Consider the following 115,343-nt stretch of genomic DNA (forward strand, 5'->3'; position numbering starts at 1 on the left):
CGGCGCATGCCCTCCGGGAAGACCTGCAGCCCTTCGGCCAGTTCGCGGACGTGACCGGCGGCCCCCAAGGCCAGGGCGAGCAGCCGGCGCAGGGCCGGCCATTCGGTGTGCCAGGCGCCGTCGGGGCGTTCGTCGTTGAAGGTGGCGGCGGCCAGGTGCAGCTGGGCGGCCAGGCCGGGAGCCTGGAGCGCTGCGCTGCGGACCAACACGGAGAGCACCGGGTTCTGCTTCTGAGGCATGGCCGAGGAGACGCCACGGCCGGGTGCCCGGGGTTCGGCCAGTTCAGCCACCTCGGGCCGGCTCAGGAACAGGACGTCCGCGGCGATCTTGCCCAGCGCGTCCACCACCGCGGCCAGGGAATCCCCCAGCGCGGTGACGGTGAACCGGTTGGTGTGCCACGGTGCCGGTGTTCGGGCGAGACCCAGCTGCGCGGCCAGGTCGTCCGCGAGGCCAAAGGGGTCCGTGGCCGAGCCCACGGTCAGCGCGGTGCCGGCGGCCAGCGTTCCCGCAGCGCCGCCGGTCTGCACCGGCAGCTCGAGTGCCTCGAGCCGGCGTGCGGCGGCGGCCAGCCCGTGGAACCACTGCGCAGCCTTCAGCCCGAACGTGAACGGCAGTGAATGCTGCGTCAGGCTCCTGCCGACGCACAGCGTGTCCGTGTGCTGTCGGGCCAGGCGGGCGAGCGCCGTCGTCGTGCCCTTCACGTCTGCGAGCAGGGCCGAAACGGTGTTCCGGGCCAGCAACATGAGGGCGGTGTCCAGCACGTCCTGGCTGGTCAGTGACGTGTGCACGGCGCGGGCAGCACCCACGTTGCTCGTATCCAGGGCTATGACCTGCGCGCGGAAATCCGCCAGCAGCGGGATCACCGGGTTGCCGCCGCCCTGCGCCCGGCGGGAAATATCGGCAAGATCGTAGCGGGACGCGTCGGCCGCATGGGCTACTACGGCCGCTGAGCCGGCCGGAACGAGATCGGCCTTCTCCAGCACGGCGGCCCAGCCGGCCTCGACGGCGAGAATCGCCGCCAAGAACGCACGGTCACCGGTCAGTGCCGCCACCAGGGGCGACGCCGACACGGGACTGAGCAGCCCGACGTCACCGTCGGTGCCGGCTGGCTGGGGAGTGGTCACTGGGCGGCACCCTCGGTTCCGGTTCCCTCGAAGTCGAGGAAGACGGTTTCGCCCTCGCCCTGGAGACGGATGTCCCAGGTGAGTCCGCCGTCGGCGTCGCGGCGGGCAATCAGCGTCTTGCGGCGCTCGGGGTCCAGTGAGGACAGCAGCGGGTCCTTCGCCAGTGCTTCCTCGTTCTCCGGCAGGTAAACGCGCGTGAAGAGGCGGTTCATCAGGCCGCGGGCAAAGATGGCGACCGAGATGAAGGCGGCTGCGCCGGGCTCCGTGGGGCCGGGGTTGACCGTGGTGAAGGTGTACACGCCGGAGTTGCCCACGGCGCTGCGGCCGAAGCCGGTGAAGGTGTAGCCGTCGCGGACCAGCGACCCGGTGCGGCGGACAATGTTGCCGTCGGAATCCGGCTGCCAGATCTCGAGGATGGCGTCGGGAATGGCGTGCCCGGCGCCGTCGTACACGGTGCCCTGGAGGCGGACGGACCCCGGCGAGCCGGGAGCCAGCAGCTCGCGGTCCTTGTCGTAGGGCAGCGCGTAGCCGTAGAAGGGGCCCACGGTCTGGCCGGGTGTTGCGGTGAGTTTACTCATGGTCGTCTCCGTCTGCTCCGAGGGCCTCGTTTTCGGTCCAGGTCCGCTTGGAACCGGTCAGGACTATGTCCCAGTTGTAGCCCAGGGCCCATTCGGGCTGGGTAAGGTCGTGGTCGTAGTCGGCCACGAGCCGGTCACGGGCGTCCTGGTCAACGATCGACTGGTAGATCGGGTCGAGCGGGAAGAGCTGGTCCCCCGGGAAGTACATCTGGGTGACGATCCGCTGGGTGAACTCCGTGCCGAACAGGGAGAAGTGGATGTGCGCGGGCCGCCAGGCATTGAGGTGGTTCTTCCACGGGTAGGCGCCGGGCTTGATGGTGGTGAACCGGTAGGAGCCGTCCGGGCCGGTGATGCAGCGGCCCACACCGGTGAAGTTTGGGTCCAGGGGCGCCGGATGCTGGTCGCGCTTGTGGATGTAGCGGCCGGAGGAGTTGGCCTGCCAGATCTCCACAAGCTGGCCGGCCACGGGGCGGCCGTCGCCGTCCAGCACGCGGCCGGCAACGATGATGCGTTCGCCCTGGGGCTCGCCGTTATGCTGGATGGTGAGATCCGATTCCAGGGCGTGCACGTCCTGGTGCCCGAACGCCGGGGAGTACAGCTCGATGGTCTCCGGGTCTGCGTGGTGCAGGCTCTTGGTGGGGTGGCGAAGGATGCTGCTGCGGTACGGGGCGAAGTCCAGCCGCGGCTGGGTTTCCCTCTTCGCACCGCCCTTCACTGCCTCGGCGTAGGCCTCTCCGAGTGCCTTGATCTCCGCGCTGAGGTCCTGCTGGGTTTCCACGAAGGGTGCAGGCGTCTGGGCGGCAGTCTGGGGCGCAGCAGTCTGGGGCGCAGCGGGCACTGCGTCGGACAGGTCCTCGGTGAGCGCATCGGCGTTGTACGTCTCAAGGTTCAGGTCTTCAGGCACAGCAGCCTCCTTTCAGTAGGTGATGGTGTTGGTTGGGCTGGTCAGTTGGTGCAGGTGGTCATACTGGACGGCGTGGCGTACCGGAGCATTGGGCGCCCCGTAGCCGTCGTAGTTGCCGCGGCGTTCCACCATTTCGAAGAACACGCTGCCCACGGTGGCGGTGTAGAAGTGCAGGAACTCGCCGTCCGCGTCGCGGTCGTAGAGCAGGTTGAGCTCCTGAAGCGTGGCCAGGAACGCCGGATCAAGCCCGAAGCGGGCGTCCAGGTCCTCGTAGTAGTTCGCCGGGATCTGCAGGAAGTCCAATCCCCTCTCCTGCGCCGCCCGGGCGGTGGCCACGAGGTCGTCCACGGCGAACGCGATGTGCTCCTGGTAGGTCTTCCGCTGGCCCGTAACCGACGCGCCGGCGCCCGTTTCGGAGGCCCCATCCTGCTGGATGACCGGTGCCAGATTCAGCACCAGCCGCACGGCGCGGTCGGAGGTCTGCATGACCTGGGAGCGGACCAGTCCGCTGGGGCTGGCCACCTCCGCGTACGGCTGCGGTTCCAGGGCCAGGGCGCTGGTGTAGAAGAGGACGGCCTCGTCGAAGTGCTGCCATGGCTGCGCGAGGTTCACGTGGTCGATCACCGCATTCCGCGCACCGGAGGGGACTTCCAGCCCCCCGACGGACCCGCGGGTCTCGCCAAATTCGTTGATCCAGGCGGCGATGCCGTCCGGGCTGCCCTGGCACAGGAAGATCTCGGTGGAGTCCGGGGCCGCGAAGCCCTGGAACACCTCTTCGTCGGCCTGGCTCTTGCGCGGCACTGCGGGCGCCTTGAGTTGCTGGGCGCGGGCCGAGGCAATGACCGGGGAGTCGACGTCGAACCCGACGGCGGCGATGGCCGGCGCGCCCGAGCCCACGGCACCGGGGGCCTGTTCGTTGATGATCACCCGGGCGTGGCCCATGGTCCACAGCTGGACGTCCTTGGTGCGGTGGCGGCCGTTAAACTCGAAACCGAGCTGCCCCAGGACGGTTTCCAGTGCGGCGGTGTCCGCGGCCTTGACCTCGGCGAAGTTGAAGCCGGCCGGTTCGGCCACCTGCGGGAGCGTGGCCAGTTCCATGGGGTAACGACGGCGGCCGGCAGCTTTGGCGCCCGCCCCGCCACTGGCGGTTCCGGCCCCGTTAAGAGCGGATGCCGCGTTGGCATCCAGCCACTTGGCGCTCTGCTCCTCCAGCCAAATCAGCGAGCGCATGGCGTCCACGGCGGTGCGCTCGACGTCAGACTGGCGGAACACGTCATTGAACACCTCGAGCGACACCGGTCCGGTGTAGCCGGCGCGGACCACGTGGCCCATGAACTTGGCGAGCTCGAACTGTCCTTCTCCCGGGAACACGCGGTAGTGGCGGCTCCAGGACAGCACGTCCAAGGAGAGCTTGGGGGCGTCCGCCACCTGGACGAAGAAGATCTTGTCCGGGTCGAAGTCCTCGATGGGCGCGGTGTCCCAGTCGCGGGACAGGATATGGAAGGAGTCCAGGCATGTGCCGAGGTTGGGGTGGTCCACCATCTCCACCAGGCGGTGCGCGTGCTCGTAGTCATTGACGTACTTGCCCCAGGCGAGCGCCTCGTAGGCCACCTTGACGCCGTGGTCGCCGGCAAGGGCGGCGAGGTCGGCCAGTTGCCCGGCGCGGAGGCCGTCGTCGTCGATCGTGGCTGTGGCCACGTTGGAGCAGACCAGGATGGTGTCCATGCCCAGCCGGGACATCAGCCCGAACTTGGCGTCGGCCCGGCGGAGGTTAGCGGAAAGCAGGTCCTCGGTGACGCTGTCGAAATCGCGGAACGGCTGGTAAAGGTCCAGTGTGAGGCCGAGGTCCGCGGCCATCTTGCGGACGTCCTCCGGGCTCAGCGGTGAGGTGACCAGGTCCTGTTCGAAGATTTCTATGCCGTCGAAGCCCGCAATGGCGCAGGCCTGCATCTTTTCCTTCAGGGTGCCGGAGAGGCACACGGTGGCGATGCCGGTGCGCATCAGACGGCCACCTCTTCCGCCGCGATGAGTTCCAGGAAGTGGGCGCGCATGCGCTCGGCGTCGGCTTCCAGGCCGGTGAAGATCCGGAAGGCGTCCGCGGCCTGGCCCACGGCCATGCGGCCGCCGTCGAGCACTTCGCAGCCCTTGGCACGGGCCTCGCGGACCAGTTCGGTCTCGATGGGGCGGTATACGATGTCCGCCACCCAGTGGCGCGGTTCCACGAGGGCCATGTCCAGGGGCGTGCCGGGGTGGGCTGCCATGCCCACTGGGGTGCAGTGCACCAGGCCGTCGGCCGAAGGCATGAGCTGCGGCAGCTCCGACGTCGTGCGTCCCGTGATGGTGCGGTCGGGGAAGAAGCCGGACAGCTCGGCGGCGCGTTCGGCGCTCCGCGCCGGGTCCATGTCCACGAGGTCCAGCGTCTGCACGCCGGCGGTGAGCAGGGCGTAGGCGACGGCGGACCCGGCACCGCCCGCTCCCAGCTGAACTACGCGGTCCAGCTTGGCGTCCGGGAGCCCGGAGGCCAGGGCGGCGGCAAAGCCGGAGAAGTCGGTGTTGTGGCCGATGAAGCGGCCGTCCTGGATCACCACGGTGTTCACGGCGCCAAGCTTTTCGGCGTCGGGTGCGATCTCGTCCAGGTGCTCCAGGACCAGCTGCTTGCACGGGTGGGTGATGTTCAGCCCGTTGAAGCCCAGCCGGTAGGCGCTCTGCAGCAGGTCACCGATGGACGTGGCGGGAAGGTCCAGCTCGCGGAGGTCTATGGGGCGGTAGAGGTAGCGGAGCCCTTGGACATCGCCTTCGCGCTCATGCATGTGGGGGGAAAGTGACGGCATCACGCCATCGCCGACCAGTCCCACGAGGTAGGACTCAGTTCGATTGCTCATGCGTGCGGCTCCTTTGACTGCGGCACACGGCCGGCTGGGGCACTCGGGCGCCTGCCGCTGGCCAGGTGATAGGGATTACAGTACAACAAAAGTTCATATGATGCACTCTTGTTCTTGATACGAACAAATACGTGATGAATGAGCGCGTATTACCGCTGAGGCAGGCGTGCTGCCAGCTCGGCAGCCGCCTCCTGCAGCAGCGGAACGTGAGCCACGAGGGCGTCCATGCTGAGCCGAAAGACGGGCACGGCGGTGGCCAGCGAGGCGAAGGCGACCCCCTGGGAGTTGAAAACCGGCACTGCCACGGCGCGCATTCCAAGCTCGTTTTCCTCGTCCATGACCGCGAAGCCCTGGCGCCTGACCTTGTCTATCTCGGCACGGAAGACACCACGGTCGGTGATGGAGACATTCGTCAGCGGATCCAGCGGCAGCTCCTCCAATAGCCGCTCGCGATCTGCGTCCTCGGCGAAGGCCACAAGCGCCTTGCCCACCGACGTGGTGTGGAGGGCGCCGAGGAAGCCCGGATCGCTGGTCACGCGGAAGGTCTGCGGGCCGTCCACCTTGTTCACCGTGAGGTGGTGGATGCCATCCCGGACGGACAGGATGGTGGCCTCGCCCGTCTGTTCCGTGACGCGCCGCAGAATGGGAAGCGCGGTGCCGGCGAAGCCGTGGTGGTTGGACACCCGCTGGCCGAGCTGGAAGATCCGCAGGCCGAGGTGGTAGCGGCGGCCGTCCGGCTCGTAGTCCACAAAGCCGTCCCGCGTCAAAGAACCCAGCAGCCGGTAGGTGGTGCTGAAGGGAAGGTCGGCGCGCCGGGAAAGCGCGGAGGCACTGGCGCCGCGCGGCTCGTCCCCCAGCAGGACCAAGAGGCCCAGGGCCTTGCCCACCATGTCCGTGCGGGAGTCATCCTTTCCCGGCTTGGCGGACTTGGCCTTCAGGCCTCCCTCCGCCGCCGATGCTTCGTCGGGGAACCGGGCATCATCCGGGGCCTTGATTTCTTCCGGGGGCTGGATGCCGGCGTCATTGCCTGTGGCTTCTTTCACACTCATAACTCGATGTTGCCACAATGTGAGAGCTATTTCTAGATGGTGAACAATCTTCTTGACAAGTGACTGCCCTCACAGCCATAGTTGCTGTATCGCACAAGTAGCTCTCACCATGTGGCTACTTAGTCCGGGTCTTTCCAAGGACCTCCAGCCGCCCTTTCCCCATCCAGGACGGCGGCTGCGACCCTCCTGATACATCCGCGACAATGTCGTCACACTGAAGGAACACCATGAGCCAGACACTCCCGTCCATGACGCCGGGCACTGTTGCCCCGGCCGGGACCCCGAAGAAGGCAGCCCTTGCCAGCTTCCTCGGCAGCGCCGTCGAGTACTACGACTTCTTTATCTTTGGCTCGGCAGCTGCCCTAATCTTCCCTAAGGTCTTCTTCCCGGACGCCGACACTAACGCGGCCATCATGTCCTTTGCCACGTTCGGCTTTGCCTACGTGGCGCGCCCCGTGGGTGCCGTCATCCTGGGCCACTTCGGCGACCGGGTGGGCCGCCGCAAGGTCCTCATGTTCACCCTGCTCCTCATGGGCGCCTCCACCTTCGTGATCGGCTGCCTGCCGGACTTCAAGACCGTTGGCTGGTGGGCCCCGGTCCTCCTGGTGCTGGCGCGCCTCTGCCAGGGGCTTTCCGCCGCCGGCGAGCAGGCCGGAGCCTCCTCCATGACGCTCGAGCACGCCCCGGACAACCGCCGCTCCTTCTTCACCTCCTGGACCCTCACCGGCACCCAGGGCGGCCAGATCCTCGCGGCCCTCGTTTTCATCCCCGTCCTCGCCCTGCCTGACGAGATCAAGTACGGTATCGGCTGGCGCATTCCGTTCTGGCTCAGCGCCGTGGTGGTCATGGTTGCCTTCTTCATCCGCCGCACCCTGCACGAGCCGCCGGCCTTCGCGGAAGCCCAGAAGACCGCCCAGATCGCCAAGCTTCCCGTTGCCGACCTGCTCAAGAGCCACTGGCGCGACGTACTCCGCGTCATCTGCTGCGCGTTCATCGCCGCCGTCTCCACCGTGTTCGGCACCCTCGCCATCAGCTACGCCAAGACAGTTGCCGGCGTGGACGGCACCACCACCCTGTGGCTTGTGGTCGGCGCCAACCTCGTGGCCCTGGGCACGCAGCCGCTGTTCGGCAAGCTCGCAGACAGGATCGGCCGCAAGCCCGTCTTCATCTACGGCGCACTCTCCAGCGCTGTCCTCACCCCGGTCTTCCTGCTCAGCCTCGAATCCCACAGCGTCCCGCTGATGTTCCTGGCCGCCATCGGCTTCTTCTCGTGCGGCTATGCAGCCTCGAACGCCGTCTGGCCGTCCTTCTACGCTGAAATGTTCAGCACCAAGGTCCGCTTCTCCGGCCTCGCGATCGGCACCCAGCTCGGCTTCCTCATGGCAGGGTTCGCCCCCGCCATCGTGGCGGCCATGGGCGGCATCAAGCCCGGCGGCTGGGTCCAGATCAGCATCTTCACGGCCGTGATCTGCGTCGTTGCGGCCGTCTCGGCCCTGACGGCCAAGGAAACCTTCAAGGTTCCCACCAAGCAGCTCGGCCTCAAGTAACCCGACCGGCCCGGGCGCGTCCCGCCGTCGTGACCCCGTTTGCCCGCCAAACGCCTCACGCCACGGCGAGTCCCCGGCCTACTCGGCCTGTTCGGCTTCAAAGAAGGTCACGACGGCGGCCCTCCCCTCATGAGGGGCGGGCCGCCTTTCTCATGTGGCCAGCACCTCGGCGAGGTCGAACTTCACGGGCTCCTCGAGCTGCTCGTAGGTGCACGTGTCCGGGTCCCGGTCCGGGCGCCAGCGCACAAACTGCGCGGTATGACGGAACCTTTCGCCCTCCATGTGGTCGTACTTGACCTCCACAACGCGGTCGGGACGCAGCGGCGTGAAGGAAAGGTCTTTGCCTGCGCTCCAGCGGCTGCCCTCGGCCTTGCGCGGCGTGCGCGCGCCTTCCTCCTGTTTGGCCCAGGCCCACGGGTGTTCATCGAAGCTGGTGACCAGCGGCTGGAGTTCCTCGAAGAGCTCCCGGCGCCGCTGCATCGGGAAGGCGCCCACCACACCGACGCTGGCCAGTTCGCCGCCGGGCTTGTACAGGCCCAGGAGCAGCGAACCGATCGCGTCCGGCCCGCTCTTGTGCACCCGGTAGCCGGCCACCACGCAGTCGGCAGTGCGCTCGTGCTTGATCTTGAACATGACCCGCTTGTCCGGCTGGTACACGCCGTCGAGGGGCTTGGCGATGATTCCGTCCAGGCCTGCGCCTTCAAACTGGTGGAACCACTTCCCGGCGATCTCCCGGTCCTGCGTCGCGGCCGTCAGGTGGAGCGGTGGAGCGGCGCTGGCGAAGACCTGTTCCAAAGCTGCGCGCCGCTCGGTGAACGGCCGGCCGCTGAAGTCCTCATCCCCCAGGGCCAGAAGATCGAACGCCACAAACTTCACCGGTGTCTGTTCTGCAAGGAGCCTGACGCGGCTGGCCGCAGGATGGATCCGCTGCTGCAGGGCGTCGAAATCGAGCCGGTCCCCTGACGCGCCCACCAGCACGATTTCGCCGTCGAGCACGCACCGCGGGGGCAGGTTGGCCTTGAGCGCCTCCACCAGTTCGGGAAAGTAGCGCGTCATGGGTTTTTCGTTGCGGCTGCCGATCTCCACGTCGTCGCCGTCGCGGAAAACGATCGACCGGAAACCGTCCCACTTCGGCTCGTAGCTCATGGCGCCGTCCGGAATGGCGGGCACCGCCTTCGCGAGCATCGGAGCAATGGGGGGCATGACCGGCAGCTGCATACGCCCCATTCTTGCCCGGGGGCCATCCCGGCGCCAGCCCCCGCGGCCCGGCAATCCTCCGCAGCGGACCTTTCCACACCGGGCCCTCGACACAGCCACCGGCCGCCGGTAGACATTAACGATGGCAGCCATCGGTTTTCACGCGTCGCATGAACAGATCAGCCCGGGACAGCTTCTGAAGGACGTCCAGCGTGCCGAGGAGGCAGGCTTCGACGCCGCCATGTGCTCGGACCACATCGAGCCATGGTCCGCACGGCAGGGGCATTCCGGCTTTGCGTGGTCCTGGCTGGGCGCCGCGCTGGCCACCACCGGACTGCGGTTCGGCGTGGTCAACGCCCCGGGCCAGCGGTACCACCCCGCCATCATCGCCCACGCCTCGGCCACGCTGGCGTCGATGTTCCCGGGCCGGTTCTGGATGGCGCTGGGCAGCGGGGAGAACATGAACGAACACATCACAGGTGACCCGTGGCCGCAGAAAGACACCCGCCAGCGCCGGCTGGAGGAATGCGTGGACGTCATCCGCCGCCTGCACGACGGCGGGGAGGTCACGCACCACGGGCTGGTCACCGTGGAGCAGGCAAGGATCTGGGACGTTCCGGAGCCCAGGCCGCAGCTCATTGCCCCGGCCGTCAGCGTGGAGACGGCGCGCCGTTCGGCCACCTGGGCTGACGGGCTGGTGACCGTGAACCAGCCCCACGGGAAGCTCAAGGAGATGCTCGCCGCCTACCGGGACAACGGCGGCCGCGGCAAGGCAGTCCTGCAGATCCACCTGTCCTGGGCGCCCGGGGAGCAGGACGCGGTGGCCATTGCACTGGACCAGTGGCGGACCAACGTTTTCGCCCCGCCCATCCCCTGGGACCTGCCCACCGCTTCCCATTTCGACGGCGTCAGCGCAGATGTCGGGGAGGAACAGGTCCGGAAGTCGGTGAATATCTCGACCAGCCTTGACCAGCACGCCCAGTGGCTCGGTGAGTACGCCGAGCTCGGCTTCGACGAGCTGTACCTGCACTTCGTTGGGCAGGATCAGGCCCCGTTCATCGATGCCTTCGCCGAAAAGGTGCTGCCCCAGCTGCGGACGGTACCGGTCGCATGAGAATCGCTGAAACCTCGGACCTGTGGTGGAAGAACGCCGTGATCTACTGCCTCGACGTCGAGACATTTTTCGACGACGACGGCGACGGCACCGGCGATTTCGCCGGGCTCACCCAGCGCGTGGACTATCTCGCGGCGCTGGGCGTGAGCTGCATCTGGCTCATGCCGTTCTATCCCTCGCCTGACCGCGACGACGGCTACGACGTTACCGATTTCTTCAGCGTGGACAGCCGGCTGGGCACCATGGGTGACCTCGTGGAGTTCATCCGTACGGCCAAGGACCGCGGGCTCAGGGTGATCGCGGATTTCGTGGTCAACCACACCTCGAACCAGCATCCGTGGTTCCAGGAGGCGCGGAAGTCCGTGGACAACCCGTACCGCGACTACTACGTGTGGCGGAAGGACACACCGCCGGACACGTCCTCGGAGGTGGTGTTCCCGGGCGAGCAGACTTCCATCTGGACCCAGGACGACGCCACCGGCGAGTGGTACCTGCACATGTTCGCGGAGCACCAGCCGGACCTGAACGTCACGAACCCCAACGTCAGGAACGAGATCGCCAAGGCCATGGGGGTGTGGCTGCAGCTCGGGCTGGACGGGTTCCGCCTCGACGCCGTGCCGTTTTTCCTGGAAACCCGCGGCGAGCCCAAGGACGAGGCGGCCAAGATCGACCCGCACGACTACCTCAGCGCCCTGCGCAGTTTCCTCAACCGCCGCAACGGCAGCGCGGTCCTGCTCGGCGAGGTGAACCTGCCGTACAAGGAGCAGCTGGAGTACTTCGGCGGCGCCGAGGGCAACGAGCTGAACATGCAGTTCGACTTCATGTCCATGCAGCACATGTATCTCTCGCTGGCCAGGCGGGACGCCCGACCGCTCGCGGAGACGCTGAAGAGCCGCCCGCAATTGCACCCTGACAACCACTGGGCCATGTTCGTCCGCAACCATGACGAGCTCACGCTGGACAAGCTTAGCGACGGCGAGCGCGAGGAGGTTTTTGCCGCGTTCGGCCCGGAGAAGAACATGCAGGTCTACGGCCGGGGCCTCCGGCGCAGGCTGCCGCCGATGCTTGACGGCGATACCGGCAGGATCAAAATGGTCTATTCGCTGATGTTCTCCCTGCCCGGCACTCCCGTGCTGTACTACGGCGAGGAAATCGGGATGGGCGAGGACCTGCGGCAGAAGAGCCGGGCCGCCGTCCGCACGCCCATGCAGTGGAACAGCGAAAAGAACGGCGGCTTCTCCGAAGCCCGGGCATCGCAGCTGGTGGCGCCGCTGGTGCGTGGGGAGTTCGGCCCGGACAAGGTCAACGCGGCGCAGGCCAAGCGGGATCCGGAGTCGCTGTGGAACTTCATCGCCACACTGATCCAGCGCTACCGCGAATCCCCGGAGCTGGGCTGGGGCGACTTCGCCGTCATCGACCAGCCCGAGCCGGCGGTCTTTGCCCACTCTTGCAGCTCGGCGGGAGCAACGCTGGTGCTGCTGCACAACTTTGGCCAAGACACGGTGAAGGTCAGCGGCACAGTGGGGCCGAAGGAGGCGCCCCGGGCGGCCTTCAGGGGCGCCGTCCTGCTGGACCTGCTCGACGGCGGCAACGTTCCATTGGAGCCCGACGGCGGGTTCACCGTGGAGCTGGGACGCTACGGCTACCGCTGGTTCCGCGTCCACCGGCCTGGCGACCGCCTGGCCCCGTGAAACCGCCTGGCCCCCTGCGGGCGCGTGTCCCCATGGGAGCGCCGCCCCGCGTCGTGGCCTCTCGGCGCCCCTACAGCCCCCGGCGGAACACCTTCACTGCCCAGGGACGCAGCCCAAGGCCGGGCTCGGCCGGGTAGTTGCCGAGCACCTGTCCGGCATCTTCCCAGGAGCCGTCGATGTCGGCGCGCTGTTCCGTTCCGGAGAAGTTGCCAAGCACCAGCATCTCGGCGTCCGGCAGCGAGCGCCGGAATGCATAGACGTGCTCGTCGTCGGGCAGCAGCATAGTGAAGTCGCCGTAGGCCACCACGGGGTCCGCATGGCGCAGCGCGATGACCTTCCGGTAAAAGCTGAAGACCGACTCGGGGTCATCCACCTGGGCAGCGGCGTTGATGGAATTGGCGTTCGGGTTCACCGCGATCCACGGGGCACCGGTGGTGAAGCCGGCGTGCCGGCTGGCATCCCACTGCACCGGCGTGCGGGCGTTGTCCCGGTTCAGGGGCGCCAGAGCGGCGAGGACCTCGGCATCGGTGTGCCCGAGGTGGGTTGTTGCCTCCCGGTGGTGGTTCAGGACCTCGATGTCGCGGTAGTCGCTGATCGCGCCAAACGACATGTTCGTCATGCCCAGCTCCTCGCCCTGGTACACATACGGGGTGCCGCGGTGCAGATGGAGGATGGCGGCGAGCATCTTGGCGGAGAGCTCCCGGTACTGGCCGTCGTCACCGAAGCGGGATACGGCGCGGGCCTGGTCATGGTTGCCCCAGTAGAGGCTGTTCCAGCCGCGCTCCCCGAGTCCTTCCTGCCAGCGGCCCAGGGACTTCTTCAGGTCGGTGAGCAGGAGCTTCTTGGGACGCCACTTATTGCCGCCCTCCTGGTCCAGGGCCACGTGTTCGAATTGGAACACCATGTCCACTTCCTGGCGTCTGGGGTCAGTGAAGAGCGCGGCGTCCTCCACCGTCACTCCGGGCATCTCGCCCACAGTGAGCAGTTCCTTGTCCCGCCCGGCGAACACTTCCTGGTGCATTTCCTGCAGGAACTCGTGGATCCGCGGGCCACAGATAAAGTGCGGGCCGCCGTCGCCGTACAGCATGCCTTCAGCAATCGGTCCGTCCGGCAGCGACTGCTCCTTGGAAATGAAGTTGATGACGTCCATCCGGAATCCGTCCACGCCACGGTCCAGCCACCAGTTCATCATGTCGTAGATGGCGGCCCGCACTTCCGGGTTTTCCCAGTTCAGGTCCGGCTGCTTCCGGGAGAACAGGTGGAGGTAACACTCTCCGGTGGCGGCGTCGTACTCCCAGGCGGGGCCGGAAAACGCGGAACCCCAGTTGTTGGGTTCCGCCCAGGCCGCCCCAGGCTCAGCACCGGACCGCGGCGGCCGCCACCAGTACCAGTCGCGTTTCGGGTTGTCCTTGCTCGAGCGCGACTCCACGAACCACGGGTGTTCGTCCGATGTGTGGTTGACCACGAGGTCCATCACGAGCTTCATGCCGCGGGCGTGCAGTCCTTCGAGGAGCTCATCCAGCGTTTCCAGGTCTCCGAAGATGGGATCGATGTCGCGGTAGTCGCTGATGTCGTAGCCGTTGTCGTCCTGCGGTGAGCGGTACACGGGGGAAAGCCAGACGACGTCGACGCCCAGCGTCTGCAGATAGTCGAGCCTGCCGATGATGCCACGGAGGTCCCCCACCCCGTCGCCGTCAGAATCGGCGAAGCTGCGCGGATAGATCTGATAGACCACTGCACTCTTGAACCACTCGCGGCCTGCTCTGAAGGCCGCTTCTGCCTCGGTTTCCTGGATCGTCATTGCTGGTCCCTCCTGGTCGGCGGCGTGACGGATGCAAGCCCACTGAAAGTCTGCTGGCTCTGCTTTCGGCGGTCAATGGCATGCTGAAACCGGAGCGGCGCGGGAAACTAACCGCGTGCTAACGGGCAGGAAACGCAGGCGCAACATTCCCCCGCCACACTGGAAGTGCCGGCAATAGCAGGCACCAGCTCCAGCTCGGGAGGCCACGCCATGTTGAAGGAAGCCAAAGCCCACATAACCCGCGTCCGCGCCTTGGACCAGCTCCACCGCGGGGACGAGATCGAAGCCCGCCTCTCGGTGGGTCCCAGTTACGACGACGTCGTCATCCGCCGCGGCAGCGTCCAGGAGACGGCGCCCGGGATCGGCGTCGTGTGGATCATGGACCATCACACCGGGATGCGCCGAGCCATCAATACGGATGAGTGCAGCGTTTGGCGCGTCGCCTGAGCCAGCTATCCCCCGGCCACGGACTGAATGATCAGCACTTCCTGGCCGGCAGCGACTTCCGTATCCAGGCCCTGGAGACGCCGGACCTCGTCGCCGTTCACGTAAATATTCACGTAGCGGCGGAGTGCACCGGTTTCGTCCCGCAGCCTCCTGGCAAGCACCGGGTAGTCCCCGGTCACGGAATCCAGCACCCGGCCCACAGTCACCGTCCCGTCGGCGGGCGCAGTCAGCAAGGACTGCCCGCCGGCGAGCGGCTGAAGGACGCTGGGAAGCACCACGCTGATCTCACCCACAACGGATCCTCATGCGGAGGCCGGCGCGGGAACCGTGGCATCCGCCACGACGGCAGCGCGCACGCACAGGACGTCCGGCAGGTGGGACGCAACCTCCGCGAAGGTTTCGCCCTCGTCTGCGCTGGCGTACACCGAGCCTCCGCGCGTTCCGAAGTACACCCCGGCAGGTTCGGCGGAATCCACGGCCGCGGCGTCACGGAGCACGGCGTTGTATTCGGACTGCGGCAGTCCCGCATCCAGCCGCTTCCAGGTGTCGCCGGCGTCGTCGGTGCGGTGCACGGCGAGCTTCCCCTCGGGCGGGATCCTTTCGCCGTCGGCCTTGAGCGGAACCACCCAGGCCGTGCCCGCCCTCCGCGGGTGCGTCAGCATCACGAAACCGAAGTCGGCGGGCAGCCCCTCCGCGATTGATTGCCAGCTCTCGGCATTGTCGTCACTGCGGTACACGCCGTGGTGATTTTGCGCGTAAAGACGGCCTTCGACGGCGGCATCCGCTGCAATCTTGTGGACACACTGGCCGAACTCCGGGTTGGGGTCCGGCATGAAGTAGGCCGAAATTCCCTTGTTCCGGGGCTCCCAGGACGTCCCGCCGTCGAGCGAGCGGTAAACGCCGCCCGTGCTCATGGCGATGTGCACGTCGTCCCCGGACGGGTTGACGACGATCGAGTGGGCGGCGGCGCCGCCATAGCCGGCGCCCCATTCGCTGCGGTGGGGGTGGTCCCACAGTCCGCGGTTCAGCTCAAAGTGTTCGCCGCCGTCGGTGGACTTCCAGACCGAAATCGGCTCGGCGCCGGCCCACACCACGCCGGGCCGCGACTCGGCGTCGGGGTGGATCTGCCAAATGCGTTCGACGGCGGCGTCGGTGCCGTCGGGGAACTTGATGGCACCCTGTTCGGGCTCGGTCCAGGTGGCGCCGAGATCATCCGAGTGGGCCACGGTGGGGCCCCAGTGTTCAGACCGCACGCCCACCATGATGCGGGTGCGGCCGTCCCGCGTGTCGATTCCGATGCTCGGTATCTCGCTCATCAGGAAGTGCGGGCCGGAGAGGGACCATTGCTTCCGGTCCTGGCTGGTCGCCAGCCAGAGTCCTTTTTTGGTCCCGATCGCTAAGAGGTAAGTCTCTGGGGTAGCCATGAACCCCATGCAACCACTCCGGCAGAGAGGCCGCAATGGTTTTCCAGGCAATCAGAAGGAACCGCGCCTCAGCGCTTGGTTGCGGTCCGCGTCCTGGCAGCCGCGCGCAACTGGCCGCGCCGGTGCTTGCGCCACCACCGCCGCACCAGGTCGAAGGCGGCCAAAAGTCCGGCGAGGGGCGACAGAACGGCCAGGGCGTAGACGAAGAGCAGCCATGTCAGCGTTGCCAGGGGAGGCTGATTCTTGCTCAAGAGCGACAGCCCGCCAAAGAGGCCGGCAGTCCAAAAGAGCACCACGAACACCAGCACGGCAGCCGCGGGAAAGTACTCATTCCGTACGATTCTCATCAGGGTCCCCATGCCTGCTCCTCCTACCGTCCCCGCACAATTGGCCTGTCCGTTCCAGTATGCGGCGCCCGGACCGGACTTCCCGCGCGCCACGGGCCGATGTGATCAAACCGACCCCTGCCGGGCCGGCCGACCTGCGTCAGGGGGTCCTTGGCGTGACCCGAACGCCGGCGACTGCCCCTGAGACGTTGCCGGACGGGAGCCGTGCGAGCCTGGCAAGGAGGGGCCGCATCCCCAACCGGTCGAGTATTCGCAGCCGGTGACGCCAGCAACCAGCAGCACGGCCGCCAGAACTATCTTCCCGCAGCGGCCCTGTCGGTTTCCCCCAAAACGTGACATGCACCGAGCGTGCACAGGAGGTGGATCACGGACGTGGGACGCCTGCATCAATGTTCGGCATCAAAGTTCGGTGCGGAGCACGCCTAGCGGTTCATTCTGCGTTCGAAGCGGGCGCGAGCGAGGTCGTAGGCCTGGCGGAGCAGCGTCCGGGCGGTCTGGGCTGTCGATGGTCCCGGATTGACTATGGCCAGCCACCCCAGGGATCCGTAGACAGGATGAGCAATTACACTGTCAGCGACGCTTGGATCAACGTCGTCGGCCGGCTCCCCTGGTTGGTGGCCGGCCCACTCAACGAAGGCGGCCCTTCCGGCGGCAATATTTACGCGGAAGAATCCTGGCCGGTCAAGGCGCGACTGCTCATCTTCGGGGTAGTCCTTTGCCACGATCGTCGCAAAGGGTTGAGTTGCTTGGGGCATGATGCCGTCGGGGGCGTAGTAGAAGAATGTGTCACCCCAGGCAAGTTCTGGCGAGCCATCTCCTTGGCCGGCCGTGACGGCCAGTGCACCGTCGAAGCTTTTCACCAAAGCAATAATTTCATCGATGGTCATGCCTCAAGCATTTCATTTAATTTGGTCGTCCCGATCAGCCGAGCGGTGTCATGATGGGCGCATGAGCCAAGTCACGTGCGATCTGACCATCTCCCTCGACGGATTCGCCGCCGGACCGAACCAAAGCCTGACGGACCCCCTGGGCGAGGGCGGAGAGCTCCTGCACCGGTGGCAGTTCGAAGAACCCGAGCCCAACGCAGCCGCGCTCGACGGCATCCTCGCGGCCGGCGCCTACATCATGGGACGGAACATGTTCGCAGGGCGCGGGGCGTGGGATGAGGAATGGCGGGGCTGGTGGGGTGAGGAACCGCCCTATCACGCACCCGTGTTCGTTCTCAGCCATCATCGACGCGAGCCTCTGGAGATGCAGGGCGGCACCACGTTCAACTTCGTGACTGATGGGATCGAATCCGCGCTGGCCCAGGCGCGGAAGGCCGCTGGCGGCAAGGACGTGGCCGTTGCCGGAGGAGCGCAGACCGTCCGCCAATTCCTTTCGGCGGGGCTGATCGACGAGCTGCGGCTCCACATCGCGCCCATCGTCCTGGGAGCGGGCGAGCGGCTGCTGGACGGCGTCGAGAATCTCAAGCTTGAGCCGACGGAAGTGAGCGGTACCCGCCTCGTCACCCACGTGCGCTACCGGGTAATCCGCTGAAAAGCCGACGAAACTCCGGAGTAGCTTGCTGACCGGCCTGTCAGGGGCTCTGCACGGTACGCACGTACGCGTTCTGCCGTCCGGGCGGCACGCCGTCGCGTTAGCATTGGTCCCGACACGTCTGACCAGGAGGATGCATGCCGTACACCGTTGACTTCGAGAACGTTTCTACTGTCGGCTTGGAATCGTCTCCGGTCGCCGAGGCCCTCGCCGGGTTGCGCGCCAACGAGGCCCGCTATTACCGGAACAAGTACGACCATGCCTTCACCGTGAGCCCTGCAAGCGAGGTTCCGGAGGTGGTCGACCGGGTGAGCCGGATCCTCCGGGACGAGCGCGACATCGTCATTGGATCCCGGCCGCTGGAAGCGACCGCCTTCGAAGTCGACGGCTTGCGGATGGCCTACGTTTTCTACGAGTCGGGGCTGTCGATCAACGTCATGTACAGCATCGAGGACGGCGGGAAGCGGGCGGTCGGGTTCAAGCTTGCCGAGGGCATGGAAATTCCGGAGGAGTTGGCGCCGCGCTTCAAGTTCGCCCGCCAAAAATCGAAGCTGGCTGGCGTTATTCGCGGCTCCTACTTCGTGATCAAGGGCGAGTACTGACCGGGGGATGGCCCTCATGTCCGGATTGTCGAGCATCAAGCGCATGCCCCGGGTCATGCGGCGCTGTTGATTGAGGAACGCGGGGTTCTCGTCGCCGGTCACATGCTTTCTGATGTCTTGATTCCGATGCTCGACTTGAACGACACCGCTGACCCGATCGAGGATTACCTCGCCGCGCTGCGGCTGCTCGAGGGCGTGGTGGGCGACGTCGATGTCCCCGTCCCCGGCCACGGGTCCATCGGCGGAGCTGATCAGGTACGCGCACGGATCGACCAGGATCGGGCGTACGTGCACGCCCTGCGTGACCCATGTTGCCAGCGATCCGCGGGTCGGGCCGTCGGCTATGCCGGGCTGGGACTGGGTGGGCGGCGTGCACGCACGGCAACTCCAGCAGCTCGCCCGAAGAAACCAGCGCGACGGAACGCCCGGCTAGCCATCGCATACCGGGCACTGCGGGCTGTCCCCGCGCACCCCGCGACTGGACGAACTGCTTCGAGCCTGCCCGGAGCCAATTGGTCGAAGTATGCAAACTGTCCGACCCCGGGGCTACACTAAAGTATCGAACATATATTCCCATTAGCCTGGGGTGGGTTTTGGGCGTCTGAACTGCGGTTTTACTGCCTAGACAGATGTCCTTGACGCCAAGATGGAGAAGGTCGAAGCACGTTCATGCGTGGTCCAGACCCACGCGCCTGGACAGGGCTGACGTGCCGCCCCGTGGCAGAGCGGGCATGCCTTCTTCATAGTTTTCATGGCTGGAGCGTATGGCCAGGGTCGGCCATGGTTCGGCTGCGGATCATGGCCGGGCCTCACAACCGGCCAGGGAGTTTCTCGAGATGGGCGCCCTGCTGGGTGTACTGACGGCTGGTGCATGTCCACAATCCGCCACTTAGAGGTCCAACTGCTCGGACACGCGGGCTTCCGGGCCGGCTAGTCGACTGCTATTGCTTGCTGCACGCCACGTAAGGCAGCCCCTCTGACGTACTTCGGGTAGGGGTACTGCGTCAGGGACGTGGCGATTATTTCACGGAGCCAGTCCACGGGAGGAGATGGGATGTCGCGTCGGTAGGTATACAGGGTGACGCGGCCGGGTGCGATGTTGAAAGGGAGCGCAAACTGGCGGACCGATCCGTGGGACTCGATGATGTCGGCGAGGGCTTTGGGTACGACGCTGATGTGGTCTGTCACGGCAAGGGTCTGCGCGACCACGGCAAAACTTGGGAGGGTGATGGTTACGGAGTCACGGACGCCCAGTTCGGCCAGCCTGTGGACGACATGCTCGTGCCCCAACGCCTTCGACACGACAACATGTTTTTCGGCGGCGATTTCCTCCATCGATGGGCTGTCGGAGATGCGCGGGTGCGTCCTGGCACAGACGCCCACGTAGGGCATGTCCATAAGGTGCTCACCCAGCACGTCACTCTCGGGTATGGCAGGGATCCCGATTGCCGCGTCGATTTCGTTGCGCCGTAGTCGATCGTGGAGCTGGGAGATGTCCAGCGGTATGACGTCGAGACGAACATTCGGCGCGGCCTCCAGCACGGCCGAAACGATGTAAGGAAACAGTGCCATGAGACCGAGGTCGGTCATCATGAGCCGGAACCGGTGGGACGTGCTGGCAGGATCGAATTCGGAGACGCCTTGAACCGCTGAGTCGATCATCCGGAGTGACTGACTCAATTCCGGATAGAGACCACTTGCCGTCGGTGTCGCTTCCAGGCCCTTCGGTCCGCGGTGAAAAAGCGGATCTCCGAAGAGTTTGCGCAACTTCGACAACGCATAGCTCACGGATGGCTGGCTGATGGCCAGGATTTCCGCGGCCTCGGTGACGCTGCGTGTCTCGTATACAAGCACGAAAACCCGCAGAAGATTCAGATCATACTTGCCCGGTTCGTCCATACAGCAAGGCTAGAGGATTCCCCCTTCTCTGTATAGAGAATATCTATATCAGCATACCTACATTCTATTTGCTAAATATCGGTGGGAAATCTAGCCTTGAATCAGTGGTGATCTACACCACAGAACGACCAGGTCAAAGTTGATATCCGTTCAGCCGGCACTCCGAGCAAACAACAATCCTTTGGCCGACCTAGCTATTAGAGGTGGCAACGATGAAGTACACCGTCGACTCAATGCGCACGGCACCGGAGACTTACGCCTGGAGCCGCTTCGGGCAGCCGGAGTACACGAACTGGCTTGACGAGAGCATGTCGTGGAAGGAGACCTGCTACATCGGCGACTGGTCCTTCCTGTGGCAGCACCGGTTCACCGGTCCCGACGCGCTCCGGCTGTTTTCCGACATCACCGTGAACAGCTACAAGAAGTTCGACATCGGCCAGTCCAAGCACGCGATCCACACGAACAAGGACGGCAAAGTCATTCATGAAGGCGTCCTCACCCGCTTTGGCGAGGAAGAATTCGTCGTCCATGGCCGCGGCGGTTTCTGGGCCGCATTCAACTTGGAACGCGGCGGCTACGACGCGCGGGGAACCAAAGAGGACTGGTTCATTTTCCAGGTCTCCGGCCCCAACGCCGTCAAAGTTCTGCACGAGCTCACCGACTCCCGGGACCTCCTGGAAGCAAAGTACATGCACGTCGTGCCCATCACCGTGGCCGGGCACAGTATCTACGCACTGCGCCAGGGCATGGCAGGTGAGGTCGGCTTCGAACTTCAGGGACCCAAGGAAATTGCCCAGGAGATCTACAACGCTGTCCTCGAAGCCGGCAAAGACCACGGCATCCGTAAACTGGGCGGCCGGGTCGCCCTGATCAACCACCTTGAGGCCTGCTTCCCCACCATCGCCACGGATTACATCCCGGCCATCTTCGACGAAGACATGGCCGAGTACCTGGAGTACTTCCGTGCCGCGATGCCGGCTTTCGCCCAGCCTGCCTACATCGCGGGCAGCTACGACGGTCAGGACATCAGCGAGTACTACCGCAGCCCGGTGGAACTGGGATGGGGCAAGGTCGTCAACACCGAACATGAGTTCCTTGGCCGCGTTGCATTGACCGCCGAAAAGGCATGTCCGAACAGGGTCATCCGGACCCTTGAGTGGAACGGCGAGGACGTCGCCGATGTCCAGGCATCCCTCTTCCAGGAAGGGGACCACTACGACTTCATGGAAATGCCCCGTGACCAGCGAGGTTTCATGTGGGCAGACCGGGTCGAGATCGACGGTCAGCTCGTCGGGGTCGCGACATCACGCGGATACTCCTACTACTTCCGCAAGATGCTCTCGCTGGCAACCGTCGATGTGGAGCACTCCGAGCCCGGCACCGAGGTAACCGTCATCTGGGGAGCCCCGGGCCACCCCCAAAAAGCGATCCGGGCCATTGTCCGCCCGGCCCCCTACAAGACCGACAAGTCACGAGGTGATCTCCTTGCAACCGTCTAGCACCACCCTCCCGGCCAAGCCCGCCGCAACTGGCGGCACCGCCGATAATGGCTGCCTTAACGTCAGCTGCCCCGATCAGCCCGGAATCGTCGCCAAGCTGACCCAGCTTCTCGGTGCCCACGGGGCGAACATCGTATCCCTCGACCAGTTCACCACCGGGCCCGAAAACGGCACGCTGTACCAGCGCACGGTCTTCCACCTTCCCGGGTTCGCCGCTAAGCGGGAGACTTTGGAAGCGGACATCCAGACAAAACTCGCCGAACCGCTGCAGATGGAGTGGAAACTCACTGACACATCCAAGCGCAAGCGGGTCGCGATCTTCGCATCCAAAACCGACCACTGCCTGCTGGACTTGTTGTGGCGGCACCGCCGCGGGGAAATCCCCATGGACATCGTCATGGTCATCTCCAACCACCCGGATCTGGCCGACCAGGTGCGCCCGTTCGACATCCCCTATTTCTACGTACCCGTTAGCGGGGATAAGAAGGACGCAGAGCGCAGGCACCTGGAACTCCTGAACGGCAACGTGGACCTCGTAGTCCTTGCCCGCTACATGCAGATCATCTCCGCGGAATTCCTCGACGAAGTCCAGGTCCCGGTGATCAACATCCACCACTCGTTCCTGCCCGCGTTTATCGGCGCCGGACCGTACCAGAAAGCCAAGGACCGCGGGGTCAAGCTCATCGGAGCGACGGCCCACTACGTGACCAAGGACCTGGATGAGGGACCGATCATCGAACAGGACGTCATCCGCGTCTCCCACCGTGAATCGACCCCGGAGCTGATGCGCTTCGGAGCCGACGTCGAACGAAGCGTACTCTCCCGTGCGGTCACGTGGCACTGCCAGGACAAGGTCATGCGCGACGGCAACACAACGATTGTGTTCTGACCATGACAGCACACATCATCGACGGCAAAGCACTCGCCAAGAAGATCCGAGAAGAGCTGCGCGCCGACGTGGAAAGCTTCAAACGTTCCACGGGCGGGCCCATCGGTCTGGCGACCGTTCTGGTCGGGGATGACCCGGCCTCAGAGGTCTATGTAGGCAGCAAACGCAAGCTCTCCAAGGAGGCCGGCATCGAGGACCTCCACCGCCGGCTGCCAATGGATGCCACCCAGGAACAGGTGGCTGCGGCACTGGACGAACTCGCAGCCGACCCCGCGGTCTCGGGCATCCTGCTCCAGCTTCCCCTCCCTTCGCATCTGGATGCCAAAGCCCTGATCGACCGGATCCCTTGGGAAAAGGACGTGGACGGGCTGACGACAACCAGCGCCGGGCGCTTGGCACGCAGCGTGGAAGGGCTGCTGCCGTGCACGCCGCAGGGAGTCATCTCCCTGCTCGAAGACGAGGGTGTTGAGTTGCAGGGCGCCAACGCCGTTGTCGTCGGGCGCTCGGACCTAGTCGGAAAACCGCTGGCCCAGCTCCTGGTGCAAAGGAACGCCACAGTGACCATCGCGCACTCGAAGACGAAGGACCTGGCGGCCGTCACGCGCCAGGCCGAGGTGGTCATTGCCGCTGCCGGTGTTCCCCACCTGATCGGCGCTGAACACATTTCCGCAGGGGCTGTCGTGATCGACGTCGGCATCCACCGTTCCGGTGAAGGGCTCATCGGTGACGTCGACTTCGACGCCGTCAGCAAGATCGCGTCAAAGATCACCCCGGTCCCCGGCGGTGTCGGTCCGATGACGATCGCCGAACTTCTCCGCAACACACTCAAAGCAGCACAGCTCCAAAACTAATCACGCAATTTGCCGGCCTATTGAGGCTGGGCCGGCCCCCACCGCGCGCCCGCACGGTGGACCTCCCCTCCCAAGGAATCCCCATGTCCCAAACCAGTGTCGCCACCGTCGTCGGCAACGCCAAAATCTCCCGTTTCCACCTCAAGGCAGCCGCCATTTGCGCACTGCTTATGATCGCCGATGGATACGACCTTGTATCCTTTGGCTCCGTCATCCCCCACCTAATGAAGGACTGGGGCACTGACCCCATCACCCTCGGCGTCGTGGGTTCCACGGCCCTTGCCGGCATGTTCGCCGGCGGGCTTGTGGTCGCACCACTGGCTGACAAGTACGGCCGCCGCAAACTCATCGTCGCCGGGCTGATCCTCGCCAGTATCGCTGCGTTCGCGTGCGCGTTCGCCGACACCCCGCTGGTACTGGGTGCGTTGCGCTTCGTCGTAGGCGTGGCCCTGGGCGCGTTGGTTCCAAACTTCATGGCGCTCACGGGAGAACTCTCTCCCACCAAGTCCAAGGCGTTCTTCGTAGCCACCGTCTCGGCGTTCTACGCAGTTGGAGGAGTCGGCGCAGCGCTGCTGGCCATCTACATCGAGCCGGTACTGGGCTGGCGCGGAGTGTTTTACGTGGCCGGCTTGTCCATCCTGCTGGTGCCCGTAGTGCTCAAGCACCTTCCTGAATCCCCGGAATACCTGGCCCACGTCGGCCAGCGTGAACGCCTGGACGCGGTGATGAAGCAGATCGAACCCAGCTGGAGTCTGAATACAGTAATCGCACTCCCGACCCCGGCCTCCGGCAAGTCCCGCATCGCGCAGCTCTTCACTCACGGGAACGCCCTGGCGACCTCACTCATGTGGGTCTTCTTCATCATGACGATGGTCCTCAGCTACGCCTTGAACACCTGGCTACCCAAGCTGATGCAAAACGCCGGCTTCGAGCTCGGCCCTGCCATGTGGACGCTCGTTATCCTCAACGCCGGCGGCCTGTTCGGCTCAATCGCAGGCGGCTGGATCGCCGGACGGACCTCCTACCGCAAGACCCTCGTTGGCTACTTCGCCCTGGCCATCGTGTCCTTAGTCCTTCTGTCCATAAAACCCAACGCGTTCATGTTGAATGTCCTTCTGTTCACTGCTGGAGCCGCAGTGATCGGGATCCTGGCCATCATCCATGCCTTCGCAGTGGAGTTCTACCCGGTCCACATCCGCAGCACCGGCGTCGGCTGGGCCACCGGCACAGGGAGAATCGGCGCCATAGCAGGTCCCATTCTCGGAGGCGCTCTGGTCGCGTCGGGCCTTCCCCTACAGATGAATTTCGTGCTCCTGACTATTCCCGCAGTTCTCGGCGTCACCGCAGTCATCATCGTTACAGCGCGCCGATTCAAATCAGCAGCCACCAAAGGCGAAAAACCCGTCCTCGTACCCTGACCACCCAACAACCCGGCGTCCCCGATCGGCAACAAACAGACACTGGATGGAAAAGATCGGAACAGATTCCATCAGGTCCCCGTCTCTGGACAAACAATCCCAGAGGCGGGGATTCCGGGCTCATGCCGCTGGCGTTTCCGCCAGCACACTCGCGCCGGATCAGAAGGAGCCTCTTTTGCACCACAAACACACACTTGCAAGCGCAGGCGACCATTCCCTGCTGCTGGCGAGGCCGGAGTCCGGAACCTCACGACGGAAGCTGGTCCTAGCCACCGACTGGACCACACTGGTCACCGGCGAGAAGGTGTGGACCCGCACCCAGACCCCGCCCCACACAGCAGGATGGGTCGATGAAGTCACACCGGATGGAAGCATCGCCTGGATCGTTACGAGCGGAGCCATTCGGCGCATGTATCACCACAGCGATGGTGACGAGCTGTGGACGGGCCAGGACTAGGCCGGCCGCCCAACCCATGAACGGATGCTTACGCGTGGAGGCAGCCAGTGCTCATGATTCCTGTTCGAGTTCTGCCAGTCGCGCCCGCACCTGGTCGCCGAGCCCGCAGATCAAGTCGAGCTGCTCCGGGGTGAGGTGGTCGATCAGAACCTTGCGCACGTCCATCACGTGCGGCGCGGCGGCAGCCTCGATGACCTCGCGACCTTGCGGTGTGATGACCACGACGGCGCCGCGCTGGTCCGCCGCGCAGCGTTCACGGCCCACGAGACCGCGCTTTTCCATCCGGGTCAGATGCTGCGAGAGCCGGCTCTTCTCCCAGCGCAGAACGTCGCCTAGCGCAAACGCCCGCAGCCGCCCGTCCGGCGCCTCCGACAGGTGGGCCAGCACCTCGTAATCGGCGCTCGACAGACCGCTGCGCTGGCGCAGCTGCCGCTCGATGTACTGGGACAGATCGGCCTGCATCGTCATCAGGCTGCGCCAGGCACGCTGCTCCCGGTGGTCCAGCCAACGTTGATCACTCATATCTGTCACGTTACCCCATGGTTGACATGTTAACCATTCGACGCCTAGGGTTTGGTTAACACATAAACTACCTGGAGGTTTTGCCGTGACCATCACAGCCATCGTTCTCAGCGCTCTGCTGGCCCTCGCCGCACTGGGCGCGGGCATCCCGAAGATCAGGCTCAAGGGCGATATCCCGCGCCAACTGCAGGAACACATGGGCGCCAGCGCCTCCCTCACCCGGTTCATCGGCCTGGCCGAGGCCGCCGCGGCGATCGGACTGGCGGTCGGAATCTTCTGGCACCCGCTTGGCATCGCGGCCGCTGCCGGCCTGGCCGTCGTGTTCGCCGGAGCGATCGCCTACCACCGCCGCGCCGGCGACTACGCCAACCCCAAGACCCGGGGCCCGGCGATGGCCCCGGCCGTCCTGGGCCTGGTCTCCGTGGTAACCGTGGCCACCTTGTCCCTGACTGCATAAACCACGCGCCCAGCGGAACCCGTGCCTGGCGCAGGCGCAGGTTGCCATGCCGTCGGCAGATCGCTCCGCCGCCCGGCCCGCCCCACTCCAACCAGAGCCCCCCTCACTCTGAACCAGCACCGTCCGCCCGGACGCGTGCCTCAACAAGCAGCACCAGGAGACGCCATGTCAATCCACATCCTTGCCCTCGTCGGTTCCGTACGCGCCGGATCACACAACGGCCAGCTCGCCCAGGCCGCCGCCAAGCTCGCCCCGGAGCTAGTCGAGCTGTCCATACAGGAAAACCTCGAGCAGGTGCCCTTCTATAACGAGGACCTCGACAGCGAGGGGAGCATCCCGCAGCACGCCGCAGCCCTGCGGGAGTCCGCCGCGCGTGCCGATGCCCTCCTGCTGTTCGTCCCCGAGTACAACGGCACCATGTCAGCCGTTCTGAAGAACGCCATCGACTGGCTCTCCCGCCCCTACGGAGCCGGCGCCCTCTCCGGAAAGCCCGTCGCCGTCATCGGCGCCTCGGGCGGCCAGTACGGCGGCGTCTGGGCACACCAAGATGCCCGGAAGGCAGCAACAGCCGCGCAGGCCAATGTGATTGAGGACATCACCCTCTCCATTCCCAACTCGCTGACACGGTTCGCCGACACCCACCCGATCGACGACAGCGAGATCTCCACCGAACTCAAGTCCGTCGTCGCGCGCCTTGCCAAGGCGGCCGAACGCACCACCGCAGCGCACGTCTGACCGACTCCCACCCCCCGACACCCTCCTCAGCTTCGACTATGAAAAGCAGGCACACATCATGAGCAGCATCAGTATCATCGGTCTTGGAACCATGGCCCGAATCCTCGGCACCCGGGCGGTCGCCGCCGGCCACAGCGTCCAGGTCATCGGCCGTGACGGTACCAAGGCTGCCGCCCTGGCCGGCGGACTCGGTAGCCATGCCACAGCAGGGACGATCGCAAGCGGCGCGCTCACCGGTGACATCGTCATCCTGGCTGTGCCGTACACCAGCGCCTCGTCCATCGTCGGCCAGTACGGGGACGCCCTGACCGGCAAGGTCATCGTCGACATCACGAACCCCTTCGATCTCACCACGTTCGCCGCGCTCGTCACTCCCGAGGACAGCTCCGCCGCACAGGAGATCGCAAAGGCCGCCCCTGCGGGGGCGCATGTCGTCAAGGCGTTCAACACGCTCTTCGGCGGCGTCCTCGCGTCCGGTGAGGTCGAGGGCCGCCCCCTCGATGTGTTCATCGCCGGTGACGACGCCAACGCCAAGGCGTCCGTGTCCTCGTTCGTCGAGAGCCTCGGACTGCGCCCGTTGGTCACCGGTAACCTGAAGACCGCGCACTGGCTGGAAGGAGCGGGTCTGCTGCTTCTCGGTCAGGCCCAGCGGCAGAAGAACTTCTCCCTCAGCATTAAGTTTCTTGGCTGAACCCACGTCAAAGCGCCGCTCCCGATCCGGATCGGCCGGGACAACAACGGAGTAACCGGGCCCGCGGGACCAGATCGACCAATCCGGCGACCGGTGCGGAGACTCGATCTCTGAGATCGAGTCCCCGCTCGCCCCACTCCTCGACCCGATACCGCACAGGCGGCGCGTGATGCAACCACTCACAAGGTGGGCTCCCGGCCAGGCCCCCGGCCGGCCGCACGGCCGACAACACCCCGATACGCCGACGCATGGCCCCGGCACGCACGCATGGCGGTGCGTCGGGCAACCCCAACCAGCGAAGGAACGAGCCCATGAAGTCCGGAATGATCGATTCGGGAACGCTCTCCCGCGCCATAGCCGGTCACTCAGTAAAGGCCGGTCACGACGTGGTCTTCAGCAATAGCCGCGGCCCCGAGACGCTCAAGGAAATCGTGAACGCCTTCGGGCCGGACCTTCACTTGCCCCACCTCTGGCGATACCGCTCCCAGTACTGATCCGCTGCGCTGAGAAAGTTCGCTTGCGAGTTCGCTCGGTGACAATCGGGTAACCCTCAAGCTCAGGAAGTCGCATGCCCTGCGCCAGAGCCGCGACGATAATCCTTGCCGGCGGTGCGACGACCCGGACACCCGCAGATAGAACGACGCCAAAAACCGCTGCGATTCACGGCCAGGACGGTGCACGATCAAGTGCACGGAGACGCGGGGACTACTGTGACGTCAACGCCGGGCCTCGCGCAGCGCTCCATGCGCCCGTGCCAGCCGATCCTGCAGACGGCGGTTCTCGTCCGTCAGCTGCCGGATGCGTTGGTGGGCAAGCTGAAGCCCGGCTCACCAGGCGCCTGAACGCCATCGGCATCCACTCAATCCTTGACCTCAGCCGCGCAGACCCCGTGATGATCAGGGACCGGTTCTCCGTGGTCACGATGCGGACCGTGCTCGAACTGCAGGGAACACCCTGCATCCCACTTGAGGAAGAACGGATCGGGCGGGATCAGCTGATCTTTTCCCGCTCCTTTTCCACGCCCATTACAACGTCCGCTGAGCTGCGCCAGGTCCTGAGCGTCTACGCACAACAGGCAAGCGCACGGCTGGCCCGGCATGGGCTGCAGGCCAAGATCCTCACCGCATTCGCGGGCACATCAGAGTACAACCCGCAGGATAAGTCCTTTCCGTCCGTGTGCATTCGGCTGCCGATGCCCACCGCCGACCCTGTGCTCCTGACACGGGCAGCGCACGGGCTCCTGCCCGCCATCCAGGATGGCAGCAAGTATGTCCGCGCCGGGATCATGGTCACCGACCTTCGGCCAACCGGAATCCAGAAGCCCCTGGAACTGTTCGAGAACCTTCACGAGGAGGGCAACATCGGCCCACTCGTGGAGGAAATCAGCCGCAGGTACGGCAGGGGCGCAATCGGACTCGGGTTTGCCGGGCTGCGCAGCGGCGTCGATTGGAGCATGAAGCGCGACATGCGATCACCCCGCTACACGACGCACTGGGATGAGATGCCGGTTGTCAGGGCAGCCTGATGGGCTCTGAGGTTGCCCTCAGTCCACGAATTCAGATTGAGTCTCGATGAAATCCCACTCTGCTTCAGTCAGGATGCTTTGCGGGGTGTCCGGATGAGGGCCCCCGGCTTCTGCGATTCCCTGCACAACAAAGAGCGGAAGTTCCTCGGCCCTGAGGTTTTCCCGGAGCCACTCCTTGCTTTTCAGGTCCAGATCAAGCCACCACATGTAAATCTGCATGTCCCGCCGCCTCTCTACGACTCAACGCTATGCGTGCTGCACCCCAGACACAAGGGACAAAACGGTGGCCTCGCCGCCCCGGTTTACGGGATCCGCCACGCGGCCGCCGGCAGGCAACCGCCCAGTTCAAGCCTAGTTATTCCCTGTGCCGGGGAACACAATGGAGTATGTCCCCAGAGCGCTTCAGCGGCCCGCCTCCCCTGCTCGTCGGCGTAATGCCGGGCCAGCATCCCGAAGTCCTCAAGACGGCAGCCACGCTGGCCCAACAACTCGCTGCGCCGCTCCTGTGCGCCTACGTGGACGAGGCAAGCTACCTCGTGGAATGGGATCCGGCGCGCTCTGCCCACCGCCTTTCGCTGCATCCGGACAAGGACGATGAGGACATCCGATCCGTGACGGAGGGCCTCAAATCCGTCATCGGCTCCGCAGTCCGGCCCGGGCCGCCCACGGAGTGGACGCTGCGCACACTTGCCGGCGATCCCGCCCGGGCGCTTGGAAGACTTGCGGCCGAGGTCAACGCACCGATGATTATTGTGGGCACGGCCGAGCGCGGCTGGGCACACCGGATCACGGAGGCGCTTAATGGGTCCGTGGGTGACTGGCTCAGCCACCACCAAAACCGGCCCGTCCTGGTGGTGCCCTTCCGGAGACCCGCCCATGAAGACGGTTCCGACTAGAGTTGCGGCGCTCAGTAGCCGCGTAATTCCCGGTGCTGTCGTGGCAAAATTCACCCCCTGAAAAGTAAAGCGAAAGTAGTTATTCGAGGTGGTGGCGAACTTCATTACCGGCAAGTAAGCTGGTGTTCGCAGGTTGATTTAGCGTCTGCCCAAAAAGCTGCTCCGGAGTGCGTATCCCCCAATAACGCACTCCGGAGCTTTTTTGTGCCCACTGGCGGCCGAGGGCACCAATGCGGGGCCCAAAACCAAAAGCGGGTCATTGACTCATACCCCCCAGGGGTATAGCTTGGACTTATGAGCACTCCTGAAGGACCGCCACCGGCGGTGCACGAAGACTCACCGCCGCAGCATGGCTACACTTCGGACAAGGACGCCTATCTCCGCCGGCTTCGCCGGATCGAGGGCCAAGTGCGGGGAATCGCCCGCATGGTGGAGGAAGACAAGTACTGCATCGACATCCTGACCCAGGTCTCGGCCGTCACCAAGGCCTTGCACGCCGTCAGCCTGGGCCTCGTCGAGGAACATATCGGCCACTGCGTTATCGGCGCGGCCGCCGAGCCTGACCCTGACCTGCGTGCCGAGGCCATAGACATCAAAGTGAAAGAAGCCGCGGACGCCATTGGACGCCTGCTGCGGTAGCGGCAAGACCACCAACCGAAGCCAGCTGACCGACCCTGTCAGCCAGTTAATGAGGAGCCAGCAAATGAGCACCATCTCCACCACCGTCCACGTTTCCGGCATGACCTGCGGGCACTGCGTCTCGGCCGTCAGCGAAGAGCTGGAGTCGCTCGCCGGCGTCGAGGAGATCGACATCGCCCTCAATGCGGGCGGCCTCTCCACGGTCACCATTACCTCCACCCAAGAGCTCTCCCCGTCCGAAATCGGGGAAGCCGTGGCTGAAGCCGGCTACCTCGTGGTGGCGAACGAGGCCTGAATCCCACCCGGCGAAACCAACCAGGAACCGAAATGAGCACCGAGCAACTGCCGGGCAGCCCCGAGGACAGAGTGATCGAACTCGCGATCGAGGGCATGACGTGCGCATCCTGCGTCAACCGGGTGGAAAAGAAACTCGGCAAGCTCGACGGCGTCCAGGCATCGGTCAACCTCCCCCTGGAATCCGCCCACGTCACAGTCCCGGCCGGAATCACAGACCAACAGATCACCGACCAGGTAGCCTCAGCAGGCTACAAGGCCCGGATTAAGCCAGCCTTACAACCTTCGGCCGCCGCGGCGGAGCACCAAGGCGACCACGAAGACCACATGGCACACGGCGGCACGGCCTCGGCACTGAAGCCGCGCCTGGTCGCCGCGGCCATCCTCACGGTCCCCGTCTTCCTGATCTCGATGCTCCCGACCTTCCAGTTCCCGAACTGGGCCTGGGTGGTGGCTGCCCTGGCGTTGCCGGTGGTCAGCTGGGCGGCGTGGCCGTTCCACCGGGCGGCGGCCATCAATGCCCGGCATCTGGCATCCACCATGGACACGCTGGTATCCCTCGGCGTCATCGCCGCCTACGCCTTCTCGCTCGCGCAGCTCCTCGCGGACCCGGGCCTCACCGGGAATCCAGCCATGGAACGGATGGAAGGCACAGGCTCCGGCGGCCTGTACTTCGAGGTCGCTGCCGTCGTCACCACATTCCTGCTGCTGGGCCGGTTCCTTGAGGCGAACGCCAAAGCCAAAGCCGGGGACGCCCTCAAGGCGCTGCTCAACCTCGGCGCCAAGGATGCCACGGTGCTCGTCAACGGCGCAGAAGTGAAAATTCCGGCCGCTCAGCTCTCCGTGGACGACGTCATTGTGGTGCGGCCCGGTGAGAAAATCGCCACCGACGGCGTCGTTGTCAGCGGTTCCTCCGCCATCGACGCGTCGCTGGTCACCGGAGAATCCGTACCCGTTGAAGTGGGCCCCGGCAGCCCCGTCACGGGTGCCACCATCAACGCCTCCGGCCGGCTGCTGGTCCGTGCCACGCGCGTCGGCGCTGAAACCACGCTGGCCCAGATGGGCAGGCTCGTGGCCCAGGCCCAGACCGGCAAGGCCCCGATCGCCAGGCTCGCGGACCGCATCAGCGCGGTGTTCGTGCCCGTCGTCCTGGCCATAGCCGTCCTCACGTTCGCCGGCTGGCTGCTGGTTGCCGGCCCGGACGTCAGCGGTCAAGAGCTGCGTACGGCGTTCACGGCAGCCGTGGCGGTCCTCGTGATCGCCTGCCCCTGCGCCCTGGGTCTGGCCACTCCGGTGGGCCTTCTGACCGGAACCGGGCGCGGCGCGCAGCTGGGCATTCTCATCAGGGGCCCTCAGGTGCTGGAGGACACCCGCACGGTGGACACCATTCTGCTGGACAAGACCGGCACCGTCACCAGCGGGCAGCTTGCCGTTGACGCCACCCTTTCCTTTCCCCCGTTCAGCGACGCCGATGTACTGCGGTTCGCCGGCGCGGTGGAAGCTGCCTCGGAGCATCCGATAGCGCACGCCATCGCCGCTGCCGCACGGGCCGACGTCCCTGCCATGAGCCTCCGGACGGACGACGGCGCCGGGCTCCCCGCCGTCGTCGGCTTCCGTTCAGCACCGGGCGGCGGAGTGGTGGGCACCGTGGCAGGGCGGCCGGTGGTCGCCGGCCGGACCGGCTGGCTCGAGGAAAACGGCGTCGGCCTGACCCCCGAAAACCACCGCGCACTCCGCTCCGCCGAACACTCCGGGGCCACAGCCATCTGGGTCGCGGTGGACGGCGGGGCCGCGGGCATCATCTGTCTGCGCGACACCATCAAGCCCGGCTCCGAGGCAGCAATCAGCCGGCTCAAGGGGCTTGGGCTGCGGCCCATCCTGCTGACCGGTGACAATGGCGCCGTCGCCGCGCAGGTGGCTGCCGCCGTCGGGATTCCCGCGGACGACGTATTCGCCGGCGTCCTGCCCGAGGGCAAGGTGGACGCAGTCCGCCGACTGCAGGCCGGCGGCGCAACGGTGGCCATGGCGGGTGACGGCGTGAACGACGCCGCTGCGCTGGCTCAGGCGGACCTGGGCATCGCAATGGGCTCCGGCACCGACGTGGCCATCGAGGCAGCGGACCTCACGGTCATGGGCGACGACCTCGGCCAGGTGGCGACCGCCATCGAGCTTTCGCGCCGCACGCTGGCCACCATCAAGACCAATCTTTTCTGGGCGTTCTTCTACAACGCCGTAGGCATCCCGGTGGCTGCGCTGGGGCTGCTCAACCCGATGATCGCCGGCGGTGCCATGGCCGCAAGCTCAGTGCTGGTGGTGGCCAACTCGCTCCGGCTTCGCAGGTTCGCCCGGCCTGGGAAGTAGCGGCGGGGTCAGGCGGCGCCGAAGCGGACCGCCGCCCTGGCCTTGGCCTTCGCAGCTTCCTCGGCCCGGTCCTTCGCCGGCGCGTGCGTCACGAGGGCGTCGAGCAGGTGCTGCGTTGCGTGCGCCACCTCATGCACGGCACGTTCGAAGGCTTCCTCGTTGGCCTTGGAGGGCTTGGTGCTGCCGCTGATCTTGCGCACGTACTGCAGGGCCGCGGCGTGCACCTCCTCCGACGTGGCGTGCGGTTCGTAGTTGTGAAGTGTATGGATGTTCCGGCACATACCCCCATGCTAGGCTCTGGACCGCCTGGGATCGACCCTCCGGGCACCATTCGGGAGGGGCGCGGCACCCATGGGAGGGCTGCATGGGGAGCGGTGCCCATCGACACCGTTTTGGGTTGGAGGATAGCTTTTAGGCAATGGATCTTCCGGACGAGCCGGAGGCCGCTGGGGATGCCGACTGGATCGGGTCCGTTGATTGAAGGAGATATCGAATGGCTATTTGGGGTGCAGACATTGCCCAGCTGAAGAACCTGGGCACCAAGCTTCAGGCGGGTTCGGCTGAGATCGAAAAGCAGAAGTCCCTGCTGACCAAGGTGCTCCAGGGCACCGACTGGAAGGGCCCGGACGCAGACAAGTTCCGCAGCGAATGGTCCGGACAGCACGCCGCCGCCCTTGCCAAGGTTGCGCAGGCGCTGGAAGAGGCCGGCAAGCAGGCCTCCCGCAACGCCACCCAGCAGGAAGAAGCTTCCCGCTAAGGCAGGATTCACGGGAGGGCCGGAGGGCCGGACGCCATGGCGTCCGGCCCTCCCGCCGTATAAGCATGCGCCGAGGGCGCCGTGCCGGACTCTTGGCGGAAAACGTCCTAGCGGACGGGCTCGACGTCGTTCGCGTGGTCGAGCGGCGCGGTCACGGCGGCCCCTGGTTCCGTCTGGCGGCCGGATCCCCTGAGCTCGTCGAGCCGGACCAGCACCACGCCGCCGACGATGAGTACCCCGCCGACCAGCTGGATCGCTCCCGGCAGTTCCCCCAGCAGCATCCACGCCCAGATCACGGCAAACAGCACCTCTGTGAGGGAGACGAAGGAGGCCACCTTGGAGCCCAGGGCGCGGGCCGCCATGATTCCCGATACATAGGCCACGACGGTTGCGAGCACCACGAGGCCACCCAGCGAAACCCACCACGGCGTGGTCCAGGGTCCCAGTTTCGTGTCGGCAGTGCTGAAGGCCATGGGCAGCAGGCCTGTGGCTGCCGCCAGCCACATGACTGCGGCCCCGACAAGAAGCCCGCCCGAGGCCAGCACGATCGGCGGAAGCGTGTCGTTTTCCTTTGCCGTGATGAAGAAGTAGATGGCCAGGCAGACGGCTGCCGCCATCCCCCAGAGCACGCCGACGACGTCAACCTTCACGGCACCGGTAAGGTCCAGCACCAGGGCCAGTCCGCCGAGCGACAGCAGGGTACCGGCGATGGTGAGGGGCCGCGGGCGCCTCCGGCTCGCTGCCCAGAGCCACAGCACGATGAGCACCGGGGCGAGGTACTCCAGCAGCAGAGCCACGCCCACGGAGAGCCGGGAAACCGCGTTGAAGTAGAACAGCTGGCACGCCGCCACGCCGATCAGGCCAAACAGCACGATGGTCAGCCAGTTCTCCCGCAGCTGGTGCCAGCGTCCGCGGAGTGCCGGGATGGCAGGGATCGCAAGGATGATGGCTGCGCCGGTCAGCCGGGCCGTGACTGCGGCGCCAGGGGTCCAGCCGGTTTCCAGGAGTGCTTTCGCGAATGATCCGGAAAGCCCGAACACGGCCGAGGAAAAGAGGGCCGTGCCGAGGCCTGACGCCATGAAGCCCCGCGCGCGGGCGGCTGCCGGGGCGGCCGGAGAGATCGAGGGGCCTGCCTGGAGCGGCATCTTGGCACGGTTGCTGGCTGCAGGCACAGCTGCCTCCTGTCAGGAGTAAAGTGGGGTATTGGTCATGACATTACGCCGGGCACTGTAAGGAGTCAAGATGGTTTTTGCCCCTGACACGGAGGTGGCGCTGCGCACCGCGGTGAACCTGATTAACAGCGCGGCAAACGGGGAGGAAAAGCTCGCCACCGTGACGGACCTGGACCAGTTCCTGGCGGCGGAGGGCTTCACCGGGTCGCGGACGAAGGACGCTGCCGAACTGGCGAGCGTGCAGGCTCTCCGGACGGAGCTCGCAAGACTCTGGACGGCCGACGAAGATACAGCCGTGGAGGGGGTAAACCGCCTCCTGCGCGAGGCGCATGCCCTGCCCCAGCTCCTTAAGCACGACCAGTGGGACTGGCACCTTCACGCCACCACACGCGAGGCGCCGCTGGCGTACAGAATGGGCACGGAGGCAGCCATGGCACTGGTGGACGTGATCCGCAGCAAGGAAATGGACCGCATGCTTTTGTGCGCGGCCGATGACTGTGACGCCGTGGTTCTGGACCTCAGCCGCAACCGGTCAAAGAGGTATTGCGACACCGGCAACTGTGCCAACAGGGCGCATGTGGCAGCCTATCGGGCGCGCCGGGCGGCAGGGGAGTAGGCGGATAGGTGCGACGGCGGCGCTAGGGGGTTTCGCCGTCGGGGTTTGAACTGTCAGCGGAGCGGGGAGTACTTGGCGGCGTCTGCGGGCCGGGGCCGCCGTAGCCATGGGACGGCCGCTTGGCCGAGCTGAGGTTCACGCCGGATCCCTTGCCCAGGTGCGCGGCGTTGTCCTTGTAGCTCATGGACAGCATGGCCGCGATGACAAGGGTGACAATGAATGCGATGCCGGCGCCCGTGAAAGCGAGGTCGAACCGCGGCGAGTGGGCACTGCCGCCCGAGGCGAAGATCAGCACGCCGAAAAAGGCCACAACACCCCAGAAGGCTGAGAACATCAGCGGTCCCTTAACCGAGGTCCGCGGATTGCGCGGTTGTCCTGGCATCTGGTTTGCCACGGTGTGTCCTCCCATGCGGGCGGCAGCGACACGGCCCACCCGTTTTGATGTGTGATTGTTCTACAAGGAGTAGAACCCTTACCTCTAGTTTACGGCCTTCGCGGTGGCCGTCCTCGCATCGTGCCTGAGCGAAAGGCCCGCAAGGATCCAAAGCACGCCCGAGATGATGGCGCCTCCGCCGGCAACCCCCAGCAGGGCGTGGGGACCAAGCGGGATAAAGAACGGCAGTGCGGCGGCAGTCCCAAGACCGACAAAGCCGGAGGTGACCCAGTCGCGGGCCAGGGTGTGGCGGCGCCGGAACCTCAGGCCCAGGTATAGTTCAGCGGCGCCCGCGAGGCCGATTCCGAGGGCCGCGATGACGCCGAAGAGCAGGCTCCCCTGCAGGATCAGCAGAGTGACGCCGGCGCCGATCAGGATGGATGCCGCCGCGGACATGGTCCTGCCGGGAGCCACGTCCCGGCGAAGGCCGGCCAGGGGGATGCCCCAGAGCAGCACGGCACCGGTAGCCAGAAGGTACAGCCCGCCGGCGAATCCCATTCCGGCCACGGAGGGCGCCGCCCAAAAAACGGTCACCGCACCGAAGGCCAGCGCCGCCGCCGCGCGGAGCAGCACGGGCTTCCACAGCTCCGCTTGGTGGGCAGTCACGGATGCCGGCTCGGCTGGGTTCACGGGGGAAGTCACCGCTCCAGTTTAGTGCGCCCCTGTGCAGCGTCGAACCTGTGCGGCGTCGAACCTGTGGGGAACGGGGCTCAGGAGCCCAGCACCATCCAGCGGTCCGTACGGGCCCGAAGCCCAAGAGTCACAGCCCTGGCCAGCATGTACCCCAGCGAAAAGGCAGCCCACACCCATACGAGCGCCGCGGCACCGCCTGCGCCCGCGAACGGGACCGCCAGGAGCAACGGGACGTACACCGCAAGGTTTATGACGCCGGCAATCGCCAGGTATTTCGCGTCGCCGGCCCCGATCAGCACGCCGTCGAGGACGAACACGTAGCCGGCGATCGGCTGCCCTGCGGCCAGCACCCAGAGTGCGAGCGTGAGCACGGACCGGACTCCTTCGTCGGAGGTGAACAGGGCGCCGGCAAAGGGGGCCGCCACCGCGAGCAGCACGCCGGTCACCACGCCAAAACCGGTGCCCCAGCGGATCATGGTGCGGGTCAGCAGCCGAGCCTTCGCCGGCTTGGAGGCGCCCAGCTCCTTGCCGATGAGAGCCTGCGCGGCGATCGCCAGGGCGTCCAGCGCGAAAGCCAGGAACGTAAACATGGTCATGGCCAGCTGGTGTGCCGCGAGGTTCACGGCACCCTGGGCGGTGACCACCAGCACGGTGGCCAGGATGGCGATCCGCAGACTGAGCGTCCGGAGCATCAGCCAGGAGCCCACCCTCGTCATGGACCGGATCCCGTGCCAGTCGGGCAGCAGGGAAACGCCGTGGTTTCGGGCGCTGCGCTGGACCATCACCAGGTACACGGCAGCCATGGCCCACTGCGCGATGCTGGTGCCCACAGCCGATCCGGTCACCGACCAGCCCAGGCCGTAAACCAGTACGAGGTTCAGCGCAACGTTCACGGTGAAGCCCGCGGTGGCCACCACCAGCGGGGTGCGGGTGTCCTGAAGTCCCCGCAGGACCCCCGTTCCTGCGAAGATCAGGAGCATCGCCACCAGCCCGGGCATGGACCAGCGCAGGTAGTCCACGGCGAACTGCCGGACGTCGCCGCCGGCACCCATGAGCCCCACCAGGGGTTCGGCCGCAAGGAAGCCCGCCACGGCCAGGACGGCGCCGAGCAGCAGGGCGAGCCAGACGCCGTCTCGTCCGGCGGCGAGTGCCTTGGCGAACTGGCCGTCGCCAACCGCCCGCGCCACTGCGGGGGTGGTGGAGTAGGCAAGGAACACCATCAGGCCCACCGCCGTGTGAAGCACAGCGGAGGCCAGACCCACGCCGGCCAACTGGGACACGCCGAGGTGACCCACGATGGCCGAATCGGCGAGCAGGAAGAGCGGCTCGGCGATGAGCGCTCCGAATGCGGGCACGGCGAGCCGCAGGATTTCGCGGGAATGGCTCGCTGGTTTCAGGTCCGAAACAGCGGTCGCAGGTGAGTCAGGCACGGTTTCAGCCTAGCGGCCGCCCCAACGAATGGTCCCCCGGAGCGCTGCGGGCAGGCCGCAGGCTGCCTTGCGGCGGGGCGGCCGCAGGCTGCCGGTAGGATTTCTGCAGTGCCCCTGACTGAGTCCCTCCCCCAGCCCGTTACCGTCTCCGTTGCCCGCACTGTGCTCCCCGGCCGTACGCGCCAGGCCAGTGCCTGGGCCCATGCCGGCCAGGAACTCGCCCGCGAATGGCCCGGCTACCTCGGATCCGGCTGGGTCCGCTCGGCGGCCGATTCGGATGAGTGGCACATGCTGTACCGTTTTGCCGATGCCGACCTCCTCAACGACTGGGAGCAGTCCGAGGAACGGCGCTGGTGGATCGACAGCGCCTCAGGCCTCGTGGAGATCACTCGGGTTGAGCGCCGCACGGGGATTGAGGGCTGGTTCGCGCAACAGGGCGACGTCCACCTTGCCGTTCCCGAAACCGTGGTGCCTCCCCGGTGGAAGCAGATGGTCAGCATCTTCCTGCCGTTCTTTCCGCTCAGCCTGCTGGCTAATTTCCTGCTTCACCCGGTGACCCAGGGCTGGCCGCTTGTCTTCCAGGTGCTGCTGGCCACCTGCCTCCTGACGCCGCTCATGACCTACATCTTCCTTCCCGTCACCACCCGGCTGCTGGGCCCGTGGCTCCGGAAGATGCGCTGACGGGGCGGACTTCCGCTGCGCGGCGGGCTTAGAGAATGTGGGAAAAGCCACAGCGCGTCACATTTAGTTGACACTTCAACCAATGACACGAGACAGTGGAATGGAAGCCGGCGATCCGATCGCCCGCTCATACGACCGAACGCAACCGATACGAACGGTGAAAATTTTCCATGAACCAGTCCACCCTTGCCACCACAGCCCTCACGATCCTGCGCGTCATTGTCGGATTCCTGTTCGCAGCCCACGGCTGGCAGAAGTTCAACGAGTTCACCATCGCCGGCACGCAGGCATCATTCACCAAGATGGGGATTCCTGCAGCTGAGGCCGCTGCCCCCATCGTGGCCACCCTTGAACTGGTGGGCGGTGTCGCACTGATCCTCGGGGTCCTGGCCCGGGTCTTCGCTGCACTGCTGGCCCTGGACATGCTCGGCGCGCTCTTCCTGGTTCACGCCCCGGCAGGCGTTTTCGCTGCCAACGGCGGCTACGAACTGGTCCTCCTGCTGGCCGCGGCCGCCCTCGCCGTAGCACTCGCCGGTGCGGGGCGCCTCTCGCTTGACCGCGCCCTCTTCGGCCGCCCCGGCTCGAAGCTGAACGTCCTCGCCTAGTCTTCCCCGGCAAAACGTCTTCTTCGAAAAAGGGCGACGGCGGCTGCGCACTTCGGTGCGCAGCCGCCGTCTTTCCTTGGACCTCCTTGAGGAACGGGTCTGGAGCCTTAGCCCGTAACGCCAGTCAGCTCGTCCGGAGCGTGTTCCAGCCCGCCTGTCCGGGCAGCCTTCGAGCTCCACCCCGCCCACAGACTCAAGAGTGGCCGCATCCAGCTAAGTGGCGTTTTAGAGATGCCCACCGGCGCTGCCCGGTCCGCTTGTGGCGTGCGGTGCAGCGTTTGTGTCGGTCCGGCTGCTGCGCGGCGCCCGGCGTCAGTAAGATCGCAGCATGAGCGAGACTGCGGCGAATTCCGTGACCCTCCGATTCCTTGCGGCCCCCACCGACGTCGGCCACAGCGGTTCCGTGGACGCCGGAACGGTCCTGGAGTGGGTGGACAAGGCTGCCTACGCAGCCGCCGTCGGATGGGCCAAGTCCTATTGCGTCACCGCCTACGTGGGCAACATCCACTTTGCGGACCCCGTGAACAGCGGCGACATGGTGGAAGTCACCGCCACTATCGTCTACACCGGCCGGTCCTCCATGCACATCCGCACTGTTGTTTCCTCAGGCGATCCCAAGGGCGGCCCGGCCACCATGCGGAGTCAGTGCATGGTGATCTTCGTGGCCGTGGGCGAGGACGGAAAACCCACCCCCGTCAAGCAGTTCGAGCCCACCACGGCGGAGGAACTCGAACGACGCGACCACGCCCTGGCCCGGATCAAGATCCGTGAACAGATCGTGGAAGCCATGAACGCACAGGAATATACGGACGCAGGCACCGCGGAGCGCGTTGTGCTGCGGTTTATGGCCGCACCCACTGACGTCAACTGGGGCGGGAAGGTCCACGGCGGCATCGTCATGAAGTGGATCGACGAAGCCGCGTACGTCTGCGCATCGCGCTACTGCGGCAAGGACACCGTGGCAGTGTTCTCCGGCGGGGTGCGGTTCTACCGCCCGCTGCTGATAGGGCATGTGGTGGAAGTGGAGGCACGGCTCGTCTACACCGGCACCAAAGGCATGCACGTGGCGGTACATGTCCGCTCGGGCGATCCCAAAAGCGGCGAACTCAACCTCACCACCTACTGCCTCACGGTGATGGTGGCCCGGGACGCCGAGGGCACCTCGGTACCCATCCCCGAATGGGTCCCGGTCTCTGACGAGGACAAGCGCCTCCAGGCGCATGCCCGCCACCTTCTGGAAATCCGTGCAGCGGCGCCGGGAAACCGTCTGCCGAACCACCTCCTGCAGCAGAGGGCGTAGCAGGCGCTCCGGCTAGAACCCGCCGCCTCCGGCGTCTGCTGCCATATTGGCGAAGCGGGAGTAGTGACCCTGGAAGGCGACCACGATGTCCTTGGTGGGGCCGTTACGGTGCTTGGCGATCAGGATGTCCGCCTCGCCGGCGCGCGGCGACTCCTTGTCATAGACGTCCTCGCGGTGGAGCAGGATGACCATGTCCGCGTCCTGCTCGATGGAACCCGACTCACGGAGGTCCGAGACCATGGGCCGCTTGTCCTGTCGCTGCTCGGAACCACGGTTCAACTGGGACAGGGCAATGACGGGGACCTGGAGCTCCTTGGCCAGCAGCTTCAAGGCACGGGAGAACTCCGAGACTTCCTGCTGGCGGGACTCAACCTTCTTGCCGGAGCTCATGAGCTGCAGGTAGTCGAGGATAACCAGCTTGAGGTCATGCTGCTGCTTGAGGCGGCGGCACTTGGCACGGATCTCCATCAGGGACATGTTGGGGCTGTCGTCGATGAACAGCGGGGCATCATTCATCCGGCCCATTGTGGTGGCGATCTTGGACCACTGCTCGTCCTTGATCGTGCCCTTGCGGAGGTCCTGCAGGCCGATGGTGGCCTCCGCCGAAAGAAGTCGCATGGCAATCTCGTTCCGGCCCATTTCCAGGGAGAACATGACGGTGGCCAGATTGTTCTTGATGGCAGCGGACCGGGCAAAGTCCAGGGCGAACGTGGACTTACCCACAGCAGGGCGGGCGGCGATGACGATCATCTGCCCCGGATGCAGACCGTGGGTCAACTCATCCAGTTCGTAGAAGCCCGTGGGCACGCCCGTCATGCCCTCGCCGCGGTGGCCCGAAGCTTCGATCTCGTCCACCGTGGATTCCATGACGTCCTTGAGGACCACGTAGTCCTCTGCAGTGCGCCGTTCGGCTACGGCGTAGATCTCAGCCTGGGCCTGGTTGACAAGGTCTTCGACTTCGCCGTCGGATCCGTAGCCCAGCTGGACGATCTTGGTGCCGGCGTTGACCAGCCGCCGCAGGACTGCGCGCTCGGCCACGATTTCCGCGTAGTATCCCGCGTTGGCAGCGGTGGGGACTGTCTGGATGAGCTCGTGCAGGTAGGCCGGACCGCCGATTCTGTTGATCTCGCCGCGCTTGGTCAGCTCGTCCGAAACCGTCACCGCATCCGCGGGTTCGCCGCGGCCATAAAGGTCGATGACGGCCTCGTAGATGGTCTCGTGGGCGGGGCGGTAGAAGTCCTGGCCCCGAAGGATCTCCACCACATCAGCGATGGCGTCTTTGGAGAGCATCATGCCGCCAAGCACGGACTGTTCGGCAGGAATGTCCTGTGGAGGCTTGCGGCTGCCTTCGGATCCGCGGGTGCCCTCGATTGAGTCCAGGTGCGTAACTGACAAAGCTGCCGTCCTCCATAGTGTCCGCAGTCCCCTGATGGAGGCCTGCGGCAAGTCTGCCGTGTGCCGTTGAACGCGCGTTTCCGCGAAAGCTGCAGCGCCGGCTAATGAAAAGTTGTACCAGCCAGCCCTGACAATTTAAGCCGGAAGCCGTGGCCTCGGCCGACGCCTCATCCACAGGTTTTCCACAGGGCACCGCGGATTATCCGAAACCCTGAAATGGGGGCCCCGGTCCGGTTGGCTGATGTGGAGCGCATGTCCCGATTCGGTGTCTCCGCTACGTTAGCGCCCGCCGGGCAACGCACAAAGCCCGGAGTTTTGCACGTCTGTGGATAACCTGTGCACAATGGGCCGCTGCTTGTGCACAGTCTGTGGGCGAAGGTGTGGATATCAAATTTCTTTCACGCCTATATGCAGCCTGACCTGCGGAAACGCCCGTCGAGGCCTGTGGACTCAAAATTCTTTTCTTGAACCTTCATCCACAGCCGGAACGCCGCGACTGGGGATACTCGCCGGTAATTTCCGCGTGTTGACCGCCGGGGATGGGCGGAATGTGATCATTATCGCGAACGCTCCCCGAACCGCTCCACGCCGGGCTGCGACGTTCGGCCACGTTCGGCCCGACAGGACCGCCGCATGCGTACCGCTGCATATGCTGTGGATAACGACTAACTGGCCTAAGCTCTATCTATGGGCGACGTTCTGATAGCCATAGTGCCTGTCCTCGTTCTGGCGGCGGTCCTTTGGGCCCTCTCCACGGCACTGAAGCCGCGCGACACCGGAATGTCGGAGGCCGACCGCTACCAGTTGGATCTGGCCAGGCGCTCACAGGCCCACTATGCGGCCCAGGTGCAGGCTGCGACGGCCGCGCGTGCACGGGTTGATGCGGCGACGCGTCCCAGCCAGAACGAGCAGCAGCAGACCCAACAGAACGATCACGCCCGGGCCGCGCTTCTGGCTCAGGCGGCCTCTGGTCCCGCCTCAGGCCACCCTGGCTACCAGGGGTACGTCCTGCCCGGGGGGCAGGTCAACGCGCAGTTGGCGCTCCAGCTGCAGTCGATGGCGCGTAACGGGCAAAAGCTCCAGGCCATCAAGCTCCTGCGCCAGGCAACGCACTCCGACCTTTTGACCGCCAAGCAATACGTAGATCGGCTTTAGAACCATGGAACCGCTCGTGATCCCCGTCCTGATCCTCGTGGCCGTCGCCGTCGCCCTGGCCTTCGCCGTCCGGGCATGGAACCGCCGCCAGCGGACTGCCGTCGGGCCGGCGCAAGCACCGCCGGACTCTGTCGAACTGGCCAGGGCGGCTGCGACCAAGCTGTCCGAGGACGAACACCGGAGGCTTTATGCGCTGATCGCGCAGGGACAGGCCATGGCTGCCATAAAGCTCTACTACGAGGTGTCAGGTCTCGGCCTTCGGGCCTCGCGGGACGCCGTGGCGGCCTTGGCTGCCCACCCCCAGCCATTCCATACCCCGGCGGCGGAGGCCAGCGAACCAGACCCCGACGACGAAACGCCGCAGCGGTTCCCCTACCGGTACCGGGCAATCGCGAGCAAGGGCGACGTCACGCGGGAAGTCAGCAGCAACATGCTGAACGACGAGATTTACGGCCGTATCCGGACCCTGGCCAAAAGCGGTAACACGGAGGCGGCGGCCACCGCCCTCTCCAGGCATTCGGACATCACCATGAAGCAGGCCCGCGAATTCATCGCGCTGTTGGACGACTGATCGTCCAAGTGGAGGACACGCCGCATTTCTGGGGCGTCTGACCGCTGAGTCTTCCTGCGCGGGCCAACGTCGCGCAGAACCCGCAAACGGTCAGAAATCGAAGAGGTCGCCCAGCCATCCTTCCTTCTTTTTTGGCCGCCGCCCGTCGTACTCGCGGTCATAGCCCTTGCCGTAGCCACGGTCGTCATAACGGGGCTTGTCGTAACCGGGCTTGTCATAGTTCGGCTGCTCATACCGGGGCCGTTCCCGCGGTGCCTCGTGGTTCTGGTACAGGGGAGGCGGGACCATGCCCGGAGCTGGCGGGGCCGGTACTGGCGGCGCCGCAGGCGCGCCCGCTCCCCCGAACGAGTCGGCCGCACGGTCAATGATCTTGTCCAGCTCCCCTCGGTCAAGCCATACGCCGCGGCACTGGGGGCAGTAATCAATCTCCACTCCACTGCGTTCGCTCATGATCAGGTCTACGGAATCAACAGGACACTTCATGACCGGCACAACGAGCGGGTCCCGGGAATAGTTCACCGGTCCGCACCACTACCGCGCGGCGGATATCCCGGCCAGCAGCTGTTCAAAAGGCAGCGACTCCAGGGGCGCCTGCTTCCTGCCGGGCTGCACCCCGTCCAGCAGGCCGGCAAACTCGCCCGCCGCCCGCCCGATTCGCGCCGAAAGGGGAGAGCCGCCGTCGTCCGTGTTCCCCCAGTCCTGGGGGCCGGCAAAGACGGCCGTCGGAGCCACCCTGGTGCGGAGGTAGCTGAACAGTGGGCGCATGGCGTACTCGAGGACCATCTGGTGGCGGTCGGTTCCGCCCGTGGCGCCCAGCAGCACAGCCTTCCCGTCCAGTGACTTGGGGTCCAGCACGTCGATGAAGGACTTGAAGAGGCCGCTGTACGAGGCGCTGAAGACAGGCGTGACCGCGATGATTCCGTCGGACGCCTCCACCCCGGCGATAACCTCTGCGAGGCGCGGAGCCGCGTAGCCGGTGACGAAGTTGTTGGCGATGTCCACGGCCAGATCGCGGAGTTCCACCACATCAACGGTCACCTCGTACCCGGCTGCCTCAAGCTGTTGGCTGGCGGCGCCGGCCAACTGGTCGGCCAGCAGCCTGCTCGACGACGGAACCCCCAGGCCGGCGGACAGAACGGTTATGCGGCGGGGCTCCACGGTGATCTCCTCAGGGTCGACTGTCTGCGACAGTGCATGCGTTTGCATCTACTCCCTCAACCCGGGCCCTTCCGTGTTTATTCCGGACTTCGGAGTTGGTGGCGGCGCTGCGGAGTGCGGGCCGTTCAGTTCGCGAACTATCAGCGCCGGCAGCAAGGCGACGTACACTGCCTCCATGGCGGAAAACAAGACGCAAGTAACCGGCGCCTCGGTGGATGAGTTCCTGGCCGGTGTGGAACATCCTGTCCGGCGCCAGGACGCCCTCCGGCTGCGGGCCCTCATGGCGGAGCTGACCGGCGAGGAACCCGAGATGTGGGGGCCCACCATCGTGGGATTCGGCAGGTACCACTACAAATACGACAGCGGGCGGGAAGGCGATGCCGCGGCGGTCGGATTCTCTCCGCGCAAAGCCAGCCTGTCCCTGTACGGTTTGAGCGCGGCACCGGAAGCCCCTGAACTCCTCGCGAGGCTGGGCAACCACAAGATGGGTGCCGGCTGCGTGTACGTCAACAAGCTCGAGGACATCGATGAAACCGCACTGGCTGAACTGATCCGGGCGGGTTACCGCTACTACACCACCGTGGTCCAACGCCACTGAACCGACCGTGACGGAAAGCGAAAGCCCCCGTTGTCGGGTTCCCGGGGGAACCGACAGCGGGGGCTTTCAGCAGTTCAGGACTGCGCAGCAATCTGGCTTAGAGCCGGAAAGACTACTTGCCTGCGACTACGTCGAGTTCGATCACAGCGGCAACGTCGTCGTGCAGACGGACGTTCGCCTGGTAGGAACCGACCGACTTGATGTGCGTCGGCAGTTCAACCTTGCGCTTGTCGATGCGGCCAAGGCCAGCGGCCTCAACAGCGTCAGCAACGTCGGCCTGCTTGACCGTGCCGAACAGGCGGCCGCTTTCGCCAGCCTTGACGACCAGCTTGACCGGCTTGGCGGACAGCGCAGCGGCCTGCTTCTGAGCATCTTCCAGGGAAGCGTGCTCGCGGGCGACGCGGGCAGCCTTGATGGACTCAACCTGCTTCTCGCCACCCTTGGACCAGGTCAGAGCGAAGCCGCGGGGCAGCAGGTAGTTACGTGCGTAACCGTCCTTGACCTCGATAACGTCGCCTGCAGCACCGAGACCGGTTACTTCGTGGGTCAGAATGAGCTTTGCCATGTTAGTTAATCCCTTCCTTAGCCGCGGCCAGCGCCGGAGTAAGGCAGCAGAGCAACTTCGCGGGCGTTCTTGATTGCCTGGGCGATCTTGCGCTGTTCCTGCACCGTGACGCCGGTGACGCGACGGGCGCGGATCTTTCCGCGGTCGGAGATGAACTTGCGCAGCAATGCTACGTCCTTGTAGTCGATGACGGTGATGTCAGCGGCCTTCAAGGGGTTGGACTTTGGTTTGGGCTTACGGAGTTCAGCCTTAGCCATCGTGGAGCTCCTATTCTTTGGAGCCCGTGGACATTGATCCACGGGATGGTGGTGGTCCGACGGCGGCGGTGACCAAAACGTGCCATATGGCACGCTTCAGGGGTTGCCGGCGTAGAACCTTTGATGTGTTTATTTAGAAGGGAGGTTCGGAATCCGGGCCGTTGCCCCAGCCGCCGCCTGCATTGCTGACCCCGGGCGTGGCCCAAGGGTCTTCCTGCGCTGCGGGCTGGTTGCCACCCCAGGTTCCGCCGGTGTTGCCGCCCTGGTTTGCACCCTGGCCGCCACCGAATCCACCGCCGCTGTTGCCGCCGCCGAAGCCGCCCTGTCCACCCTGACCGCCGGAGCGCTGGGTGCGGTTGACCTTGGCGTTGGCGTAGCGCAGGCTCGGGCCGATTTCATCGACCTCGAGCTCGATAACGGTGCGCTTTTCGCCCTCTTTTGTTTCGTAGGAACGGCTCTTCAGTCGGCCGGAAACGATCACGCGCATGCCCTTTGTCAGGGACTCGGCGACGTTTTCAGCTGCTTCGCGCCACACCGATGCGCGGAGGAACAGGGTTTCCCCGTCCTTCCACTCATTGGACTGGCGGTCAAAAGTGCGGGGCGTAGAAGCGATGGTGAAGTTCGCTACTGCCGAACCTGACGGTGTGAACCTCAGTTCGGGGTCATTGGTGAGATTACCGATGACCGTAATAGTGGTTTCGCCTGCCATCTACTGCCTCCTTGTTCGTTCCTGCGGGGTAAAGAATGAATGCCGGGAGCTGAAATTACTCAGCAACGACCTTCTGCTCTTCGGGGCGGGTGATCTTGGTGCGCATGATGGTCTCATTGAGACTCAGCTGGCGGTCAAGTTCCTTGGCGGTTTCCGGCTTGGCGGTGAAGTTCACCACGGCGTAGATACCTTCGGACTTCTTCTTGATGTCGTAAGCGAGGCGACGGCGGCCCCAGATGTCGACCTTTTCGATGGTTCCACCATCGTTGGTGATGACATTCAGGAACTTCTGAAGCGACGGCTCTACGGTACGCTCTTCGACCTCGGGGTCGATGATTACCATCAATTCGTAAGGACGCATATGTGAACCCACCTCCTTTGGGCTAAGCGGTTACGGCATTTCCGTAACAGGAGGTTCATTTGCGGTGCCGTGCAGGCCAGGCTCCAAAACGGAGGCAGGGCGCAGCACAGACTTCAATATCTTAGTGCATCGGGGAGGGATTCCGCGATTCGTGCTCTGACTCGAGGCTAACGTGCTGCTGCCGGCGGGTGCAGCAGCAGAGACTCCTATGTGGAAAACGTGACGCCGGTACTGACCGGCGCTGCACCCCGGGGAAGACGGCCACGGTTCCAGCCACATGACGGCCGGCTGTGGATAAATCACGCCCAAGGAAATACTGGAGCCATGACGATTCTGAAATCGGTCCTGCTGTTCACCCTTGCCGCGGCCGCGGAAATCAGTGGCGCCTGGCTGATCTGGCAGGCTGTGCGGGAGGACAGGGCATGGTGGTGGGCCGGACTCGGCGTCGTGGCCCTGGGGATCTACGGATTTGTGGCCGCGCTCCAGCCCGACGCCAATTTTGGCCGTGTCCTGGCTGCCTACGGCGGCGTATTCATCGTGGGCTCGTTGGCTTGGGGCGTGATCCTGGACAGCTTCAGGCCAGATCGCTGGGACCTCATCGGCGCCGCTGTGTGCCTCGCGGGCGTGGCTTTGATCATGTTCGCGCCGCGACAGGGCTGACTGCTGTTCACCCGCCGACGGCAACGCAAAACCGTCCGCGCGGCGGGCCTTAACGGCACACCGGGCGGACGGTTCGGGTATTCAAGCTGCGCGTTGCAACCGCGGACTACGACGTCGGCTCTGCGCCCACGCTGGCCGCTTCGGTTTCCGGAACGGCGGCTTCCAGAGGGCCGCTTTCCGCGTTGCCCCTGCGGTAACGCCATACGCCGATGCCGACCACGACCGCAGCGAGGCCGACTGACAGCAGGAGCGACTCCCTGGTGGATTCGAGAATCACCATGCCGATGATGAGCGCGACGATGCTGCCGATGGCCAACCACGTCAGGTAGGGGAACAGCCACATCTTCAGGGCAAGGTCCTTGGCGGCGGAACCCATCCGGCGGCGCAGGATCAGCTGCGACACGGCAATGACCAGCCAGACGAACAGCGCGATGGCACCGGAGGTGTTCACCAGAAACAGGAACACGGTGTCCGGAGCGATGTAGTTCAGGCCCACGGTAATGAAGCCCACCACGGTGGAGGCCAGAACAGCCGCGGCCGGCACGCCGCGGCGGGAGATCTTCATCCAGGACTTCGGGGCATCCCCGCGCCGGGAGAGTGAGAAGAGCATCCGACTGGCCGTGTAGAGGCCGGAGTTCAGGCAGGACAGCACGGACGTGAGCACAACGATGTCCATGATGGTGCCGGCGCCGGGGATGCCGAACAGTTCGATCACCGCAACATACGGGCTTTTGGCGACGTTGGCTGAGTTCCACGGCAGCAGGGTGACAACAATGGCAATGGAGCCGATGTAGAAGACCAAGATGCGCCAGACGGTGGACTTCACGGCCTTCTTCACGGCATCCACGGGGTTCTCGGACTCGCCGGCGGCGATGGTGGCGATTTCGGCGCCGAAGAAGGAGAAGACCACCACGAGGATGCCGGCGAGCACCGCTCCCGGCCCGTTCGGCAGGAAGCCGCCGTTGTCGGTCAGGTTGCTCAGTCCCGGTGCCGGAACGCCGGGGACCAGGCCCAGGATGGCTGCCACACCAAAGAGCAGGAAGAGGACAATGGCCGCGACCTTGATGGAGGCAAACCAGAACTCGAACTCACCGTAGGACTTCACCGAGCCAAGGTTGGTCAGTGTCAGCAGGACCATGAGGAGCAGGGCCCAGATCCACTGGTCGATGCCGGGAACCCAGCGGTGCATGATGGCGGCACCGGCGGTCGCCTCGATTCCGAGCACGATGATCCAGAACCAGGCGTAGAGCCAGCCGATGCTGAAGCCTGCCCAACTGCCCAGAGCCTTGTCGGCGTACGTGGAGAAGGATCCGGTCTCGGGATTGGCGGCAGCCATCTCACCCAGCATCCGCATCACCAGGATGACCACGATTCCGGCGGCCGTGTAGGCAAGCAGGATGCCCGGTCCTGCCTGCTGGATTGCGGCACCGGAGCCGACGAACAGCCCTGCGCCAATGACCCCGGCGATGGCGATCATGGACAGGTGGCGGGGTTTCAGGGATTTCGAGAGTTGCTGGTCAGCGTGCATGAATGCGCCGTCCTCTTGTTGATTTCAGATCTTGGGTGTGGGCCGGAGCCGGCAGGAGCGTGTGCCGCGTCCCACATGATGCGTCCCACATGATGCGTTTCACACTAGGCGAGCAGCCAAGGGCAGAGACTTATGCAGTCGCACAGTTTGCCTCGCCGGAAAACGGGCAGACTTCCAACGGGAAGTACTAATAGTCAACGCAAGTTTTCTGGGGCGGACTTTTGTAACGGAGCGGAAATCTTCGCCCAGCGGGCACATCTATGCCGGAACCGCGAAGAACCGTTCCGTCACCTTAGCAAGACGGTGCGGATCCTCCACGCCGCACAGTTCCCTCGCGGAGTGCATCGACAGGAGGGGCACCCCCACGTCCACGGTCCTGATGCCCAGCCGGGTGGCCGTCAGCGGCCCGATGGTGGAGCCGCACGGCATGACGTTGTTGGACACGAATTCCTGGTAGGGAACGCCGGCTTCGCCGCAGAGCCGTGCCCAGAGGGCGGCACCGGCGGCGTCCGTGGCATAGCGCTGGTTGGCATTGATCTTGAGCAACGGCCCCCCGTTGAGGAGGGGATGGTTGACGGGATCATGCCGCTCGGGATAGTTCGGGTGGACAGCGTGTCCGGCATCCGCGGAAACGCAGAACGACGCCGCAAACGCCTGCCGCCGCTGGCTCACCGACGCCCCCAGCCCGTCCGAAATGCGGACCAGGACGTCCTCGAGCACGGGCCCGCAGGCGCCCGAGCGCGACGCCGAACCGATTTCCTCATGATCAAACGCAGCAAGCACGGCAATCGGGGCCGGTACGGTGGTGGAGGAACCGCCCCCCGGCCGTGACGCGAGGGCGATAAGGGCCATCAGCCCGGCGTGCGTCGCGGAGAGGTTATCCAGCCGGCCGGAGGCGAAAAACTCGCCCTTGGCCCCGAAAACGGCAGCCGGCTGCGTGTCCGCAATGACGACGTCGTATCCCCCGATCTGCGCAGGGTCAACAGTCCCGGCGCCGGACACACGCTGGGCCAGGAGTCCCAGCAGGTCCTCCCCGGCTGGATCGCCGAGGCCGAACACCGGATTCATGTGCTGCTGCTTGTCCAGGGCCAAGCCCTCATTCACGGCACGGTCGAGGTGGATGGCGAGTTGAGGAAAGCGCAGGAGCGGACCGGTGGCGGTGAGGTGCTGGGTGCCGTCGAGCATGACCAGGCGTCCGGCAAGCTGCAGTTCGCGGTCCAGCCACGAGTTCAGCAGGGGTCCGCCGTAGACTTCCACGCCGGCCTGCAGCCAGCCGAACCTGCCGGTGGTGGGCTTGGGCTTGAGCTTGAAAGACGGCGAATCCGTGTGCGCGCCCAGAATGTTGAAGCCGGTGGTGGGGCCGGCACCATCGGGGGTCACCCAGGCGATCAGTGCGCCGTCGCGGATCACATAAAACTTGCCTGCCGCCGCTTCCCACGGCTCAAGCTCGTCCAGCCCGGTAAAGCCCGCCCCGTCCAGCCTCCGCGCCGCTTCGTGGACGGCGTGAAAGCTCGACGGCGATGCGCTGACATAGTCGCCCAGGTCCCGGATGTGGTCTGCGGCAGAGGTGTGGAGAGGCATGGCTCCGAGTCTAGCGCCGCGTTAGACAGTGACGTTGAGACCTGCGGTATAGCTGGCCGATACTGAACCCGACATGGTGGCGAGCTGGTAGATGCCGCCGTCGTCGCCGAAGACGTTGTCCGACTGCAAGGTGGTGTTGGGGAAATTCTGGGCGCTGGTCTCATAGCCAGGGGACGTGTAGACCACCTTGCAGGCCGCATCGGTCATCGCGATCTGCGAGACCGCCAGCACCTGCCCGGCCGCTGTGGCGTTATTCATGGATTCAAAGACTTCGAAGTGGATGTGCGGCCAGCGGCCGTTGTAGGCACCCGGGTAGACGGTCTTGAAGGTGACCTGCCCGTTAGCGTCCGCTTCCTGCACGCCGCGGAGGTAGTTCTCGTTTTCCAACCCGGAATCGTACAGGGAGTACTTTCCGTCCCGGTCACAGTGCCAGGCGTAGACGGCGGCGCCGGCCAGCGGAACGCAGCCGTTGGCGTTGTCGAGCAGGGTCAGCGTGACGGTCAGCGGTACGCCGTCGACCTTCGTGGCTGACGTACCGAAGCTGGACGTGATGTCCTGCCGCACCACGCCGGAGGCCTCGAGGACGTTCGGGCCGTTGGACCCGTCGCCCGGGTAGGGACCGGCCGTTTCCTGCGGGATCTCCACACCGCACTCGGCGATCGCCCGGGTCACCGTAGGGGAAGCTGTGGGGGATGCACTGGCGGAGGATGCGGCGGAAGCCGCGGGCGCCGTCGTCGTGCCCGTGGATCCGGCCGGCGCGGACGCCGAGGTTCCGGTGGTGCCCGCAGAACCGGACGACCCACCCGGCGTGCACGCAGCCAGCGCAGCAGCCGCCGTGCCGGCGCCAAAGAACATGCCCAGGGATCGCCTGCTCATCAGCGTCGTGAGGTCGAACTGGAGGCCACGGTCGTGGTCGGGATGCGGCCTGTGCGGGGAGTGCTGCACGTCGGGGGTGCGGGGTGATGTGCTCATGGATCCATGAAACGCCAGGCAGCTATGGCCCGCATAAGGCAATCCTGTGCGGAAGCTGTGCGCGGGGCGCCTGGCGGTACCTGCCGGCGGCCGGTTCAGTAGTCCGGGTTGCTGGGGGTCACGAGTCCTGTTTCGTAGGCATAGACCACGGCCTGGACCCGGTCCCGCAGGTGGAGTTTGGTGAGGATCCGCCGGACATGGGTCTTCACCGTGGCCTCCGAGAGGAAGTACCGGTGCGCGATTTTCGGCATTGGACAGGCCCTCGGCCATTGCCTCCAGCATTTCGGTTTCCCGCGGAGTCAGAGCTTCCAGCAGCGGATCCCGGTGGGCGGGGGTGGCGGCAGCCGCGGCCGGCGCGTTGGCAGCCGCACCACGGACGTAGGTTTCCAGGAGCCGTTGGGTAACGCGGGGCGCGACGACGGCGTCACCGCTGGCCACCACCCGCACGGCCTGGACCAGCTCGGACGGCGCCACGTCCTTGAGCAGAAAGGCCGACGCTCCGGCCTGCAGCCCGGCAAAAGCGTACTCATCGAGGTCGAAGGTGGTCAGGATGATGATCCTGGCGCACGAGCCGGAGACGGTGATGGCGCGGGTGGCCTCAATCCCGTCCAGGACCGGCATCCGGACGTCCATGAGAACGACGTCGGGCTTGAGCTCGCGGACCTCCCGGACTGCCTCGGCCCCGTCCGAGGCTTCGCCCACCACTTCCAGATCGTCTTCGCCCTCCAGAATGAGCCGGAAGCCCATCCTCAGTAGCGGCTGGTCATCCACCAGCAAAACCCGGATGCGTCCGGCGTCGCTCATTCTTCCCCCTTGTTGCCGTTGAGTGCCAGGACAGCCTTCACCCGCCAGCCGCCGCTGGTGGTCCGCCCAGCCTCCACGGTACCCCCGTAGATCCCGGCCCGTTCCTTCATGCCCGTCAATCCCTGCCCCGAACCAAGCGCGCCTGTGCCGGTGGGTGCGGAGCCGGTGCCCCGGCCGTCATCCACTACTTCGATGGTGACCGTGGACGGGTCACGGACCACCGTAACGTCAACGCGGCTCAGCGCCCTGCCATATCGCAGCACGTTGGTCAGCGACTCCTGAACAATGCGGTAGACGGTCAGCTGGAACGCGGCATCCGCCGGCAGCGCGGGTCCGGTGTGCGAGTAGTGCACGGGAAGCCCTGCCGCACGGAACCCGTCCAGGAGCTTGGCGAGGTTGTCCCCGGCAGCCAGCGGCTCGCGCGGCGCCTGCCCCGCGGACGCGTCGTCGCGCAGGACCCCGAGAACGCGGCGCATATCCGCCAGGGCGGTACGCCCGGTCCGGGACATCTCTGCCAAGACCTCTGCCGCGCGTTCGGGATCCTTCCGGACCACCACGGCGGCCCCGTCCGAAAGTGTGACCATGACGGTCAGCGAGTGCGCCACGACGTCATGCATTTCCCGTGCGATCCGGTTCCGTTCATTGACGGAGCCGAGCTTGGCCGCCTGGGCCGCCCACGCGGCAATCTCCTGTTCGTGTTCCCGGCGCTGGCGAACCGATATTCCGATGCCTGTGGCGAGAACGTTTGAGAGCGCGATGGTTGTGCCCGCCGCGATGCTTGAGATCAGCTGGAACTCTTCGGGCGACGTTGCAGAGGCGGGCAGTTCCCTCTCCAGCGGACCCACAGCCGCGAAGAAGTAGAGCAGCGCCAGCGGTGCCGTCGCGAGCGCAAGCGTAACCAGGGCGAACCGCCTGGTGCGCACCACGGCGAGGGCGTAAAGCGAGAACCAGAGCCCGGCGGAAACGTTGGTCCCCCAGGGATGCAGCACGGTGACAGCCACCTCCACGGCCGCAATGAACGCCACAAGAGGAACCGGATAACGTCGCCGGAGAAACAAGGACAGGGCGACGGCGGTGAGCAGCCCGGCTGCCAGCCAAACCCCGGCGCGTACGGCGTCCACCATGGTGGGTGTCACCAGCAGGAGATAGCAGAGAACCACCACGGCATCCATGACGCGCGGATGCTGGTGCAGGTAGCGGCGCAGGCGGCCGCGGCGCCTGGCCGCTATCTCGGCGAAGGACGCGCCGCCCTGGCCGCTATCTCGGCGAAGGACGCGCCGCCCTGGCCGGCCGGCGCGTCCTTCAGTGGAACAGCTTCAGTCATGAAACGAGCCTAGGCTCTGACCCTAGACGTCGCGGATTTTCAGCAGGATCGTGGCGAGGGCCAGCGGCACCACTACCCAGGCGCCCAGGACAAGTCCGGCCTGCCAGACTTCGAGGGTGTCCGGGACGTGCTCTACGGCCGTCAGGGGCGTCAGCGTGTTGCCGGGCAGGTACTTGCGGGCTTCCACGAAGAAGTCGCCCGGAATCAGCTGGAAGGCGATGGGTGCCACGAAGAACAGTCCCACGAGGCTCATGATGCCTCCGGCCGAGTTCCGCACCAGAGTCCCGAGGGCCATGCCGATCGCGGCCACGGCAGCCACATAGGCACTGTTGACGAGCAGCAGCTTGATTGACTGGGAACTGGCAAGATCCAGCTTCAGGCCGTAGTTGTCCAGGATCGGCACGGCAACCAGGCCCGCAACGTAGGTGGATACGGCCGTCAGGATGAAGGCGCTGACCATCACCACGGCGAGCTTGGCGACGAACGCGGGGATCCGTTTGGGCACGGCGGCAAACGTGGAGCGGGCCATTCCTGTGGTGAACTCGGAGCTCATGAGCAGCACGCCCAGCGAGCCAAGGATGAGCTGGGCGAAGGCGATGCCGGACGTGGGGACAGTGACTGCGAGGTCCCCGCCCTGGGCCGCCAGTGCTTCCGCCGCCTGGGGATCGGAGCCGGCCGCATCAGCGAACTGGCCGGTTCCCCAGGCGGACAGGGCGCCGAACCCCACCATCACCACGGCGGTGGCGGCGAGCAGGATCAGGGTGGACAGAAGCGTCCGGAACTTGATGAATTCAGAGTTCAGCACGCGGAAGAAACTGGGTCCAGGACCCGGGCTGGCGGTACGGGCGTTGCTGGAGTGCGCGGGGCCGGCGCTGCGGGGGCCGGGCTGGGCGACGGTTGATGTGCTCATGGCTTTAGTTGCCTCCGGACTGGACGGGGACGGGGACTCCCGTGGTAATCAGCGAGTGGTATTCGACCTCATCCTTGGTCAGCTCCATGTACGCCTCTTCGAGGCTGGCCTGCAGCGGAGTGAGTTCGTAGATCATGACGCGGCTGTCGAGCGCCGCCCGTGCGATCTGGCGGGGGTCCAGGCCCTTGACCTCGAGCAGTTCGTGGTCCTGGACTTCAACGGAGACGCCGGTTCCGGCGAGGACGTTCATAAGCTGGTCGGGCTGGTCCGTGCGGACCCGCGTCCGGGTCTGTCCCTTGCCGGTGATGATGTCCTTGATGGGTGCATCGGCGATGATCTTGCCGCGGCCGATCACGATGAGATGGTCGGCGGTCAGCGCCATCTCGCTCATGAGGTGGCTGGACAGGAACACCGTGCGGCCCTCGGAGGCCAGGAACTTGACCAGATTGCGGACCCACACCACGCCTTCGGGGTCGAGGCCATTGACCGGTTCGTCCAGGATGATGGTCTGCGGGTCGCCCAGGAGCGCGGCGGCGATGCCCAGGCGCTGCCCCATGCCAAGTGAGAAACCCTTGACCTTTTTTCGGGCCACGTCGGCCAGGCCCGTCATCTCGATGACTTCGTGAACACGTTTCTTGGGGATGCTGTGGGTGGCGGCCATGGCCAGGAGATGGTTGTAGGCCGACCGGCTCGTGTGGACAGCCTTCGCGTCCAGGAGGGCGCCGATCTCACGGAGCGGGGCCACGTGCCGGGCGAACGGGACGCCGTTCACGGTGACCGTTCCCGCCGTCGGGCGGTCCAGTCCCATGATCATGCGCATGGTGGTTGATTTGCCGGCCCCGTTGGGGCCCAGGAAGCCGGTGACCCGTCCGGCCTGGACGGTGAAGTCGACGCCGCCGACGGCGGTTTTGTCGCCGTAGACCTTCGTCAGGCCTTGTGCCTCGATCATGGAGCGGTCCTTTGCCTAGCTGCGGAGTGCTGATTGGTCTGCACGTTCCACGCTACCGATGCGGACGGCCGAATTCGCCGGTCTCAGGGATGATTCAGGGGCGAATCAGGGTTGTCCGGCGTAGTCCGGACGGATGAGCCCCTAGTCCTTCGGACGCGGCGAGTAGTACTTCAGTGCGCCGCGCTTGAGAGTGATTTCAACTGCTCGCACACCCGGCATGGTTTCACCGTCCACAGCGAGCACCATGGGCACCGTTCCGCATTCAAGCCGCACGTGGCTGGCCTCCCTGAGGTGGGTAATTTTGGAGGTGGCCACGGTGCCTGTCAGCACGGACCAGAGCATGCGGAGGCGCGCAAAGGATTCGTCGGCGGTGATCATCCTGACATCCAGCACTCCGTCGTCGAGCACCGGGCGGAAGAGCGGGGCATGGTCCCTGGGGTAGTAGCGGCCCCGGCCAAGGTACATGATCCACAGTTTGTGGCGGACGCCGTCCACAATCAGCGTGACGGGCTTTTCCACTGCGAACGTGCGGAACATCGCCGCGACCCCTGCCAGCGGCTTTCCCAAGGCCGGCTGCAGCTGTTCGCGGCGGCGGACCAGGTTGGGGTAGAGCCCGATACTGGCGGTGTTGAGCATGATGAGCTCCACCATTTCGGGGTCGTCCGCCAGCCCTCGTTCCACGGCCACGATCCCGACGTCGGCCTGCGCCGCCTCGCCCTTTCCCGCGGCTTCGACCGCTTCCTGGAGCGAGGGCGTTCCGGCGTCCCTGGCGAAATGGTTGAGCGTGCCGCCCGCCAGTACCAGCAGGGGAAGGTCATGTCCGACGGCGGCCGCAGCGGCCGTGCCCACGGTTCCGTCACCGCCCCACACCGCCAGCGCACGCGTCCCGGGCCGCGTCGCCGCCGTTTCTATCTGTTCGGCCAGGTCTTGGTCCGGCGCGATCGTGGTTATATGTGCAAGCGGGAATACTTCCCGAAGGGCCTCCGCGGTCTCCTCCGTGAAAGAACCCCCCAACGAATTCACCGCGATGCTCAGGCCCTCGCCGCTGGGCACCTGGGCCGTCTTGATCCACGTGCGGGTAGTGGGCGGGAACGGGGGCCGGACGGGCCACCATTTCCTGGTGATGAGGGCGGCCCCGGCTCCGATGGCCGAGCCGAAGAGGACGTCTGACGGCCAATGAGCCCCTGTATGCACCCGGGAGTATGCAACTCCGGCAGCAACGGGCGCCACCGCCGCGCCCAGAACCGGCTGGACGAGTCCTGTCCCGAGGGCGAAAGCGACTGCCGACGCAGAATGGCCGGACGGCATGGAGGAGCTGGTGGGCTGGGGATGGACGAAACGGAAAACCGGCAGGTGCTCGGGCAGCGGGCGGGTGCGGGGCAGCAGGGTCTTGAAGACGATGTTGGTGACGGCCGAAGCCACGCCCTGTGCGAGCAGCCCGTGAACGGCGGCCCTCCTTGTGCGTCCGGGAACAAGGGCGGCCACGGCGGCCACACCGAACCAGAGCTTGCCCTTGTTCGCTGACGCGGAAAGCCGGCGGAAGAAGGTGTCATGATGCCCGCCTGGAAATCCCGAGACCGCCCGCATCAGTGCGCGGTCCATCCCCGCCACCCAGCCCGGGCCCCGTCGCAGCATTCTTCGCATCAGCCCACCCTACCGCCGGGGTGCGGGGCTGGGCGTTGGCCCGCCCGGGCCGCGGTTCGCTCCTTCGAGGTTCATTACCTCGAGGACAACGGCTTCGCGGCTCCGGCCAGCAGCAGCGCCACCAGGATCGGTGCGCCGATGGCAAGGAGCGCCAGGTGGATACCGGTGAGGTCGCCCAGATAACCGAGCAGCGGAGGGCCGGCGAGGAACGCCACGTAGCCGATGGTGGAGACCACCGAAACCCTCGCAGCGGCGTGCTTGGGGTCATCGGCGGCGGCGGACATTCCCATGGGGAACGCCAAGGCTGCCCCGACTCCCCACAGGGCGGCACCCACGGCGGCAAGCCAAACGTCGCCCGCGAAGACGAACAGCGCGAGGCCGGCAGCCGCCGCGGCCATGCTCGCCCGGAGCACGGCCACCCGCCCGTACCTGTCGATGACGCCGCCTCCGAAAAAGCGCATGGCTGTCATGGCCAGCACAAAGAGTGCGAAGAGCAGCGCCCCGGTGGACTCCGTCGTGCCGAGGCCGTCCACCGATGCCTTGGCGATCCAGTCGTTGCCCGCCCCTTCGGTCAGAGTGGCACCGAGAACCACTACCCCGATCAGCAAAGTGCGGGAATTTCGCCAGGCGGACGGACCGCGGGCCGGTTTGGATTCACCGGCGTCCGGCACCTGCGGTGCTTCATGGGGAAGAAAGTAGCGCGGCGTGATGAAGGTCAGCAGGGCAACGGCGGCTGCGATGACCAGGAGGTGCTCGGGCAGGCCCACGCCAACTCCGGAAAGCCCCGCACCGATGAGTGCACCCAAGAAAGCCCCGCCGCTAAAAGCCGCATGGAACTTGGGCATGATCGTCCGGCGGAGGCGATGCTCGACGTCGGCCCCTTCGACATTCTGGGAAACATCCCACAGACCGACGCCCATGCCGAAAAAGAAGAGCGCGACGGCAGTACCCGGAACAGACTCCGCGAGCAGCGCGATCGCGATGCCCACACCCGCCATCGCCGCCAGCAAGCCACTTGCCCGGACACTGTTGGCCGTGCCGATCCTGCTGATGACATGCCCGGCGGTGGGCAGCGCGATCAGCGAGCCGACGGCGGTGCACAGCAGAAGCGTGCCCATCTGCCCGGACGAGATGTGCAGGATTTCGGTGACCGCCGGAATCCGGGCCGCCCAGCTGGCGAAGACCAGGCCGTTGGCGCCGAAAATAATGAATGTGGCAACGGCTGCGGCGGAGACCTGCCGGTCGGCGATCTGCTGGGTGGAAGTCATTCGACAACTCTAGCCAAAGGTCGCTGGCTGGGCGTGCCGAAACCCGGGTCCACCTCGGGATTCAGCAGGTGCCCAACGCTCTCTCACTTCCTGCCGCCCCATCCCCAACGCTCTCTCACTCCCTGCAGCCACATCCCCAACGCTCTCTCACTTCCTGCCGCCGCATCCCGAACGCTCTCTCACTCCCTGCAGCCACATCCCCAACGCTCTCTCACTTGTCGCAAATAACGCCAAACGCTCCCTCACCGTGTGAGAGAGCGTTGGCACAAAACGTGCAGAAAGTGAGAGAGCGTCGTGCTTAGCGGGCGCGCTCCACGCGCTTTTCGTCCCAGACCGGCTCCGCGGATTCGTAGACGCGCCCGTCGGAACCGAACACCAGGAAGCGGTCGAAAGTCCGGGCGAACCAGCGGTCGTGGGTGACAGCGAGGACTGTGCCCTCAAAGTGGTCGATGGCCCGCTCGAGGGCCTCTGCGGAATGCAGGTCCAGGTTGTCGGTGGGCTCGTCCAGCAGCAGCAACGTGGCACCGGAGAGCTGCAGCAGCAGGATCTGGAACCGCGCCTGCTGCCCGCCGGAGAGCGACTCGTATTTCTGCTCGGACTGGCCTGCGAGCCCGTAGCCGTCCAGCGCTCCGGCGGCGGCCTCGCGCGCCAGTCCGGAGCGGTGTTCGTCGCCGCGGTGCAGGATCTGCAGCAGGGTCTTGCCGAGCAGGTCCGGCCGCACGTGGGTCTGCGCGAAGAAGCCGGGGCGGATGCGGGCGCCGAGTTTTACGGTTCCTTCGTGGGGCACTTCGGCGATTTCGACGTCGGACACGGGCAGGTGTTCGCGCTCCGGGTCGGTGCCCCCGGTGGCGAGCAGCCGCAGGAAGTGGGATTTACCGGAGCCGTTGGAGCCCAGCACGCCCACCCGGTCCCCGAACCAGATTTCGGTGGAGAACGGCTTCATGAGGCCTGTCAGTTCGAGCTTTTCGGCCACGATGGCGCGTTTGGCCGTGCGGCCGCCCTTGAGACGCATCCGCACGTTCTGCTCGATGGGCAGCGCCTCGGGCGGCCCGACCTCCAAGAACTTTGCGAGGCGCGTCTGGGCGGCGTGGTACCGGTTGGCCATGTCCGAGCGGAATGCCGCCTTGTTCTTGTACATGTTGACGAGTTCTTTGAGCTTGATGTGCTCCTCGTCCCAGCGTTTGCGGAGCTCCTCGAAGCGGGCATTGCGGTCGGCGCGTGCCTCCACGTACGACCCGAAGCCGCCGCCGTGTACCCAGGCACCGGCACCGTTGATGCCCGGCTCAAGGGTGACGATGCGGCCGGCAGCGTTGTTCAGCAGCTCGCGGTCGTGGCTGATGAAGAATACGGTCTTCTTCGACTCATTGAGCCTTCCCTCGAGCCACCGCTTGCCCGGGACGTCGAGGTAGTTGTCCGGTTCGTCGAGGAGCAGCAGCTCATCAGGGCCCGCGAACAGCGCCTCCAGCACCAGGCGCTTCTGCTCGCCGCCGGAAAGGCTCGACGCCGGGCGGTGCTGCGCGCGGTCAAACGGCAGTCCCAGCGCGGCCATGCAGACTTCGTCCCAGACGGTCTCGACGTCGTAGCCGCCGGCGTCTCCCCAGTCGACGATCGCCTGGGCGTACCGCATCTGGGTGGGTTCGTCGTCGTGCTCCATCATGGCGAGCTCGGCGTCGTCCACGGCGCGGGCAGCGGCCGCCAGTGCCGCCGGGGCGGCAGAAACCAAGAGGTCCTTGATCGTGGAATCATCCCGGACCTGGCCCACGAACTGGCGCATGATACCCATGTTGCCGGATCGGCCGATCACGCCCTCGTCCGGAATGAGATCGCCGGCGATGATGCGGAACAGTGTGGTTTTTCCGGTGCCGTTGGGGCCGATCAGGGCTGTCTTGGTGCCGTCGGGGACCTTGAAGGTCACCCCGTTGAGCAGCTGGGTGCCGTCGGAGAGGAAGTAGTCGATGCCGGAAACGTCAATATGGGCCACCCGGCAATCTTCCCATGGCTGACTCCTACGCTCCCGCACGTCCCGTCACCAGACGGCCAAACCCTCCTGCGTTCGCTGCAGGAGGGTTTCGCGGAACGTTGCGGGAGCTGCGGGAGCGTTCGGATCAGCCGGCGGCAGTCAGGAACTTCTTTAGGAGTGGCCCGGACGTGGTGGCGCCCAGCCCGCCGTCTTCAACAAAGACCGCCACAGCCAGGTCACCATGTACTGCGATGATCCAGGCGTGCGTCTTCGGCGGCTTGGCGTCGCCAAACTCCGCTGTGCCGGTCTTGGCGCCCACGGGTTCGCCCGGCACATCAGCCAGGAAGCCCGCATGTCCGGAGGTCACCACCGCGCGCATCATGTCGGCGAGGGAAGCGGCCTCCGCCTTGGTCACCGGAGTCTGCGCATTTTTCGCGGGAGCCTCTGCCGTGACGGTCGACGACGGCGACGCGCCTTCTGCGGGTTGCGTGCCTGCCGCTCCGCTGGCGGCGGGTGAGGCACCCGGGGTGACGTCCGGGTTGAGGACCAGCACCGGCGACACCGGTGCGCCCTTGGCGACTGAGCCGGCCATGATGGCAGCGGAAAGCGGGGACATCAGCACCCTGCCCTGGCCGATCATGGCCGCCGCGTGCTCGGTACCCTCGGCCTCACCGGGAACGGAACCAAGAAAGGCATCAGCCCCCAGCTTCGGGGCCTCAACCGCCACGCCCAGGGACGTTGCCGCTGATTCAAGCTGCGCCTGCGACACCTTCTCCCGTACTGAGATGAAGGCCGTGTTGCACGAGTGGGCAAAGGCGTCGCGCAGTGTCACCGAGCCCAGCGAATCGGCGGGATAGCCTTCCGCGTTCTTGAACTTGCGTCCATCCACCGTCAGCGTCGGCGTGCATTCCACCGTTGAATCTGGGGTGAACCCGTTGCGCAGCATGGCCAGGGAGTCCACCACCTTAAAGGTGGAGCCGGGTGCGTACTGGCCGAGCATTGCGGTGTTGTAGCCGTTGCTCCCGGGGCCGGACGCCGCGGCCAGCACGGCTCCCGTGGACGGACGGAGGGCCACGATGGCGGAGGCAGGCTTGATGTCCGCGAGGGTGTCTTCCGCGAGCTGCTGCAGCTTTGGGTCGAGAGTAGTCTTGAGCGGCGTTCCGGCGGTCGCCTTGATCTCGAAGACGGTGCGGCGCGGATCGGTCGGGGCGGCCTGGATCTCTTCCCTCGTGAGATCCGCGCGCTGCACCCTGATCGCAAGGCCGGCCGTTCCACGGAGCTGCTCGTCGTACTGCTGCTGCAAACCGCCGGTGCCTGTGACGTCGCCGGCGGTCAGGGCGCCGTCGGACTTTTCGATCTGTTCTGCGCTGGCCTCGCCGACGGTGCCGAGTATGGCGCGGGCAAAGTTGCGGGTGGGGGCGAGCGGCAGCTTGTCGGGGATGGCGCGGCCGCCGGGAATGGCCTCGATCTGGGCGTCGGTGACGGTGCGGCTGTTGGTGTCCCGGAGGGTGATGGCGGGAACAAAGGCTTCCGGTCCGGAGGCCTCAACCTGCTGGGCGTAGGCCGCGGGGTCGATACCCACGAGTTTGGCCAGCTTGGTGGCTGAATCGGCCGCAGCCGCGGTGCCGAGCTGTGGTTTGTCGATGCCGACGTTGACCACGGGGCGGTAGGTGACGAGTTGGGCATCCTGCGCGCCCAGGATGTCCGCGCGCTGCGGGGACTGTGTGGACTTGCTGAGGATCTCCCCTTCGACGAGGTCCGGCACAAGCATGCCCGGAGACCAGACCGTGAGCCACTTGTCTGCGGACTTCCGGAGCCCGGCAGAAACGGTGTACTTCCATTCGCCGGAGTCGATCTTCCAGCTGTAGCTCAGCGGAAAGCTGGCCGTGTCTCCGTCAAGCTTGAGTTCTCCCGCTTCCACGGACGGCTTGGCAGGCTCGAGGGCCTTGAACACCTGTTTCAGCTGGTCGTTGGCCACGGAAGAGTCCCGGCCATCGAATGCAACGGGGCGGAGATCCAGCCCCGCCACGGCCGATGCCAGCTGCTTTGCGGCCGCTTCGGCACCGCCGCGGCCGTCATCGCAGGCCACCAACGACGTGCCAAGAATAAGACCGATGAGAGCAAGTGAAATTTTTTTTGAGTTCCCCACTGCGCCATTATGCCCCTTCCGGCAGCCCACCGCCTGTCACACCGCCGGTGGGCGGGCAGGAGTCGACTCAACCCTCGACCCTCAAGGCGCGCGTGAGGCGCGGTGAGCATTAAAACGTTGTCAGACGCCCAGCGCCGGTACATCCAAGCCAAATATGTCCTTGAGGGCATACTTTGCTGCATGAAAACCGGGCATCCCCGTGACGCCGGGGCCAGGCGGCGTGGACGAGGAGCACAGGTAGACGCCGCGGGCAGGGGTCCGCCACGGGACCGGTGACACCACAGGACGCTGGAGCAGTCCGCGGATGTCCAGAAGCCCAGCACTGAAATCGCCGCCGACGTAGTTCTCGTTATACGCGGCCAATTCGGCGGCAGTAGTCACCTTGTATTTGAGCACCACGTCCCTGAACCCCGGCGCGAATCGCTCCAGCTGATTTATCACGGCCTCGCCCATGTCCACCGTGGAGCCTGCAGGAACGTGGCAATAGCTCCACAGGATTTGCCGGCCGCCGGGGGCCCGGCTGGAGTCAAAGGGGGAGGGTTGTGACACGAGCAAGTACGGCCGCTCCGGGTGCCTGCCGGCGGCGACGTCGTGTTCAGCCTGTGCCGTCTCGGCCCGCGTGCCGCCTACGTGGACTGTGCCGGCGTCGGCCAGTCCCGGGGCGGCCCACGGAACAGGTCCTGAGAGGATGAAGTCCACTTTGCAGGCACCATTGCCGAAGCGGAAGGACTCCAGGGCACGGCGATACGATGCCGGCAACCTGCTGCCCGCGATTCTGGACAGGGCCGGTGGCGCCACGTCCAGCAGGACGGCCTTGGCAGGTTGTAGCTCCGCCAGTGAGGACACCGTGACCCCAGTATGGATTTCGCCCCCGTGCGCGCGAATATCCTCGGCCATGGCAGCGGCAATCGCCGCTGATCCGCCCACTGGAATGGGCCAGCCGTCCGCATGCGCAAGGGCATTCAGCAGCAGGCCCGCGCCCGCCGCGGCTAGGGACGGCAGCCGCGCCACGGCATGGGCCGCCACACCACTGACCAAAGCAGGTGCCAGATCCCCTCTGAACCGCAGGTTCCACAGCGGTGAGCCCTGTTCCAACGTCCTAAGACCCAGGATTGCGGCGGAAAATGGATGAGCCGGGATGCGCAGCAACTGGTCCGAGGTGGTTTCCACGATGCCGTCGAGGTGCCGGACCAGCGGAGCCATGAGCCGGCGGTAGGCGTGGCCATCTCGGCCCAGTTCGTCAGCGGTACGGTCCAGGGAGCGGTAGGCCAGCGCTGACCGCCCGCGGTCGAGCGGCGAGCCAAACTGGACTTTGGGCAGGGCAAGCTCGATGCGGCGTGGCAACTCGAAGGCCTTGAAAAACGGGGAAGCAAGCGCCATGGGATGGACGGCAGAACAGACATCGTGCCAGTGATCGGCCTCAATCACCTGCGATGTCCGGGTTCCGCCGCCAATCTCCGCCGCAGCCTCGTAGACCTGCACTTTCAGCCCGGCGCGGGCCATCACCACGGCTGCTGCGAGGCCGTTGGGTCCGGAACCGACGACGGCGACGTCAGGCATCGCGCGCAGCCGTCCGCCAAGGCAGCAGAGATGCTGAGGGACGCAGGGGATCCAGCCGAAGCCGGTCAATGGCGTTATTGAAAGGCCCGCCGTGAGGGTCATCCATGAAATGGCGGCGGATAGGGTCGTATCGGGGGTCCCAGACATCCATTGCCACGCGCGCCATAAGATATGCCGTTGCAAGCATATGTCCCGCCACGGCCAGAACGTAGTAAGGCATGTCGATGTTGTGCTGTGAAACGCCGCCACTGGTCACTTGGCCAAGATACATCCAGATGGCAGCCCAGTGCAGCCCTTCGATCCCTTGCCAGACCAGGAAGTCCCGCCAACGGGGCCGGGCCAGGGCCAGCAGCGGGACCAGCCAGATCACGAACTGGGGGGAATACACCTTGTTGGTCAGGATGAAGGCGGCCACGATCAGGAACGTCAGTTGCGCGATACGCGGACGCCGGGGTGCGGTGAGCGCCAGAACAGTGATGAGAACACAGGCGAGCAGGAACAGGTTCAGGGCTAGGGTGTTGATGGCCTCGGGCGTGAGTATGGTCCATCGGACACGCTCTGCCACGAGGTTGTATGCGAACCAGGGAGAGCTGAATCCGGCCGGGCGGTCCTGCGTGAACTCGAAGAAATACTTCCAGCCGGCGGGGTCCTTCACGGCAAAGGGAACGTTGACGGCCAGCCAGGCAGCCGCGGCCGCCGCTGCGGGAATGACGAAAGCCCGGATCTTTCCGGTGCGCAGGGCCAGCAGAAGGATCGCACCGAAGACCAGCACCGGGTACAGCTTGGTGGCAGTCCCCAGGCCTATCAGGATCCCGGCGAGGACCAGCCGCTCCTTCGAGAAGAAGTACATGCCGAGAGCCAGCATTGCCACGGCCCACATGTCCCAGTTGATCACACCGGCCAAGACGATTCCCGGCGCCAAAGCCACCATGGCGGCGTCCCACGGGCGGCGGCGGGTCATCCGGGCCGTTGCAAGGACAGTGACGATCCAAACGGCCGCAATCAGCGTCGCGTTGACATCGAAGTAGCCCAGGACGCGCGAATCCGTAGCCCCTCTGCCCGGGACAAGCCAGGCCGTTGCTCCGGCGATGAGTCCCATCAGGACCGGGTACTCAAAAAGGGTGCCCTGGGTGAAGAAGGGGAAGGCGCCGTCGCCCAGTCCTCGGTTGCGGAACAGCTCCGGAAAGTCGGAATAGCAGGTGGAGTAAAACTGCGATGGGGTTGCCCATCCGTTGACCCGGCAATAGTCCTTGATGAGAATCCCGGCGAGGGCTGCCACCACGGTGAGGATGATCAGCACCCGTTCCACCGTGAAAAAGCCGGGGGAGACGATACCCGGTGCTGACCGCTGTCCTAAGGGGCCGCCGACAAGTTCAGTGAAATTTTTCAGCAGACGGTCGCTGCGGCTGGGTACCACCACGCGCGCACGCTTTCGATGGGGCGGCGGCTGTGTCTCCTGCATGGGTTCGAGCTTACCGGGGCCGTGTACCTCTTAGCGGATCGTTCAAGAGCGGGTGAAGCTTAACTGCGAGAGCCCGCGCGTGGCCGCGCGGGCTCTCTGCCGAATGCTGTGGGCAGTGCAGTCCATCAGTACCTCCCTTTACCGGAAACGTATTGGAGGGATCGTGCCGACGTGGACTCAGCGCATGCTGCTCATTTGCTGATGCATCAGCGTGTAGACGTCTTCCCGGTTCTGGTCCAGCAGCTGGCCGTTGAACTGCGGTTGCTCCAGCTCTTCGTTTCGGCTGGAAAGAAGCTCTTGAAGCTTGCGAAGCATGGCATTCACCTCCTTTCGGTGTCGGATCAGTCGGCGGGTGAGGCGGGGGCGGGTGCTTCCCCTGGCGGACACGTTCGCAGCCGGGGCCGCTACGGGGGACGCCGCGCCGGCGGGGGCGGCGCTGCTACTGCTGGGAGTCACGGTGGATCCTTTGATTCGGGTTCGGCAAATTCAGACAGGGAAATCAAGCAGAATTCCGGGCATGACAAGTAGAGCCATCTAATTTGTCAGAGAATGGCCATAAATGGGCAAAGAAATGCCCGGGCTAATGAAGGGGAATCTGTAAAAGCGGGTGAGTGGCCCCGAAGCGGTGGCGAGGCAGACCCCCCCAACAAGAAGCCAGGGTTCTGAATCATGGGGGTGCGGCGCAAGCGCGTGGCTCCGCCATATCAGACCGCCGAGGTCAGAAAGTCCTCCGAAGAAGCAGGATTATCGTCCTGTTATCGCAGCGCCGGTGCGGGCACCGGGAGCGAAGGGTCAGGAGACGGCGAGTTCGTGATGAGGGCGCGGGCCAGCAACGAAGGCCGGGAACGCGGTGATGGTCAACTTCCATCCGCTAGTCAAAGTAATCATTGTCCCAACCTCCTTTTCTGCTCTGCCGGTGTACAAGCCGAATGGCCGGACAACGCGCGCCGTGACCCTGGCAAAGTCGCTCTGGGGTCAGAAATAAAAATACACCAGGAATGATGCAGTTGACTAGTTAATTCTCAAACGAAGTTTTAGAATCCCGAACAAAGCATTCTTAGAGCCCCCAGCGGACAATAGCCGGTGTCCTTTTATCCCAGCCAAGGGTGCACACTTTTGCGGTACCCAAAATGAAGTGCCGGCCTTCCTCCGGGTCGAGTTCCAGCCATCGGGCGGTGAGGATGCGGGAGAAGTGGCCGTGCGCCACGATCAGGACGTTGTCGAGGCCAGACTCCAAGACCCGGGCCACTATCTTGTCCGCGCGGGCCGCCACGTCCTGCAGTTTCTCCCCGTTGGGAACCCCGTGGGTCCAGATCAGGTAATCCGGGTTGTCCTTGCGGATCAGGTCCGAGCTGATGCCTTCGTAGTCGCCGTAATCCCACTCGACGGCCAGGGGCTCGTGGACGGCGTCGGGGAATCCCGCGAGTTCGGCGGTCCGGCGGGCGCGCCGCAGCGGGGAGGTCAGCACGAGGTCGAAATCCACACTGTCCAGGACCTTGCGGGCCTCCACCGCCTGCTGTTCGCCTTCCACGGTCAACGGGAGGTCGGTGAGCCCTGTGTACTGACCACTCTTGGACCACTCAGTTTCGCCGTGCCGCAGGATCCAGAGCTGGGGACGGGGGATGTTGGCAGCGTTCACTTAGGACTCCTCGGTTGGGGAAGGTTCGACGTCGGCGGGGGACTTTGCGGAGTCGGTCGCCGTGGGCTGAGGTGCTTCAGCTGCTGATTCGGGCTGGGCCGCCCACCAGACGCGAAGCCGTGACTCGGCGTCGGACGGTTCGAGCGGACCGTTCTCCATCCGTTCCTCCAGCAGGAAATTGTAGGCCCTGCCCACCACGGGCCCAGGTTTTAGGCCTAGCAGGGACATGATCTGGGCGCCGTTAAGGTCCGGGCGCACGGCGTCCAGGGATTCCTGCTCTCGAAGGGCGGCAATCCTGGTTTCAAGGTCGTCGTAGGCGAAAGCCAGCCGCTCAGCCTTGCGCTGGTTTCGGGTGGTGACGTCCGAGCGGGTCAGGCGGTGCAGGCGTTCCAGCAGGGGTCCGGCGTCGGTGATATAGCGGCGGACGGCCGAGTCGGTCCACCCGGCCTCGCCGTAGCCGTAGAAGCGCATGTGAAGTTCCACAAGGCGGGCGACGGCCTTGATGGTGTCGTTGTCGAGGCGAAGGGTCTTCATCCGCTTGGCGGTGAGTTTGGCGCCCACCATGTCGTGGTGGCGGAAGCTGACCGCGCCGCCCGGTTCGAAACGCCGCGTAGCCGGCTTCCCGACGTCGTGCATCAAGGCGGCGAACCGCAGAACAAAATCGGGACCCGGCACGGGGCCTTCCTCGTCGGTCTCCAGGCTGGCCGCCTGCTCGAGGACCTGAAGGGAATGCTGATAGACGTCCTTGTGACGGTGGTGCTCGTCGGATTCGAGGCGCAGTGCGGACACCTCGGGAAGCACGAACTCGGCCAGGCCGGTGTCCACCAGCAGGTCCACGCCGACGCGCGGGTGGCGCCCGCAGATCAGCTTGACGAGTTCATCGCGCACCCGCTCGGCGGAGATGATGGTAATCCGCTCGGCCATCTGGGTCATGGCCAGCCGGACGTCGTCATGGACGGCCACGCCCAGCTGGGACGCAAAGCGCGCCGCACGCATCATGCGCAGGGGGTCGTCCGAAAAGGAGGCCTCGGGGGCACCGGGGGTTGCCAGGACGGAGGCGTGCAGATCCCGGACACCGCCGAAAGGGTCGATCAGCTCCATGGATGGCAGCCGCAGCGCCATCGCGTTAATGGTGAAATCCCGCCGGAGCAGGTCATCCGTCAGTGAGGATCCGAACGCGACCACCGGCTTCCGGGATTCCGGGTCGTATGCCTCGGCGCGGTACGTGGTGATCTCGATCTGGAAGCCGGCCTTGCGCATCCCGATCGTTCCGAAGGCGCGCCCGATCTCCCAAAAGTTGTCCGCCCACTTCTTGATCAGCGCCACCGTCTGGTCAGGCGTGGCGTCGGTGGTGAAATCGAGGTCCGGGGACGTGCGGCCAAGGAACAGATCCCTTACCGGACCGCCCACGAGCGACAGCTCATGACCGGCGTCCACGAAGCGCTGGCCGAGCTCCAGGACCACCGGGTCCACCTGGAAGTCAACGGTGTGGAGATCAGTCTTTTGATGTGCGTGCGCCATAGTTACTTAAGCTTGTCAGAAAACCACTCCCAACCACACCAAATCACGGGGATTGCAGGGATGAGGATGCAAAGTGCGTCACATGCAGTCCATCTTGAAGCCATGTTCCGGTCATCACCACGGGGCAAGAGTCGTTAGAGTGGACTGCATGGCCCATCCCGTACCGAGCGCCCCCGGCAGGAGGACAAACCCACCGTTGCCGTCGGCAATCGGTGCCCATATCGCGCCTGCCCCGCACTCGGCTCCGGCCTCCCTTCCCACGGTCGAGGAGATCTCCGCCGGCGGCGTCGTGGTGGACACGTCCGACGACGAACTGAGGGTTGCGATTATCGCCCGCCTTAATAGGGGCGGACGGCTGGAATGGTGCCTGCCGAAGGGCCATCCGGAAGGCCGGGAAAACAACGAGGAAGCCGCCGTGCGCGAGATCGCCGAGGAGACCGGCATCGACGGCAACATCCTGGCCCCCTTGGGCAGCATCGACTACTGGTTCACCGTCAGCGGGCACCGTGTGCACAAGACCGTCCACCATTACCTGCTGCGCGCCACCGGTGGCGAGCTCACCATCGAAAATGATCCTGACAAGGAAGCAGTGGATGTTGCCTGGGTACCGATCCACGAGCTCGCCCGGAAACTGTCCTTTCCCAACGAGCGCCGCATCGCCGACCTGGCCCGCGAAGTCCTCCCCGAACACCTCTGACGGCCCACGGACCCGTGCCTGGTCCCCGCGAATTGCGGCATTATGCGCGCGCGGGTGAGACGATGAAGACGATGTCAGCAGCCAATCCAGCGTCCGAACAGCCCGCGCAGCCAGGCGAAGCACCTTCCGGTGTGGTGCCCGCCAGTGAGGCAGCTTCCGGCGCCGCCAGTTCCGGTGGCGCACAGCCCGGGGAGGCCCGCTCCAGCGCCATCATGGCTGCCGGAACGCTGGTTTCCCGCATCCTGGGCTTCGGCAAGACCTGGATGCTGGGCGCCGCGCTGGGCCTGGGTTCCACGGTCAATGACACGTTTATCAACGCTAACAACCTGCCCAACCTGATCTTCCTGCTGGTGGCGGGCGGTGTCTTCAATGCTGTGCTGGTGCCGCAGATCATCAAGGCAAGCAAGGCGCCGGACAGGGGAGCGGATTACATCAGCCGGCTCCTCACCCTGGCCGTCCTGGTGCTGCTGTCCCTGACCCTGCTGGTGACCCTGCTCGCACCGTCGGTCATCGAACTGACCACCCAGGGTTACTCGCCGCAGCAGAAGTCGCTGGCCGTTGCCTTCGCCTTCTGGTGCCTGCCGCAGATTTTCTTCTACGGCCTGTACGCCCTGCTGACCCAGGTCCTCAATGCCAACGGCGCCTTTGGCCCGGCCATGTGGGCGCCCATCCTTAACAACGTGGTGGCCATCACCGGCCTGGGCATGTTCATCTGGCTTTTCGGTGCCAACGTGGCCAATCCGCATTCCCTGGACAACTGGGGCGCCTCCCAGACGTTTTTCGTGGCAGGCTTCTCCACGATTGGCGTCATGACCCAGACGGCCATCCTGCTGATCCCAGTGTTCCGGCTGAAACTTGGCCTCCGTCCGCGCTTCGGCTGGCGGGGAGTGGGACTCGGCCAGGCGGCAAAGCTGAGCGTCTGGACGCTCCTGACCGCCGCCGTCGGGCAGCTCGCCTTCCTGTACGTGATGCGCATCGCCACCATCCCCGGCGCCGAGCGGCTCCGGCTGGAGAAAGCCGGCGACCTCGCGGGCGCGGCCATGCTGCCCGGCAATGCCGTGCTTGAGGTGGCCAGCCAGCTGTACCTGCTGCCGCACTCGATCATCGCCCTCTCCCTGGCCACAGTACTGTTCAACCGCATGACCCGCGCCTCGCAGGACGGCAACCGGAACGAACTGCGCGATGCCCTGTCACAGGGATTGCGGACCATGGCGGTGGCCACCGTGTTCGGTGCCCTGGCGCTTTTCGCCCTGGCGGGACCGCTGGGCATGTTCTTCTCCGGCGGGCTGCGGACGGACGGTGTCATGCTGGCCCAGACGCTCACCATCCTGGCTCTCAGCACGCCGTTCATGAGCGCGAACTTCATGATGTCCCGGGTCTTCTACGCCAACGAGGACGCCCGGACTCCGTTTTACATCCAGCTGGTCCTGGCGCTGGTCAATGTCGTGTCGGCGTTCTTCATCCAGTTCCTCCCGTTCGACCAGATCATCTTCGCCATCGCCATCCTCTACACCGGCGGAAACATCCTCTCCGTGATCGTGAGTGCGTCCTTCCTGCGCCGCCTCCTGGGCCATCTGGACGGGCCGAGGATCGCCAACTCATATATACGGATGGGCTACGCCGCACTCGGCGCAGCTGTGGCAGGTGTCGGCGCTCTCTGGCTGCTGGGCAGTTACAGTCCGGTGGGCTTCGCGTGGAGCAGCCGGCCTGCCGCACTGGTGACCATCGTCGTCGTCGGGCCGGTCATGCTGGCCGTCTACTTGCTCCTGCTCAAGCTGTTCCGTGTCACCGAACTGCGGGACCTTTTGCGGCCGCTGCTCGGGCGGCTCGGCCGCGGAGCTGCTGCGCCGCCCGCGACGCCGGCCGGACGTCCGGCCGGAGCTTCCGCCGGAACGGCTTCGGCGGCCGGCGCCCCTGCTGCCAACGCTTTAACAGGGCGTCCGACGGCGGAACGCGCCACGGTGTCGATGGACACCGGCTTGATTCCACGGATCTCGGGCGAATTCGATTCCGCTTCCTTCCGCGCGGGACCGGCACCGCTGCCGGAACCGGACGTTCACCCTTCCGGCGATGTTGTTTCCTACCTGCCGGAGGAAGAGGTGCCCAGCACGGCCCGCGGCCACGCCCTGCGCGACGAGATCCCCCTCCCTGGCCGGAGGACGTTCCAGGGAAAGACCGGGCAAAACCCGTATTTCAAGTCCGGACGCAAGAAGAGAAAATAACCGCCTACCCGATTTGTCCAGCCCCGTCTCACACGGCCGTTGCGCAGCATCGGCTAGGATCGAAAAAGAACAAGGGTAGTTGCAGGTCAGGGTCAACCGGCTTGCCGGAGGTCTTCCCGCGGTGACGAAATCACCACGGCCCGCGCAATTCCCGGACAGCCTAGGAGGAACACGTGTCCCACCCGATCGATGTCGGATCAGTACTTGGCGGCCGCTACAAGGTCACGGCCACAGTACTGACCTCACATGACCAGGATCTGGTGCTGGACGGTGTGGACCAGGTGCTCAACCGGCCGGTCAGCATCCTGGTGGCCGGTCCCCACAACGCGGACCAGGTGGCCCAGAGTGCGCGCGAGGTGGCCACCGGCGAACGCCCGGGCAGCGTGCAGATCCTCGACCTTGGCGTCAGCGAAGCCACCACGTACCTCATCACCAACCACACGTCCGCCGCTGACCTGCTGGACCTGGTGGTCGCTTCTAACCTTCCTTACGTCGAGCCGTTCTTTACGGACACCCTGGGCAGCGAAATTTTCGGCCAGGCCCGCTCCCACGAGCCGGAAGTCTATGACGACGAGGAAGAGGTTGACGCCGGCTACATCAATTACGGCGGCACCCAAGCGCGGCAGGTTGACCCTTATCCGGCGCCTGCAGACAGTCCTGCATCCGGGCGCGGTTCCGGTGATCGTACGCCCGGTGAGCGCTCATCGGACCAACCGGCCGGCGCCAACGCTGCGGGTGCACCGGTGCGTAAGGCACCCGTTGTTCCGCCGCTTCCGCAAAGCCGCCCGGCTGCCGTGCCGTCCGCGGGTGCCCGCAACATTGGCGTAGGCGCCGGTATCGCGGCAGGTGCCGGTGTTGCAGCCGGCACCGCAGCAGCCGCCCAAGGCAGACAGCAGACTGAAGCCCCCGAGAACACGGCACCGCAGCCCGTCCAGCGTGAGAACGTTGAACAGGCACTGCTCCAGCGCGAAGGCAACCGCTCCGCAAACGTGGCTGCCGGCTCGCGGGAGGGAGCAGCTGCCGGCGTCGTAGGCGGCCAGGAGAAGCCCAAGGTGTCTTTGTGGTCTCAGGACGACTACGGCTACGGCCCCGGGGACCAGGACACCGGGGACCGGGACGCCCGGGACGAGTTCGCCGACGACGGGTTCGCCGAGGACGAGTTTGCCGACGATGGGGACACCCAGCTTCGGCCTACGGACCGGCGGGCCGGTAATTTCCCTGCCGTCGCCAAGACCAGCAGCCCTGCCGCTGCAGGCGACTATTACGACGAAGATGACGAGCCCCGGCGGGAACCGCGCTCCATGCGCTGGCTCGTTGGCGGGCTGCTGGCAGCCGTGCTGATCGTCGGCCTCATTTTCGCCGTCACCAACCTCGGCAGCCTCTTCAAGAGTGCCCCGCAAGCCGAGGCAACCCCCGGGTCAGCGGCCTCGTCGGCCGCTGGGCAGTCCGGCACCGCAAAGCCTTCGCCGACCCAGAGCACGGCCCCTGCGGCGGGTCCGCCCGCCGTGGAGGGTGTTACGCGTCTCGGCACCTTCGATTTTGCCTCCACGTATGACAACGACCTCACCAAGACGTTTGACGGCAACGCGGCCAGCTACTGGTCTGACATGGAGTTCGCCACCGAGGACTGGGGTGGCCTGGCTCCGGACGGCGTTCCCCTCGTGGTCAAGCTGAAGGGCCCGTCGAAGGTATCTTCAATCACCCTGAACCAGTTGGGGGCGTCAGGCGGCAGCATCAGCGTCCTAACCAACGACCGTCCTTCCCTGGACGGCGCCAAGCAGGTCGGCACCAACAGCTTCACGTCCACTGACCTCACCATGCCGTTGGCTGAACCCGTCACCGCCCAGTACGTGATCGTCACCATCAAGAACCTACCCCGGCTCGCTGCCCCGAAGACCCGCTACGGCTTCGGCCTGCGCCTCGCAGAAATCAAGGTTCAGTAGCAGCAAGGTTCAGTAGCAGCGAGTCACAGAGCTGCTGCCGCCTGCTCTTGGCAGGGCCTGTCGGCATGAGATCCAGTTGGCACGGGCCTCCCCTGGACGGTCGCTGCAAGGTAACGCGCACGCCCTGACACAGCCCAAGACGGTAACCTTGGGGGACGTCTTGTGATGGCGTGTGCGTGCAGCCCCGAACCGGCTGCACCAGGCCTCCCACTACGTCTGGAATATTCGGCACCACGAATCAGTTGTGCCATGTGGCCGGCCGCAAGGCTGGCGCATCGACTAAGGAAGAGGTTCACCGTTCAGTGAGCAACGCAGAAAACAGCGCGTCAGAAGTACGTGATGTCATCATCGTCGGCTCCGGTCCGGCAGGCTACACGGCCGCCGTGTACACGGCGCGCGCCAACCTCAATCCATTGCTTTTGGCCGGATCCGTCACCGCGGGCGGCGAGCTGATGAACACCACCGACGTCGAGAACTACCCTGGCTTCCCCGAAGGCATCATGGGTCCGGACCTGATGGAGAACTTCGAAAAGCAGGCTGTCCGCTTTGGCACGGAGGTCCAGTTTGAGGACGTCACGGCGCTGGACCTCGACGGCGACGTCAAGTCTGTCACCATCGCCACGGGGGAGACCTTCCGCGCCCGGTCGATTATTCTTTCCACCGGTTCAGCGTACCGGGAGCTTGGACTCGTGAACGAGAAGCGTCTCTCCGGCCATGGCGTTAGCTGGTGCGCAACCTGCGACGGTTTCTTTTTCAAGGACCAGGACATTGCCGTCATTGGCGGTGGTGACTCCGCGATGGAAGAGGCACTGTTCCTGACCAAGTTTGCCCGGTCCGTAACGGTGATTCACCGCCGCGATACATTGAAGGCGTCAAAGATCATGGGCGACCGCGCGCAGTCGCACGAGAAGATCAAATTCGTCTGGAACACGGCCGTGGAGGACGTACTCGGGAACGACAAGGTCACCGGCCTGAAACTGAAAAACCTTCTCGACGGTACGGAATCCGAGCTGCCCGTAACGGGTATCTTTGTGGCGATCGGCAACGATCCCCGGACCGAACTAGTCAAGGACGCGCTGAAGATAACCGACGCCGGAACCATCGCCGTCGAGGGCCGCAGCTCGCGAACGAGCATCAAGGGGGTCTTCGCGGCCGGGGATGTCGTGGACCCTACGTACCGCCAGGCCATCACGGCCTCCGGCTCGGGCTGCGTCGCGGCGATCGACGTAGAGCACTACCTCGCTGACCTTCACGCCTGACCGGCGCTGAACACCATTCGAAGAGAGAGACAAGGGTTATGAGCAACGCAAAAGATGTAACAGACGCAAGCTTCAGCACGGACGTACTCGCTGCTGACAAGCCGGTAATCGTGGACTTCTGGGCTGAATGGTGCGGTCCTTGCCGTAAGCTCGGCCCCATCCTGGACGAAATCTCGGTGGAGTACGGGGAGAAGGTAAACGTCGTCAAGGTAAACGTGGACGATAACCCCGACATCGCAGCCCAATACGGAATCACCTCAATTCCTGCCGTCTACCTGTTCCAGGACGGCGAAGTGAAGAGCACCGTCATCGGCGCCAAGCCGAAGCAGTTCTTCGAGAAGGAATTCGCGGACGTTCTGTCCTGACAAGAGCACGACGCCTGCCGCCTGACGGCAAACCGGTGGCCACCACTCCAGGGGAGCGGTGGCCACTTTTGTTTTGCTTGCAGCCTGAATGGCCCTTGTCGATCGCTGCCTCGCGCTCTTTACCCCGGTGTGGACTGCTTGCCGCAGTTGCAGGTAATCCTTAGCCGTTTGTTGGTGCCGGCGTCCGATTGCGGCGGTCGGCGAGCGTATTTAGGCAAAGTTGCGCAAGGAGAGAGGTGCAGTGGTCCGCACCAGCGACTGTCCGCATACCCTCGAGTGTGCATAACAACCGACATCCGTACCAAACATGGGCACTGTTCCCTCAAATCTTCTGTGGGACGAGGCAGCACTGCTGCAGCGGCGGACCTACGTCGTTCGGCTCAGTAATCCCTGGGAATCGATCCCGCTGGGAGTCGATCACAGGTTGGCCCCATTGATCTCTTGCCTGCCATGCTGGCCGGTCACTTGCTTCAGGATGTGAGCCGGCTGTAGGACACTCGTCAGCGCAGAGCGGATCCAGTACTCCGACAGAAGGCTGCACCCTTCCCCGTCTGCTCACTGCCTCGGACGATGGACGCGGGCGCCGTCGTAGGACCCCTGCGTCGTAGGTGACCGGTGACGTGGCTTGCGACGTGGCGGTAGGGCCCGGGTGTCTATTCAGGTAGCACCACGCTGTGCCTGACGCCGCATGTTTCACGTGAAACCCTTTGGCCCAAACGGGATGTCTTCTGCAAGAATACGCACCAACACCCCGAAGTACTTGGAACTGCTCTCGACAGCCATTGGCCGGAATATCGCTTGGGATTCAGAGGATCGGATCACGGGGCAATCGACTGCCTTCCTTTGTTTGCGGGGACCGGGTAAGCCGCGCGGTTCCAGCGGGCTACATGCGGCTTTTCGACTTGGCAGTGAATTTGCCGACTACCAGGGTCTGCTGGGCAATGGGGGACCAAGGCCCGAATACTGCTGTGTCTGCCCGGATTCACGCGCACTGAGTTGCTGGCCAGCCTGATGTCGTGCTTCACGTGAAACACGTCATTGCATTTTCCGGCCTCCATGCCCGCGACTCAGCGGATTGGCGACCCAGCAGCCTGACGACGCAACGGCGTCCGTCCCCAGGCGCCGGCTGCCCGACAAACCCGTCTGCTCGCAGGCTCAAGCCCTATCAACCCACAACCCTCGTACGGCGTGCCTTCACTCTCAGGATCCCTAATCGTCTCATTCTGCATTTACCATGCACTCTTGCGCCTATGAGCCTTCCGCTGCCGGCGAACTGCACCTCTGTCGCCTAGCTGGACCACTGCGCAAGAAGACGATCCGATGTCGGTGGACGAGCAACAATCGTCGTTCGGCAGCTTAGAAGCACATGACTAAACAACCGACGGACGCGAATGAACTGGCGGAAGCGCTATGGACCTCCTCTCTACCTTCCCCCTGAAGGCCCCATTTTTGTCGCCGAACTGCCACTGCAAGCAGTCAACGCCAGCACGCGACCGGGCGATCGATACCGCCGAGGGATCCAACGGTGCTTCGGGAAGAAACCGCCATCGTCCCTTGAGACAGTCGGCCAAACAAGAACCGCCTGGGTGTTCAGGCCAGGAGACGTGGGGAGAACGAGCGCCCGCAGGACAGGCGAACGGCACGCTGGCTGAAAACCGACCGCGCGCTGCAGACACTCGCCGGAGAGGAGGGAACCGAAGCAAAAACTTGCCCCTAGATGTCTCAGCTCGACGAGCCCTACATTTCTGACCACTTCAGAAGACGACTCCTGTGATTCATTATTCCGGCTTCCGGGGCCGAAGAAGGCCCGGGGAAAACCTGCACCTTGCTGAGTCCTACAGCTTGCTGAGGGCCAGTTCTGACACGCAGAAGCCTGCAGAATCTGATGAAGACCGAGAAGACGGGGGAAAGTGGAGCGCAGACGTGAGTATTAGCCCTGTCCCGTTGAGTCAAGCCTGAAGGCGTCCGAACAAGCTTGCGGGGCACTAAAGATGACGTGGGCTAGTGCTAGTGCCGGCCAAACACCGTTAAGTTCCCAGGCATCCACGTATACGCAGCCCCGAAACCCGATAGTGCGGCACTTTGGTGCCGCACCTGTACTGGCGATCCGCACGGGAGGGTTCGCCGTGCACGTTGATTCACGTGAAACACCCTCGCAACGGACTGTCCCATCCACACCGTGCTGGGATCGCGCAGTCAGTCGCCCTAGCGATCCGTGTTGTACATGCCGGATGTCTGAACAGGGCCCGGCTCCTCAAGGCGGCTCATCCCACGGGGCCACGGGCTCAATGATGTCTGGCCGATTGCGCCGCCGTCCTGCTGTCGGGTGCCCCTGCCCACCTCGGGGGTGGTGATGAGGACGAACGATGGACGATGTTTCACGTGAAACAGCGCCCAACTGGTCCGCCGCTCGGCGATCCTTGGGCAAGCGAGTGATCGGGTCGCTGGGTTGTTGTTAGTGGGCATGTCCCGTCAATCCTGCTATTCCCGCGAAGAGATCATTGCTTTCGGCCACAGCCAAGGACGTCTCGCGCGGAGCCTGCAACTCGGACAAGACTGCAACTCGGGCAATGGATGGACGCACTAACGCACGAAGTAGCCTGCCAGGCTGACATATCTTTCTGCTCCGCGGCCCCAGAGGAGTGGACCAAGGCAGCGGCCGTCGATTCGACTCAATTCAGAATGGTCTATTCGGACCGGCCTAACGAAGCTCCGTCGGCGACGTCGCGCACGAGGTGTTTCACGTGAAACCTCTACTCGCGGGCACCGAAGCGCCGACGGTGCACCACAGACCAACGGAGACCACGTGTGAGTGTCCGTTCGCGTCGCCCGAGATTGTGGCGAGTGCGGACATCCGCATGAGTACTTCTGGCGCGCTTAGCTACGAGTGCGCTTAGCTACCAGCCGCTTGGCTTGGGGTCAGGCAGACGGGCGGGGAAAGGAACCGGCAGTCCAACAGCCTGCAGATCTACAGCCAGCGCCAATCTATACACAACACAAGCCCAGGTGGAATGCACTCGCGCTGCCCGCCCCATCAGCCACGACATGGCTCAGCAGACCCTGGCGCATACCGTCGCCGCCCCCCAAGACTCGTTCACCGTCACCGGCTCCCGCGACTCGTCTGCCGTCGCTGCCCCACGACGTCGCCACCTGAGTGAGCCGGCGCAGCTCGGAAGAACCTCAGGACCCTGCCTGGCGACGTACTACGACGCGGTGGACCATGCGACGGCAGTGCAGCATCCCGGCCTCGACAGCGCAGCCGCGGCATACTGCAATGACCCACCATGTGCGTGGCACCGACCCCACGGCCATTCGCGAAACTCACGGACGAGGCCGCGCCACGTACGCTCATGGAACTGCACAGGCCGAAGTCGCTGTAGGCACGTTTACAGCAGAATGCGTCATCGCACCAGGCCAAGCTTCGGCCACAGCGCGGTCCTGCTTTCGAGGCGCCTCCTGCTGCCACCCGGAGCCAGTGTTCCTCGGGCACGGCCCCATTCCTAGCCGTTGCGGGATGTCTGTGGAGCCCCCAACGTAGGATGGCCACTGAGCCACTCGATGAAGATACCGCCCGGCTCCGGCTTGCTGGCCGGGTACAAAAGCTCCTCTGGAACGCCTTGGGCCCCGGGGCATCCGGCACCCCACGAAACTTCCACGTGACTTCATTGCCGCTGGCGGCGAGCCCATCCACCGTCCTGAAGCCATCCACCGAAGACGCATTGAAGCAGCGGGGACGTGGCGAACGTGACTAATCCGCCAACTTTTGGCGGAAGAGACATGAGATTATTCACATGGTTATCCACATCGAAATCCACAGACTTTTCCACAGTAGCGTAGGACATCAGCCTGAAATTTCGGAATGCATGCCGTCTTGTCGATCACCGTCGACGAATGGCATCTTTCAGAGAAGCGCGGGGCAGAGACTGGCGACCGAATGCCACAGCAATATGTGTCCGCCGAACAGTGATCATGCTAAACCAAATTCGCTTAATCACGCGCAAAATAGCGCAATCTTTCGCCGTGTCCACACCAACGCGAATGGCTGCGCATTGTTTCACGTGAAACGATGCGCTTCTTCTTGGCCCGTTGTCGCCATGGAACGGTGCGACCCACCGAAACGAATCAGGGAAGCCGCCGTTGGGGTCGGCGAAAGGAAGCCATGTATCCCCCGAGTTATCCACAGGGTTTTCCACTGCAGTATCCACCGGTGTATCCACAGTCACGCCCCTCCTGGATGGGACCTTCGCTCAAGGGATCAACCGGCGTCAACCCTGGGGCATTCACAGACGTGCGGGAAGTTGTCAGCCGGGTTTGACCAACGGGCCCCAACTATCGTGGGTGCCACCGCTAGGGAATCCCATTCGCCTATGGGGATACGAGACGGGTCACCCTTCGCCGAGTCTGATGCAGTGAGACCGGAACGGTCTGACGGGGAACGACACAGACCGCTGCCCCCGACTGGGCAACTTGTGGTCTCCGCGGGCCGTCGGTGGGAAATCATTGGCCAGGGAGGCACCCTGAAGGGCCTTCCGTTGGGGGCAGTGCCGATATAGTTCTGGTCGCTATCGACATCCTGATCGTGGCCGCGCTCGTCTTGGTCGATACGCTCGCCAGTCGATCACGGAGATCTCGCCCGAAGATAGAGAAAACGGCCCAACAATCAGGGCGCTGCTGGCCTGCTCCGTATTGTGCGTTGTCGAGACGCCTCCGCCGGCTCGCGGGGACCTGGCTTGTCAGAAAGCCGGACAACTTGTCGCCACAGGTCCCGCTTCCCATACGCAACCGACGCTTTGCGCCTCAGAGCCATGTAACCAGCCTAGCCTGGTGATATCGGCAGGGCCCTTGGCGGAGCCTGGGCGAATGGGGGACAACGACCCATCGTTGGCCCACCGCTATATTCGATGCACGGGCCACCACCGCCCCCTCTCATGTTTCACGTGAAACGACGTCGGCAGAGTTGCACTTGAGACGTTGTGCGCCGCGGTACTCACCAGGTGGTCCGGGAAGGTGCTCAGGGGGAGGGTGGTGAGGGAAGGCCGGTACTCCGCCACTCCAGGGAGCCTGTTTTTTGGGTCGCCTGCTTCCTTGTGGGGAGTGATGCCCACTCGCCTCTCAGTTGTCGTTACATGCGAGCCCGGGGCCCGTGGCCTGGACAATCTAGATATCTCGACCATTTGGCGGCATTCGCCTTCTGAGTCGCCGACAAACTGTTCAACGATAGTTGAGGCCATTGTTGGAGTTCACCGGAACACGTTCATCCAGTGTACGGATTCCAATAAGGTTAGGATTCTGACAGGATCGGGCGTTCGGTGACAGTGATGGTGGGGAAAGTAGTGGTCATGCCGGACGCCACGCTGACAGTTAGCTCTCCGGAAAGCTCGTCCGCTGAGTCCCAATCGAATGCCAACCCCCGAATCGCTAAGGCTTGGCGCCCAAGGGAGAGGGTTCCGCTCGGCACTGCCTCGCGACACGGCATCGCTCCGATGGGGCGGGGCTTCCTGCTGCTCATCCTGCGCGCCGCAGTCAACGGAACCACTGCGCAACCCCGGCCGCCAGCCGGCAGAGGGTCGGAGCCCGGCAAGAGGTGGAGCAAAGGAGGTGGAACACTGGATCTCCTCTTAAAGTTCATGTCGGGCGTACGCGGAAGTCTCACGTGAAACATGGCCGTGATCGGGGTGGTCAAACAATACGGGGGCATCTCGGTGGACTCAGTTCTAGATACACCGCTCTGGATACGTAGCGATTCTGGATACCCCGCTCACGCCTGACCGACCATGACCCGCAGAGTACGATCCGTGCAGTGAATGGCACCCCGAACTGCACAGCCAACAGATCGTTTCACGTGAAACACCTCTTCTGCACGCGGAAGGTCCGTTCGTCTCGGATCGAGTCCGTACGTGCTTCGGGCCTGCGACCTGCCGATGGTCGCCGCGGGCTGCAGTTCAAGCGGGTGCGTCGCAGCCGATCATTGTCTGGCCATCAGCTGCTGTTCCTTGAGGACCGCGGCGTCCCCAGGACGGCACCAAACTCATCCCGAGCCGCTGAGGGGCCCGGAACCCATGGCAGGGCAGACACTTCGCCCTTGCTCTTGATTCAGGCTGTGCAACGGCTAGGGGGCTTCTGAATGCCCATCGGGAGCGCGCGGCCAACTGCTCCAGGGAGTCGTTTGAGCGGGCCCCGGCAGGCCCCAGCAGACGAAAGACGTCCTACCGGACAGTCCCTTGTCCACACGATGCCCAAAGGGATCCCCACGAGCCACACGGCCGCACCCTTATAGACGGCATACCCACCACATTCGCCGCGATCTGAGACAGCACGAGGGCCTGCGCCCTAGGAGCCCTAGGAGTGCTCGATTGAGCCCTTTGCGGCTCCGCAGACCAGCCATGGGCCACTAAAACGCCGTTTCGCCCTTTCGGGTGACCGAACCAGTCCGGAACGTGCGAGGCTGGGTTGGGCAGCAGCTTCGCTGGGCGCCGAAAACTTGGTCCAAGACGTAGGGCTAACGAACGAACTGAATTCGAACTCAATCGCGCCCGCGGACAGGGACCATTCTTCCCAGGCATCGGCTTACACAACGTGAAGCCAAAGTCTTCTGGCCACCCACGATCCGGCGTTCATCAAATCGAACAGTCTTGTCCGACAGTTCGACCCCCGACCGGGACAGCGGCAGGGGTGTCTACGCCAAATGTTTGACCCTATCTAGCTCTGGATATGGTCCATCCCGGGACCGTAAAGAGGCCGACAAGCCAAGATAATAGTTGCCTCACGCGGCTCCACGAAGCCGACAGTCAAAAGTGATGCACGCGAGCCACCGAACCGGAGCGCCAACCCGCCTGGGGACCAAAAAAGGGGCCCGTTTCACGTGAAACGGACCCCGAAGTTCTTTCTAACTTAGCTTTCAGAGCCAGGAGCCAAAACATCCATGATTCTGTTGAGGTCCTCAACGCTCGCAAACTCGATGCTGACGCGTCCCTTTCGCGCGCCCAGCGAAATCTTCACGTTGGTATCCAGCCGGTCCGACAGCGACGACGCGAGGTAGTCCAGGCGTTCGTGGCGCGCCCCCGGCCGCGGAATGTTGTTTTTCGGCGCAGTTGCCGGTTCCCGGTGTAGCGTCACGGCTTCCTCGGTGGCGCGCACCGACATTCCCTCGGCAACAATCCGCTGCGCCAGACGTTCCATGGCGGCGGCGTCCGGCAACGCGAGAAGCGCACGAGCATGACCGGCGGACAAAACATTCGCAGCCACCCGTCGCTGAACCAGCGGCGGCAGCTTGAGCAGCCGAAGCGTATTGGACACCTGCGGGCGGGACCGGCCGATTCGATCTGCCAGCTGCTCGTGGGTGGTTCCGAAGTCCTCGAGCAGCTGCTGGTACGCCGCCGCTTCTTCCAGGGGATTCAGCTGGCTACGGTGAAGGTTTTCCAGCAGTGCATCGCGCAGGAGGTCATCGTCCGTGGTGTCGCGGACAATTGCCGGGATGGTCTCCAGTCCGGCAGCCTGAACGGCACGCCACCGGCGTTCGCCCATCACCAGTTCGTAGGGTTCTCCACCTTCTTCGGTTGAGGTACGCACCACAATTGGCTGGAGGACGCCGATTTCACGTACGGAGTGAACAAGCTCCGCCATGTCGTCCTCATCGAAGACGGTCCGGGGCTGTTTTCGGTTCGGATGGATGTCAGAGACGGGGATTTCGGCAAACCGCACTCCGGGGACCTCAACCAGCTCGACAACGTTTGAAGCCGATGATCCGCCACCGCCGTTCGCAGCCGGACCGGAGTCAACGTCAGTCACGTCAGTCTTCGCGCGGGACTCGGCTGAAAGAGACTCAGCCTTTGTGCCAGACGTAGCACCCTGTTCCTTGTCAGCTGCCTCGGTGTCCTTCACGCCAGCTTTGTTGCCGGCGGACCGTGCGCCGGCAGGCTTTACGGGAGAAGCCTTCGCCGCAGGCTCAGCAGCGGCCGTGGTACCGGGGGTGCGCCTGGAAGCTACCCCCTTAGCAGCGGTCTCAGAAGCAACGGACTCAGGGGCAGCGGACCCCGCGGAGACAGACTCAGAGACGGCAGGAGCGTCGGCGTCAGAAATAACCGGCGTGTCAGCGCGGGCAGTCTTGCGTGCTTCCGGGAAGAACAGGTCCACTGGACGCGACGGAGCCGCTCCGTTACCGGAAGCGCTTGCGGCGGAACTTGGAATGAGTGCGCCAAGACCGCGACCGAGCCCGCGTCGCTTATCGCTCATGGATAAATCCCTCCATTGGAAGAGCCCGGCTATGCCCGGCTCCGGCTGTTGCAGTGTTTGGAAAATTCTAACGCTCAGCGATTTCCGCTGCGGCTTCCAGGTAGGAAAGTGCACCGCTGGAGGACGGATCGTAAGTCATGACAGTCTGCTGGTAGCTCGGCGCCTCGGAGATCCTCACGGAGCGGGGGACAACCGCACCCAGCACCTGCTCAGGGAAATGCTGGCGCACCTCGGCAGCCACCTGCGCTGCCAAGTTGGTGCGGCCGTCGTACATCGTGAGCAGAATCGTGGAGACAACCAGGTCGGCATTTAGGTGCTTCTGGATCATCTCGATGTTCTTGAGAAGCTGACTCAGCCCCTCAAGAGCGTAGTACTCGCACTGGATGGGAATCAGCACTTCACCGGCGGCGCAGAACGCGTTGACCGTCAGCAGCCCGAGGCTCGGCGGGCAGTCGATGAAGATGTAGTCCAGGCGCGGTTCGCCCTTTTTCTCCCGGGCCTTCGCATAAACGTCGATCGCACGGCGGAGCCGTTGTTCCCTGGCAACGAGGGAAACGAGTTCGATCTCAGCGCCGGCAAGGTGAATGGTGGCCGGCGCACAGATGAGGTTGCTGATGTCAGGGCAGGGTGCCACAACATCCTCTAGCGCGACATCGTTGATCAGAACGTCGTAGATGCTGTCCACGTCGGCATGATGCTCAATGCCCAACGCCGTGGAGGCATTGCCCTGGGGATCGATATCGATAACCAGGACGTTCAGTCCGGCCGCAGCCAAGGCAGCAGCGATGTTGACGGTGGTGGTGGTCTTACCAACACCACCTTTTTGGTTTGACACTGTGAAGACGCGCGTCTTCTCCGGCTTCGGAAGGTTGCGGCCCAGCAGCCTTTCGCGGCGCTTGTTCTCGTGTGCCAGCTCGCGGGCTATGGGGCTGGAGTCATCCATGGTGTCCAGAACATTGGATGCACCCGGTGTTTCACGTGAAACCTTGGCGACACTTGCCTTGCCTGCAAACGGATTCAGGTGATTTGAGGCCGTAGCGATGGGCGCAGCAACGGCCCGTGCCGACCCCAAAGACACAAACGGGGGGATCCGCTGTGTGGAGGTTTCGCTACTGGTCACTGGGACACACTCACTCTCGTTCGGCTTTCGCTGCCGCTCTCTAGCCTAACCGGTCCATCATCAAGACCTGCGGCACCGGGCCTGGACTAGGCGATCTTTCGGGACTTCTTCACTACGATGCGCACCACGGTGGTGGGCTCGTCAAGCAGGTCCTGCCCGACTGTGACGACCGACGTCTGCACGCCGCCAAGCCTGCGGATCAATTTAGCGGCCTTCTGAAGTTCCTCAGCGGCGCTGCGTCCCTTGATGGCAACAACTTCGCCTTCTCCGTCAAGGAGTGGAATGGTAAGTCCGGCCAGGTTGCTTAGGGCGGACACTGCTCGCGCCGTGACAACGTTGGCCTTGACCATGCCGACGGCAAGTTCAGCGCGGGTGCGCATGATGGTGACATTGTCCAAACCGAGGTCATCAACCACTTCCTGGAGCCAGATGACCCGGCGTTCCAGGGGCTCAATGAGCGTCAGTTCCAGATCCGGACGGGCAATGGCCAGGCAGAGGCCGGGCAGCCCGGCGCCGCTGCCAACGTCGGCCACGTGGCTTCCCTGGGCGATCTCACTTTCGATGACAGCGCAGTTCAGTACGTGCCGTCCCCACAGGCGCGGAATCTCCCGCGGCCCGATCAGTCCTCGTTCAGTTCCCGACGTCGCCAGGTGTTCGACGTACCGTTCGGCCAGGCCCAGGCGGTCGCCGAAGATCTTCTCCGCCGCCCGGTGCTCAGCTTCCGTAATTTCAACCATCAGTCTGTCAGCCGGCGGTTCAGTCGGCGGAGACAACGATGTGGCGTCCGGCGCCTTCGCCCTCGGACTCGCTTACAAACCCCAGATCGGCTACGGCGTCATGAACGATCTTGCGCTCATAGGCGCTCATCGGCTCCAAGGCAACGGCGTCGCCGGTTTCCTTGACGGTGGCCACGGCGTCTTCGGCGATCTTCTGCAGGTGTCCGGCACGTTCTTTGCGGTAGCCGTTGATGTCGAGCACAAGGCGGGACCGGTTTTCCGTCGCGGACAGAACGGACAGACGCGTCAGTTCCTGCAGAGCCTCGAGGACTTCACCGTCGCGACCCACGAGGCTCTCCAGGCCGGCGGATTCTTCCTCGGCGACGATGGAGATGTAGGTACGTCCGTTGCGGACCTCAATGTCGATGTCGCCATCGATGTCGGCGATGTCGAGAAGTTCTTCGAGGTAGTCAGCTGCGACGTCGCCTTCTTCTTCCAGACGGCTCGCGGACGTGCCCTTGTCGGCGGCCGCAGCCCCGGCATTCGTGCCCTCGGCGGTCACGGCCTCGGCGTCGTTGTCCTGGTCTTCGCTGACTTCAGCGGAAAGTGCGTGCTCGGAGCTTTCAACAGACATTACTTCTTCTTCCTGTTCTTACGTTGTGGCTGGACGCGCTGGCTCCTGGCCTCCGCGACCGCAGCTGCAGCGGCGGCCTCTGCCGCTGCATCGACCTTTTTGCCTCCCAGAATGGGGAGGGCCGGAAGGCCCTTGGCGGCACGGCGCTCGGCGAGGGCCTTGGCGGCGGGGGATCCCGGCGTGGGCATGCGGCGGATAACGAAGAACTGCTGGCCCATGGTCCACAGGTTGGTGGTGGTCCAGTAGATGAGGACACCGATGGGGAAGTTGATGCCGCCGACGCCAAAGACGAGAGGCAGGATGTAGAGCATCATCTTCTGCTGGCGCATGAAGGGACTCGCCATGGCCTCTTCGGACATGTTCTTGGCCATGATCTGCTTCTGCGTGATGAACTGCGAGGCCGTCATGGCAAGGATCATCACGATCGACAGGATCCAAACGGCAACCTCACCGCCGGCAGTGCTGCCGTGTAGCAGCGACGCGGAGAGCGGTGCACCGAAGATGCTTGACTCGTCGAATTGCTTGACCTGCTCGATGCTCATGGCACCGATGCCCTGGCCACCCGCCTTGGCCGAGCTGATGCCGGAAAGCACCTGGAACAGCGCGAAGAAGAACGGCATCTGGATCAGCATCGGAAGGCAGGCAGAGAACGGGTTGGTGCCGTGCTTCTTGTACAGGGCCATCTGCTCCTGCGCCATGGCCTGGCGGGAGAGCTGATCCGTCTTGCCCTTGTACTTGTCCTGCATCTTCTTCAGGTCGGGCTGCAGCAGCTGCATGCCTCGCTGAGCCTTGATCTGCTTGACAAACACGGGGATCAGGGCGGCACGGATCACCAGCACCAGCCCGATGATGGACAACGTCCACGTCCAGCCGTTCGCGGCTGGCAGGCCGATGAAGCTCAGTCCGTCATGGAAGCCGACCATAATGACTGAAACCAGCCACTTGAACGGAGCCATGATTGTTCCAAAGATGTCCATGCGATATCCCTATTCGTTAGGCCGCAAGGCGGCCTTCTCCATCAGTCTGAGCAGCCAGGTACTTGTCCGGATTGTTCAGCACAACAATTGTGGGGGTCTGGTTTTCCGGCCATTCCCGGTGGCCGGCGGGGACGTGGTCCACACCGCCGGCATTCCATGGATGGCAGCGCGCGAGGCGCCTGGCAGCGAGCCAGCTTCCCTTTACCGCGCCGTGGACGGTGATGGCTTCAAGCGCGTAGGCCGAGCACGAAGGAAAGAAGCGGCAGACCTGTCCGTACAAGGGCGAAATCACCTTGCGGTAGGCCATCAGCAGAAGAATGAGGATGTTGCGCGGCAGGTTCCAGACGAATCTGCCGGCAGCCGCTGCTGCGGACTTTGGCGAACGGACGACGGCGGGAGTCAGGTCAAGCACGCTGTGTCCCTTCCCGTGTTGTTCCGTTCGAACCAGTTCCAGCCGACCGTTGATGGCGGCTTTCCAACCGCTTCGTGGTGGTTTCCAAGGCAGCGTTGTAATCCGTCAGCAGTTCCTGCCAGCTGGCGGTCGCCGATGAGGGCAACGCCCGTACCACAATAGCGAACCCGGTACCGTACTCGCGTAGCGAGACAGCACCGGCTTCCCTAAGTCTCCTCTTAACGAGGTTCCTGGCAACAGCGTTCCCGACAGCCTTGGAAACGATGAACCCGATCCGGCTAGGTTCATCGGCTCCGATAGTTGCCGTATATAACACTACGTTCCGGCGTCCATTGCGGACGCCGGAACGTACAGTTGTTGAAAAATCGGTTGAGGTCCTCAGACGGTTCCTGGTGGCCAGCACCGTTAAACTCGCAAAGGAAAGTTAACCGACGAGTCAGTATTTAGGCCGACAGTTCGACGCGGCCCTTGCCGCGGCGGGCAGCCAGGATGGCGCGGCCGGCACGGGTACGCATACGAAGGCGGAAGCCGTGCTTCTTGGCTCGACGGCGGTTATTCGGCTGAAAAGTCCGCTTGCTCACGTTAGTTACTCCAGTGGATCAAAGGTGCGCCCACCCGATCAAAGGGGAAGAACTGGCCGACGCTAAGTTTTGTATATGTCTGCTTCCCCCGGTTTTCCGCAACGCTGGGCGTTCGAAAGATCCAAAATGGGGTCAGAAAGCAGGCACAAAGGACTCCACAACGTTAGGCCAGACCGCGTCCTTGAGTCAAACCGGATGGGTTGCCGCCATCTTTCCCCAGCTGTGGCTAACTCCTTGTCCCAACCTGTGGATGAAGTGGCTCACAGGGCCCCTTTTCGAACCACACCGGTGTAATTATCCACAAGCTACTTCCCAGCTATCTTCTAGCCTTTTCATCCCCTAGAGTGGCTCAGTAGCCAATTATCCACGGACTGTGCATAAACCTGTGGATTAAGCCGGGCCGGTACCCCGGATCCGGGCTTGTGGCTGCATGTAATGCAGGTAAGCAAGCTTTGAGGAACCGGATTGATGACAGTAGACGAAGCCAACCACGCCAATACTGTCGGAAGTTCCTGGCGGCGCGTGGTGACTCTTCTTGAGCAGGACGACCGGGTATCCCCAAGACAGCGCGGCTTCGTTATCCTCGCCCAGGCGCAGGGCCTCATCGGTTCCACGCTCCTGGTCGCAGTGCCCAACGAACTCACTCGGGAAGTTCTCCAGACCCAGGTCAAGGACGCACTCGACGACGCGCTTCACAACGTCTTCTCTGACGACATCCGGTGCGCGATCGACGTGGACACAGATCTGGTGCCCCTCCACAAGGAGCCGGAACCCGCCGTCGAACTTTCCCTCGCAAGTGACCAGTCAGTTGAACTGAAGCCGCAGCCGATGCTGCCGAGCACCTCCCACGAATTCGGCCGGCTGAATCCAAAGTATGTTTTTGACACGTTCGTGATCGGCTCGTCCAACCGGTTCGCCCATGCAGCAGCCGTGGCCGTGGCCGAAGCGCCGGCGAAGGCCTACAACCCGCTGTTTATCTACGGCGACTCCGGACTCGGCAAGACCCACCTGCTGCACGCGATCGGCCACTACGCCCGCCGTCTCTACAGCGGCATCCGCGTGCGCTACGTGAACTCTGAGGAATTCACCAACGACTTCATCAACTCCATCCGTGACGATGAAGGCGCCAGCTTCAAGACCACCTACCGGAATGTGGATGTCCTCCTCATCGATGACATCCAGTTCCTCGCCGGCAAGGACCGGACGCTGGAGGAGTTCTTCCACACGTTCAACTCCCTGCACAACAACAACAAGCAGGTTGTCATCACCTCGGACCAGCCGCCCAAGCTGCTGGCAGGATTCGAAGACCGCATGAAGTCCCGCTTCGAGTGGGGCCTGCTGACCGACATCCAGCCGCCGGAACTGGAAACCCGCATCGCCATCCTCCGGAAGAAGGCCCTCAGCGAAGGCCTTTCCGCTCCGGACGACGCGCTGGAGTACATCGCTTCCAAGATTTCCAGCAACATCCGCGAGCTCGAAGGCGCCCTCATCCGCGTCACGGCCTTCGCCAGCCTGAACCGCCAGCCCGTGGACGTGGCGCTGGCCGAGATGGTTCTCAAGGATCTCATCACCGACGACGGTGCGCAGGAAATCACATCCAGCCAGATCCTCACGCAGACCGCGGATTACTTCAAGCTCAGCATGGAAGAGCTCTGCAGCAAGTCACGGACCCGGACCCTGGTCACGGCTCGGCAGATCGCCATGTACCTCTGCCGGGAACTGACGGACATGTCGCTGCCGAAGATCGGACAGGAGCTCGGCGGCCGCGACCACACCACGGTGATCCACGCGGACCGCAAGATTCGTGAGCTCATGGCCGAGCGACGTGTGATCTACAACCAGGTGACTGAGCTGACCAACCGGATCAAGCAGCAGCAGCGGGACTCATAGGCCGCACTTCCTTACCTTATTAACAGGTGCATGTGGATAACCCTGTGGACAGTTAAGGGGACAACCGCGGTTAATGGGCTTAAAACCCTTAAGGTGTCTGTGGATCGCCGAAACGGCCAAAAATGTTATCCCCATCCACAGCCTGTTTAAAACCTGCCCCGCCCACAGTCCGTGAACAGGGCTTAACCCCGGATTCCTGCCGTGAAATAGAGTTATCCACAGTTTCCACAGCAGTTATTAACACTACTAATCCCAAAAAATTGAAATCCCTCAAACAACAATCTCGTTTCCCTACTCACCCGACTCCGCGGCCATGGCCCCAAAGGGCCAGCGTCCTTGCCGGGGATGGGGAAATCCTCAATGTTCCGGCTAAGCTGTCAGCAGCGCTCCCATCCCCGGGTCTGTCTGTGGTTCAGCAAGCGCGGACCATGCAGGTTCCGGTGTCCGGACGCAAAGGTTTTGTGAACTCCCTGCGGGAGTTCCCGTTCAGAAAATGGCAGCAGCAATGAAAGGCGGCACCCTTCCGTGAAGTTCAAAGTCGAACGGGACGTCCTGGCAGAAGCCGTCACCTGGACAGCCCGGTCGTTGTCTCCGCGGCCGCCAGTACCGGTCCTCTCGGGCCTGCTGCTCAAGGCCGAGGCCGGAACGGTCAGCCTCTCGAGCTTCGATTACGAAACGTCAGCGAGACTTGAAATCCCTGCCGACATCAGGGATGAGGGCACCATCCTGGTCTCTGGCCGGTTGCTCGCGGACATTTGCCGGAGCCTTCCGTCCGCCCCGGTGGAAATCGAAACCGAAGGCAACAAGGTGACGCTCACCTGCCGCCGCAGCAGTTTCCACCTCGCCACCATGCCGGAAGCCGAATACCCGCCGCTGCCGGCACTTCCCACCATCAGCGGAACGGTCGCGGGCGACTCCTTCGCACAAGCGGTGTCCCAGGTGATCATCGCTGCGAGTAAGGATGACACCCTCCCCATCCTTACTGGCGTAAGGATGGAGATCGAGGATGACCTCATCACCCTCCTTGCTACCGACCGCTACCGACTGGCCATGCGGGAAGTCCCGTGGAAACCAGTCACCCCAGGCATGTCCACCAGCGCCCTGGTCAAGGCGAAGACCCTCAACGAAGTCGCCAAGACACTCGGCGGCAGCGGCGACATCAACCTGGCCATTGCGGATGACGACAGCCGGCTCATCGGTTTCGAGAGCGGCGGACGCACCACGACTTCGCTTCTTGTCGACGGTGATTACCCCAAGATCCGCTCCCTGTTCCCGGATTCCACACCGATCCACGCGACGGTGCAGACCCAGGAACTCGTAGAAGCCGTCCGCCGTGTGTCGCTCGTTGCCGAACGCAACACCCCCGTGCGCCTCGCCTTCACGCAGGGCCAGCTTCACCTCGACGCCGGAACCGGCGAGGACGCGCAGGCTTCCGAAGAACTTGAAGCGCAGCTTTCCGGCGATGACATCACCGTGGCGTTCAATCCGCACTACCTCGTGGAAGGCCTGAGCGTGATCGAAACAAAGTACGTCCGCTTCTCCTTCACCACCGCCCCGAAGCCGGCCATGATCACGGCCCAGATGGATGCGGATGGCGAAGATCAGGATGACTACCGCTACCTCGTGATGCCGGTCCGCCTTCCCAACTAGCCACTTTCCCAACCAGGTCGCACTTAACGCCGTTTTGAGTGTTAAAGATGACATCTGCTGCGACCCAGTTGCACAGACCCACCACCACCCCAGCGCAGAAAAGAGTTCCCACCGTGCACATCGGACTGATCGGCCTTGGCAAAATGGGTTTCAACATGCGCGAACGGCTGCGCAAGGGAGGCGTGGAGGTCACGGGCTTTGACCGCAATCCGGACGTGACCGACGTGTCCTCCGTGGATGAACTCATCGCCGCCGTTCCCTCGCCCCGCCTGATCTGGGTGATGGTCCCGTCGGGTGACATTACGGACGCCGTCATCAGCGAACTCGGCAACAAACTTCAGCCAGGCGATCTCGTGATCGACGGCGGCAACTCTCGATTCACAGAAGACCAGAAGCACGGCGCCGCCCTGGCCGACAAGGGCATCCGCTTCGCGGACTGCGGTGTCTCCGGTGGAGTCTGGGGCCTGCAGAACGGCTATGGGCTCATGGCCGGCGGTGAGGCCGCGGACATCGAACGCGCGTTGCCGGTCTTTGACGCCCTTCGTCCTGAAGGAGAGCGGGCAGACAGCTTCGTCCATGTGGGCGGCGTCGGGGCAGGCCACTACGCCAAGATGGTCCACAACGGCATCGAGTACGGCCTCATGCAAGCCTATGCCGAAGGCTATGAATTGCTCGCTGCCAAGGAGATCGTCACCGATCTTCCCGGTACCTTCCGCGCCTGGCAAAAGGGAACAGTTGTCCGGTCCTGGCTGCTGGACCTCATGGTGAAGGCGCTGGATGAGGATCCTGGCCTGGCCTCGATCGACGACTACGTCGAGGACTCCGGCGAGGGCCGCTGGACCGTGGAAGAGGCCATCGCCAACGCGGTTCCAGCCCCGGCCATCACCGCCGCGCTCTTTGCCCGGTTCTCCTCCCGCGAGGACAACTCGCCGGCCATGAAGATGGTGTCCGCACTGCGCCACCAGTTCGGCGGGCATGCCACCCGTCCGGCAAAGTAGCACCCGCACCGGGGCCGTGAGTCCCGGAACCAGTGTCCCGAGAATCCTGAAGAGCGCGTGTACCTAGAACACCTGTCACTGACCGACTTCCGCAGTTATGCGCAAGTGGATCTCCGGCTGGAACCCGGCGTCACCGTCCTGGTCGGTTCCAACGGGATCGGCAAGACCAATCTGATGGAAGCCATCGGCTACCTTGCAACGCTGAGTTCGCACAGGGTGAGCGCCGATGGGCCGCTCCTGCGTTTCGGCACCGAACGCGCACTGATCCGGGCCAAACTGGTGCGCGGCGAACAGTCCACCGTGCTGGAACTTGAGATCAACGGCGGCCGGGCCAACCGCGGACGCATCAACCGCAGCAACCCTGTCCGGGCGCGGGATCTTCTGGGCATCTGCCACACCGTCCTTTTTGCCCCTGAGGATCTGGCCCTCGTCAAAGGAGATCCGTCCAGCCGGCGGCGTTTCCTTGACGAGCTGCTCGTGAGCCTTGTTCCGCGGCACGCCGCCACGCGGAGTGACTACGACCGCGTCCTCAAACAGCGTAACGCCCTCCTGAAGTCGGCCCGTGCCGGGAAATTCACGGCTGGCCATGAGACAACCCTGGATGTTTGGGACCAGCACATGGCGCGCGCAGGCGCGGAGCTGCTGCATGCCAGGCTGGAGCTCGTAGAGCGGCTTCGTCCGCACCTCAACAGCGCCTACGCCCAGTTGACCGACGGGTCCAAGGCCGCCGATGCGGTGTACCGGTCAACACTTCAAAACATGATTGACGACGACGGCGCACCCACCGGAACGAACGTGGAACCTTCCGCGGGTGGAGACCAGATGGAAGACCTCCTGCTGCTTTCCGTTGACGAGCTCACCGAGCGCTACGTGAGGGCCTTCGCAGCGTCCCGCCGCAAGGAACTCGAGCGTGGCATCTCGCTTGTCGGTCCCCACCGCGATGAGCTTGAACTTGTCCTCGGACAGGCACCGGCGAAGGGCTATGCCTCCCATGGTGAAACCTGGTCCATGTGCCTCTCCCTGCGTCTTGCCTCCTACTACGTCATGCTCGATGACGCGCGCACCGGCGGTTCGGCACCCATCCTGATCCTGGACGACGTTTTTGCCGAGCTTGATGTGCAGCGGCGGCGTAAACTGGCCGCAATAGTAGCCGGCGCCGAACAGGTCCTCGTAACCGCCGCTGTTGACGCCGACATTCCTGAGGAACTGACCGGGCGGCGGGTGAAGGTTATCCCGGGAGGAATTGATGAACAGGGATAAGGACGGCGGCCTCCAGCCAGGCCGTGACCCTGATGAGATCGATGCCGCCCAGGCCGCGTTGAACAGGATGCGCGACGCTGCGGCTGCCCGCGGCGAGGTGCGCCGGGCGGCGCCCCGCGCCGGAAGCAGCGCCCAAAAACAGCGCACCGCGGCGCGGAACACTCGCGGATTCAGCCAGTTCCATGCCACCGGACGCGATCCCTTGGGACTGGGAAAGGTGGTGGGTCGCCTTGTTGCCGAACGTGGCTGGACCTCACCCGTGGCGGTCGGATCGGTCATGGCCGAGTGGGGCACGCTGGTGGGGCCGGAGATCGCTGCACACTGCACACCCGAAAGCTTTACGGACACCACGCTGCACGTGAGGTGCGACTCCACGGCCTGGGCCACGCAGCTTCGGCTGCTGAGCATCAGCCTGCTGGAGAAGTTCCGCACTGAACTTGGCGACGGCGTCGTCACCAGCATCCAGGTGCTGGGTCCGGCCGCGCCAAGCTGGCGCAAGGGGGGCCGCACCGTCAATGGCCGCGGGCCCCGGGACACCTACGGATAGAGCCCGTCCGCAAGTGGCAGCGGCCAGCCCGCGGCCGGATCTATTGAAAAATGCACAAACGGCGTGTAGGGCGTTCAAACCGCCGTGAGCCGTATAGGCACCCGAAGACGGTACCGCTGGGGCCTTGCAGGCGGGGCCAATGGCCTGCGAGAGGCACACTGCTCGCCGTTCGCCGCCCTGGAATGCGGGGATCGGTCCTCTTTCACGATAGAATCTCTGTAGATAACTGGGCGCCGGTGAAACGTTGACTGAGTCCGTTTTCCGACGCTTTTCCAGCGGCCGAAGACGGTTCCGCAAGCCAACCAAGTAGACGGCGCTATCAGTGACGCGCCTGTTGGCGGGCGCCTTTCCCCTGGGAGACGGCATCGGCCAGCCACTATCAATTACAGAGGAGTCGAAAGCGCCTGTGGCTAACGACAATGCAGATATCCAGGCAGTGGAACCCGCAATGGAGGATGCCCCGACGCCTGACACGCCGGCTGAAGCGGTGACCAAACGGGAATACGGCGCCAGTGACATCACCGTCCTTGAGGGTCTTGAGGCTGTGCGTAAACGGCCCGGCATGTACATCGGATCCACCGGCCTCCGCGGCCTGCACCACCTCGTGTACGAAGTGGTGGACAACTCCGTTGACGAGGCCCTGGCCGGATACTGCACACATATTGAAATCGTCCTGCAGGCCGACGGCGGCGTCAAAGTGGTGGACGACGGCCGCGGCATCCCCGTCGACATTCACCCGAGTGAGGGCAAGCCCACCGTTGAGGTGGTCATGACTATCCTGCACGCCGGCGGAAAGTTTGGCGGCGGCGGATACGCCGTCTCCGGGGGCCTCCACGGTGTGGGCATTTCGGTGGTCAACGCACTCTCCAGCAGGGTAAACACCGAGGTGCGCAGGCAGGGCCACGTCTGGCGGATGTCCTTCGCCGACGGCGGCAAGCCCCAGGGCGGGCTGGACAAGGGCGAGGAAACCGACACCACCGGCACCACCCAGACGTTCTACCCCGATACCGGCATTTTCGAGTCGGTTGAATTCGACTTCGAGACGCTGCGCGCCCGCTTCCAGCAGATGGCCTTCCTCAACAAGGGCCTGCGCATCACCCTCACCGACGAGCGCGTCACTACCGCTTCCGGCGAGAACGATGATCTGGACCTTGACAGCGTCGCCACCGAAGGCGAAGTCAACGCGGACCACCGCACCGTTGTCTACCAGTACAACGACGGGCTGCTGGATTACGTCAAGCACCTGAATTCCGGCAAAAAAGTCGATGTGGTCCACGAGGACGTCATCGCCTTCGAAACCGAGGACACCGAACGCAAGATTGCGGTGGAAATGGCCATGCAGTGGACCAGCGCGTATTCAGAGAGCGTCCACACCTACGCCAACACCATCAACACCCATGAAGGCGGAACCCACGAAGAGGGGTTCCGGGCCGCGATGACCTCACTCATCAACCGCTACGCGCGGGAGAAGAGCATCATCAAGGAAAAGGAAGAGAACCTTACCGGCGACGACATCCGTGAGGGCCTCACGGCCGTCATCTCGGTGAAGCTCGCCGAGCCGCAGTTCGAAGGCCAGACCAAAACCAAACTGGGCAACTCGGAGGTCAAGGGATTCGTCCAGCGCGTGGTCACTGACCAGCTCGGAGACTGGCTCGAACGCAACCCCGGACCGGCAAGGGACGTGATCCGCAAGGCCATTTCGGCTGCCCAGGCTCGCATGGCCGCCCGCAAGGCACGTGACAACGCCCGCCGCAAGAGCCCGCTGGAATCCTTCGGCATGCCCGGCAAGCTCTCCGACTGCTCCTCCAAGGATCCTTCGAAGTGCGAGGTCTACATCGTGGAGGGCGACTCCGCCGGCGGTTCGGCCAAGCGCGGGCGCAACCCGGAAACGCAGGCCATCCTGCCGCTGCGCGGCAAGATCCTGAACGTGGAACGGGCCCGGCTGGACAAGGCCCTCGGCAACAACGAGGTCCAGTCCATGATCACCGCCTTCGGCACGGGAATTGGTGAGGACTTCGACCTCAGCAAGCTGCGGTACCACAAGATCGTCCTCATGGCCGATGCCGACGTTGACGGCCAGCACATCACCACGCTGCTCATGACGCTCCTGTTCCGCTACATGCGCCCGCTGATCGAAAATGGCTACGTATACCTGGCACAGCCTCCCCTGTACAGGATCAAATGGTCCAACGCCCCGCACGATTACGTGTACAGCGACCGTGAGCGCGACTCCAGGCTGGTGTCCGGACAGGCTGCGGGCCGACGCATCCCCAAGGACAACGGCATCCAGCGCTACAAGGGACTCGGCGAGATGGACTACACGGAACTGTGGGACACCACCATGGATCCGGACCACCGGACACTGCTCCAGGTCACCATGGAAGACGCCGCCGCCGCGGATCAGATCTTCAACGTGCTGATGGGCGAGGACGTCGAATCACGCCGCAACTTCATCCAGCAGAACGCCAAGGACGTCAGGTTCCTCGATATCTAAGCGGTTTACCGCACTGATATTCCCGAGCCGACATATACCTGAAACGGAAAATACACACTATGAGTGACGAAACCCCTGAGGTTCCCGCGGACTCCGGAGATCTCCCCGAGCCGGTGTTGGAGGGCGATCTGCTGATTGACCGCGTGGAGCAGGTCGACCTCCAGACGGAGATGCAGCGGTCCTACCTCGACTACGCCATGGCCGTTATTGTGGGCCGCGCGCTGCCCGACGTCCGGGATGGTCTGAAGCCCGTGCACCGCCGCGTGCTGTACGCAATGTTCGATGGCGGCTACCGCCCGGACCGTTCGTTCAACAAGTGCGCGCGCGTCGTGGGCGAGGTAATGGGCCAGTACCACCCTCACGGTGACACCGCCATTTACGATGCGCTGGTGCGCCTGATCCAGGACTGGACCATGCGCTACCCGCTGGCACTCGGGCAGGGAAACTTCGGCTCCCCGGGCAACGACGGCGCAGCAGCACCGCGGTACACCGAAACCAAGATGGCTCCCCTCGCCATGGAGATGGTGCGGGACATCGACGAGGAAACCGTCGACTTCCAGGACAACTACGACGGCAAGAATCAGGAACCCACCATCCTGCCGGCCCGGTTCCCGAACCTGCTGGTCAACGGCTCCTCCGGCATCGCCGTCGGCATGGCCACCAACATTCCGCCGCACAACCTCCGCGAGGTTGCCGACGGTGTCCAGTGGTACCTGTCCAACCCCACCGCCAGCCGCGAGCAGCTCCTCGAAGAGCTGCTGCTCCGCATCAAGGGACCGGATTTCCCCACTGGCGCCACCATCCTGGGCCACAAGGGGATTGAGGACGCGTACCGCACCGGCCGCGGCTCCATCACCATGCGCGCCGTGGTCAACGTTGAGGAACTCCAGGGCCGCACGTGCCTGGTGGTCACCGAACTGCCCTATCAGGCCAACCCGGACAACCTCGCCATCAAGATTGCCGAGCTCGTCAAGGACGGCAAGGTCCAGGGCATCGCCGATCTCCGTGATGAAACTTCGGGACGCACCGGCCAGCGCCTGGTGATTGTCCTTAAGCGGGACGCCGTGGCAAAGGTGGTGCTGAACAACCTTTACAAGCACACCCAGCTGCAGGAAAACTTCGGCGCCAACATGCTGGCGATCGTGGACGGTGTGCCGCGCACACTCAGCCTAGACGCCTTCATCCGCCACTGGGTGACGCACCAGATGGACGTCATCGCGCGGCGTACCCGTTACCGCCTGCGCAAGGCCGAGGAGGAAGCGCACATCCTGCGCGCGCTCCTGAAGGCCCTGGACATGCTGGATGAGGTCATCGCCCTCATCCGTGCGTCCAACACCACCGAAGCCGCACGCGATGGCCTAATGGAACTGCTGGATATCGACGAGCTTCAGGCAAGGGCGATCCTGGACATGCAGCTCCGTCGCCTGGCAGCCCTGGAACGCCAGAAGATCCAGGACCGCCACGCCGAACTCGAAGCGATGATCGCAGAGTTCAACGCGATCCTTGCCTCGGAGGAGCGCCAGCGTGAGATCATCAGCACCGAGCTGGCGGAAATCGTTGCCAAGCACGGGGATGACCGGCGAACCAAGATCCTCATGGGCTACGACGGTGACATGTCCATGGAGGACCTGATCCCCGAAGAGGAAATGGTGGTTACCATTACCCGCGGCGGGTACGTCAAGCGGACAAGGAGTGACAACTACCGCTCCCAGCAGCGCGGCGGTAAGGGCATAAAGGGCGCCCAGCTGCGCGGCGACGACGTCGTGGAACACTTCTTCGTTACCACCACACACCACTGGCTCCTCTTCTTTACCAACCTCGGACGCGTCTACCGGGCCAAGGCCTATGAACTGGCTGAGGCCGGCCGGGACGCCAAGGGACAGCACGTGGCCAACCTGCTGGCCTTCCAGCCGGACGAACACATCGCCCAGGTGCTGGACCTCAGGGACTATCAGCACTCGCCGTACCTTGTGTTGGCCACGAAGCGCGGGCTGGTCAAGAAGACGCGGCTGGAGGACTACGACACCAACCGCTCCGCCGGCGTCATCGCGATAAACCTTCGCGACGAGGATGAGCTTGTTTCCGCCCAGCTGGTATCCGAGACAGACGATCTCATGCTGGTATCCCGGAAGGGCCAGTCCATCCGATTCACCGCGACTGATGATGCACTCCGCCCCATGGGTCGGGCCACCTCAGGCGTGACGGGCATGAAGTTCCGCGAGGATGATGAGCTCCTCGCCGCGAACGTGGTCACCGACGGATCATTCGTGTTCATCGTCACCGAAGGCGGCTACGCCAAGCGGACCGCCGTCGAGGAGTACCGTCTCCAGGGCCGCGGCGGGCTGGGCATCAAGGTGGCTAAGCTCGCCGAGGAACGCGGTGACCTGGTTGGCGCCCTGATCGTCCAGGAAGAGGATGAAGTCCTGGTGGTCATGGAGGGCGGCAAGGTGGTCCGCTCGTCCGTGGCAGGGGTTCCCGCCAAGGGCAGGGACACCATGGGCGTCATCTTCGCAAAACCTGACAAGAACGACCGCATCATTGAGGTGGCGCGGAACAGCGAACGTGGCCTTGAGGGAGAGGAATCTCCGGAGGATGACGTAACGTTGGCTGAAGATACGGGATCCGTAGACGGGTCCGCAGAGGCAGAAACAGCAGAGGCAGAGCCGGCGATGCCCGCGGCATCCGAGGATGCCGACAGCGACACCGAGCTGAACGAAGACAACACCGGAGGTAACGAGTGAGTAATTCCGACTCATTTCCCAAGCCGAGCAGTAATGGTCCCGGCGGGATGCGGCAGCCGGCAACCGCTCCACGAGTGAATGCCCCGGTGCGTCCGCAGCAGAGTCCGGGCACGGCGTCGGGCATTCCGGGGCAACGCCCCGCGGCGCCAGGACAGTCACTGCCTGGACAGTCAACCCCGGGACTGCCCTCCCAGGGCCAGCGCCCGGCGGCGCCGGGACAGCGCCCCGTCCAGGGGCAGCGGCCCCAGGCCCCGGGCCAGAGGCCCGCGGCACCCGGCCAGCGGCCGGGCCAGAGTGCCCCGGGACTGGTGAAGCCGGCCCCGAAGGCCAAGGTCCGCCGTGCGCGCCTGCTGGTAAGCAAGGTGGACCCCTGGTCCGTCCTGAAGATGGCGTTCCTGCTCTCCGTGGCACTCGGCATCGTCACCGTGGTTGCGGCCATTGTGCTGTGGACCGTCCTGGACCTGACAGGCATCTTCGACCAGGTGGATAGCCTCCTTGGCACCCTCGCGGGCTCCGAGGGTGGCGGTTTTGAACTGAAGAAGGTTGCGTCGCTCGGCCAGGTGGCATCCTTTGCCGTCATCATCGCCGTAGTCAACGTTGTGCTGCTGACGGCCCTGTCCATGCTGTCCGCCGTGCTGTACAACATCTCCGCCACCCTCGTGGGCGGCATCGGCGTCACGCTGACGGACGACTAAAAAACCCGTGATTCCGCGGAATTAGCACCGCGGAATGCCTCGATTTGAGATCGGGCCGGGATGTGCTGTAAAGTCATGTCTCGGCCCGATGAGGCATCGGGGCGTATAGCTCAGGCGGTTAGAGCGCTTCGCTGATAACGAAGAGGTCCCAGGTTCAAGTCCTGGTACGCCCACGGAACCTGCACAGGTTCAAGTAAAGGATCAGGTAAGACTGACCGGAACGGGGTGCGTGTGAAGAAGTTGCTGGCATTTGCAGCTGCGATCGCAGGCGTCCTGCTCTACAGGAAAGTGCAGGAATCCGGGGCCCGGAAAACGGTCTGGAGTAAGTCAACCGATACGGTTGAATAGTCCGGATCCCCGGTACGGAGGCTGGTCAGACGGCCTCCGGAACTAGGGTATGATTGACGGGTTGCTTCTTATGGGGGCATGGCGCAATTGGTAGCGCACCTGCTTTGCAAGCAGGGGGTTCGGGGTTCGAGTCCCCGTGCCTCCACCATAAGGAAAGTCCCGGCCAGAGATGGCCGGGACTTTTTTGTTTAGCGGGTTGCCGTAGCCCCGCCCGGCGGACCTTGCCACAGGGATCTGGCCCTTCGGACCTTGCCACAGGGCGGCGAGCGGCCCGTATTGGCCGAATCGGAGGGCCGCCCGGGCACACTACTGTGGAGTCGTGAACTTCTTCCTCGCGGCCCTGGGCGTACTGGGGGTGGCCTCCTCCGGGCCCCTCATCGCTGCGACACTCGGTGCAACCACGGTCAGTGCCCTCGCTATCGCCTTCTGGCGCAACGCGATAGGTGCTGCGGTCGTGGCCACACCCACCCTGATCAGGGAACCGCGGCAGTTCGGCCACATCACGGGCCGGGAGTTCCGCTGGTCGCTCGTGGCGGCTTCGGCCCTCGCGTTGCATTTCGCCTGCTTCATTACCTCCCTGCAGCTGACATCGGTTGCTGCGGCAACCGCCTTGGTCTGCCTCCAGTCCGCCTGGATCGCCGTCATACAGATGCTCCGCGGCGTGAGGCACCGGTGGCAGGTCCTCGTGGGGCTCGGCATCGCTTTCGGCGGCGTCGTCGCCATTACGGGCTTTGACATGGGCGCATCGCCCGAGGCGCTGCTCGGCGACCTCCTGGCGGTAGCTGGCGGGCTCCTCGCAGGGGTTTATACGCTGGCCGGGGGCCGTGCCCGGCAGAGCATGACAACGGGAACCTACACCACGCTCTGCTACGGCATGTGCGCGGCGCTGGTGGCGCTGCTGGCGCTCATCACCAGGCAGCCGCTCCTGGGGTTCGACGCCGGCGGCTGGCTGGGGATCGTAGCCATCACCGTTTGTGCGCAGCTGGTGGGGCACACCGCCTTCAACTACCTGCTGGCAACCATGAGTCCACTGCTCGTCTCAATGATCATCCTGCTTGAGATTCCCGGCGCAGCACTGCTTGCGGCCATCTTTCTGAACGAGACCCTGCCCGCCGGTACGTATGGCGGCCTTGCACTGATCCTGGTGGGGCTCGCCGTCGTCGTCACAGGTCAGCGCACCGGCAAAGCCGGGCGGGGCAAAACACCGCAGGAGCGGCCCTTGGCGGAGCTGGGGACGGACTGAGGAGGAAAGTTTCCCGCCCCCGGCAGGCGCTGAAGCTGTTTGCCGGAGCCGCGGCGCCTGGGCCGGCGCTAAGGGCCGGCTTCCAGCGCTGAGACTACTGTCCGCCGCGGCGGGCTGGCTGGCTGGTGTTGACCGTGTGAATGGCTCGCAGGAGCTTCGCAGGGAAGTACACGGAGAAGAAGACCACCATAGGGGCCTTGAGGGCCATTTTCTTGACGTTGTGGGCCTTATACGTGCGGTCAAAGCGGGTCACGTAGTAGCGGTAGTCACGGGGTGAGTCCTCGAGCCGCCGGGCGGACATTCCAGAGACCATCTGCGGCCAGTACTGGACCCGCAGGTCGTGGTCGGCCAGGTGGAGGGAGAGATCAATGTCTTCATGCATCTCGTCCTTCTCATCCCGGCAGGTCTCGCCGCGGATGATCTCCCAGGCAGAACGCCGCAGCGCCATGTTGGAGCCAAACAGAAAGTGGTATTGGTGCTTTGCCAGCTTGAGCATCAGTTGGCGCATCTTGTCATCGGCCTTGAGGCCGAAACGCCGCATGGGCATGTCGTAGTAGACGACCGGTCCCGTGGCAGCCTGCGTGGACTGGTCCGCGAACGCTTTCTGGACCTGCTCCACCCAGTCCGGTTCCACCACCGAGTCGGCATCGATCCGGCCCAGGATTTCACCGGTGGCGTGGTCGAGGCCGAAGTTCCGTGTGGGGATGAGGCCCTGGCTCGCGTCCTGACGAAGCAGGATGATGGTGCTCTCCGGGTATTCCTGCTGCATCTGCAGGACGATGTCCGCAGTCCGGTCCTTGGACATGTTGTCCACCACGATAATCTCGTGCGCCGGAACGGACTGGTAAACGGCCGCGATGAGGCACTGCCGGATGACGCTTTCCTCGTTATATGCCGGTATGACGATTGATACGCCCGGCAGCTGAGCGTCGTGCAAGGAATCCTCGGCGGATCTATCGGGTGACATCACCTCAAACTTAGCACCGATCGATTTTCTTTCCGCGGCCTACGCAGCCGGACCCACAAAAGGTTCCAGCGGTCCAAGCAACCTGGCCATAAATGACTGGAGGGGCCCCGCACCAGGCGGAACCCCTCTAACCGCACGCCCGGTGGGCGTGGAGATTGTTTACTTGTCGGCCGGTTTGTCCGCGCCGTTGTCGATGTTGGCCGCAATGTTCTTGACGGCCGTCTTCGCATCGGAGGCGACAGCACCGGCGTCGGCGTCTGCATCCTCGGCCACGTGCTTGGCCTTGTCAGCTGCGTTGTCGCTGTCCTCTGCGGAGGCAGGGGCCAGCGGTGCGGCGTCGGATCCGGGTGCCGATTCGTTCACCGTGGCGGCGGCTACGGGCGCCGGCGTCTCGGCCACAGGGGCGGAAGGCGCTGTGGTGGACGGTGCCGGTGTAACGGGGGCCGGGGTCTTCCACGGGTCCTCCACCGGTTTGGAAGCCTTCCACGCCGCGACACCGGCTGCGACCGCAGCTGCGATCACACCGACGATCAGGAGACCACGCTTTTTGGGCTTCTCCGGCTGGATCAGCGGCTTGCCGGTCACTGCCCGGCTTGCCTCGGAGGCTGCCGACTTCAACTGGCTGCCGGCAACCTGTGCCTGCTCCTGGAGGGAGTGGATGATACCGACGTCGCCAAGCCTCTGTGCTACGGCGTCCACCCGGGCCGGTGCGCCCTCCAGCGTCCGGTGGACCACTTCCGACGCCGTGCCGATCTGGTCCGAGAGACGCGGAAGGTATTCCACTACCACGCGGTCACGGGCCTGGTTGATAACAGGCGCGGCCCGGTCCAGGGCCTCGTGCAGCCTCGGCGTCGCGCCCTCAACGGCGTCGTGAATCCTGGGCGCCAGCTGCGACAGTCCGTCCTGGAGGCGGGGCGTCACGGTGGCAACTCCGCCAGCCAGGTTGTGGGCTGCCGACTTGAGCCCTTCCTGGATCTTGGGGGAAGCGGTGTCGATGCCATGCTGCAGCCGGGGTACAGCCCAGTCCACTGCAGCTTCCATCCGGTCTTTTGCGTTCTCTACTGCGGAACTGACCGACAATTCCAGTTCACGGGCAATACGATCCGATTTCTTCACAACTACCTCCCGATTAATGTGACGGTTCTGCAGTTAGCCTACGTTGCGGATGAGCTGCCCTGCTATCGTTCAGGCGGATTCAGAGCGGATTTCACCCAGCGCGGAACTGCGTTTCAGGCCCCGTCCCGCGTTGACCCGCCGTGAAAGAATGACCGTATGACTGCCACAGCAACTGCAAAAGCAACCATCCACACAAGCCTCGGCGACATCGTCGTGAACCTCTTCGGCAACCACGCGCCGAAGACTGTTAAGAACTTCATTGGACTGGCCACGGGCGAACAGCCGTGGACGCACCCGGAGAGCGGCGAAGACAAGTCCGGCACGCCGCTGTACGACGGCACCATTTTCCACCGCATCATCAAGGACTTCATGATCCAGGCGGGCGATCCCCTGGGCCGCGGCACCGGCGGACCCGGCTACCGGTTTGACGACGAGATCCACCCCGAGTTGAGCTTCAACGCCCCCTACAAGCTGGCCATGGCCAACGCCGGCCTGCAGATGGGCAAGGGCACCAACGGCTCCCAGTTCTTCATCACCACCATCCCCACTGACTGGCTGCAGGGCAAGCACAGCATCTTCGGCGAAGTTGCAGACGACGAGTCCCGGAAGGTGGTGGACGCCATTGAGGCTGTCCGCACCGGTATGGGCGACCGCCCGGTTGAAGACGTAAAGATCAACAGCATCGATATCGAGCAGCTCTAACCCCACCATGAGTTACGGAATTCCGTCGGCAGAGCCGTCCGCGCAGGTACCCGTGTGCCCCAGGCACCCGGACCGGCCCTCCTATGTGAGCTGCCAGCGCTGCGGGCGTCCCGCATGCCCAGAGTGCCAGCGGGCGGCCGCCGTCGGATTCCAGTGCGTTGACTGCGTCAACGAAACAAAACGTACGACGCCGGCAGTCCGGACGGTCTACGGCGGCGCCGTGGCCACCGGGAAACCGGTGGTGACGTTCGGGATAATCGCCGTGTGCGCGCTGCTGTACGTCCTGCAGTGGGTGATTCCGGGAAGCGCCGTGTTCCGGACGCTTGCCTACGCCTCCGTCTATGCCACCCCCGAGTTTGGCGTATTCCAGCCGTGGCGAATGATCACGTCGGCCTTTTTGCATTCCCAGGGCTTCCTGCTCCACATCCTGCTGAACATGTACACGCTATGGATCTTTGGCCAGGCCCTCGAACCATTGCTGGGCAGGATCCGGTTCCTCGCTGTCTATCTCCTCTCCGCACTCGGTGGATCCGTGGGGTACCTGCTCCTGACGCCTATTCTTCCGGAGGGCGGCCCGGTGGGGGTCGTGGGTGCTTCGGGGGCCATCTTCGGGCTCTTCGGCGCCATGCTCGTGGTGCAGCGCCACCGCGGCGGCGACACCAGGCAACTCTGGGTGCTCATCGCCATCAACGGCGTTATCGGATTCATGGTCCCGCAGATCGCCTGGCAGGCCCACCTTGGCGGCCTGATCACCGGTGCGCTGTGCGCGGCTGTCATCGCCTACGCACCCCGCGGACCCCGCCAGCACCTCATCCAGTTGGCCGGGCTGGCCATTGTTCTGGCACTCCTGGTAGCGGTCTCCTGGTACCGCGTCATCACCGCCTGACCCCCGCCACCGCTCTCTCCCCTCTGCACCCGCCCCGCCCAGAACGCCTGCACCCACGTTGGGCGCGGGCGTTCTGCATAGGAGCCCCGTCGCTGCTGCTATGGACCTGCCCGTCCAGGCAGGCTTGCGCCGTTTTGAGCGCCGACAACTGCGCGTGCGGCTGCCTGGTCGCCTCCCAGACCGTCACCCGCTTCCCGCAAGCGAACGGACTTCCCACGTGGTCGACTCTCGACCCTCCTTCGTTCGGGCTCCGCACCCTGCTGCTATCGCTGCCGAGTTTTCCACAGGGGTTATCCACACTGTTGGTAACTTACACAGCTGTAGTTCTGTCGGACGTGTCTAGAAATCCGCCCGGACTGGCGGATCTTCGGACTGGGCCGTCCGCTGGGTCCACAATTGTGGATAAGTACTCAGGAAGGCCCTGTGGTTAAGTGGACAACTATTCCGCGAATAAGTGGCGGACAGGGGCCAATCCACAGCTGTACCGGTGCCTGTACCGGGTGGGTAGCTCCAGGGCGCCTGCCGCTGCCAAGCCAGGGGCAAGGCAGCCGGGAGCCTTGGCTGTGCACAGCAGGAATTTTCAACAGGCTTATTCACAGTGTTAATAACTTCCAGCCATGTAGTTCAACGTTGGAGTGCCGTTCTGAGGCCTACATCCCGGTAAATCCGTCCGCGCCGTCCCACAGGTTATCCCCACCTGTGGATAACCTGTGGGTAGTCGCCTGTTGTTAAGTGGATAAGCGCACCCCGTCCGCGTGTAGTCTCGGACTAATCGCCAGCCCGCCTCACAAGTCCGCCGGCTCCGTGCGGCGGCCCGATTCTTCGAGGAGTACGCCATGAGCACCACTGAACATATCTACTTGGACAAATACCACCCTGCGTCTTGGCGTGCCCTCAATGGGCTGGGGCTGAAGGTGCGGGAAGCCGCCCTTGAAGCCGGGCTGGACCCCAAACTCGTAGAACTGCTCAACGTCCGCACGTCCCAGCTCAACGGTTGCGCGTACTGCCTGGACATGCACGTGGCTGACGCCCTCAAGGGAGGCGAATCAAGCCAGCGTCTGGCTGTTCTCCCCGCCTGGCGCGACACGGACCTGTTCGACGGGACCGAGCGGGCCGCCCTGGCCCTTGCAGAGAGCATCACGGCCCTTCCCGATACGCACACCCGGGACCTGGAGGACGGCTACGCGCGCGACCACCTGACGGCCGAGCAGTATTCGGCGGTGAGCTGGCTGGCCATCACGATGAATGCGTTCAACCGCGTGTCCATCACGAGCCGGCACCCCGTCCGTCGGAAGACGCAGTAAGCCGGACGGACGCGACCAGGCCTTTATCCACAGCCTTTCCACAATTGTTAATAACTTGAGCTGTCGTTCGCGCGGATCGGCTAGTGGCTGAACAGCCATGGCGTGCGCTTGCTGCGAATGTGGGCGCTTGGGTTATCAACACTGTGGATATCTTTACCAACACGTGTGCACGCGCGCTCGGCCGTGAAGCAGCGAAACTGAGAGAGCCGGCCCGGCTACAACCAGACCCCGGAGGTGCCTCGGCGGTGACTGTCAATGAGGTGTGTGTCCACCATCCCGACGGCTTCCATGAGGGCGAACATCGTAGTTGGCCCCACGAAGGCGAATCCCTCTTTCCTCAGCGCCTTGGACAGGGCTATGGACTCCGGAGACCGGGTGGGCACATCGGCGTGCGTCGAAGGGGCAGGAGTCGAGGTGGGCTGGAATCCCCAGACAAAGTCCACCAATCCGCCCTTGTTACGCAGCTCAATGGTGGCTTGGGCGTTGGTGATGGCGGCGCGGATCTTCAGCCTGTTGCGCACGATCCCGGTATCCTGCTGCAGCCGTTCGACATCGGTCTCGGTGAACGCGGCTACGGTCTCGGGGTGGAAGTTGGCGAAAGCCGCACGGAAAGCGGGCCGCTTGCGCAGGATGGTGGCCCAGGACAGGCCGGCTTGAAACGCCTCCAGGCTGATGCGCTCGTAGAGGCCCTGCTCGTCACGTACGGGCAGACCCCATTCTGTGTCGTAGTACTCGCGCATCAGGGGATCGACGGAGGCCCACAACGGACGGGCGAGGCCGTCGTCGCCGACGATGATGCCTTCGGTCATGGCTGCTGCGTGGTGTTCAGGAACGCCAGCGGGTGGTCATCAGGAAGCCCACGATCGCGATGCCGAATCCGGCCACGATGTTCCAGGATCCCCAGTCGCCAACAGGGAGCTTTCCTTCACTGATGTAAAACGTGATGATCCACAGCAGCCCGATGATCATGAGACCGAACATGACCGGCTTGAACCACACAGGGTTCGGCTTGTACGTCTGTGTTGCAGAGACCGGCTCGGCCGCGCGGGCGGTCTTCTTACGTGGCTTTGACTCGGGCACATGTCCTCCTTGGCGGGCTGAATCAAGAACGGCGACCCGGCTTGATATCCTGCTCAGAGGAATATTGCCGGCGGCCTGCGCGCTCCTGGTCAAGTCTGAAGTCTTACTAGCAGCCAATTCTAGCTGTAGTTCAGGCCACACCAGCGCCCACCGCAACCGCCTTTGAGGAGAACGCGTGGTACTGCAGGAAAAGGTGATCGCCCCTGCCAAGCCGGCAGCCGGCGTCGTGATCCTGCGAAAGGCCGTGCAGATCATTGGCGAGCTGCTGATTACGGTGGGCATTGTGCTCCTGCTCTTCGTCGCCTGGCAGTTGTGGTGGACCAACGTGGAATCCGATGCCAAGCAAAGCGCGGCGGTCAAGGACTTCACCCGCGACCTTGGTGGACCCGTAACGCCGGCGCCCAGCGCGGAGGCGCCGGCAGGGCAGAAGAACTACGGCGCACCGGCAGTTGCCCAGGCTCCCGGCCACGGCGGCACCATCGGCATCATGTACATTCCCAGGTTTGGCGAAACCTACACCCGTCCCATCGTCGAGGGCACCACGGCGGATGTGCTGGACACCCTCGGCCTGGGCCACTACGGCGGAACGGCCATGCCCGGTGCCGTAGGCAACTTTGCCGTGGCCGGACACCGCCAGACGCACGGTGCCGTCCTGGACAATATCCACACCCTCGTACCGGGTGACAAGATTTATGTCCAGACGCGCGACGGCTACTACGTTTACGTCTTCCGTAACAACCGGATCGTGATGCCCTCCAACGTTGACGTCTTGCTCCCCGTGCCCTCGAAGCCCGGGGTCAGGCCCACAGAAAGATTCCTGACCATGACCAGCTGCAACCCCCGCTTCGGTTCGCAGGAACGGATCATTGCGTACTCCGTGATGGAACGCTGGCAGCCCGCATCCGCAGGACCGCCTGCCGAGATTGCCGCCCAAGTGGCACGCGCACGAGGGGAAGGCTGAGACTTGTACGGTTGGATATTCCGGCACCTGCCGGGCCCGCTTTGGCTGCGCATCCTCACGTCAGTGGCGCTGATCGCCGGGACACTGTTCCTGATGGTCGAGTTCCTGTTCCCCTGGATGTCCCAGTTCACACAATTCACCGACTCAACGATTGGTGCGGCAAGTAACCCATGAGCACAACCAAGATCCTCGTCGTGGACAATTACGACAGCTTCGTCTACACCCTGGTGGGCTACCTCCAGGAACTGGGCGCCGAGACCACGGTGGTCCGCAATGACGACGTGACGCTCGCCGAAGCGATCGAAATGGCTGAAACGCGCGACGGCGTACTCATCTCGCCCGGTCCGGGCGCACCGTCGGAGGCGGGCGTCTGCATCGAGCTGATCAAGTGGTGCGGGGACAACAGCAAAGCCATGTTCGGCGTTTGCCTGGGCCATCAGGCCCTCGCCGAGGCCTACGGCGGCATTGTGACGCACGCGCCGGAACTGATGCACGGCAAGACGTCCCTGGTCCAGCACCAGGGCGCCAGCGTCTTCGCAGGCCTGCCCTCCCCCGTCACCGCGACGCGCTACCACTCACTGGCCGCCGTGCGGGAGTCCATTCCGGACATCCTCGAAATCACTGCCGAGACCGCCACCGGCGTCGTCATGGGGTTGCAGCACCGCACCGCCCCTCTGTGCGGCGTGCAGTTCCATCCGGAATCGGTCCTTACCGAGGGCGGCTACCAGATGCTGGGAAACTGGCTCGAGTCACTGGGCATGGCGGGCGCGGCCGCACGCGCGGCCAAGCTCAGCCCGCTCATCCAGCACTAGAACCCGGCAGAGGACTCCGGCGCCGGCGGGTGCCGGCCACGCGGGGCAGGTGCGCGTGCCGGTCACGTAGCTGGCGGCCACTGAGCTGACGCCTGAGTCGAAGCCCTAAGGCTTGGGCTTCGCCGTGCCGGTGCTGCTCGGTGTTGGCGTCGGGGTGGGCTTCGGCGCCGGAGCCTTGGAAACCGTAACGGTGATCGCCTTACCCTGCTCTACCAGGGAATTGAGGGGATCGCTCTGCCCGGTCACCTTGCCCGGAACCACCTGGGAGTTCTCCACTTCGTTGATGACGGCCGGCAAGCCCAGGGCCTTCAGCGCGGCCTCCGCTTCGGCGCGGGTCATTCCTCGGAGTTCGGGCATGGCCACCTTGCCCGTGGACACCACAATTTCCACGGTGCTCCCGACGGCCACCTGCTGGCCCGGAGCCGGCTTGGTAGTGATCACCAGGCCTCCCGCTACCGTGGCGCTGTTGGCCATGGTGGTGGACGGTGCCCCCACCAATCCGGCCTGTCTCAGGATGTCGCGGGCCGCCGCTTCCGTCCGCCCAGGCAGTGCTTCCGGGACCTTCACCGCGCTTGGTCCGGCGGAAATGTTGAGGGTCACGTCCGAGTCCGGCTCAAGCGATGAACCGGCCGCGGGCACGGTTCCAATGGCCGTGCCCTTGGCGATCGTGTCATGCTGCACACGCTTGATCTGGGGCCGCAGCCGGGCGTCGTACAGCAACTGAAGGGCTTCAGTTTCTGTGCGGGCCTCCACAGACGGGACAGAAACCTTGACCGGCTCGGCCGGAGGCTGGTTCATCACGTTGTACAGCCATAGCCCGCCGCCGGCCAGCACCAGGAGGGTAAAGATGACAAAGGTGGCGGTCCAGGCCCGACGGCGGGACTTCTGTACGCCCGTACGCTCCCGTTCGCGGGGCAGGCCCAAGGGAAGTTCGTCCTGCTCTGCGGTCTCGTACACCGCGGCGGCCTCCGCGGGAAGCACGGCGTCGCCTGCGTCATCGTAAGCAGGCCTGAGCCGGCCTCCGGGGGCATCGTCAAGGAAGCTGGCGCCGGTCATGGAAAAGGCCGCGGTGGGAGGATTGCGGTGCGGTTCGGGAACATGGTCGTTGGGGTCGGTCGGCGCCTCGCTGGCTGACAGGCCAGGCACCGCGACACCGTTTTTGGCTGCACGGAGCGCGCGCCGGAAGGCCGCCGCGTCCTGGAAACGGTCGGCGCGGTTCTTCTGCAGGGCCTTTGCGAGGACGCTGTCCAGTGCTTCGGAAACCTCGGGATTGAGGCTGCTGGCCGGTTCCGGGATTTCGCGCACATGCTGGTACGCCACGGAAACGGGGCTCTCGCCGACGAACGGCGGACGCCCGGTCAGCATTTCGAACAGCAGGCAGGCCGCGGAATAAAGGTCGCTCCGGGCATCCACGGTCTCGCCGCGCGCCTGCTCTGGCGAGAGGTACTGGGCCGTGCCCACCACGGCCTGCGTCTGGGTCATGGTGGCGGCGGAGTCGGCCATGGCCCGTGCGATGCCGAAGTCCATGACCTTGACCATGTTCGAGCTCTCGCAGAACATCACGTTGGCAGGCTTGATGTCCCGGTGCACGATGCCGGCTTTGTGGCTGTACTCCAGCGCGGACAGTACGCCGAGGGTGTAGCTGATGGCCTGGTTAATGGTGATGTCCTTGGACCGGATGAGGTCCCTGAGGGTTTGCCCGGCGACGAATTCCATCACGATGTAGGGAACCCGGATCTGGTCGTGGGCATCTCCGGGGACTGCGTGGTCACCCGTGTCGTAGATAGCCACGATCGACGGGTGGTTCAGGGCGGCAACTGCCTGCGCCTCGCGCTTGAATCTCGCCTGGAACTGCGGGTCCCGTGCCAGGTCCGGACGCAGCAGCTTGATGGCCACCGTCCGCCCGAGCCGGGTGTCGATGCCACGGTGCACGTCCGCCATGCCACCTCGTCCTATGAGCTCGCCGAGCTCATAGCGTCCGCTGAGGACGCGCTGGGCTGTCACCGGGAGGCTGTCCTCCCGGTGCGACGGCATTCTTGGCGGCGTGGTCACGGCTTACCGCCCGGTCGGAGGGGCACTGGGAGTGACCGTGGCCGAGGGTGAGGGAATCAGGGCTTTGGCGAGGTGGTACGTCACCACGGAACCGGCGTCGACCTTCTTGCCGGCGCCCGGATCAGAGCTGACAAACGTACCGGGCTCCTGTCCCGGATCACCCTCGACATCATCTCCCTTTTGCCAGCGCAGCCCGGCCTTTTCGATGGCGCTCTGTACCTCGGCCTCGCTGCTGCCGGCGCTGATATCCGGTACTACGATCTGCTCCGGACCCTTGGAATACGTGACCTTGATCGTTTCACCCGCCGGAACCGGGCCGGACGGATTGATGTCCGTGACGGTGCCGGGAGCAGCGGGATCGGCGACCGGGACGCCGTTCACCTGCAGCCCGAGCGCGATCAGGTCGCTGCGCACCTTGCTGTACTGCTGTCCCAGGTAGGCGTCGGGAATCAGGTTGATGGCCTCCGGGGTGGTTTCCGTGGGCGTGGGCGTTGGCGAGGGGGTCGTGGGCGTGGGCGTTGCCGATGTCGCGGAAGGCGTCGGGCTGGCGCTCGTGGAGGTTGTCCGGCTTGGCGAACTCGAGGTGGTGCCCGCAGGCGCCTGCGACGGGAAAAGAATGCCGGCTTGGCTCAGGAGGATGCCGACGACGGCGAACAGAACCAGCAGGATCAGGGCGATCAGCGGCCAGGTCCACGGGCTGCGCTTGCGACGTTCGGGCTCATCGGCAGGCTCGTCGTCGTACTGTTCCTCTTCCTGGACCCAGCTGCGTTCGGCGGCCAGGGCGTCAGCCCGCGAAAGGGTGCTGCCGGCACGGGTGGGCGTTCCCTCGCCTGCTGCGCCAGCTGCGCCCGCGGCTGCAGCACCCGCGGCTGCGGCGCCGAGCACCGGCAGGGCGGAGGTCGCCGTCGTTGAGTTTTTCTCGGAGCCAATGACTCCGGTGGGCGCCGTGTGCATCTTGACCGGGGCCGTGATGGGGCCGGTGGCTGCCTCATAAAGCAGCATGCCGGGAACGGCGGCGTGGGCTGCCGAAATATCTCCGTTGCGGATGGCTTCGGCGGCTTCGGAAAGTTTGATGGCGTTGGCCGGCCGGTTCTTCGGATCCTTGGCGAGCATGGACATCAGGAGCGCCCGGACCGGCTTTGGCAGGGTGTCCGGCAGGGGCGGCGGGGCATCGTTCACCTGAGCCAAGGCGATGGCGATCTGGGACTCGCCGGAGAACGGCCGGTGGCCCGTGAGGCACTCGTAACCGATAACGCCGAGCGAGTAGATGTCGGAAGCGCCCGTGGCCGTCTGGCCGGTGGCCTGTTCCGGGGCGAGGTACTGGGCGGTACCCATCACCTGGCCGGTCTGCGTCAGCGGGACCTGGTCCGCAAGGCGGGCGATGCCGAAGTCCGTCACCTTGACCCGTCCGTCGGGTGTGATCAGCAGGTTGCCCGGCTTGATGTCGCGGTGCACCAGGCCTTGGGCATGGGCAACCGACAGCGCACGTGCGGTCTGGGCCATCATGGACAGAGTGCGGTCCGGCGAGAGGACCTGCTCGTGTTCGATGATGCTGCTCAGCGGCTGGCCGGGGACCAGCTCCATGACCAGGTAGGCGGACCCCTCCTCCTCGCCGTAGTCAAAAACATTGGCGATGCCCACGTGGTTTAGCAGCGCGGTGTGGCGGGCCTCCGCACGGAATCTCTGGAGGAAGCCAGGGTCTCCCGTGTACTCCTCCTTGAGCACTTTGATGGCCACGATGCGGCCGAGGATAAGGTCCTTGGCTTTCCAGACTTCGCCCATGCCGCCGATCGCAATACGCGTGGTCAACTGGAATCTGCCGCCGAGGGTGATTCCCGATGTAGGCCTCACTTATTCAACACCGCCTCAAAAATCTTCTTTGCGTTCGGACTGGTTAGCTGTGCGCCGGTGGTGATGTCAACGCCTTGCATGACGATGGTGACAGACACCCGCGGGTCCTTAGCCGGGGCAAACCCGGTAAACCAGGAGTTGTTCAAGCCGGTTCCCAGCTCTGCGGTGCCCGTCTTACCGGCAACTTCGACACCGGGGACGGCCGCCCCGCCCGCGATTCCTTCACTCACCACGCTGGTCATCCAGTCAGTGATCTGGCCGGCTATCTCCGGCGTGGTGGAGGTCCGCAGCGGAACAGGCTTCGGTTCTTCGAGGACGCGCAGGTCTGGGGACCGTACGGCCTTGATCAGGTTGGGTGCCATCTGCACGCCGCCGTTGGCGATGGCCGAGGTCATCAGCGCGATCTGCAGCGGCGTGGCGCGGACGTCGCGCTGCCCGATGGCGGACTGCGCCAGCCCGGCCGCGTCCAGGTCCCGCGGGAAGATGCTCTTGGCATAGTCGAGCTTGAGCTGGTCGCCCAGTTCCTGGCCGAAGCCGAACTTAGCCGCCTGCTCGGCGATCGCGTCCTCACCGAGTTTCTGGGCGATGCTCGCAAACGGTGTGTTGCAGGACTGCTGGAGCGCAAACGCGAAGTTGGCGGTGTTCCGGGTGTAGCAGTTGCCGCCGGCATAGTTGGGCAGGCGGTACTGGATGCCCGGGAACGACATTTCGGCCGGATTCGGCAGTTCGCTGTCCGCGTTGTATTTGCCCGAGCCCAACGCTGCCGCGGTGTCCACGAGTTTGAAGACCGACCCCGGTGCCAGGAGGGCGCCCGTGGGGCCGCTGACTGACTGGTTCAGGTTGACGCCGGGAACCTTGATGACCTCGTTGTAGCTTGCCTGC

At 64.5% G+C, this 115,343-nt stretch carries 105 protein-coding genes, 2 tRNA genes and 2 pseudogenes (2 of these 109 only partly in view); 51 read left to right on the forward strand and 58 right to left on the reverse strand.

The features are described from left to right. The 6 genes from AC1DD3_RS05755 to AC1DD3_RS05780 form a co-directional block, all read right to left on the reverse strand. A protein-coding gene (locus tag AC1DD3_RS05755; protein ID WP_476881171.1) for a lyase family protein crosses the window boundary here: on the reverse strand, nt 1–1,124 show its 5' portion. Its footprint begins 346 nt before the window's first position; 1,124 of the gene's 1,470 nt are visible here — the first part of the coding sequence; the start codon lies at nt 1,122–1,124; its stop codon lies beyond the left edge, outside the window. Then, nucleotides 1,121–1,702 carry a protocatechuate 3,4-dioxygenase subunit alpha gene (gene pcaG / locus AC1DD3_RS05760; RefSeq protein ID WP_230120018.1) on the reverse strand — a complete coding sequence of 194 codons (582 nt, stop codon included), beginning with the start codon at nt 1,700–1,702 and terminating at the stop codon, nt 1,121–1,123. Before pcaG ends, AC1DD3_RS05755 begins: the two co-directional genes overlap by 4 nt. After that, a complete protein-coding gene (pcaH, locus tag AC1DD3_RS05765) occupies nt 1,695–2,606 on the reverse strand; it encodes a protocatechuate 3,4-dioxygenase subunit beta (RefSeq protein ID WP_476881172.1) in 912 nt (303 codons plus the stop codon). Before pcaH ends, pcaG begins: the two co-directional genes overlap by 8 nt. A gap of 12 nt (nt 2,607–2,618) precedes the next feature. Then, the gene (locus AC1DD3_RS05770; protein WP_230120019.1) at nt 2,619–4,607 is read right to left on the reverse strand and encodes a bifunctional sugar phosphate isomerase/epimerase/4-hydroxyphenylpyruvate dioxygenase family protein; all 1,989 of its coding nucleotides are present in this window, start codon (nt 4,605–4,607) and stop codon (nt 2,619–2,621) included. After that, entirely contained in the window at nt 4,607–5,488 is an 882-nt protein-coding gene (locus AC1DD3_RS05775; RefSeq protein ID WP_230120020.1) for a shikimate dehydrogenase, read from the reverse strand. Before AC1DD3_RS05775 ends, AC1DD3_RS05770 begins: the two co-directional genes overlap by 1 nt. 149 nt (nt 5,489–5,637) lie before the next feature. Next, the gene (locus tag AC1DD3_RS05780) at nt 5,638–6,537 is read right to left on the reverse strand and encodes an IclR family transcriptional regulator (RefSeq protein ID WP_476881173.1); all 900 of its coding nucleotides are present in this window, start codon (nt 6,535–6,537) and stop codon (nt 5,638–5,640) included. Nucleotides 6,538–6,764: 227 nt separating this feature from the next. Between AC1DD3_RS05780 and AC1DD3_RS05785 the strand changes: the two genes are divergently transcribed. Next, complete coding sequence (locus AC1DD3_RS05785) at nt 6,765–8,084, forward strand: MFS transporter (protein ID WP_230120021.1); 1,320 nt, start codon at nt 6,765–6,767, stop codon at nt 8,082–8,084. Nucleotides 8,085–8,234: 150 nt separating this feature from the next. On the opposite strand, the gene AC1DD3_RS05790 is transcribed toward AC1DD3_RS05785, so the two are convergent. Next, nucleotides 8,235–9,302, reverse strand: a complete 1,068-nt coding sequence (locus AC1DD3_RS05790) for an ATP-dependent DNA ligase (protein ID WP_230120022.1) — start codon at nt 9,300–9,302, stop codon at nt 8,235–8,237. Between the two features lie 121 nt (nt 9,303–9,423). Here AC1DD3_RS05790 and AC1DD3_RS05795 point away from each other — a divergent pair, with 121 nt between their 5' ends. Together AC1DD3_RS05795 and AC1DD3_RS05800 are read left to right on the forward strand one after the other, a co-directional pair. Further along, nucleotides 9,424–10,395: a TIGR03885 family FMN-dependent LLM class oxidoreductase gene (locus AC1DD3_RS05795; RefSeq protein ID WP_230120023.1), complete on the forward strand. Its 972-nt coding sequence runs from the start codon at nt 9,424–9,426 to the stop codon at nt 10,393–10,395. Beyond that, the gene (locus AC1DD3_RS05800) at nt 10,392–12,086 is read left to right on the forward strand and encodes an alpha-amylase family protein (protein WP_230120024.1); all 1,695 of its coding nucleotides are present in this window, start codon (nt 10,392–10,394) and stop codon (nt 12,084–12,086) included. The genes AC1DD3_RS05795 and AC1DD3_RS05800 overlap by 4 nt, the downstream gene beginning before the upstream one ends. A gap of 70 nt (nt 12,087–12,156) precedes the next feature. Here the strand turns inward: AC1DD3_RS05800 and AC1DD3_RS05805 are convergent, their stop codons facing one another. Continuing rightward, nucleotides 12,157–13,887: a glycoside hydrolase family 13 protein gene (locus AC1DD3_RS05805; RefSeq protein WP_230120025.1), complete on the reverse strand. Its 1,731-nt coding sequence runs from the start codon at nt 13,885–13,887 to the stop codon at nt 12,157–12,159. Nucleotides 13,888–14,097: 210 nt separating this feature from the next. Here AC1DD3_RS05805 and AC1DD3_RS05810 point away from each other — a divergent pair, with 210 nt between their 5' ends. Beyond that, the gene (locus tag AC1DD3_RS05810) at nt 14,098–14,334 is read left to right on the forward strand and encodes a hypothetical protein (protein ID WP_230120026.1); all 237 of its coding nucleotides are present in this window, start codon (nt 14,098–14,100) and stop codon (nt 14,332–14,334) included. A 5-nt stretch (nt 14,335–14,339) separates the two neighbouring features. Here the strand turns inward: AC1DD3_RS05810 and AC1DD3_RS05815 are convergent, their stop codons facing one another. The 4 genes from AC1DD3_RS05815 to AC1DD3_RS05830 form a co-directional block, all read right to left on the reverse strand. Next, entirely contained in the window at nt 14,340–14,627 is a 288-nt protein-coding gene (locus AC1DD3_RS05815) for a MoaD/ThiS family protein (protein ID WP_230120027.1), read from the reverse strand. A gap of 9 nt (nt 14,628–14,636) precedes the next feature. Further along, nucleotides 14,637–15,767, reverse strand: coding sequence for a WD40/YVTN/BNR-like repeat-containing protein (locus tag AC1DD3_RS05820; protein WP_476881174.1), 1,131 nt, complete (start codon nt 15,765–15,767; stop codon nt 14,637–14,639). Between the two features lie 59 nt (nt 15,768–15,826). Beyond that, nucleotides 15,827–16,117: a hypothetical protein gene (locus AC1DD3_RS05825; protein ID WP_230120029.1), complete on the reverse strand. Its 291-nt coding sequence runs from the start codon at nt 16,115–16,117 to the stop codon at nt 15,827–15,829. 410 nt (nt 16,118–16,527) lie between these two features. Continuing rightward, a complete protein-coding gene (locus AC1DD3_RS05830; RefSeq protein ID WP_476881175.1) occupies nt 16,528–16,992 on the reverse strand; it encodes a DUF6194 family protein in 465 nt (154 codons plus the stop codon). Nucleotides 16,993–17,053: 61 nt separating this feature from the next. Between AC1DD3_RS05830 and AC1DD3_RS05835 the strand changes: the two genes are divergently transcribed. Further along, nucleotides 17,054–17,644: a dihydrofolate reductase family protein gene (locus AC1DD3_RS05835; protein WP_230120031.1), complete on the forward strand. Its 591-nt coding sequence runs from the start codon at nt 17,054–17,056 to the stop codon at nt 17,642–17,644. A gap of 137 nt (nt 17,645–17,781) precedes the next feature. Then, the gene (locus tag AC1DD3_RS05840; protein WP_230120032.1) at nt 17,782–18,246 is read left to right on the forward strand and encodes a phage tail protein; all 465 of its coding nucleotides are present in this window, start codon (nt 17,782–17,784) and stop codon (nt 18,244–18,246) included. Between the two features lie 930 nt (nt 18,247–19,176). On the opposite strand, the gene AC1DD3_RS05845 is transcribed toward AC1DD3_RS05840, so the two are convergent. After that, nucleotides 19,177–20,145, reverse strand: a complete 969-nt coding sequence (locus AC1DD3_RS05845) for a LysR family transcriptional regulator (protein ID WP_230120034.1) — start codon at nt 20,143–20,145, stop codon at nt 19,177–19,179. 212 nt (nt 20,146–20,357) lie between these two features. On the opposite strand from AC1DD3_RS05845, the gene AC1DD3_RS05850 reads away from it, so the two are divergent. The 5 genes from AC1DD3_RS05850 (at nt 20,358) to AC1DD3_RS05870 (ending at nt 25,259) form a co-directional block, all read left to right on the forward strand. After that, on the forward strand, nt 20,358–21,644 hold the full coding sequence (locus AC1DD3_RS05850; protein WP_476881176.1) for a glycine cleavage T C-terminal barrel domain-containing protein: 1,287 nt from the start codon (nt 20,358–20,360) through the stop codon (nt 21,642–21,644). Then, nucleotides 21,631–22,533, forward strand: coding sequence for a formyltetrahydrofolate deformylase (gene purU / locus AC1DD3_RS05855; protein WP_104174840.1), 903 nt, complete (start codon nt 21,631–21,633; stop codon nt 22,531–22,533). The genes AC1DD3_RS05850 and purU overlap by 14 nt, the downstream gene beginning before the upstream one ends. Nucleotides 22,534–22,535: 2 nt before the next feature. Beyond that, nucleotides 22,536–23,384 carry a bifunctional methylenetetrahydrofolate dehydrogenase/methenyltetrahydrofolate cyclohydrolase FolD gene (gene folD / locus AC1DD3_RS05860; RefSeq protein ID WP_476881177.1) on the forward strand — a complete coding sequence of 283 codons (849 nt, stop codon included), beginning with the start codon at nt 22,536–22,538 and terminating at the stop codon, nt 23,382–23,384. An 83-nt stretch (nt 23,385–23,467) separates the two neighbouring features. Next, nucleotides 23,468–24,802 (forward strand): MFS transporter, encoded by a 1,335-nt coding sequence (locus AC1DD3_RS05865; protein ID WP_476881178.1) that lies wholly within the window; start codon nt 23,468–23,470, stop codon nt 24,800–24,802. 175 nt (nt 24,803–24,977) lie between these two features. Then, on the forward strand, nt 24,978–25,259 hold the full coding sequence (locus AC1DD3_RS05870; protein ID WP_104174759.1) for a hypothetical protein: 282 nt from the start codon (nt 24,978–24,980) through the stop codon (nt 25,257–25,259). A gap of 51 nt (nt 25,260–25,310) precedes the next feature. Here the strand turns inward: AC1DD3_RS05870 and AC1DD3_RS05875 are convergent, their stop codons facing one another. Continuing rightward, nucleotides 25,311–25,781, reverse strand: a complete 471-nt coding sequence (locus AC1DD3_RS05875) for a MarR family winged helix-turn-helix transcriptional regulator (protein WP_230120039.1) — start codon at nt 25,779–25,781, stop codon at nt 25,311–25,313. An 85-nt stretch (nt 25,782–25,866) separates the two neighbouring features. Between AC1DD3_RS05875 and AC1DD3_RS05880 the strand changes: the two genes are divergently transcribed. From AC1DD3_RS05880 to AC1DD3_RS05900, 5 genes and pseudogenes are all read left to right on the forward strand, one after another. After that, the gene (locus tag AC1DD3_RS05880; protein ID WP_181038908.1) at nt 25,867–26,238 is read left to right on the forward strand and encodes a DoxX family protein; all 372 of its coding nucleotides are present in this window, start codon (nt 25,867–25,869) and stop codon (nt 26,236–26,238) included. A gap of 165 nt (nt 26,239–26,403) precedes the next feature. Further along, entirely contained in the window at nt 26,404–26,973 is a 570-nt protein-coding gene (locus AC1DD3_RS05885) for an NAD(P)H-dependent oxidoreductase (RefSeq protein ID WP_476881179.1), read from the forward strand. Between the two features lie 58 nt (nt 26,974–27,031). Further along, on the forward strand, nt 27,032–27,664 hold the full coding sequence (locus AC1DD3_RS05890) for an NADPH-dependent F420 reductase (protein WP_230121446.1): 633 nt from the start codon (nt 27,032–27,034) through the stop codon (nt 27,662–27,664). Between the two features lie 311 nt (nt 27,665–27,975). Further along, nucleotides 27,976–28,158 (forward strand): NAD(P)-binding domain-containing protein, encoded by a 183-nt coding sequence (locus tag AC1DD3_RS05895; protein WP_230121447.1) that lies wholly within the window; start codon nt 27,976–27,978, stop codon nt 28,156–28,158. Nucleotides 28,159–28,487: 329 nt separating this feature from the next. Further along, nucleotides 28,488–29,189 (forward strand): annotated as a pseudogene (locus AC1DD3_RS05900) (DUF4113 domain-containing protein); the annotation flags it as partial. 18 nt (nt 29,190–29,207) lie between these two features. Here AC1DD3_RS05900 and AC1DD3_RS05905 read toward each other — a convergent pair. Next, a complete protein-coding gene (locus AC1DD3_RS05905; RefSeq protein WP_230121448.1) occupies nt 29,208–29,408 on the reverse strand; it encodes a hypothetical protein in 201 nt (66 codons plus the stop codon). A gap of 167 nt (nt 29,409–29,575) precedes the next feature. Here AC1DD3_RS05905 and AC1DD3_RS05910 point away from each other — a divergent pair, with 167 nt between their 5' ends. The 4 genes from AC1DD3_RS05910 (at nt 29,576) to AC1DD3_RS05925 (ending at nt 33,379) form a co-directional block, all read left to right on the forward strand. Then, a complete protein-coding gene (locus AC1DD3_RS05910) occupies nt 29,576–30,085 on the forward strand; it encodes a universal stress protein (protein ID WP_230121449.1) in 510 nt (169 codons plus the stop codon). Between the two features lie 294 nt (nt 30,086–30,379). Beyond that, entirely contained in the window at nt 30,380–30,724 is a 345-nt protein-coding gene (locus tag AC1DD3_RS05915) for a metal-sensitive transcriptional regulator (protein WP_476881180.1), read from the forward strand. Nucleotides 30,725–30,788: 64 nt separating this feature from the next. Further along, the gene (locus AC1DD3_RS05920; protein WP_230121451.1) at nt 30,789–31,019 is read left to right on the forward strand and encodes a heavy-metal-associated domain-containing protein; all 231 of its coding nucleotides are present in this window, start codon (nt 30,789–30,791) and stop codon (nt 31,017–31,019) included. Between the two features lie 32 nt (nt 31,020–31,051). Next, nucleotides 31,052–33,379 carry a heavy metal translocating P-type ATPase gene (locus tag AC1DD3_RS05925; protein WP_476881181.1) on the forward strand — a complete coding sequence of 776 codons (2,328 nt, stop codon included), beginning with the start codon at nt 31,052–31,054 and terminating at the stop codon, nt 33,377–33,379. Nucleotides 33,380–33,387: 8 nt separating this feature from the next. Here the strand turns inward: AC1DD3_RS05925 and AC1DD3_RS05930 are convergent, their stop codons facing one another. After that, nucleotides 33,388–33,660: a DUF2277 domain-containing protein gene (locus AC1DD3_RS05930; RefSeq protein ID WP_230121453.1), complete on the reverse strand. Its 273-nt coding sequence runs from the start codon at nt 33,658–33,660 to the stop codon at nt 33,388–33,390. Nucleotides 33,661–33,872: 212 nt separating this feature from the next. On the opposite strand from AC1DD3_RS05930, the gene AC1DD3_RS05935 reads away from it, so the two are divergent. Then, nucleotides 33,873–34,136 carry a hypothetical protein gene (locus tag AC1DD3_RS05935; RefSeq protein ID WP_230121454.1) on the forward strand — a complete coding sequence of 88 codons (264 nt, stop codon included), beginning with the start codon at nt 33,873–33,875 and terminating at the stop codon, nt 34,134–34,136. Between the two features lie 107 nt (nt 34,137–34,243). On the opposite strand, the gene AC1DD3_RS05940 is transcribed toward AC1DD3_RS05935, so the two are convergent. Next, nucleotides 34,244–35,281 carry an EamA family transporter gene (locus AC1DD3_RS05940; RefSeq protein ID WP_230119169.1) on the reverse strand — a complete coding sequence of 346 codons (1,038 nt, stop codon included), beginning with the start codon at nt 35,279–35,281 and terminating at the stop codon, nt 34,244–34,246. Nucleotides 35,282–35,378: 97 nt separating this feature from the next. Between AC1DD3_RS05940 and AC1DD3_RS05945 the strand changes: the two genes are divergently transcribed. Beyond that, nucleotides 35,379–35,924 (forward strand): CGNR zinc finger domain-containing protein, encoded by a 546-nt coding sequence (locus tag AC1DD3_RS05945; RefSeq protein WP_230119165.1) that lies wholly within the window; start codon nt 35,379–35,381, stop codon nt 35,922–35,924. A gap of 22 nt (nt 35,925–35,946) precedes the next feature. On the opposite strand, the gene AC1DD3_RS05950 is transcribed toward AC1DD3_RS05945, so the two are convergent. From AC1DD3_RS05950 to AC1DD3_RS05960, 3 genes are all read right to left on the reverse strand, one after another. After that, on the reverse strand, nt 35,947–36,318 hold the full coding sequence (locus AC1DD3_RS05950) for a hypothetical protein (protein ID WP_230119164.1): 372 nt from the start codon (nt 36,316–36,318) through the stop codon (nt 35,947–35,949). An 84-nt stretch (nt 36,319–36,402) separates the two neighbouring features. Then, nucleotides 36,403–36,999 (reverse strand): hypothetical protein, encoded by a 597-nt coding sequence (locus AC1DD3_RS05955; protein ID WP_230119163.1) that lies wholly within the window; start codon nt 36,997–36,999, stop codon nt 36,403–36,405. Between the two features lie 68 nt (nt 37,000–37,067). Then, a complete protein-coding gene (locus tag AC1DD3_RS05960; RefSeq protein ID WP_230119162.1) occupies nt 37,068–38,420 on the reverse strand; it encodes an MATE family efflux transporter in 1,353 nt (450 codons plus the stop codon). 108 nt (nt 38,421–38,528) lie between these two features. On the opposite strand from AC1DD3_RS05960, the gene AC1DD3_RS05965 reads away from it, so the two are divergent. The 3 genes from AC1DD3_RS05965 to AC1DD3_RS05975 all read left to right on the forward strand — a co-directional run bounded on the left by AC1DD3_RS05965 (nt 38,529) and on the right by AC1DD3_RS05975 (nt 41,006). After that, on the forward strand, nt 38,529–39,101 hold the full coding sequence (locus tag AC1DD3_RS05965) for an antibiotic biosynthesis monooxygenase (RefSeq protein WP_230119161.1): 573 nt from the start codon (nt 38,529–38,531) through the stop codon (nt 39,099–39,101). Nucleotides 39,102–39,271: 170 nt separating this feature from the next. Beyond that, a complete protein-coding gene (locus tag AC1DD3_RS05970; protein WP_230119160.1) occupies nt 39,272–39,706 on the forward strand; it encodes a DoxX family protein in 435 nt (144 codons plus the stop codon). Nucleotides 39,707–40,034: 328 nt separating this feature from the next. Beyond that, the gene (locus AC1DD3_RS05975; RefSeq protein WP_230119159.1) at nt 40,035–41,006 is read left to right on the forward strand and encodes an acyl-CoA thioesterase; all 972 of its coding nucleotides are present in this window, start codon (nt 40,035–40,037) and stop codon (nt 41,004–41,006) included. Between the two features lie 12 nt (nt 41,007–41,018). On the opposite strand, the gene dnaB is transcribed toward AC1DD3_RS05975, so the two are convergent. Then, on the reverse strand, nt 41,019–42,401 hold the full coding sequence (dnaB, locus tag AC1DD3_RS05980) for a replicative DNA helicase (protein ID WP_230119158.1): 1,383 nt from the start codon (nt 42,399–42,401) through the stop codon (nt 41,019–41,021). 687 nt (nt 42,402–43,088) lie between these two features. Between dnaB and AC1DD3_RS05985 the strand changes: the two genes are divergently transcribed. Then, entirely contained in the window at nt 43,089–43,556 is a 468-nt protein-coding gene (locus tag AC1DD3_RS05985) for a hypothetical protein (protein ID WP_230119157.1), read from the forward strand. Between the two features lie 4 nt (nt 43,557–43,560). After that, entirely contained in the window at nt 43,561–44,127 is a 567-nt protein-coding gene (locus tag AC1DD3_RS05990) for a hypothetical protein (RefSeq protein ID WP_230119156.1), read from the forward strand. Between the two features lie 90 nt (nt 44,128–44,217). Here the strand turns inward: AC1DD3_RS05990 and AC1DD3_RS05995 are convergent, their stop codons facing one another. Both AC1DD3_RS05995 and AC1DD3_RS06000 read right to left on the reverse strand, forming a co-directional pair. Next, complete coding sequence (locus AC1DD3_RS05995) at nt 44,218–44,610, reverse strand: TFIIB-type zinc ribbon-containing protein (protein WP_290369767.1); 393 nt, start codon at nt 44,608–44,610, stop codon at nt 44,218–44,220. 48 nt (nt 44,611–44,658) lie between these two features. After that, nucleotides 44,659–45,285, reverse strand: a complete 627-nt coding sequence (locus tag AC1DD3_RS06000) for an FMN reductase (RefSeq protein ID WP_476881219.1) — start codon at nt 45,283–45,285, stop codon at nt 44,659–44,661. 175 nt (nt 45,286–45,460) lie between these two features. Between AC1DD3_RS06000 and AC1DD3_RS06005 the strand changes: the two genes are divergently transcribed. After that, nucleotides 45,461–45,883 (forward strand): DUF1801 domain-containing protein, encoded by a 423-nt coding sequence (locus AC1DD3_RS06005; protein ID WP_476881182.1) that lies wholly within the window; start codon nt 45,461–45,463, stop codon nt 45,881–45,883. Between the two features lie 112 nt (nt 45,884–45,995). Here the strand turns inward: AC1DD3_RS06005 and rplI are convergent, their stop codons facing one another. From rplI to rpsF, 4 genes are all read right to left on the reverse strand, one after another. Next, nucleotides 45,996–46,448 (reverse strand): 50S ribosomal protein L9, encoded by a 453-nt coding sequence (rplI, locus tag AC1DD3_RS06010; RefSeq protein ID WP_230119153.1) that lies wholly within the window; start codon nt 46,446–46,448, stop codon nt 45,996–45,998. A gap of 17 nt (nt 46,449–46,465) precedes the next feature. Continuing rightward, a complete protein-coding gene (rpsR, locus tag AC1DD3_RS06015; RefSeq protein WP_003800144.1) occupies nt 46,466–46,705 on the reverse strand; it encodes a 30S ribosomal protein S18 in 240 nt (79 codons plus the stop codon). 133 nt (nt 46,706–46,838) lie between these two features. After that, entirely contained in the window at nt 46,839–47,414 is a 576-nt protein-coding gene (locus AC1DD3_RS06020; RefSeq protein WP_018775330.1) for a single-stranded DNA-binding protein, read from the reverse strand. A 55-nt stretch (nt 47,415–47,469) separates the two neighbouring features. Then, nucleotides 47,470–47,775: a 30S ribosomal protein S6 gene (gene rpsF, locus AC1DD3_RS06025; RefSeq protein ID WP_015939036.1), complete on the reverse strand. Its 306-nt coding sequence runs from the start codon at nt 47,773–47,775 to the stop codon at nt 47,470–47,472. Between the two features lie 324 nt (nt 47,776–48,099). Here rpsF and AC1DD3_RS06030 point away from each other — a divergent pair, with 324 nt between their 5' ends. Further along, nucleotides 48,100–48,435 (forward strand): YnfA family protein, encoded by a 336-nt coding sequence (locus tag AC1DD3_RS06030; protein ID WP_476881183.1) that lies wholly within the window; start codon nt 48,100–48,102, stop codon nt 48,433–48,435. 106 nt (nt 48,436–48,541) lie between these two features. Here AC1DD3_RS06030 and AC1DD3_RS06035 read toward each other — a convergent pair whose 3' ends face one another. The 16 genes and pseudogenes from AC1DD3_RS06035 to AC1DD3_RS06110 all read right to left on the reverse strand — a co-directional run bounded on the left by AC1DD3_RS06035 (nt 48,542) and on the right by AC1DD3_RS06110 (nt 69,706). Then, a complete protein-coding gene (locus AC1DD3_RS06035; protein ID WP_230119151.1) occupies nt 48,542–49,963 on the reverse strand; it encodes an amino acid permease in 1,422 nt (473 codons plus the stop codon). Between the two features lie 258 nt (nt 49,964–50,221). Next, the gene (locus AC1DD3_RS06040) at nt 50,222–51,544 is read right to left on the reverse strand and encodes a M18 family aminopeptidase (RefSeq protein WP_230119150.1); all 1,323 of its coding nucleotides are present in this window, start codon (nt 51,542–51,544) and stop codon (nt 50,222–50,224) included. Between the two features lie 21 nt (nt 51,545–51,565). Beyond that, on the reverse strand, nt 51,566–52,516 hold the full coding sequence (locus tag AC1DD3_RS06045; protein ID WP_476881184.1) for an intradiol ring-cleavage dioxygenase: 951 nt from the start codon (nt 52,514–52,516) through the stop codon (nt 51,566–51,568). Between the two features lie 95 nt (nt 52,517–52,611). Beyond that, a pseudogene (locus tag AC1DD3_RS06050) lies at nt 52,612–53,320 on the reverse strand (response regulator). Beyond that, nucleotides 53,317–54,492, reverse strand: a complete 1,176-nt coding sequence (locus tag AC1DD3_RS06055; protein WP_476881185.1) for a sensor histidine kinase — start codon at nt 54,490–54,492, stop codon at nt 53,317–53,319. Before AC1DD3_RS06055 ends, AC1DD3_RS06050 begins: the two are co-directional and overlap by 4 nt. Nucleotides 54,493–54,666: 174 nt before the next feature. Further along, entirely contained in the window at nt 54,667–55,554 is an 888-nt protein-coding gene (locus tag AC1DD3_RS06060) for an ABC transporter permease (RefSeq protein WP_230119146.1), read from the reverse strand. 4 nt (nt 55,555–55,558) lie between these two features. Continuing rightward, nucleotides 55,559–56,503 carry an ABC transporter ATP-binding protein gene (locus AC1DD3_RS06065; RefSeq protein WP_230119145.1) on the reverse strand — a complete coding sequence of 315 codons (945 nt, stop codon included), beginning with the start codon at nt 56,501–56,503 and terminating at the stop codon, nt 55,559–55,561. Between the two features lie 141 nt (nt 56,504–56,644). Continuing rightward, the gene (locus AC1DD3_RS06070) at nt 56,645–58,147 is read right to left on the reverse strand and encodes a phosphatase PAP2 family protein (RefSeq protein WP_476881186.1); all 1,503 of its coding nucleotides are present in this window, start codon (nt 58,145–58,147) and stop codon (nt 56,645–56,647) included. A gap of 74 nt (nt 58,148–58,221) precedes the next feature. Next, the gene (locus AC1DD3_RS06075) at nt 58,222–59,415 is read right to left on the reverse strand and encodes an MFS transporter (protein ID WP_476881187.1); all 1,194 of its coding nucleotides are present in this window, start codon (nt 59,413–59,415) and stop codon (nt 58,222–58,224) included. 298 nt (nt 59,416–59,713) lie between these two features. After that, nucleotides 59,714–61,396, reverse strand: coding sequence for an ABC-F family ATP-binding cassette domain-containing protein (locus tag AC1DD3_RS06080; protein WP_476881188.1), 1,683 nt, complete (start codon nt 61,394–61,396; stop codon nt 59,714–59,716). A 124-nt stretch (nt 61,397–61,520) separates the two neighbouring features. Then, nucleotides 61,521–63,524 (reverse strand): penicillin-binding transpeptidase domain-containing protein, encoded by a 2,004-nt coding sequence (locus tag AC1DD3_RS06085; protein ID WP_476881189.1) that lies wholly within the window; start codon nt 63,522–63,524, stop codon nt 61,521–61,523. Between the two features lie 120 nt (nt 63,525–63,644). Continuing rightward, complete coding sequence (locus tag AC1DD3_RS06090; RefSeq protein ID WP_476881190.1) at nt 63,645–65,084, reverse strand: phytoene desaturase family protein; 1,440 nt, start codon at nt 65,082–65,084, stop codon at nt 63,645–63,647. Then, complete coding sequence (locus AC1DD3_RS06095) at nt 65,077–66,546, reverse strand: glycosyltransferase family 87 protein (RefSeq protein ID WP_476881191.1); 1,470 nt, start codon at nt 66,544–66,546, stop codon at nt 65,077–65,079. The genes AC1DD3_RS06090 and AC1DD3_RS06095 overlap by 8 nt, the downstream gene beginning before the upstream one ends. 177 nt (nt 66,547–66,723) lie before the next feature. Next, a complete protein-coding gene (locus AC1DD3_RS06100) occupies nt 66,724–67,002 on the reverse strand; it encodes a hypothetical protein (protein ID WP_476881192.1) in 279 nt (92 codons plus the stop codon). Between the two features lie 601 nt (nt 67,003–67,603). Beyond that, nucleotides 67,604–68,185 carry a histidine phosphatase family protein gene (locus tag AC1DD3_RS06105; protein ID WP_476881193.1) on the reverse strand — a complete coding sequence of 194 codons (582 nt, stop codon included), beginning with the start codon at nt 68,183–68,185 and terminating at the stop codon, nt 67,604–67,606. Beyond that, nucleotides 68,186–69,706 carry a CCA tRNA nucleotidyltransferase gene (locus AC1DD3_RS06110; protein WP_476881194.1) on the reverse strand — a complete coding sequence of 507 codons (1,521 nt, stop codon included), beginning with the start codon at nt 69,704–69,706 and terminating at the stop codon, nt 68,186–68,188. It lies immediately after the preceding gene. A gap of 196 nt (nt 69,707–69,902) precedes the next feature. Here AC1DD3_RS06110 and AC1DD3_RS06115 point away from each other — a divergent pair, with 196 nt between their 5' ends. The 5 genes from AC1DD3_RS06115 to trxA all read left to right on the forward strand — a co-directional run bounded on the left by AC1DD3_RS06115 (nt 69,903) and on the right by trxA (nt 76,192). Beyond that, nucleotides 69,903–70,403: an NUDIX hydrolase gene (locus AC1DD3_RS06115; RefSeq protein WP_230119167.1), complete on the forward strand. Its 501-nt coding sequence runs from the start codon at nt 69,903–69,905 to the stop codon at nt 70,401–70,403. Nucleotides 70,404–70,474: 71 nt separating this feature from the next. Further along, a complete protein-coding gene (murJ, locus tag AC1DD3_RS06120; protein WP_476881195.1) occupies nt 70,475–72,625 on the forward strand; it encodes a murein biosynthesis integral membrane protein MurJ in 2,151 nt (716 codons plus the stop codon). A 173-nt stretch (nt 72,626–72,798) separates the two neighbouring features. Beyond that, nucleotides 72,799–74,568 (forward strand): ABC transporter substrate-binding protein, encoded by a 1,770-nt coding sequence (locus tag AC1DD3_RS06125; RefSeq protein ID WP_476881196.1) that lies wholly within the window; start codon nt 72,799–72,801, stop codon nt 74,566–74,568. Nucleotides 74,569–74,870: 302 nt separating this feature from the next. After that, nucleotides 74,871–75,827 carry a thioredoxin-disulfide reductase gene (trxB, locus tag AC1DD3_RS06130; RefSeq protein ID WP_476881197.1) on the forward strand — a complete coding sequence of 319 codons (957 nt, stop codon included), beginning with the start codon at nt 74,871–74,873 and terminating at the stop codon, nt 75,825–75,827. 38 nt (nt 75,828–75,865) lie between these two features. Further along, nucleotides 75,866–76,192, forward strand: coding sequence for a thioredoxin (gene trxA / locus AC1DD3_RS06135; protein ID WP_230119132.1), 327 nt, complete (start codon nt 75,866–75,868; stop codon nt 76,190–76,192). A gap of 6,891 nt (nt 76,193–83,083) precedes the next feature. Here trxA and AC1DD3_RS06140 read toward each other — a convergent pair. From AC1DD3_RS06140 to rpmH, 8 genes are all read right to left on the reverse strand, one after another. After that, nucleotides 83,084–84,424, reverse strand: coding sequence for a ParB/RepB/Spo0J family partition protein (locus tag AC1DD3_RS06140; RefSeq protein ID WP_476881198.1), 1,341 nt, complete (start codon nt 84,422–84,424; stop codon nt 83,084–83,086). A 67-nt stretch (nt 84,425–84,491) separates the two neighbouring features. Beyond that, entirely contained in the window at nt 84,492–85,544 is a 1,053-nt protein-coding gene (locus AC1DD3_RS06145; protein ID WP_230119130.1) for a ParA family protein, read from the reverse strand. A gap of 86 nt (nt 85,545–85,630) precedes the next feature. Beyond that, complete coding sequence (rsmG, locus tag AC1DD3_RS06150; protein WP_476881199.1) at nt 85,631–86,281, reverse strand: 16S rRNA (guanine(527)-N(7))-methyltransferase RsmG; 651 nt, start codon at nt 86,279–86,281, stop codon at nt 85,631–85,633. Between the two features lie 19 nt (nt 86,282–86,300). Next, entirely contained in the window at nt 86,301–86,894 is a 594-nt protein-coding gene (locus tag AC1DD3_RS06155) for a Jag family protein (RefSeq protein WP_230119128.1), read from the reverse strand. Next, nucleotides 86,894–87,871, reverse strand: coding sequence for a membrane protein insertase YidC (yidC, locus tag AC1DD3_RS06160; RefSeq protein ID WP_230119127.1), 978 nt, complete (start codon nt 87,869–87,871; stop codon nt 86,894–86,896). The genes AC1DD3_RS06155 and yidC overlap by 1 nt, the downstream gene beginning before the upstream one ends. 16 nt (nt 87,872–87,887) lie before the next feature. Further along, nucleotides 87,888–88,283 carry a membrane protein insertion efficiency factor YidD gene (gene yidD / locus AC1DD3_RS06165; RefSeq protein ID WP_476881200.1) on the reverse strand — a complete coding sequence of 132 codons (396 nt, stop codon included), beginning with the start codon at nt 88,281–88,283 and terminating at the stop codon, nt 87,888–87,890. Next, nucleotides 88,276–88,686 (reverse strand): ribonuclease P protein component, encoded by a 411-nt coding sequence (rnpA, locus tag AC1DD3_RS06170; protein ID WP_230119125.1) that lies wholly within the window; start codon nt 88,684–88,686, stop codon nt 88,276–88,278. The genes yidD and rnpA overlap by 8 nt, the downstream gene beginning before the upstream one ends. A 40-nt stretch (nt 88,687–88,726) precedes the next feature. Continuing rightward, nucleotides 88,727–88,864 carry a 50S ribosomal protein L34 gene (gene rpmH, locus AC1DD3_RS06175; RefSeq protein ID WP_011776797.1) on the reverse strand — a complete coding sequence of 46 codons (138 nt, stop codon included), beginning with the start codon at nt 88,862–88,864 and terminating at the stop codon, nt 88,727–88,729. A 468-nt stretch (nt 88,865–89,332) separates the two neighbouring features. Between rpmH and dnaA the strand changes: the two genes are divergently transcribed. From dnaA to AC1DD3_RS06235, 12 genes are all read left to right on the forward strand, one after another. Then, nucleotides 89,333–90,754 carry a chromosomal replication initiator protein DnaA gene (gene dnaA, locus AC1DD3_RS06180; RefSeq protein WP_230119124.1) on the forward strand — a complete coding sequence of 474 codons (1,422 nt, stop codon included), beginning with the start codon at nt 89,333–89,335 and terminating at the stop codon, nt 90,752–90,754. Between the two features lie 525 nt (nt 90,755–91,279). Continuing rightward, the gene (gene dnaN / locus AC1DD3_RS06185) at nt 91,280–92,404 is read left to right on the forward strand and encodes a DNA polymerase III subunit beta (protein WP_476881201.1); all 1,125 of its coding nucleotides are present in this window, start codon (nt 91,280–91,282) and stop codon (nt 92,402–92,404) included. Between the two features lie 113 nt (nt 92,405–92,517). Then, nucleotides 92,518–93,402, forward strand: a complete 885-nt coding sequence (gnd, locus tag AC1DD3_RS06190; protein ID WP_230119122.1) for a phosphogluconate dehydrogenase (NAD(+)-dependent, decarboxylating) — start codon at nt 92,518–92,520, stop codon at nt 93,400–93,402. A gap of 57 nt (nt 93,403–93,459) precedes the next feature. Beyond that, entirely contained in the window at nt 93,460–94,662 is a 1,203-nt protein-coding gene (recF, locus tag AC1DD3_RS06195; RefSeq protein ID WP_476881202.1) for a DNA replication/repair protein RecF, read from the forward strand. Further along, nucleotides 94,649–95,209: a DciA family protein gene (locus AC1DD3_RS06200; RefSeq protein ID WP_230119120.1), complete on the forward strand. Its 561-nt coding sequence runs from the start codon at nt 94,649–94,651 to the stop codon at nt 95,207–95,209. Before recF ends, AC1DD3_RS06200 begins: the two co-directional genes overlap by 14 nt. Before the next feature lie 406 nt (nt 95,210–95,615). After that, a complete protein-coding gene (gene gyrB, locus AC1DD3_RS06205) occupies nt 95,616–97,703 on the forward strand; it encodes a DNA topoisomerase (ATP-hydrolyzing) subunit B (protein WP_290369765.1) in 2,088 nt (695 codons plus the stop codon). Between the two features lie 59 nt (nt 97,704–97,762). Further along, nucleotides 97,763–100,444 carry a DNA gyrase subunit A gene (gene gyrA, locus AC1DD3_RS06210; RefSeq protein ID WP_230119119.1) on the forward strand — a complete coding sequence of 894 codons (2,682 nt, stop codon included), beginning with the start codon at nt 97,763–97,765 and terminating at the stop codon, nt 100,442–100,444. Beyond that, nucleotides 100,441–101,139 carry a DUF3566 domain-containing protein gene (locus AC1DD3_RS06215; protein ID WP_230119118.1) on the forward strand — a complete coding sequence of 233 codons (699 nt, stop codon included), beginning with the start codon at nt 100,441–100,443 and terminating at the stop codon, nt 101,137–101,139. The genes gyrA and AC1DD3_RS06215 overlap by 4 nt, the downstream gene beginning before the upstream one ends. Before the next feature lie 99 nt (nt 101,140–101,238). Continuing rightward, a tRNA-Ile gene (locus AC1DD3_RS06220) sits at nt 101,239–101,312 on the forward strand. Nucleotides 101,313–101,370: 58 nt separating this feature from the next. After that, the gene (locus AC1DD3_RS06225; protein ID WP_476881203.1) at nt 101,371–101,487 is read left to right on the forward strand and encodes a DLW-39 family protein; all 117 of its coding nucleotides are present in this window, start codon (nt 101,371–101,373) and stop codon (nt 101,485–101,487) included. A 72-nt stretch (nt 101,488–101,559) separates the two neighbouring features. After that, nucleotides 101,560–101,635, forward strand: a tRNA-Ala gene (locus tag AC1DD3_RS06230). A 171-nt stretch (nt 101,636–101,806) separates the two neighbouring features. Next, nucleotides 101,807–102,730, forward strand: coding sequence for a DMT family transporter (locus tag AC1DD3_RS06235; protein ID WP_230119116.1), 924 nt, complete (start codon nt 101,807–101,809; stop codon nt 102,728–102,730). Between the two features lie 94 nt (nt 102,731–102,824). Here AC1DD3_RS06235 and AC1DD3_RS06240 read toward each other — a convergent pair whose 3' ends face one another. Together AC1DD3_RS06240 and AC1DD3_RS06245 are read right to left on the reverse strand one after the other, a co-directional pair. Next, entirely contained in the window at nt 102,825–103,697 is an 873-nt protein-coding gene (locus AC1DD3_RS06240; protein ID WP_476881204.1) for a glycosyltransferase family 2 protein, read from the reverse strand. Between the two features lie 159 nt (nt 103,698–103,856). Then, nucleotides 103,857–104,813, reverse strand: coding sequence for a hypothetical protein (locus AC1DD3_RS06245; RefSeq protein ID WP_476881205.1), 957 nt, complete (start codon nt 104,811–104,813; stop codon nt 103,857–103,859). 156 nt (nt 104,814–104,969) lie between these two features. On the opposite strand from AC1DD3_RS06245, the gene AC1DD3_RS06250 reads away from it, so the two are divergent. From AC1DD3_RS06250 to AC1DD3_RS06260, 3 genes are all read left to right on the forward strand, one after another. Next, nucleotides 104,970–105,515, forward strand: a complete 546-nt coding sequence (locus AC1DD3_RS06250; protein WP_230119113.1) for a peptidylprolyl isomerase — start codon at nt 104,970–104,972, stop codon at nt 105,513–105,515. A 7-nt stretch (nt 105,516–105,522) separates the two neighbouring features. Next, nucleotides 105,523–106,401 (forward strand): rhomboid family intramembrane serine protease, encoded by an 879-nt coding sequence (locus AC1DD3_RS06255; protein ID WP_230119112.1) that lies wholly within the window; start codon nt 105,523–105,525, stop codon nt 106,399–106,401. An 836-nt stretch (nt 106,402–107,237) separates the two neighbouring features. After that, complete coding sequence (locus AC1DD3_RS06260; RefSeq protein ID WP_230120380.1) at nt 107,238–107,705, forward strand: carboxymuconolactone decarboxylase family protein; 468 nt, start codon at nt 107,238–107,240, stop codon at nt 107,703–107,705. Between the two features lie 215 nt (nt 107,706–107,920). On the opposite strand, the gene AC1DD3_RS06265 is transcribed toward AC1DD3_RS06260, so the two are convergent. Next, nucleotides 107,921–108,514, reverse strand: coding sequence for a DNA-3-methyladenine glycosylase I (locus AC1DD3_RS06265; RefSeq protein WP_230120381.1), 594 nt, complete (start codon nt 108,512–108,514; stop codon nt 107,921–107,923). 16 nt (nt 108,515–108,530) lie between these two features. Beyond that, on the reverse strand, nt 108,531–108,785 hold the full coding sequence (locus AC1DD3_RS06270) for a cell division protein CrgA (RefSeq protein ID WP_230120383.1): 255 nt from the start codon (nt 108,783–108,785) through the stop codon (nt 108,531–108,533). A gap of 175 nt (nt 108,786–108,960) precedes the next feature. On the opposite strand from AC1DD3_RS06270, the gene AC1DD3_RS06275 reads away from it, so the two are divergent. Both AC1DD3_RS06275 and AC1DD3_RS06280 read left to right on the forward strand, forming a co-directional pair. Next, the gene (locus AC1DD3_RS06275) at nt 108,961–109,746 is read left to right on the forward strand and encodes a class E sortase (RefSeq protein ID WP_230120385.1); all 786 of its coding nucleotides are present in this window, start codon (nt 108,961–108,963) and stop codon (nt 109,744–109,746) included. Between the two features lie 170 nt (nt 109,747–109,916). Then, nucleotides 109,917–110,558 (forward strand): anthranilate synthase component II, encoded by a 642-nt coding sequence (locus tag AC1DD3_RS06280; protein WP_230120387.1) that lies wholly within the window; start codon nt 109,917–109,919, stop codon nt 110,556–110,558. A 105-nt stretch (nt 110,559–110,663) separates the two neighbouring features. Here the strand turns inward: AC1DD3_RS06280 and pknB are convergent, their stop codons facing one another. The 3 genes in view from pknB to AC1DD3_RS06295 are tightly spaced (at most 21 nt apart) and all read right to left on the reverse strand, a layout consistent with a single transcriptional unit that may run on beyond the window. After that, nucleotides 110,664–112,592, reverse strand: a complete 1,929-nt coding sequence (gene pknB, locus AC1DD3_RS06285) for a Stk1 family PASTA domain-containing Ser/Thr kinase (RefSeq protein WP_230120409.1) — start codon at nt 112,590–112,592, stop codon at nt 110,664–110,666. Nucleotides 112,593–112,613: 21 nt separating this feature from the next. Next, a complete protein-coding gene (locus tag AC1DD3_RS06290) occupies nt 112,614–114,461 on the reverse strand; it encodes a protein kinase domain-containing protein (RefSeq protein WP_476881206.1) in 1,848 nt (615 codons plus the stop codon). Next, nucleotides 114,458–115,343, reverse strand: partial view of a peptidoglycan D,D-transpeptidase FtsI family protein gene (locus tag AC1DD3_RS06295; protein WP_230120390.1) — the 3' portion only. 569 nt of this gene lie beyond the right edge of the window; only the last 886 of its 1,455 coding nucleotides appear in the window; its start codon lies beyond the right edge, outside the window; the stop codon is at nt 114,458–114,460. Before AC1DD3_RS06295 ends, AC1DD3_RS06290 begins: the two co-directional genes overlap by 4 nt.

It is taken from the genome of Arthrobacter sp. 05T444 (genome assembly GCF_056395905.1).

Coding starts and splice junctions, on each gene's coding strand:
- AC1DD3_RS06095 (WP_476881191.1), bottom strand. CDS start 66,546: ATGCAGGAGACACAGCCGCCGCCCCATCGAAAGCGTGCGCGCGTGGTG.
- AC1DD3_RS05925 (WP_476881181.1), top strand. CDS start 31,052: ATGAGCACCGAGCAACTGCCGGGCAGCCCCGAGGACAGAGTGATCGAA.
- AC1DD3_RS05845 (WP_230120034.1), bottom strand. CDS start 20,145: ATGGACGAACCGGGCAAGTATGATCTGAATCTTCTGCGGGTTTTCGTG.
- rpsR (WP_003800144.1), bottom strand. CDS start 46,705: ATGGCTAAGGCTGAACTCCGTAAGCCCAAACCAAAGTCCAACCCCTTG.
- AC1DD3_RS06250 (WP_230119113.1), top strand. CDS start 104,970: ATGACTGCCACAGCAACTGCAAAAGCAACCATCCACACAAGCCTCGGC.
- AC1DD3_RS05770 (WP_230120019.1), bottom strand. CDS start 4,607: ATGCGCACCGGCATCGCCACCGTGTGCCTCTCCGGCACCCTGAAGGAA.
- AC1DD3_RS05775 (WP_230120020.1), bottom strand. CDS start 5,488: ATGAGCAATCGAACTGAGTCCTACCTCGTGGGACTGGTCGGCGATGGC.
- AC1DD3_RS05935 (WP_230121454.1), top strand. CDS start 33,873: ATGGCTATTTGGGGTGCAGACATTGCCCAGCTGAAGAACCTGGGCACC.
- AC1DD3_RS06155 (WP_230119128.1), bottom strand. CDS start 86,894: ATGTCTGTTGAAAGCTCCGAGCACGCACTTTCCGCTGAAGTCAGCGAA.
- AC1DD3_RS05970 (WP_230119160.1), top strand. CDS start 39,272: ATGAACCAGTCCACCCTTGCCACCACAGCCCTCACGATCCTGCGCGTC.
- AC1DD3_RS05905 (WP_230121448.1), bottom strand. CDS start 29,408: ATGCAGATTTACATGTGGTGGCTTGATCTGGACCTGAAAAGCAAGGAG.
- AC1DD3_RS06035 (WP_230119151.1), bottom strand. CDS start 49,963: ATGCACGCTGACCAGCAACTCTCGAAATCCCTGAAACCCCGCCACCTG.
- AC1DD3_RS06260 (WP_230120380.1), top strand. CDS start 107,238: ATGAGCACCACTGAACATATCTACTTGGACAAATACCACCCTGCGTCT.
- AC1DD3_RS05790 (WP_230120022.1), bottom strand. CDS start 9,302: ATGCAGCTGCCGGTCATGCCCCCCATTGCTCCGATGCTCGCGAAGGCG.
- AC1DD3_RS05985 (WP_230119157.1), top strand. CDS start 43,089: ATGGGCGACGTTCTGATAGCCATAGTGCCTGTCCTCGTTCTGGCGGCG.
- AC1DD3_RS05995 (WP_290369767.1), bottom strand. CDS start 44,610: ATGAAGTGTCCTGTTGATTCCGTAGACCTGATCATGAGCGAACGCAGT.
- AC1DD3_RS06200 (WP_230119120.1), top strand. CDS start 94,649: ATGAACAGGGATAAGGACGGCGGCCTCCAGCCAGGCCGTGACCCTGAT.
- AC1DD3_RS05865 (WP_476881178.1), top strand. CDS start 23,468: ATGTCCCAAACCAGTGTCGCCACCGTCGTCGGCAACGCCAAAATCTCC.
- AC1DD3_RS06020 (WP_018775330.1), bottom strand. CDS start 47,414: ATGGCAGGCGAAACCACTATTACGGTCATCGGTAATCTCACCAATGAC.
- rpsF (WP_015939036.1), bottom strand. CDS start 47,775: ATGCGTCCTTACGAATTGATGGTAATCATCGACCCCGAGGTCGAAGAG.
- AC1DD3_RS05920 (WP_230121451.1), top strand. CDS start 30,789: ATGAGCACCATCTCCACCACCGTCCACGTTTCCGGCATGACCTGCGGG.
- AC1DD3_RS05875 (WP_230120039.1), bottom strand. CDS start 25,781: ATGAGTGATCAACGTTGGCTGGACCACCGGGAGCAGCGTGCCTGGCGC.
- AC1DD3_RS05800 (WP_230120024.1), top strand. CDS start 10,392: ATGAGAATCGCTGAAACCTCGGACCTGTGGTGGAAGAACGCCGTGATC.
- AC1DD3_RS05830 (WP_476881175.1), bottom strand. CDS start 16,992: ATGACCATCGATGAAATTATTGCTTTGGTGAAAAGCTTCGACGGTGCA.
- AC1DD3_RS05820 (WP_476881174.1), bottom strand. CDS start 15,767: ATGGGGTTCATGGCTACCCCAGAGACTTACCTCTTAGCGATCGGGACC.
- AC1DD3_RS05940 (WP_230119169.1), bottom strand. CDS start 35,281: ATGCCGCTCCAGGCAGGCCCCTCGATCTCTCCGGCCGCCCCGGCAGCC.
- yidC (WP_230119127.1), bottom strand. CDS start 87,871: ATGGACATCTTTGGAACAATCATGGCTCCGTTCAAGTGGCTGGTTTCA.
- AC1DD3_RS05930 (WP_230121453.1), bottom strand. CDS start 33,660: ATGTGCCGGAACATCCATACACTTCACAACTACGAACCGCACGCCACG.
- AC1DD3_RS06265 (WP_230120381.1), bottom strand. CDS start 108,514: ATGACCGAAGGCATCATCGTCGGCGACGACGGCCTCGCCCGTCCGTTG.
- AC1DD3_RS06255 (WP_230119112.1), top strand. CDS start 105,523: ATGAGTTACGGAATTCCGTCGGCAGAGCCGTCCGCGCAGGTACCCGTG.
- pcaG (WP_230120018.1), bottom strand. CDS start 1,702: ATGAGTAAACTCACCGCAACACCCGGCCAGACCGTGGGCCCCTTCTAC.
- AC1DD3_RS06055 (WP_476881185.1), bottom strand. CDS start 54,492: ATGGATGCCGTGGTGGTTCTCTGCTATCTCCTGCTGGTGACACCCACC.
- AC1DD3_RS06065 (WP_230119145.1), bottom strand. CDS start 56,503: ATGATCGAGGCACAAGGCCTGACGAAGGTCTACGGCGACAAAACCGCC.
- AC1DD3_RS05890 (WP_230121446.1), top strand. CDS start 27,032: ATGAGCAGCATCAGTATCATCGGTCTTGGAACCATGGCCCGAATCCTC.
- dnaA (WP_230119124.1), top strand. CDS start 89,333: ATGACAGTAGACGAAGCCAACCACGCCAATACTGTCGGAAGTTCCTGG.
- AC1DD3_RS06110 (WP_476881194.1), bottom strand. CDS start 69,706: ATGGCGCACGCACATCAAAAGACTGATCTCCACACCGTTGACTTCCAG.
- AC1DD3_RS05785 (WP_230120021.1), top strand. CDS start 6,765: ATGAGCCAGACACTCCCGTCCATGACGCCGGGCACTGTTGCCCCGGCC.
- AC1DD3_RS05810 (WP_230120026.1), top strand. CDS start 14,098: ATGTTGAAGGAAGCCAAAGCCCACATAACCCGCGTCCGCGCCTTGGAC.
- AC1DD3_RS06040 (WP_230119150.1), bottom strand. CDS start 51,544: ATGCCTCTCCACACCTCTGCCGCAGACCACATCCGGGACCTGGGCGAC.
- AC1DD3_RS05895 (WP_230121447.1), top strand. CDS start 27,976: ATGAAGTCCGGAATGATCGATTCGGGAACGCTCTCCCGCGCCATAGCC.
- AC1DD3_RS05850 (WP_476881176.1), top strand. CDS start 20,358: ATGAAGTACACCGTCGACTCAATGCGCACGGCACCGGAGACTTACGCC.
- rsmG (WP_476881199.1), bottom strand. CDS start 86,281: ATGGTTGAAATTACGGAAGCTGAGCACCGGGCGGCGGAGAAGATCTTC.
- AC1DD3_RS05990 (WP_230119156.1), top strand. CDS start 43,561: ATGGAACCGCTCGTGATCCCCGTCCTGATCCTCGTGGCCGTCGCCGTC.
- rplI (WP_230119153.1), bottom strand. CDS start 46,448: ATGGCAAAGCTCATTCTGACCCACGAAGTAACCGGTCTCGGTGCTGCA.
- AC1DD3_RS05825 (WP_230120029.1), bottom strand. CDS start 16,117: ATGGGGACCCTGATGAGAATCGTACGGAATGAGTACTTTCCCGCGGCT.
- AC1DD3_RS05975 (WP_230119159.1), top strand. CDS start 40,035: ATGAGCGAGACTGCGGCGAATTCCGTGACCCTCCGATTCCTTGCGGCC.
- folD (WP_476881177.1), top strand. CDS start 22,536: ATGACAGCACACATCATCGACGGCAAAGCACTCGCCAAGAAGATCCGA.
- AC1DD3_RS06075 (WP_476881187.1), bottom strand. CDS start 59,415: ATGACTTCCACCCAGCAGATCGCCGACCGGCAGGTCTCCGCCGCAGCC.
- AC1DD3_RS06140 (WP_476881198.1), bottom strand. CDS start 84,424: ATGAGCGATAAGCGACGCGGGCTCGGTCGCGGTCTTGGCGCACTCATT.
- AC1DD3_RS06045 (WP_476881184.1), bottom strand. CDS start 52,516: ATGAGCACATCACCCCGCACCCCCGACGTGCAGCACTCCCCGCACAGG.
- AC1DD3_RS05915 (WP_476881180.1), top strand. CDS start 30,380: ATGAGCACTCCTGAAGGACCGCCACCGGCGGTGCACGAAGACTCACCG.
- AC1DD3_RS06070 (WP_476881186.1), bottom strand. CDS start 58,147: ATGCGAAGAATGCTGCGACGGGGCCCGGGCTGGGTGGCGGGGATGGAC.
- AC1DD3_RS06030 (WP_476881183.1), top strand. CDS start 48,100: ATGACGATTCTGAAATCGGTCCTGCTGTTCACCCTTGCCGCGGCCGCG.
- AC1DD3_RS05835 (WP_230120031.1), top strand. CDS start 17,054: ATGAGCCAAGTCACGTGCGATCTGACCATCTCCCTCGACGGATTCGCC.
- AC1DD3_RS06060 (WP_230119146.1), bottom strand. CDS start 55,554: ATGAGCACATCAACCGTCGCCCAGCCCGGCCCCCGCAGCGCCGGCCCC.
- AC1DD3_RS05840 (WP_230120032.1), top strand. CDS start 17,782: ATGCCGTACACCGTTGACTTCGAGAACGTTTCTACTGTCGGCTTGGAA.
- AC1DD3_RS06240 (WP_476881204.1), bottom strand. CDS start 103,697: ATGTCACCCGATAGATCCGCCGAGGATTCCTTGCACGACGCTCAGCTG.
- AC1DD3_RS06090 (WP_476881190.1), bottom strand. CDS start 65,084: ATGCCTGACGTCGCCGTCGTCGGTTCCGGACCCAACGGCCTCGCAGCA.
- AC1DD3_RS05945 (WP_230119165.1), top strand. CDS start 35,379: ATGGTTTTTGCCCCTGACACGGAGGTGGCGCTGCGCACCGCGGTGAAC.
- AC1DD3_RS06280 (WP_230120387.1), top strand. CDS start 109,917: ATGAGCACAACCAAGATCCTCGTCGTGGACAATTACGACAGCTTCGTC.
- gyrA (WP_230119119.1), top strand. CDS start 97,763: ATGAGTGACGAAACCCCTGAGGTTCCCGCGGACTCCGGAGATCTCCCC.
- trxA (WP_230119132.1), top strand. CDS start 75,866: ATGAGCAACGCAAAAGATGTAACAGACGCAAGCTTCAGCACGGACGTA.
- AC1DD3_RS05780 (WP_476881173.1), bottom strand. CDS start 6,537: ATGAGTGTGAAAGAAGCCACAGGCAATGACGCCGGCATCCAGCCCCCG.
- murJ (WP_476881195.1), top strand. CDS start 70,475: ATGTCAGCAGCCAATCCAGCGTCCGAACAGCCCGCGCAGCCAGGCGAA.
- AC1DD3_RS05910 (WP_230121449.1), top strand. CDS start 29,576: ATGTCCCCAGAGCGCTTCAGCGGCCCGCCTCCCCTGCTCGTCGGCGTA.
- AC1DD3_RS05805 (WP_230120025.1), bottom strand. CDS start 13,887: ATGACGATCCAGGAAACCGAGGCAGAAGCGGCCTTCAGAGCAGGCCGC.
- pknB (WP_230120409.1), bottom strand. CDS start 112,592: ATGCCGTCGCACCGGGAGGACAGCCTCCCGGTGACAGCCCAGCGCGTC.
- AC1DD3_RS05795 (WP_230120023.1), top strand. CDS start 9,424: ATGGCAGCCATCGGTTTTCACGCGTCGCATGAACAGATCAGCCCGGGA.
- AC1DD3_RS05885 (WP_476881179.1), top strand. CDS start 26,404: ATGTCAATCCACATCCTTGCCCTCGTCGGTTCCGTACGCGCCGGATCA.
- AC1DD3_RS06005 (WP_476881182.1), top strand. CDS start 45,461: ATGGCGGAAAACAAGACGCAAGTAACCGGCGCCTCGGTGGATGAGTTC.